Source organism: Pseudophaeobacter sp. 1A16562 (assembly GCF_041008785.1).
GTDB lineage: Bacteria > Pseudomonadota > Alphaproteobacteria > Rhodobacterales > Rhodobacteraceae > Phycobacter > Phycobacter gallaeciensis_A.
In genome coordinates this window covers 113,487-228,829 of record NZ_JAXGFT010000003.1, presented here as the reverse complement: position 1 = coordinate 228,829, position 115,343 = coordinate 113,487, and the positions used below count along the sequence as shown (strand labels likewise).

Annotated in this window: 101 protein-coding genes and 2 pseudogenes (2 of these 103 cut by a window edge); 59 read left to right on the top strand and 44 right to left on the bottom strand. The window is 60.8% G+C overall.

Annotated features, from left to right (window positions below; genetic code table 11):
* From SM764_RS05490 to SM764_RS05455, 8 genes are all read left to right on the top strand, one after another.
* A protein-coding gene (locus SM764_RS05490; protein ID WP_369001224.1) for an esterase-like activity of phytase family protein crosses the window boundary here: on the top strand, positions 1-709 show its 3' portion. 215 nt of this gene lie to the left of the window's left edge; only the last 709 of its 924 coding nucleotides appear in the window; its start codon lies off the left edge, out of view; the stop codon is at positions 707-709.
* A gap of 232 nt (positions 710-941) precedes the next feature.
* Entirely contained in the window at positions 942-1,568 is a 627-nt protein-coding gene (locus tag SM764_RS05485) for a queuosine precursor transporter (RefSeq protein ID WP_369001223.1), read from the top strand.
* A gap of 358 nt (positions 1,569-1,926) precedes the next feature.
* On the top strand, positions 1,927-2,346 hold the full coding sequence (gene arfB / locus SM764_RS05480; RefSeq protein WP_065272226.1) for an alternative ribosome rescue aminoacyl-tRNA hydrolase ArfB: 420 nt from the start codon (positions 1,927-1,929) through the stop codon (positions 2,344-2,346).
* 65 nt (positions 2,347-2,411) lie between these two features.
* Entirely contained in the window at positions 2,412-3,158 is a 747-nt protein-coding gene (locus tag SM764_RS05475) for an SDR family oxidoreductase (protein WP_274829451.1), read from the top strand.
* A gap of 45 nt (positions 3,159-3,203) precedes the next feature.
* Positions 3,204-4,247 carry a P1 family peptidase gene (locus SM764_RS05470; protein ID WP_369001222.1) on the top strand — a complete coding sequence of 348 codons (1,044 nt, stop codon included), beginning with the start codon at positions 3,204-3,206 and terminating at the stop codon, positions 4,245-4,247.
* 100 nt (positions 4,248-4,347) lie between these two features.
* Complete coding sequence (locus tag SM764_RS05465; protein WP_369001221.1) at positions 4,348-4,770, top strand: c-type cytochrome; 423 nt, start codon at positions 4,348-4,350, stop codon at positions 4,768-4,770.
* A 159-nt stretch (positions 4,771-4,929) separates the two neighbouring features.
* On the top strand, positions 4,930-5,472 hold the full coding sequence (idi, locus tag SM764_RS05460) for an isopentenyl-diphosphate Delta-isomerase (protein ID WP_065272222.1): 543 nt from the start codon (positions 4,930-4,932) through the stop codon (positions 5,470-5,472).
* A gap of 113 nt (positions 5,473-5,585) precedes the next feature.
* A complete protein-coding gene (locus SM764_RS05455) occupies positions 5,586-6,842 on the top strand; it encodes a flavin-dependent oxidoreductase (RefSeq protein WP_369001220.1) in 1,257 nt (418 codons plus the stop codon).
* Between the two features lie 254 nt (positions 6,843-7,096).
* On the opposite strand, the gene glpK is transcribed toward SM764_RS05455, so the two are convergent.
* From glpK to panB, 3 genes are all read right to left on the bottom strand, one after another.
* Positions 7,097-8,587: a glycerol kinase GlpK gene (gene glpK, locus SM764_RS05450; protein ID WP_369001219.1), complete on the bottom strand. Its 1,491-nt coding sequence runs from the start codon at positions 8,585-8,587 to the stop codon at positions 7,097-7,099.
* A 69-nt stretch (positions 8,588-8,656) separates the two neighbouring features.
* Positions 8,657-9,514, bottom strand: a complete 858-nt coding sequence (gene panC / locus SM764_RS05445; RefSeq protein ID WP_369001218.1) for a pantoate--beta-alanine ligase — start codon at positions 9,512-9,514, stop codon at positions 8,657-8,659.
* Between the two features lie 8 nt (positions 9,515-9,522).
* The gene (gene panB, locus SM764_RS05440; protein ID WP_369001217.1) at positions 9,523-10,359 is read right to left on the bottom strand and encodes a 3-methyl-2-oxobutanoate hydroxymethyltransferase; all 837 of its coding nucleotides are present in this window, start codon (positions 10,357-10,359) and stop codon (positions 9,523-9,525) included.
* A 200-nt stretch (positions 10,360-10,559) separates the two neighbouring features.
* Here panB and SM764_RS05435 point away from each other — a divergent pair, with 200 nt between their 5' ends.
* The 6 genes from SM764_RS05435 (at position 10,560) to SM764_RS05410 (ending at position 17,774) form a co-directional block, all read left to right on the top strand.
* A complete protein-coding gene (locus SM764_RS05435) occupies positions 10,560-12,038 on the top strand; it encodes an ABC transporter substrate-binding protein (RefSeq protein WP_369001216.1) in 1,479 nt (492 codons plus the stop codon).
* Between the two features lie 324 nt (positions 12,039-12,362).
* Positions 12,363-13,310 (top strand): ABC transporter permease, encoded by a 948-nt coding sequence (locus SM764_RS05430; protein WP_065272216.1) that lies wholly within the window; start codon positions 12,363-12,365, stop codon positions 13,308-13,310.
* On the top strand, positions 13,307-14,122 hold the full coding sequence (locus tag SM764_RS05425) for an ABC transporter permease (RefSeq protein WP_065272215.1): 816 nt from the start codon (positions 13,307-13,309) through the stop codon (positions 14,120-14,122). The genes SM764_RS05430 and SM764_RS05425 overlap by 4 nt, the downstream gene beginning before the upstream one ends.
* Positions 14,123-14,261: 139 nt before the next feature.
* On the top strand, positions 14,262-15,854 hold the full coding sequence (locus SM764_RS05420; RefSeq protein ID WP_369001215.1) for an ABC transporter ATP-binding protein: 1,593 nt from the start codon (positions 14,262-14,264) through the stop codon (positions 15,852-15,854).
* Entirely contained in the window at positions 15,851-16,324 is a 474-nt protein-coding gene (locus SM764_RS05415) for a GNAT family N-acetyltransferase (RefSeq protein ID WP_368947843.1), read from the top strand. Before SM764_RS05420 ends, SM764_RS05415 begins: the two co-directional genes overlap by 4 nt.
* Positions 16,317-17,774: an aldehyde dehydrogenase family protein gene (locus SM764_RS05410; protein WP_369001214.1), complete on the top strand. Its 1,458-nt coding sequence runs from the start codon at positions 16,317-16,319 to the stop codon at positions 17,772-17,774. Before SM764_RS05415 ends, SM764_RS05410 begins: the two co-directional genes overlap by 8 nt.
* Before the next feature lie 151 nt (positions 17,775-17,925).
* Here SM764_RS05410 and pncB read toward each other — a convergent pair whose 3' ends face one another.
* The 3 genes from pncB to pncA form a co-directional block, all read right to left on the bottom strand.
* Complete coding sequence (gene pncB, locus SM764_RS05405; RefSeq protein ID WP_274831632.1) at positions 17,926-19,215, bottom strand: nicotinate phosphoribosyltransferase; 1,290 nt, start codon at positions 19,213-19,215, stop codon at positions 17,926-17,928.
* A gap of 62 nt (positions 19,216-19,277) precedes the next feature.
* Positions 19,278-21,548, bottom strand: a complete 2,271-nt coding sequence (locus tag SM764_RS05400; protein ID WP_369001213.1) for a PAS domain-containing hybrid sensor histidine kinase/response regulator — start codon at positions 21,546-21,548, stop codon at positions 19,278-19,280.
* A gap of 75 nt (positions 21,549-21,623) precedes the next feature.
* On the bottom strand, positions 21,624-22,229 hold the full coding sequence (gene pncA, locus SM764_RS05395) for a bifunctional nicotinamidase/pyrazinamidase (RefSeq protein WP_274829436.1): 606 nt from the start codon (positions 22,227-22,229) through the stop codon (positions 21,624-21,626).
* 191 nt (positions 22,230-22,420) lie between these two features.
* Between pncA and trhO the strand changes: the two genes are divergently transcribed.
* Positions 22,421-23,332 carry an oxygen-dependent tRNA uridine(34) hydroxylase TrhO gene (trhO, locus tag SM764_RS05390; RefSeq protein WP_368947847.1) on the top strand — a complete coding sequence of 304 codons (912 nt, stop codon included), beginning with the start codon at positions 22,421-22,423 and terminating at the stop codon, positions 23,330-23,332.
* Between the two features lie 228 nt (positions 23,333-23,560).
* A complete protein-coding gene (locus SM764_RS05385; RefSeq protein WP_368947848.1) occupies positions 23,561-24,481 on the top strand; it encodes a GAF domain-containing protein in 921 nt (306 codons plus the stop codon).
* Positions 24,482-24,831: 350 nt separating this feature from the next.
* Here the strand turns inward: SM764_RS05385 and istB are convergent.
* From istB to SM764_RS05370, 3 genes and pseudogenes are all read right to left on the bottom strand, one after another.
* A pseudogene (istB, locus tag SM764_RS05380) lies at positions 24,832-25,559 on the bottom strand (IS21-like element ISPkr1 family helper ATPase IstB).
* Positions 25,489-27,054, bottom strand: a complete 1,566-nt coding sequence (gene istA / locus SM764_RS05375) for an IS21 family transposase (RefSeq protein ID WP_369001212.1) — start codon at positions 27,052-27,054, stop codon at positions 25,489-25,491. The pseudogene istB and the gene istA overlap by 71 nt, the downstream one beginning before the upstream one ends.
* A gap of 230 nt (positions 27,055-27,284) precedes the next feature.
* Entirely contained in the window at positions 27,285-28,409 is a 1,125-nt protein-coding gene (locus SM764_RS05370) for a hypothetical protein (protein ID WP_369001211.1), read from the bottom strand.
* A gap of 50 nt (positions 28,410-28,459) precedes the next feature.
* Here SM764_RS05370 and SM764_RS05365 point away from each other — a divergent pair.
* Together SM764_RS05365 and SM764_RS05360 are read left to right on the top strand one after the other, a co-directional pair.
* A protein-coding gene (locus tag SM764_RS05365) for an IS5 family transposase (protein WP_369001210.1) occupies positions 28,460-29,217 on the top strand; the annotation gives its coding sequence in 2 pieces (ribosomal slippage) (positions 28,460-28,784 and positions 28,784-29,217; 759 coding nt in all).
* 362 nt (positions 29,218-29,579) lie between these two features.
* Entirely contained in the window at positions 29,580-30,485 is a 906-nt protein-coding gene (locus SM764_RS05360) for an OST-HTH/LOTUS domain-containing protein (protein ID WP_368947852.1), read from the top strand.
* 186 nt (positions 30,486-30,671) lie between these two features.
* On the opposite strand, the gene SM764_RS05355 is transcribed toward SM764_RS05360, so the two are convergent.
* From SM764_RS05355 to SM764_RS05345, 3 genes are all read right to left on the bottom strand, one after another.
* Positions 30,672-31,712 carry a hypothetical protein gene (locus tag SM764_RS05355; RefSeq protein WP_368948598.1) on the bottom strand — a complete coding sequence of 347 codons (1,041 nt, stop codon included), beginning with the start codon at positions 31,710-31,712 and terminating at the stop codon, positions 30,672-30,674.
* Positions 31,713-32,132: 420 nt separating this feature from the next.
* Entirely contained in the window at positions 32,133-34,550 is a 2,418-nt protein-coding gene (gyrB, locus tag SM764_RS05350; protein WP_065272206.1) for a DNA topoisomerase (ATP-hydrolyzing) subunit B, read from the bottom strand.
* 84 nt (positions 34,551-34,634) lie between these two features.
* The gene (locus tag SM764_RS05345) at positions 34,635-35,228 is read right to left on the bottom strand and encodes an NAD(P)H-dependent oxidoreductase (protein ID WP_274831645.1); all 594 of its coding nucleotides are present in this window, start codon (positions 35,226-35,228) and stop codon (positions 34,635-34,637) included.
* A gap of 108 nt (positions 35,229-35,336) precedes the next feature.
* Here SM764_RS05345 and SM764_RS05340 point away from each other — a divergent pair, with 108 nt between their 5' ends.
* Positions 35,337-35,930: a TetR/AcrR family transcriptional regulator gene (locus tag SM764_RS05340; protein ID WP_274831646.1), complete on the top strand. Its 594-nt coding sequence runs from the start codon at positions 35,337-35,339 to the stop codon at positions 35,928-35,930.
* A gap of 18 nt (positions 35,931-35,948) precedes the next feature.
* On the opposite strand, the gene SM764_RS05335 is transcribed toward SM764_RS05340, so the two are convergent.
* The 7 genes from SM764_RS05335 to mutM all read right to left on the bottom strand — a co-directional run bounded on the left by SM764_RS05335 (position 35,949) and on the right by mutM (position 43,267).
* Complete coding sequence (locus SM764_RS05335; RefSeq protein WP_274831647.1) at positions 35,949-36,569, bottom strand: LysE family translocator; 621 nt, start codon at positions 36,567-36,569, stop codon at positions 35,949-35,951.
* Complete coding sequence (recF, locus tag SM764_RS05330) at positions 36,566-37,666, bottom strand: DNA replication/repair protein RecF (RefSeq protein WP_369001209.1); 1,101 nt, start codon at positions 37,664-37,666, stop codon at positions 36,566-36,568. Before recF ends, SM764_RS05335 begins: the two co-directional genes overlap by 4 nt.
* A 64-nt stretch (positions 37,667-37,730) precedes the next feature.
* Positions 37,731-38,852 (bottom strand): DNA polymerase III subunit beta, encoded by a 1,122-nt coding sequence (gene dnaN / locus SM764_RS05325; protein ID WP_065272201.1) that lies wholly within the window; start codon positions 38,850-38,852, stop codon positions 37,731-37,733.
* Between the two features lie 249 nt (positions 38,853-39,101).
* Positions 39,102-40,532, bottom strand: coding sequence for a chromosomal replication initiator protein DnaA (dnaA, locus tag SM764_RS05320; RefSeq protein WP_274831649.1), 1,431 nt, complete (start codon positions 40,530-40,532; stop codon positions 39,102-39,104).
* A gap of 549 nt (positions 40,533-41,081) precedes the next feature.
* The gene (gene rpsT, locus SM764_RS05315; protein WP_065272199.1) at positions 41,082-41,345 is read right to left on the bottom strand and encodes a 30S ribosomal protein S20; all 264 of its coding nucleotides are present in this window, start codon (positions 41,343-41,345) and stop codon (positions 41,082-41,084) included.
* A gap of 229 nt (positions 41,346-41,574) precedes the next feature.
* Positions 41,575-42,351 (bottom strand): acryloyl-CoA hydratase, encoded by a 777-nt coding sequence (gene acuK / locus SM764_RS05310; RefSeq protein ID WP_065272198.1) that lies wholly within the window; start codon positions 42,349-42,351, stop codon positions 41,575-41,577.
* 64 nt (positions 42,352-42,415) lie between these two features.
* A complete protein-coding gene (gene mutM, locus SM764_RS05305) occupies positions 42,416-43,267 on the bottom strand; it encodes a bifunctional DNA-formamidopyrimidine glycosylase/DNA-(apurinic or apyrimidinic site) lyase (protein ID WP_274867798.1) in 852 nt (283 codons plus the stop codon).
* Between the two features lie 94 nt (positions 43,268-43,361).
* Here mutM and ubiE point away from each other — a divergent pair, with 94 nt between their 5' ends.
* Both ubiE and ubiB read left to right on the top strand, forming a co-directional pair.
* Positions 43,362-44,114: a bifunctional demethylmenaquinone methyltransferase/2-methoxy-6-polyprenyl-1,4-benzoquinol methylase UbiE gene (ubiE, locus tag SM764_RS05300; protein ID WP_065272196.1), complete on the top strand. Its 753-nt coding sequence runs from the start codon at positions 43,362-43,364 to the stop codon at positions 44,112-44,114.
* Positions 44,115-44,117: 3 nt separating this feature from the next.
* Complete coding sequence (gene ubiB / locus SM764_RS05295; protein ID WP_368947856.1) at positions 44,118-45,647, top strand: 2-polyprenylphenol 6-hydroxylase; 1,530 nt, start codon at positions 44,118-44,120, stop codon at positions 45,645-45,647.
* 959 nt (positions 45,648-46,606) lie between these two features.
* Here ubiB and SM764_RS05290 read toward each other — a convergent pair.
* Complete coding sequence (locus SM764_RS05290) at positions 46,607-47,782, bottom strand: acetyl-CoA C-acyltransferase family protein (RefSeq protein ID WP_369001208.1); 1,176 nt, start codon at positions 47,780-47,782, stop codon at positions 46,607-46,609.
* 108 nt (positions 47,783-47,890) lie between these two features.
* On the opposite strand from SM764_RS05290, the gene SM764_RS05285 reads away from it, so the two are divergent.
* From SM764_RS05285 to tdh, 3 genes are all read left to right on the top strand, one after another.
* Complete coding sequence (locus SM764_RS05285; protein WP_369001207.1) at positions 47,891-48,457, top strand: helix-turn-helix domain-containing protein; 567 nt, start codon at positions 47,891-47,893, stop codon at positions 48,455-48,457.
* Between the two features lie 229 nt (positions 48,458-48,686).
* Entirely contained in the window at positions 48,687-49,874 is a 1,188-nt protein-coding gene (locus tag SM764_RS05280; protein WP_369001206.1) for a glycine C-acetyltransferase, read from the top strand.
* Positions 49,871-50,926, top strand: a complete 1,056-nt coding sequence (gene tdh, locus SM764_RS05275) for an L-threonine 3-dehydrogenase (RefSeq protein ID WP_369001205.1) — start codon at positions 49,871-49,873, stop codon at positions 50,924-50,926. Before SM764_RS05280 ends, tdh begins: the two co-directional genes overlap by 4 nt.
* A gap of 268 nt (positions 50,927-51,194) precedes the next feature.
* Here tdh and SM764_RS05270 read toward each other — a convergent pair whose 3' ends face one another.
* Positions 51,195-51,926: a metallophosphoesterase family protein gene (locus SM764_RS05270; protein ID WP_368947860.1), complete on the bottom strand. Its 732-nt coding sequence runs from the start codon at positions 51,924-51,926 to the stop codon at positions 51,195-51,197.
* Positions 51,927-52,175: 249 nt separating this feature from the next.
* Here SM764_RS05270 and SM764_RS05265 point away from each other — a divergent pair, with 249 nt between their 5' ends.
* Complete coding sequence (locus tag SM764_RS05265; RefSeq protein ID WP_065272190.1) at positions 52,176-52,544, top strand: hypothetical protein; 369 nt, start codon at positions 52,176-52,178, stop codon at positions 52,542-52,544.
* Between the two features lie 80 nt (positions 52,545-52,624).
* Here SM764_RS05265 and serA read toward each other — a convergent pair whose 3' ends face one another.
* Both serA and SM764_RS05255 read right to left on the bottom strand, forming a co-directional pair.
* Entirely contained in the window at positions 52,625-54,223 is a 1,599-nt protein-coding gene (gene serA / locus SM764_RS05260) for a phosphoglycerate dehydrogenase (RefSeq protein WP_274837916.1), read from the bottom strand.
* A 142-nt stretch (positions 54,224-54,365) separates the two neighbouring features.
* Positions 54,366-55,511, bottom strand: a complete 1,146-nt coding sequence (locus SM764_RS05255; RefSeq protein WP_274829416.1) for a phosphoserine transaminase — start codon at positions 55,509-55,511, stop codon at positions 54,366-54,368.
* A gap of 259 nt (positions 55,512-55,770) precedes the next feature.
* On the opposite strand from SM764_RS05255, the gene SM764_RS05250 reads away from it, so the two are divergent.
* The 3 genes from SM764_RS05250 to SM764_RS05240 all read left to right on the top strand — a co-directional run bounded on the left by SM764_RS05250 (position 55,771) and on the right by SM764_RS05240 (position 58,589).
* Complete coding sequence (locus SM764_RS05250; RefSeq protein WP_369001204.1) at positions 55,771-56,811, top strand: AI-2E family transporter; 1,041 nt, start codon at positions 55,771-55,773, stop codon at positions 56,809-56,811.
* A gap of 120 nt (positions 56,812-56,931) precedes the next feature.
* Positions 56,932-57,807 (top strand): phosphoserine phosphatase SerB, encoded by an 876-nt coding sequence (serB, locus tag SM764_RS05245; protein ID WP_368947864.1) that lies wholly within the window; start codon positions 56,932-56,934, stop codon positions 57,805-57,807.
* Positions 57,808-57,866: 59 nt separating this feature from the next.
* On the top strand, positions 57,867-58,589 hold the full coding sequence (locus SM764_RS05240) for a TSUP family transporter (RefSeq protein WP_369001318.1): 723 nt from the start codon (positions 57,867-57,869) through the stop codon (positions 58,587-58,589).
* Positions 58,590-58,783: 194 nt separating this feature from the next.
* Here the strand turns inward: SM764_RS05240 and SM764_RS05235 are convergent, their stop codons facing one another.
* Entirely contained in the window at positions 58,784-59,782 is a 999-nt protein-coding gene (locus SM764_RS05235; RefSeq protein WP_274831660.1) for an asparaginase, read from the bottom strand.
* 182 nt (positions 59,783-59,964) lie between these two features.
* On the opposite strand from SM764_RS05235, the gene SM764_RS05230 reads away from it, so the two are divergent.
* On the top strand, positions 59,965-60,498 hold the full coding sequence (locus SM764_RS05230) for an invasion associated locus B family protein (RefSeq protein WP_274829412.1): 534 nt from the start codon (positions 59,965-59,967) through the stop codon (positions 60,496-60,498).
* Positions 60,499-60,677: 179 nt separating this feature from the next.
* A complete protein-coding gene (gene rlmN / locus SM764_RS05225; RefSeq protein WP_369001203.1) occupies positions 60,678-61,862 on the top strand; it encodes a dual-specificity RNA methyltransferase RlmN in 1,185 nt (394 codons plus the stop codon).
* 71 nt (positions 61,863-61,933) lie between these two features.
* Here rlmN and SM764_RS05220 read toward each other — a convergent pair whose 3' ends face one another.
* Entirely contained in the window at positions 61,934-63,229 is a 1,296-nt protein-coding gene (locus tag SM764_RS05220; RefSeq protein WP_369001202.1) for a type I secretion protein, read from the bottom strand.
* 268 nt (positions 63,230-63,497) lie between these two features.
* Between SM764_RS05220 and SM764_RS05215 the strand changes: the two genes are divergently transcribed.
* Positions 63,498-63,716, top strand: a complete 219-nt coding sequence (locus SM764_RS05215) for a hypothetical protein (protein WP_065272181.1) — start codon at positions 63,498-63,500, stop codon at positions 63,714-63,716.
* 65 nt (positions 63,717-63,781) lie between these two features.
* Here SM764_RS05215 and SM764_RS05210 read toward each other — a convergent pair whose 3' ends face one another.
* Entirely contained in the window at positions 63,782-64,630 is an 849-nt protein-coding gene (locus SM764_RS05210) for an LOG family protein (protein WP_274829409.1), read from the bottom strand.
* A 145-nt stretch (positions 64,631-64,775) separates the two neighbouring features.
* On the opposite strand from SM764_RS05210, the gene SM764_RS05205 reads away from it, so the two are divergent.
* The 3 genes from SM764_RS05205 to dapD all read left to right on the top strand — a co-directional run bounded on the left by SM764_RS05205 (position 64,776) and on the right by dapD (position 67,279).
* On the top strand, positions 64,776-65,705 hold the full coding sequence (locus SM764_RS05205; RefSeq protein WP_368948515.1) for a threonine/serine dehydratase: 930 nt from the start codon (positions 64,776-64,778) through the stop codon (positions 65,703-65,705).
* 38 nt (positions 65,706-65,743) lie between these two features.
* Positions 65,744-66,343, top strand: coding sequence for a GntR family transcriptional regulator (locus SM764_RS05200; protein ID WP_368948517.1), 600 nt, complete (start codon positions 65,744-65,746; stop codon positions 66,341-66,343).
* Between the two features lie 108 nt (positions 66,344-66,451).
* Entirely contained in the window at positions 66,452-67,279 is an 828-nt protein-coding gene (gene dapD / locus SM764_RS05195) for a 2,3,4,5-tetrahydropyridine-2,6-dicarboxylate N-succinyltransferase (protein WP_065273668.1), read from the top strand.
* Between the two features lie 55 nt (positions 67,280-67,334).
* Here dapD and hutU read toward each other — a convergent pair whose 3' ends face one another.
* From hutU to hutI, 4 genes are read right to left on the bottom strand one after another with little or no spacing between them, the layout of a single operon-like run.
* Positions 67,335-69,002 (bottom strand): urocanate hydratase, encoded by a 1,668-nt coding sequence (gene hutU / locus SM764_RS05190; protein WP_369001201.1) that lies wholly within the window; start codon positions 69,000-69,002, stop codon positions 67,335-67,337.
* Complete coding sequence (hutG, locus tag SM764_RS05185) at positions 68,999-69,781, bottom strand: N-formylglutamate deformylase (protein WP_369001200.1); 783 nt, start codon at positions 69,779-69,781, stop codon at positions 68,999-69,001. Before hutG ends, hutU begins: the two co-directional genes overlap by 4 nt.
* Positions 69,778-71,301 (bottom strand): histidine ammonia-lyase, encoded by a 1,524-nt coding sequence (gene hutH, locus SM764_RS05180; protein WP_369001199.1) that lies wholly within the window; start codon positions 71,299-71,301, stop codon positions 69,778-69,780. Before hutH ends, hutG begins: the two co-directional genes overlap by 4 nt.
* Entirely contained in the window at positions 71,298-72,512 is a 1,215-nt protein-coding gene (gene hutI / locus SM764_RS05175; RefSeq protein WP_369001198.1) for an imidazolonepropionase, read from the bottom strand. The genes hutH and hutI overlap by 4 nt, the downstream gene beginning before the upstream one ends.
* Before the next feature lie 74 nt (positions 72,513-72,586).
* On the opposite strand from hutI, the gene SM764_RS05170 reads away from it, so the two are divergent.
* Together SM764_RS05170 and hutC are read left to right on the top strand one after the other, a co-directional pair.
* Positions 72,587-73,954 carry a formimidoylglutamate deiminase gene (locus SM764_RS05170; protein WP_369001197.1) on the top strand — a complete coding sequence of 456 codons (1,368 nt, stop codon included), beginning with the start codon at positions 72,587-72,589 and terminating at the stop codon, positions 73,952-73,954.
* A gap of 77 nt (positions 73,955-74,031) precedes the next feature.
* Positions 74,032-74,733 (top strand): histidine utilization transcriptional repressor HutC, encoded by a 702-nt coding sequence (gene hutC, locus SM764_RS05165; RefSeq protein ID WP_369001196.1) that lies wholly within the window; start codon positions 74,032-74,034, stop codon positions 74,731-74,733.
* A gap of 15 nt (positions 74,734-74,748) precedes the next feature.
* Here the strand turns inward: hutC and SM764_RS05160 are convergent, their stop codons facing one another.
* Positions 74,749-76,320, bottom strand: a complete 1,572-nt coding sequence (locus tag SM764_RS05160) for a choice-of-anchor L domain-containing protein (RefSeq protein WP_369001195.1) — start codon at positions 76,318-76,320, stop codon at positions 74,749-74,751.
* A gap of 186 nt (positions 76,321-76,506) precedes the next feature.
* Between SM764_RS05160 and SM764_RS05155 the strand changes: the two genes are divergently transcribed.
* The gene (locus SM764_RS05155; RefSeq protein ID WP_065273666.1) at positions 76,507-76,854 is read left to right on the top strand and encodes a DUF8846 family protein; all 348 of its coding nucleotides are present in this window, start codon (positions 76,507-76,509) and stop codon (positions 76,852-76,854) included.
* Between the two features lie 21 nt (positions 76,855-76,875).
* Here the strand turns inward: SM764_RS05155 and SM764_RS05150 are convergent, their stop codons facing one another.
* Positions 76,876-77,904, bottom strand: a complete 1,029-nt coding sequence (locus SM764_RS05150) for a transporter substrate-binding domain-containing protein (protein ID WP_369001317.1) — start codon at positions 77,902-77,904, stop codon at positions 76,876-76,878.
* 168 nt (positions 77,905-78,072) lie between these two features.
* Complete coding sequence (locus tag SM764_RS05145) at positions 78,073-79,644, bottom strand: Hint domain-containing protein (protein ID WP_369001194.1); 1,572 nt, start codon at positions 79,642-79,644, stop codon at positions 78,073-78,075.
* A gap of 364 nt (positions 79,645-80,008) precedes the next feature.
* Here SM764_RS05145 and dapE point away from each other — a divergent pair, with 364 nt between their 5' ends.
* The 5 genes from dapE (at position 80,009) to SM764_RS05120 (ending at position 86,012) form a co-directional block, all read left to right on the top strand.
* The gene (gene dapE / locus SM764_RS05140; RefSeq protein ID WP_369001193.1) at positions 80,009-81,154 is read left to right on the top strand and encodes a succinyl-diaminopimelate desuccinylase; all 1,146 of its coding nucleotides are present in this window, start codon (positions 80,009-80,011) and stop codon (positions 81,152-81,154) included.
* Positions 81,151-81,576: a GNAT family N-acetyltransferase gene (locus tag SM764_RS05135; protein WP_369001192.1), complete on the top strand. Its 426-nt coding sequence runs from the start codon at positions 81,151-81,153 to the stop codon at positions 81,574-81,576. Before dapE ends, SM764_RS05135 begins: the two co-directional genes overlap by 4 nt.
* A 1-nt stretch (position 81,577) precedes the next feature.
* Entirely contained in the window at positions 81,578-82,198 is a 621-nt protein-coding gene (locus SM764_RS05130) for a TIGR04282 family arsenosugar biosynthesis glycosyltransferase (RefSeq protein ID WP_369001191.1), read from the top strand.
* Positions 82,199-82,248: 50 nt separating this feature from the next.
* Complete coding sequence (gene rnr / locus SM764_RS05125) at positions 82,249-84,534, top strand: ribonuclease R (RefSeq protein ID WP_274831674.1); 2,286 nt, start codon at positions 82,249-82,251, stop codon at positions 84,532-84,534.
* Positions 84,535-84,665: 131 nt separating this feature from the next.
* Positions 84,666-86,012 carry a lytic murein transglycosylase gene (locus SM764_RS05120; protein ID WP_369001190.1) on the top strand — a complete coding sequence of 449 codons (1,347 nt, stop codon included), beginning with the start codon at positions 84,666-84,668 and terminating at the stop codon, positions 86,010-86,012.
* 78 nt (positions 86,013-86,090) lie between these two features.
* Here the strand turns inward: SM764_RS05120 and SM764_RS05115 are convergent, their stop codons facing one another.
* The 6 genes from SM764_RS05115 to SM764_RS05090 all read right to left on the bottom strand — a co-directional run bounded on the left by SM764_RS05115 (position 86,091) and on the right by SM764_RS05090 (position 93,860).
* Positions 86,091-87,266: an ABC transporter permease gene (locus SM764_RS05115; RefSeq protein ID WP_065272164.1), complete on the bottom strand. Its 1,176-nt coding sequence runs from the start codon at positions 87,264-87,266 to the stop codon at positions 86,091-86,093.
* Positions 87,267-87,271: 5 nt separating this feature from the next.
* Positions 87,272-88,951 (bottom strand): ABC transporter permease, encoded by a 1,680-nt coding sequence (locus SM764_RS05110; protein WP_369001189.1) that lies wholly within the window; start codon positions 88,949-88,951, stop codon positions 87,272-87,274.
* A gap of 129 nt (positions 88,952-89,080) precedes the next feature.
* The gene (locus SM764_RS05105; RefSeq protein WP_065272162.1) at positions 89,081-90,181 is read right to left on the bottom strand and encodes an extracellular solute-binding protein; all 1,101 of its coding nucleotides are present in this window, start codon (positions 90,179-90,181) and stop codon (positions 89,081-89,083) included.
* 84 nt (positions 90,182-90,265) lie between these two features.
* Entirely contained in the window at positions 90,266-91,366 is a 1,101-nt protein-coding gene (locus tag SM764_RS05100; protein WP_274829392.1) for an ABC transporter ATP-binding protein, read from the bottom strand.
* 347 nt (positions 91,367-91,713) lie between these two features.
* Positions 91,714-93,108, bottom strand: a complete 1,395-nt coding sequence (locus SM764_RS05095) for an aspartate aminotransferase family protein (RefSeq protein ID WP_065272160.1) — start codon at positions 93,106-93,108, stop codon at positions 91,714-91,716.
* A 65-nt stretch (positions 93,109-93,173) separates the two neighbouring features.
* Positions 93,174-93,860, bottom strand: a complete 687-nt coding sequence (locus SM764_RS05090; RefSeq protein ID WP_369001188.1) for a GntR family transcriptional regulator — start codon at positions 93,858-93,860, stop codon at positions 93,174-93,176.
* A 141-nt stretch (positions 93,861-94,001) separates the two neighbouring features.
* On the opposite strand from SM764_RS05090, the gene SM764_RS05085 reads away from it, so the two are divergent.
* The 5 genes from SM764_RS05085 (at position 94,002) to SM764_RS05065 (ending at position 99,341) form a co-directional block, all read left to right on the top strand.
* Positions 94,002-95,087 (top strand): polyamine ABC transporter substrate-binding protein, encoded by a 1,086-nt coding sequence (locus SM764_RS05085; protein ID WP_274829390.1) that lies wholly within the window; start codon positions 94,002-94,004, stop codon positions 95,085-95,087.
* Between the two features lie 111 nt (positions 95,088-95,198).
* On the top strand, positions 95,199-96,326 hold the full coding sequence (locus tag SM764_RS05080; protein WP_274829389.1) for an ABC transporter ATP-binding protein: 1,128 nt from the start codon (positions 95,199-95,201) through the stop codon (positions 96,324-96,326).
* Entirely contained in the window at positions 96,326-97,207 is an 882-nt protein-coding gene (locus SM764_RS05075) for an ABC transporter permease subunit (protein WP_065272158.1), read from the top strand. The genes SM764_RS05080 and SM764_RS05075 overlap by 1 nt, the downstream gene beginning before the upstream one ends.
* On the top strand, positions 97,204-98,019 hold the full coding sequence (locus tag SM764_RS05070; RefSeq protein WP_274829388.1) for an ABC transporter permease: 816 nt from the start codon (positions 97,204-97,206) through the stop codon (positions 98,017-98,019). Before SM764_RS05075 ends, SM764_RS05070 begins: the two co-directional genes overlap by 4 nt.
* Positions 98,019-99,341: an NAD(P)/FAD-dependent oxidoreductase gene (locus SM764_RS05065; protein ID WP_369001187.1), complete on the top strand. Its 1,323-nt coding sequence runs from the start codon at positions 98,019-98,021 to the stop codon at positions 99,339-99,341. Before SM764_RS05070 ends, SM764_RS05065 begins: the two co-directional genes overlap by 1 nt.
* On the opposite strand, the gene SM764_RS05060 is transcribed toward SM764_RS05065, so the two are convergent.
* The 3 genes from SM764_RS05060 to fliK all read right to left on the bottom strand — a co-directional run bounded on the left by SM764_RS05060 (position 99,314) and on the right by fliK (position 102,259).
* Complete coding sequence (locus SM764_RS05060; RefSeq protein ID WP_369001316.1) at positions 99,314-100,090, bottom strand: phosphotransferase family protein; 777 nt, start codon at positions 100,088-100,090, stop codon at positions 99,314-99,316. The two genes, SM764_RS05065 and SM764_RS05060, sit on opposite strands and share 28 nt — an antisense overlap.
* Before the next feature lie 171 nt (positions 100,091-100,261).
* Positions 100,262-100,942: a FlgD immunoglobulin-like domain containing protein gene (locus SM764_RS05055; protein WP_368948532.1), complete on the bottom strand. Its 681-nt coding sequence runs from the start codon at positions 100,940-100,942 to the stop codon at positions 100,262-100,264.
* A gap of 3 nt (positions 100,943-100,945) precedes the next feature.
* Positions 100,946-102,259, bottom strand: a complete 1,314-nt coding sequence (fliK, locus tag SM764_RS05050) for a flagellar hook-length control protein FliK (RefSeq protein WP_368948533.1) — start codon at positions 102,257-102,259, stop codon at positions 100,946-100,948.
* A gap of 522 nt (positions 102,260-102,781) precedes the next feature.
* On the opposite strand from fliK, the gene SM764_RS05045 reads away from it, so the two are divergent.
* The 6 genes from SM764_RS05045 to SM764_RS05020 all read left to right on the top strand — a co-directional run bounded on the left by SM764_RS05045 (position 102,782) and on the right by SM764_RS05020 (position 108,653).
* Positions 102,782-103,087, top strand: a complete 306-nt coding sequence (locus tag SM764_RS05045; RefSeq protein WP_274831681.1) for a rod-binding protein — start codon at positions 102,782-102,784, stop codon at positions 103,085-103,087.
* Positions 103,084-103,443 carry a flagellar export chaperone FlgN gene (locus SM764_RS05040; RefSeq protein ID WP_065272151.1) on the top strand — a complete coding sequence of 120 codons (360 nt, stop codon included), beginning with the start codon at positions 103,084-103,086 and terminating at the stop codon, positions 103,441-103,443. Before SM764_RS05045 ends, SM764_RS05040 begins: the two co-directional genes overlap by 4 nt.
* A 213-nt stretch (positions 103,444-103,656) precedes the next feature.
* The gene (locus SM764_RS05035) at positions 103,657-104,490 is read left to right on the top strand and encodes a flagellin N-terminal helical domain-containing protein (RefSeq protein WP_369001186.1); all 834 of its coding nucleotides are present in this window, start codon (positions 103,657-103,659) and stop codon (positions 104,488-104,490) included.
* Between the two features lie 740 nt (positions 104,491-105,230).
* Positions 105,231-106,064, top strand: coding sequence for a flagellin N-terminal helical domain-containing protein (locus tag SM764_RS05030; RefSeq protein ID WP_369001185.1), 834 nt, complete (start codon positions 105,231-105,233; stop codon positions 106,062-106,064).
* 497 nt (positions 106,065-106,561) lie between these two features.
* Positions 106,562-107,386 carry a flagellin N-terminal helical domain-containing protein gene (locus SM764_RS05025; protein ID WP_369001184.1) on the top strand — a complete coding sequence of 275 codons (825 nt, stop codon included), beginning with the start codon at positions 106,562-106,564 and terminating at the stop codon, positions 107,384-107,386.
* 442 nt (positions 107,387-107,828) lie between these two features.
* On the top strand, positions 107,829-108,653 hold the full coding sequence (locus SM764_RS05020; protein ID WP_065272147.1) for a flagellin N-terminal helical domain-containing protein: 825 nt from the start codon (positions 107,829-107,831) through the stop codon (positions 108,651-108,653).
* Positions 108,654-108,955: 302 nt separating this feature from the next.
* Here SM764_RS05020 and SM764_RS05015 read toward each other — a convergent pair.
* A pseudogene (locus SM764_RS05015) lies at positions 108,956-109,112 on the bottom strand (integrase core domain-containing protein); the annotation flags it as partial.
* A 505-nt stretch (positions 109,113-109,617) separates the two neighbouring features.
* Here SM764_RS05015 and SM764_RS05010 point away from each other — a divergent pair.
* From SM764_RS05010 to SM764_RS04985, 6 genes are all read left to right on the top strand, one after another.
* Positions 109,618-110,442, top strand: coding sequence for a flagellin N-terminal helical domain-containing protein (locus SM764_RS05010; RefSeq protein WP_274829382.1), 825 nt, complete (start codon positions 109,618-109,620; stop codon positions 110,440-110,442).
* Between the two features lie 739 nt (positions 110,443-111,181).
* Positions 111,182-112,006 (top strand): flagellin N-terminal helical domain-containing protein, encoded by an 825-nt coding sequence (locus SM764_RS05005; RefSeq protein WP_274829381.1) that lies wholly within the window; start codon positions 111,182-111,184, stop codon positions 112,004-112,006.
* 352 nt (positions 112,007-112,358) lie between these two features.
* Entirely contained in the window at positions 112,359-113,183 is an 825-nt protein-coding gene (locus tag SM764_RS05000) for a flagellin N-terminal helical domain-containing protein (protein WP_065272143.1), read from the top strand.
* An 82-nt stretch (positions 113,184-113,265) separates the two neighbouring features.
* Positions 113,266-113,637: a flagellar biosynthesis regulator FlaF gene (gene flaF / locus SM764_RS04995; RefSeq protein ID WP_274829380.1), complete on the top strand. Its 372-nt coding sequence runs from the start codon at positions 113,266-113,268 to the stop codon at positions 113,635-113,637.
* A 3-nt stretch (positions 113,638-113,640) separates the two neighbouring features.
* Positions 113,641-114,045 (top strand): flagellar biosynthesis repressor FlbT, encoded by a 405-nt coding sequence (gene flbT / locus SM764_RS04990; protein WP_065272142.1) that lies wholly within the window; start codon positions 113,641-113,643, stop codon positions 114,043-114,045.
* Positions 114,042-114,857, top strand: coding sequence for a DUF1217 domain-containing protein (locus SM764_RS04985; RefSeq protein WP_369001183.1), 816 nt, complete (start codon positions 114,042-114,044; stop codon positions 114,855-114,857). The genes flbT and SM764_RS04985 overlap by 4 nt, the downstream gene beginning before the upstream one ends.
* Positions 114,858-114,979: 122 nt before the next feature.
* Here the strand turns inward: SM764_RS04985 and SM764_RS04980 are convergent, their stop codons facing one another.
* Positions 114,980-115,343, bottom strand: partial view of a FliI/YscN family ATPase gene (locus tag SM764_RS04980; protein ID WP_368948597.1) — the end only. 968 nt of this gene lie beyond the right edge of the window; 364 of the gene's 1,332 nt are visible here — the last part of the coding sequence; its start codon lies beyond the right edge, outside the window — the gene reads right to left on this strand; its stop codon occupies positions 114,980-114,982.

Sequence of the window (115,343 nt, the reverse complement as noted above, 5' to 3'; positions counted from 1 at the left end):
GCTCAGCGACCGGGCGCATCTGGTGAGGGCCCGGATCAATCGTACAGAGGGCAGGATCACCTCGGCGCGCGTCACCAAAAGACGCAGCCTGCGAGCCTCGACCGGGCGTATCCTGCAAGGGCGCATCGTCGACAGCGAAGGGCTGGCCGTTGCCCCCGATGGCAGCCTTTATATCTCCTTCGAAGGGGTGTCGCGCGTGGCGCATCACCAGCGTGGAGGCAGCCGGGCGGAGGTCCTGCCCCGCCCCAACGCTTTCCGGCAGATGCCCGCCAACAAGGCGTTGGAGGCGCTGGCCATAGACGGCGCCGGTCACCTTTACACCCTGCCGGAAAACGCCCCGGACAAGGACGGAAACCTGCCGGTCTGGAAGTGGGACGGCAGTGAATGGAGCCAGCCCTTCAGCCTGCCCCGGCGTGGAAGGTTCATGCCGGTGGGGGCGGATTTCGGCCCCGACGGGCGGTTCTACCTGCTGGAGCGTAACTTCCTGTTCTTCGGCTTCCGCAGCCGCCTGCGGCGCTGGGATATCACCGAGGACGGGCCGCAGAACGAAACCACCCTGCTGCAGACCGCGCTCGGCACCCACGATAATCTCGAAGGGGTGTCAATCTGGCGCGACGCAGCGGGAGTCTTGCGCGCAACGATGGTCTCTGACGATAACTTCCTGTCAGTGCAGCGCACCGAACTTGTGGAATACAGCCTACCCGATTGACCCCGGCTGCTGCCGCATGCCACCGCGCAAAAGGACGCGCCCGCAGCGTGCCCTGCACGCTGCCCGGCCCAACGGGCGGGGGGACATCTGTGATGTCTCACCGGCGGGCGGGAGCCTCCCCTGTCTTGCCAATAGCGTCAAAAAGGACTAACTGGCCCGATCCTTAGCGCAATCGCCCTGCGCCGGGTACATTCCACAAGTCTCCGCTACCTTGTCAAAACGGACCAGTTACATGACACGTTCCTATTTTCCCGGCATTCTTGCCATGGCCGCCGTCGTTGTGGCCTCCAACATCCTGGTGCAATTCCTGTTCGGCCAATGGCTGACCTGGGGCGCCTTCACCTATCCTGTCGCCTTTCTCGTCACCGATGTGATGAACCGCGTCTACGGCAAGGGCCCGGCGCGCCGGGTCGTTCTGGCTGGTTTCGTAGTTGGGGTGATCTGCTCCCTGATCGGCACCCAGATCATGGGCGAATTCGGCCCGCTGGTCACCCTGCGCATCGCGATTGGCTCGGGCCTTGCCTTCCTCACCGCGCAGCTGCTGGATATCTCGGTCTTTTCCGCCTTGCGCGATGGCAAATGGTGGCGTGCACCGCTGGCTTCGACCCTTGTCGGTTCCAGCGTCGACACCGCGATCTTTTTCACCGTGGCCTTTTCCGGCGCGCTCAGCTGGATCGAACCGGCCAATGATGTCTCCTGGGCCGGTGAGATGCTGCCGCTGCTGGGCAGCGGTCCCGTGGCGCCGCTCTGGGTCTCGCTCGCTCTGGCAGACTGGATGGTGAAACTGGCGCTGGCGCTGCTGGCGCTGATCCCTTTCCGGCTGATCGTCAAACGGCTCACCGCGGTCCCCACCCTGTAGGGATCGCCCAAAAGGGCCAGCTGCCAAGAAATCAGACACGCTTCGCCGCCTTTTCCCGATTGCCGCAATTTTTGTTTGGCAGATCGGAAATTCCGTGCAACGCTCATTGGTAACGGAAACAGAAATGTAAAGGAGGTGATCCAGTGTCAAGAAAGGTATTGGAGCAAGGTGTTGGAACAACCGGAGGGTCCGCCTGCTGAGGCAGCCCTTTGCTGTGTGGTCCTATCGGCTGGCCTGCAAGATGCAGATCTAACCGACCCGACCTCCTGAAAACTTTCGAAGGGCCGTCCCGCAAGGGGCGGCCCTTTTACCTTGACGCCTTTTACCTTGCTGCAAGCCGCTGTAGGCTTTGGCCGTTATGATACGGATCGACAACGATATCGCCCTGCAGGACTGGGAAATCACCGAAAGCTTCATCCGCGCCTCTGGGCCGGGTGGGCAGAACGTGAACAAGGTGGCCACCGCCGTCGAACTGCGCTTCGAAGCCGCGCGCTCGCCCTCGCTGACACCGGCGGTCAAGGCGCGCCTGAAACGTCTGGCCGGGCGGCGCTGGACCAAGGAAGGCGCCATTATCCTGCATTGCGACGAAACCCGCTCGCAGCAGCGCAACCGCGATATCGTGCGCGACAGGCTCGCTGATCTGGTGCGCCAGGCGCTGGTGGCCCCAAAACGGCGGATCGCCACCAAACCGACACGCGGCTCGGTGCGCCGCCGCCTGGAGGCCAAGAAACAGCGCGGCCAGATCAAGGCCGGCCGCGGCAAGATCGACCCGGACTGATCTCGCATTGCACCTGCCCAAATCGCTGTTAAAGCTATCAAAACGAGATTTGGGAGATAACGTATATGCGGCTTGCAGGAAAAACAGCGATTGTCACGGGTGGTGCCTCGGGATTTGGCGCGGGCATTGTAGAAAAGTTTCTGGCCGAAGGGGCCAAGGTTATGATTGCGGACATCAACGGGGATGCCGCAGCCGCCATGGCGGCGGATCTGGGCCCGAATGCCATCGCGCAGGCGGTCGACGTTGCGGACGGTGCATCGGTCGATGCCATGGCAGAGGCCGCCCTGACCGCCTTTGGCCAGGTGGACATTCTGGTCAACAATGCAGGCGTCACCCACTTGCCGACGCCGCTGGATGAGGTGTCAGAGGAAGATTTTGACCGAGTGTTCAACGTGAACATGAAATCGGTCTACCTGACCGCCCGCGCCCTGGTGCCGCACATGAAGAGCCGCAAAACCGGCGCCATCCTCAATGTTGCCTCCACGGCTGGCGTGTCGCCGCGCCCCAACCTCAACTGGTACAATGCCTCAAAGGGCTGGATGATCACCGCGACCCGTACCATGGCGGTGGAGCTGGCCCCCAGCGGCGTACGCGTCAACGCGATCAACCCGGTGGCCGGTGAAACGCCGCTGCTGAAATCCTTCATGGGCGAGGACACTCCCGAGGTGCGCGCCAAGTTCCTGTCGACCATCCCGCTGGGCCGGTTCTCCACGCCCGAGGACATGGGCAATGCCGCCTGTTTCCTGTGCTCGGACGAGGCCAGCATGGTCACCGGTGTCGCCATGGAAGTGGACGGCGGTCGCTGCATCTGACCCCGCGCAATCACCACTCGGAAACGACACGTCAGGAGAGCCGCCATGCGTCCCGGACCCCGCAACCTGATCACCGACGTGCCCGGCCTGCTGGTCGGCAATGCAGCGGATGATGACCTGAAATCAGGCACCACGGTGCTGACGGCCAAGGACGGCCTGACGGCCTCGGTTCACGTCATGGGCGGGGCCCCGGGGACGCGGGAAACCGATCTTCTGGCGCCCGACAAATCGGTTGCCAAGATCGACGCGCTGGTGCTGTCCGGCGGCTCTGCCTTTGGCCTTGATGCCTGTTCCGGCGTGGTGGATGCGTTGCGCGCAGCGGGCCGGGGATTCCGGCTGGGACCGGCGGTGATCCCGCTGGTGCCCGGCGCCATCATCTTTGACCTGCTGAACGGCGGCAACAAGGACTGGCAGGACAACCCCTATCGCGCCCTTGGCCGCGCCGCGTTCGAGGCCGCAAGTGAGGAGTTTGCCATCGGCACCGCCGGGGCAGGCACCGGCGCACTGACCGCCATGGTCAAGGGCGGGCTTGGCTCGGCTTCCTTCGTGCTGGACAGCGGTGTCACCGTTGGTGCCCTTGTCGCAGCCAACCCGATGGGCGCCGTGACCACGCCGGGGGATCGCCATTTCTGGGCCGCCCCGTTTGAGGTGGATGGCGAGTTCGGCGGTCTGGGACCGGACCCGAGGGGTGGATTGGGTCAGGCGCTGAACAGCCGCAAGATGCAGACCATGCGGGCGCAGGCCGGGGCCGAACCAATCCCCGAGGAGCGCGGCAATACCACCATTGCCATCGTCGCCACCGACGCCGATCTGACCAAGGCGCAGTGCCAGCGCATGGCCACCGCCGCCCATGACGGCATTGGCCGCGCCACCGTTCCGGCCCATGCGCCGGGCGATGGCGATCTGGTCTTTGCCGCCACCACCGGCGCCCGCCCTCTGGAAACGCCCGAGGCCGAATTGGGCCAGATCGGCCATGCTGCGGCGCTGTGCCTCAGCCGCGCCATCGGCCGTGCGATCTATAACGCAGAGCCCACCGACGGCGACCTTTTGCCCTGCTGGAGCGGTGCGTCCGGCACCCTGTCGCAGTAGCAAGATCACGCGAACTTGGGGCGGCGCGTCAAAACGTCCATTGACTATGCGCGCCAAAGACCTCGTATTCCCTACAGCCAACTCAAATTGGAGCAAGCATATGAAACGTCTGATGTCCGCCGCCGTAATTGGCCTTCTCGCCGTCCCCGCCTTCGCCGAAGGCGATGCCGCCAAGGGCGAAAAGGGATTCAAGAAATGCAAATCCTGCCACATGGTCGTCTCGGACAGCGGCGAAACCATCGTCAAGGGCGGCAAGACCGGTCCGAACCTCTGGGGTGTCGCTGGTCGTCCGGCAGGCAGCTACGAAGGTTTCAAATACGGTAGTGACATGACCGCCGCCGGAGAAGCAGGCCTGGTCTGGACCGAAGAGAACTTTGTCGCCTTCACGCATGACCCCCGTGGCTTCCTGCGCGAATACCTGGACGACAGCGGTGCAAAATCGAAAATGTCCTTCAAGCTGAAAAAAGGCGGCGAGGATATCTACGCCTTCCTGGCCTCGCACGGACCCGCCGCCTCTGAATAAGCGATAGGCGCGGATTTAATCACTACAGGCCGCGGCCCAAGGGGCGCGGCCTTTCGCGTAATTGCGCTTGATCGTGTTTGCGAATAACGAATTGAAGATGCGGTGAGCGGACCCTTGTCCAAAGCCGCTGACGGGAATTGAAACGGACCTGAACCCGCGATGACTCATCCGATCCCGGCCTGGGTGAACGGCGAACTGACACCGGTTGAAAAGCTTGCGGCCCATGAACAAGGGCTGAAGCACAAGGCCGTGTCGGTCTTCGTGGTCAAAGGCACCGAAATCCTGATGCAGCGCCGCGCCATGGGCAAGTATCACACCCCCGGCCTGTGGGCGAACACCTGCTGCACCCATCCGATGTGGGACGAGGCCTCCTCCGCCTGCGCCGTGCGTCGCATGGGCGAAGAGCTGGGCATTACCGGCCTTTACCCCGAATTCCGCCACCAGCTGGAATACCGCGCCGATGTCGGACACAGCATGATCGAACACGAGGTGGTCGATGTCTTTCTGGCCCATGCCCATCGGCCGCTGAACCTGGAGCCCAATCCGGACGAGGTGATGGACACGCGCTGGATCGACTATCACGACCTGATCGCAGAGGTGCAGCGCCACCCCGACCGGTTTACCCCTTGGCTGAAGATCTATCTTGGCAACTACGCCGATGTCATCTTTGGCCCCGATCTGATCATCGCCGCCCAGGATTGAGCCTGCACAGACCGGGGCCCGGGTCTGTGCCTTCGGGGTGAGTCAGCGCGCACTTGCTCTGATCAGATGAAGCATGTTTTCTAGGGCACCAGACCGAACAGGAGAAACGCGGAATGACCCTTCTCATCGCAGGTGGCGGCATTGCCGGCCTGACACTTGGATTGACGCTGCACCAGATCGGTGTGCCCTTTCACATCTGCGAATCCGCGCCCGAGCTGAAACCGATGGGGGTTGGCATCAACCTGCAACCCAATGCGGTGCGGGAACTCTTGGATCTGGGGCTGGAAAAAGAACTGGACGCCATCGGCGTGCGCACCCGGCAGCTGGGGTTCTACACCAAGCTGGGCAAGACGATCTGGGAAGAACCGCGCGGCATGGATGCAGGCTATGCCTGGCCGCAGTATTCGGTGCATCGCGGCGCCCTACAGATGATGCTTTATGAGGCGCTGGTGGCCCGCGCCGGGGCAGAATGCATTTCGACCGATGCCCGCGCCACCGGCTTTGAAACCACACCCGAGGGCGCCGTGCTTTTGCTCGACGATGGGCGGCGTCTCGACGGACGGTTGCTGATTGCGGCCGACGGCATCCACTCGGCCCTGCGCAAACAGATGTACCCGAACGAAGGCGAGCCGATCTGGAACGGCCGGATCCTGTGGCGCGCCACGACGCAGGCCCCGGTCTGGAGCGGTGGCGGCGCCATGGTGATGATCGGCCACAACGCCCTGCGCATGGTGGCCTATCCGATTTCGGACCCCGGCAACGACGGTCTGGCAACGATCAACTGGATTGCCGAGAAAAGCTTTGATCCGAGTGCTGCCTGGAAGAAGGAAGACTGGAACCGCGCGGCGGATATCGAGGATTTCGTCGGCGATTTCGAGGACTGGACATTCGACTGGATCGACGTACCCGGCCTGATCCGCGGCGCTGATGTGGTTTATGAATACCCGATGGTGGACCGCGATCCGTTGCCGAAATGGACCGACGGATCAGTGACGTTGATGGGCGATGCGGCACATCCGACCTATCCTGTCGGCTCGAATGGGGCGAGCCAGGCCATTCTTGATGCCCGCCTGATCGGCGCCGAACTGCTGCGACACGGGCTGACCCCTGCCGCGCTGGAAGCCTATGAGGCGGCGGTGCGCCCGCTGACCACCAACGTCGGCCTCGCCAACCGCAGCGCCGGCGGCCCGGATGCGGTGCTGCAGATGGTCGAGGATCTCTGCGGTGGCGATTTCGAGACCGTCGAGGATGTGATCCCCATGGAGGATCTGGCCGCCCATGCGGCGAAGTACAAATCCATCGCCGGCTTCAGCATCGAAGAGCTGAACGCCCGCCCCCGCACGATAGCCGAAGGCGCTCAGCTGGACTGAACCACCTCGGCTGCTACAGGGGCGCTCCCGCCGCTTTCCCGTGTCATCAAAGATGACGCGGTCTGCGTTGGGCCCGGCGGCGCACGATGTGCGCCGCGACAGGTTTTGCTGAGAAGCGTTTCAGGGGCAGGTCTGCCCTGAAAGCGCCTGTTCCAGTTTGGGACTGCGCCGAGTCGCCTCAAGGGTGCCCCCGCCTGCGGCGGGGCCGCTCGAGCGGCCCTTGACCCGAATCGGCGCGGGTTTGACCCGCAGGATCAGACGCCGATCACCGCCTGCACCGCCCGTTTCCAGCGACCGTAGGCGGCCTCTCTCTGGTCCGCCTCCATCGCGGGTGTGAACTGGCGATCCCGGGCCCAGGTTGCGGCAAAGCCGCTCTGGTCGGGATAAATACCGGCCTTCATGCCCGCCAGCCAGGCCGCGCCCAGCGCCGTGGTTTCCTGCATTACCGGCCGGTCGACCGGGGCGCCGAGGATGTCCGACAGGCTTTGCATGGTCCAGTCGCTGGCGCTCATCCCGCCATCGACGCGCAGGGTGACGCTATCTTCGGCGGCCTCCTGCCAGTCGGCGCGCATCGCCTCCCACAGATCGCGGGTCTGATAGGCGACGCTTTGCAATGCGGCACGGGCGAATTCCGCCGGGCCGGAATTGCGGGTGAGACCAAACATGCCACCGCGGCAATCCGGTTCCCAATAGGGCGCGCCGAGGCCAGTGAAGGCCGGCACCAGGATCACGTCCTGCCCGGGGTCTGCCGAGGCTGCCAGACCGCCGGTTTCCTGCGCCGATCCGATGATGCCGAGCCCGTCGCGCAGCCATTGCACTGCCGCACCTGCGATAAAGATCGATCCTTCCAGCGCATAGGTCGGCTGGCCATCCAACTGATAGGCGATGGTGGTCAGCATCCGGTTGCGGGATTCAACCGGTGTCGCGCCGGTATTGAGCAATGCAAAACAACCGGTGCCATAGGTAGATTTCATCATGCCGGGCTGGAAACAGGCCTGACCGATGGTGGCCGCCTGCTGATCCCCCGCCACGCCGAGGATCGGGATTTCAGCGCCGAAATGCTCGGCCGCAGCGATGCCGAAGTCTGCGGCGCAATCTTTCACTTCGGGCAGCATCTGCATCGGCACATCCAGAACCTCGCTGATCTCGGCGCTCCAGCCACCTTTGCGGATGTCATACATCAGCGTGCGCGCAGCATTGGTGGCATCGGTCACATGGGCGGCGCCGCCGGTCAACCGCCAGATCAGGAAACTGTCCACGGTGCCGAACATCAGCTTGCCCTCGGCCGCGCGGCTGCGGGCGCCGGGCACGCTGTCGAGGATCCACTTGACCTTGGTGCCGGAAAAATAGGGATCGAGCAGCAGACCCGTCGTCTTGTGTACCAGATCGCCATGCCCGGCGGTACGCAGCTCTTCGCAGATCGCCGAGGTGCGGCGGTCCTGCCAGACGATGGCCTTGTGGATGGCCTGGCCGGTTTCCCGATCCCAGACCACCGTGGTTTCGCGCTGATTGGTGATGCCGATGGCGGTGATATCAGATGCCGAAATGCCCTGTTCCGCGATCACCCGGCGGCAGACCTCCAGCGTAGAGGACCAGATCTCCTCGGGGTCGTGTTCCACCCATCCCGCCTGCGGGAAATACTGCGGGAACTCCTGCTGCGCGGTATGGGCGACCTGCATCTCCCCGTCGAACAAAATCGCCCGCGTCGAGGTCGTGCCCTGGTCGATCGCCAGAATAAAACTCATCTCCTGCCCTCTCTCCTGTCTTCTGAGGGCAGACTTTAGACGCAAAAGTGTTAGCGCGACCAGACCCGACTAATCACTTAGTTGCGGAACCGCGATATTGTCGATCAGCCGCACCCCATCGAGCCATGCCGCCACCAGGAGCCGCGCGGGCCGGGTTGGGGTTTGCAGCGGTGCCAGAGTGTCAGCGCAGCGCAGGTCCAGATATTCGACCTCACCAAAACCCGCGGCCTGCAGGGCGGCGCGCGCCTCTGGCTCGATCTGGTCGAAGGTTTCCCCGGCAGCCAGTCGATCCGCGCAGCCCGTCATGATGGGATAAAGCCGACCGGCCTTGTCCAAAGCCTCCGCCGACAGGCGCATATTGCGCGAGGACATCGCCAGACCAGAGTCTTCGCGTACGGTGGGGCAGCCTACGACTTCGATCGGGATATCGAGATCCCGCGCCATGCGGCGCACCACCATCAGCTGCTGGAAATCCTTTTCGCCGAAAAACGCCTTGTGGGCGCCGGTCTGCAGAAAAAGCTTGGCCACAACGGTGGCGACACCATCGAAATGTCCGGGCCGGAAGGTGCCCTCCAGAACGTCTGTGATACCTTCGACCGAGACCGAGGTGGCATAGCCATCGGGATAGATCTGATCGGGGTCCGGTACATAGACCACATCGACATCGAACGGCGCGAGTTTTTCGGCGTCCGCCTGTTCGGTGCGCGGGTATTTGGCCAGATCCTCGGGGCTGTTGAATTGCCTCGGGTTCACGAAAATGGTCACGATGACCCGGTCGCAGGCTGCCTTGGCCGCCTCGACCAGCGACAGGTGACCGGCGTGCAGGGCGCCCATCGTGGGCACGACACCGACGAGTTCACCAGCGCGGATCCAGGTGGCATGTTGTTCGCGAAGATCCGCAAGGCGGCGCAAAATAGGAGCAGTCATCGTTTTGGTCAGCCCTTCTTGGCGCCGGGCGCCGCATCCGCGAAAACATGTTCAGCCGCCGGGAAGCTACGGCTGCGCACCTCGGTCGCGTATTCCTTGATCGCGGCCTCGGCCATGGGGCCAAGATCAGCATAGCGTTTGACAAACTTCGGTTTGAAGGCGGCGAACATGCCCAGCATGTCATCCAGCACCAGAACCTGCCCGTCGCAGCCTGCCGAGGCACCGATACCAATAGTCGGAATGACGATCTCTGCGGTGATCTGATCGGCCAGGGCCTGCGGCACCTTTTCCAGCACCACGGCAAAGGCGCCAGCCTCGGCCACGGCGTGGGCATCGGCAATCACCGCCTCTGCCTGCTCATTGCGGCCCTGCACCTTGTAACCGCCCAGCGTGTTGACCGACTGCGGCGTCAGACCGATATGCGCCATCACCGGGATGCCGCGTTTGGCAAGAAACCGGATGGTCTCGGCCATCTCGACCCCGCCTTCCAGCTTGACCGCGCCAGCACCGGTTTCGCGCATCAGCCGCGCCGCATTGCCAAAGGCCTGTGCCGGGCCCTCCTCGTAGCTGCCAAAAGGCATGTCGATCACCATCAGCGCCCGTTTCAGCCCCCGCGCCACCGCCTGACCGTGCAGGATCATCATCTCCATGGTGACGCCCAGAGTCGAGGGCAGCCCATGCAGCACCATTCCGACACTGTCCCCCACCAGAACGAAATCGCATGTGTCATCCATCAGCCCCGCCATCGGGGTGGTATAGGCTGTCAGGCTGACGATGGGATCCTGGCCCTTTCGGGCGCGGATATCTTCGGCCGTGATGGCCCTGGTCTGGAGGTTCGCGCTCATCTTCTTCCCACGTTGGTTTTGGGTTGCGGAGGGGTATCATTTCGCACCCGCAGCATCCAGTGCGCGAAATGTCTCCCCCCTAGTCTCTTTCTGCCGCAACGCCAAAACGCGACAGGCTCTTGATTAACACTGCAAAATCAGGACAGACTTCTGGCAAGCCCGCCAACAAGGGCGTGTTTCCAACATCAGGGAGTTTCAAAGTGACATTCAGATCCATCCTCTTTGCCGCCGGTTCCGCGCTGGCGCTGAGCACCGCAGCCGCCTGGGCCAAAGACAGCGTCACCATCGGTCTGCAGCTGGAACCGCCGCATCTGGACCCGACCAGCGCCGCTGCCGGGGCCATCGATCAGGTCCTTTATTCCAACGTCTTCGAAGGTCTGACCCGCTTCATGGGGGATGGCTCGGTTGTGCCGGGTCTCGCCAAAAGCTGGGACATTTCCGAGGACGGTCTGACCTATACATTCCACCTGCACGACGGCGTCACCTTCCATGACGGCACCGCCATGGACGCTGAAGACGTGAAATTCAGCCTGGACCGCGCCCGCGCCGAAGACAGCACAAATGCGCAAAAGGCGCTGTTCTCGGACATCGCAGATGTCACCGTGGTTGATCCAATGACCGTCAAAGTCACGCTGAGCCAGCCCAACGGCAGCCTGCTGTTCAATCTGGCCTGGGGCGATGCCGTGATCGTGGCGCCGGAAAGCATCGAGGACATCAAGACCGCGCCGATGGGCACCGGTGCCTTCAAATTCGCAGGCTGGGTGCAGGGCGACCGCATCGATCTGGAAAAGAACGCCGATTACTGGGGCACCCCCGCGAAACTGGACAAGGCCACCTTCAAGTTCATCTCGGATCCCACCGCCGCCTTTGCAGCCGTGATGGCCGAGGATGTGGATGCTTTTTCCGGCTTCCCCGCGCCCGAGAACCTGCCGCAGTTCGACGCCGATCCGCGGTTCCAGGTTCTGGTCGGTTCGACCGAGGGGGAAACCATCCTGTCGACCAACAACAAGCAAGCGCCCTTTGACAATGTGAAGGTGCGCGAGGCGCTGGCCCATGCCATCGACCGTCAGGCCATCATCGATGGCGCCATGTTCGGCTACGGCACCCCGATCGGCACCCATTTTGCGCCGCACAACCCGGCCTATGTGGATCTGACCGGTCAGTCCGCCTTTGATCCGGAAAAGGCCAAGGCGCTGCTGGCCGAGGCCGGTCTACCGGACGGATTTGAAACCACCCTGCACCTGCCGCCACCCTCTTATGCCCGCCGTGGCGGTGAGATCATCGCCGCCCAGCTGGCAAATGTCGGCATCAGGGCCGAGATCATCAACGTCGAATGGGCGCAGTGGCTGGAAACCGTCTTCCGCGGCAAGAACTTTGGCCTGACCATCGTCAGCCATACCGAGCCGATGGACATCGGGATCTATGCCCGCCCGGAATACTACTTCCAGTATGACAATCCAGACTTCCAGCAGCTAATGACCGACCTGAACGGCACCACCGATCCCGATCAGCGGACCGCGATGCTGCAGCAGGCGCAAAAGATCATCGCCAACGACTACGTCAACGGCTACCTGTTCCAGCTGGCTTCTCTCAGCGTGGCAAAGGCTGATCTTCAGGGTCTTTGGGCCAATGCGCCGACACAGGCGACCGACCTGACTGCTGTCAGCTGGGCCGAATAAGCCCTGCCAATCTACCCCAACAAAGGGCGCGCTGCGGCGCGCCCTTTTTCATGCCCGCACCGTACTTTCACCTCTCCGTCAGCCAGCGGCTCGGACCAGACGGATTCGCATATCGAATCGTGAATGCCCTGAAGAAAAAATGGCTTTGATGTCTGCTGCTTAGCTCGGATTCCGCACGCTTCACGACGGCTGCGCGTTAGCCGCACAAAAGATGACCGAAATGGCGATTTTTCACGGCCAGATCACAAAAATAATAGCGCCAGTTTCACCCTCTGCGCTGCTTGCTCTGGACCGATCCCTCTGCTGATTCTAGCCTGTGTCACAATGATACAATATTCTTTCAAACGACTGCTTTCGTTGTGCCTCAGCCTGGCTGTGGCCTCTATCGTGATCTTCGCGGTGATCGAAATCGCGCCCGGCGATCCGGCGTCCTTCATGCTGGGCATCAACGCCCAGCCTGACACCGTGGCGGCCCTGCGAAGTGAGCTGGGGCTCGATGAATCGAAGCTGCACCGCTACCTGACCTGGATCGGCGGCATGCTGACCGGCGATTTCGGCACCTCTTATACCTACCGCACCCCGGTGGCCGAGATGATCGCCGACCGACTGTGGGTATCGCTGCCGCTGGCGCTTTATGCGCTGGCGCTGTCGACGCTGATCGCCTTTCCCGCCGGGATCTATGCTGCTGCACGGCGTGGGAAACCCGGAGACATGGCGGTGATGGGGGCGACCCAGCTGGGTGTCGCCATTCCGAACTTCTGGTTTGCGATGCTGCTGGTGCTGGTCTTTGCCATCAACCTGCGCTGGTTCAGCGCCGGGGGCTTTGGCGGCTGGGAAAACGGCATCTGGGCCGGGATGAAATCCCTGACCCTGCCCGCCATCGCGCTGGCCCTGCCACAAGCGGCGATTTTGGCGCGGGTGATGCGGTCTGCCCTGCTGGATATTCTGGGGGAGGACTTCATGCGCACCGCTCGCGCCAAGGGTCTGACCCGCAGGCAGGCGCTGTGGCGGCACGGGCTGCGCAACGCGATGATCCCGGTGCTGACCATCATCGGTCTGCAGTTTTCCTTTCTGCTGGCCGGGGCGATCATCATCGAACAGGTGTTCTACCTGCCCGGCCTTGGACGGCTGGTGTTCCAGGCGATTTCCTCCCGCGATCTGATCGTGGTGGAATCGGTGGTGATGCTTCTGGTCTTTGCCGTGATCACCGTGAACTTTCTGGTCGATCTGGCCTATGCGCTGGTCGATCCCCGGCTAAGGAGCCGTACATGAGCCGCAGTCTGTTCCTTGGCATATTCCTGTCCTCGCTGGTGCTGCTGGCGGCGCTGCTGTCGTTCGTCTGGACGCCCTTTGACCACACGGCGATGGCCATCCCGGACAAGTTGCAACGGCCGAACGCCGTGCACTGGCTGGGTACCGATCACTTCGGACGCGACATCTTTTCGATGATCATGGTGGGCGCGCGCACCTCACTGGCGGTGGCGCTGGTGGCCGTCGGTATCGGCATGGCCATCGGCATTCCGCTGGGGCTAACGGCGGCGGCGCGCAAGGGCTCTGTTCTGGACGAGCTGATCATGCGCGGGAATGATCTGGTCTTTGCCTTTCCGTCGCTGGTGATCGCGATCCTGATCACCGCCATCTTTGGCCCCGGCGCCATCAATGCAATCATCGCCATTGGCATTTTCAACATCCCGGTCTTCGCCCGCATCACACGGGGGGCGGCCCTGTCGCTCTGGCAACGGGAGTTCATTCTCGCGGCGCAGGTCGCGGGCAAAGGCGCAGCGCGGATTTCAGCCGAGCATATCCTGCCCAACGTTGCGAACCTGCTGATCGTGCAGGGCACCATCCAGTTCAGCCTTGGCATTCTGGCCGAAGCGGGCCTCAGCTATGTCGGCCTTGGCGCGCAGCCGCCGACCCCCAGTTGGGGACGCATGCTGGCGGATGCGCAGACCATGGTCAGCTTTGCCCCGCATCTGGCCATCATTCCCGGATCGGCCATCGTGCTGACCGTGCTTGGCCTCAACCTGATGGGCGACGGGCTGCGCGACTGGCTGGACCCCAAACTGCGGGAGGCCCGCACATGACACCGCTTTCCCACATCTCCGCAATGGCCATGTGCCCGGCACAGCCGGGCTGCGCCCGCCCCTCCCCCCGGGAGGGCGCATTGCGCCCACCCAGGCTCGGGCGCTCCCCTTGGTGTGATCTTATGGAAGGACGCCAGACGTGAGCCTGCTGAATATCACCGACCTATCGCTCTCCATCGGCAGCCACCCGATCCTGAAGAACGTGACCCTTTCGGTCGCTGCCGGAGAGATCGTCGCCGTCACCGGCGAAAGCGGCTCCGGCAAATCCATGACCGCCTTTTCCGTCATGCAACTGCTGCCCGAGCGGACCACAATCCAGGGGCAGATCCTGCTGGAAGACACCGATCTGACCCGGCAAAGCGAAGCGCAGATGTGTGCCCTACGCGGTCAATCTATTGGCATGGTCTTTCAGGAGCCTATGACCGCGCTCAACCCGGTCAGGACGATTGGCGATCAGGTGATGGAGACCATCCTGATCCACGGCGCCATGACGAAACAAGAGGCCGAACAACGCGCCCGCGACATGCTCGACCGGGTCGGCCTGCCTGCGGATCGCTTCCCGCTCAGCCGCTTCCCGCACGAGCTGTCCGGAGGTCAGCGCCAGCGGGTCGTCATCGCCATGGCCATCGCCCTGCGCCCGAAACTGCTGATCGCAGATGAACCGACAACTGCGCTGGACGTGACCACTCAGGCCCAGATCCTAGACCTGCTGAAGGATCTGGTGCAGGAATTCGGCATGGGGCTGCTGATCATTACCCATGATCTGGCCGTGGTGGCGGATCTGGCCAACCGGATCGTCGTCATGCGCCACGGCGAAGTGGTCGAAACCGGGGAAACCGATTGGCTGCTGCACAACATGAGCCACCCCTATACGCGGATGCTCTTCGCCGCCTCCTCGCATCAGGTCACCCTGCCAAAGGCGCCGGAACCGAAACCGCTGCTGGAGGTCAAGGGCGCCGTACGTGACTACCGCCTGCCGCGCAAATCACCCTTTGTCCCGCAGCAGCATTTCCGCGCCGTGAACGAGGTCACCTTTACCCTCAACCGCGGCGAGCGGCTGGGCCTTGTCGGCGAGTCAGGCTGCGGGAAATCGACCCTGACACGGGCGATTCTGGGGCTGGAGCCACTTCAGAGTGGTGAAATCCTACTCGATGGGAAACCGATTTCGACCGGTCACGCGGCCGAGGCGCGCCGTAAGATGCAGGTGGTGTTTCAGGATCCCTTTGGCAGCTTCAACCCGCGTCACCGGGTCGACCGGCTGATCACCGAACCCTTCTACAGCCAGCCCAATGCCCCCACCGGCAGCGCCCGCACCGATCTGATCGCGGAGACCCTGACCGCCGTCGGCCTGGGGCCGCAGGATGCGAACAAATACATTCACCAGTTCTCCGGCGGTCAGCGCCAGCGCATCGCCATTGCCCGCGCTCTGATCACCCGGCCCGAGCTGATCCTGTTCGACGAAGCGGTTTCGGCCCTTGATGTCTCTGTCCGTGCGCAAATCCTCGACCTGCTGGCCGAGCTGTGTGAGGCCTATGAGCTCACCTACCTGTTCATCAGTCACGATCTTTCGGTGGTGCGCACAATCACCGATCGCTGCCTGGTGATGCAGAAAGGCCAGATCGTCGAGGAAGGCGCCACCGAAGAGGTGCTGTCGGCGCCCCGGCATCCCTATACGCAGGCCCTGATTGCCGCCGCCCCTGTTCTGCCCGACCTGACGCAGGGAGCGGCATGAGCCTGACACTGTCCCTGATTCTGCCAAAGGAGCATGCGGTTCTGACCAGTGTTCTGGCGGGGTATTTCGAAGAAACCGCAAGCCAGGCCCGGATCGACCCGGGCGACAGGGCACGGCAGATGCTGCACCGCAAGGATGTCACCGCCTTCTGGGTGCTGAATGCCGGGAAGCGCATCGGCTTTGCCCTGGTTCTGAACCTGCCCGACGACCGGCGCGAGCTGTCCGAGTTTTCGATCTTTGCCCCGCATCGCCGCCATGGCTTTGGCCGGGTGGCTGCACAGATCCTGTTTCAGGAGTTTCCGGGGCGCTGGCGGATGGGCATTTCGGCCCAGTCCCCGTCGGCCCTGGCCTTCTGGGGCACCTGTCTGAGCGTCCTGCCCGGGGTTACCGAGCTGCGCGAGGGCGCACCCTTTACCGAGTTGCAAAGCAAAAGCTATTCCTTCCAGATTACAGGACCCACTCATGACTGAAAAAAACAATATCTGGTTCGATCCCAGTTTCTGCCTGATCGGCGGCAGCTGGCAGGCCTCGGCAAGCGGGGAGACCCTGCCGTTGATCAATCCGTCGAACGGCAACGAACTGTGCCGGATCGCCCGTGGCGGCGCCGAGGACATCGACGCCGCCGTGCGGGCTGCCGAAGCGGCGCTAGACAGCGGTTGGGGCCAGATGCCCGCATTGGAGCGTGGCCGTATCCTGTGCCGCATCGGCCAGCTGGTGCTGGAGCGGGTGGATGAGTTGGCGGCGCTGGAAGCAATGGATGTCGGCAAACCCCTGACCCAGGCCCGTGCCGATGCGGTGGCGCTGGCGCGCTACTGCGAATTCTACGGCGGCGCTGCGGACAAGGTACACGGGGAGACCATTCCCTATCTGGACGGCTACACCGTCTATACGCTGCGCGAACCGCATGGGGTCACCGGCCATATCGTGCCCTGGAACTACCCGATGCAGATCATCGGCCGCTCGGTTGGCGCAGCGCTGGCGATGGGCAATGCCTGCGTTCTGAAACCGGCCGAGGAAGCCTGCCTGACCGCGCTGGCCTTTGCCCAGCTGGCGCTGGATGCGGGCCTGCCCGACGGGGCGCTGAACGTGGTGCCGGGACTGGGCGCCGAAGCCGGCGCGGCTCTCACCGCGCATCTAGGCGTGCATCATATCTCTTTCACCGGCTCGGTGGCCACCGGCGCCCTGGTGCAGCAGGCCGCAGGCAAGAACGTGGTGCCGGTGACGCTGGAGCTTGGCGGGAAATCCCCGCAGCTGGTGTTTGACGATGCTGATCTGGATGCAGCGTTGCCGTTTCTGGTGAACGCGGGCATTCAGAACGCCGGCCAGACCTGTTCTGCCTCCTCGCGCATTCTGGTGCAGCGCGGCGTCTATGAAGAGGTCAAGACCCGCATGTCAGCCGCCTATGCAGAGCTGACCGTAGGACCGGCCCCCGAAGACCTGCGTCTGGGGCCGCTGATCTCGGCCCGGCAGAAGGAAATCGTCGAAGGCTTCCTGGCCAAGGGCGCGGATCTGACCGTGGCCGCGCAGGGGGTGATCGTCGACGGCGCGCCCAAGGACGGTGCCTATGTGCGCCCGACCCTGTTTGCCGATGTGCCCGCCGATCACCCGCTGGCGTGGGAGGAAATCTTTGGCCCGGTGCAGGTGATGATCCCCTTTGACACCGAAGAGGAAGCCGTAGAGATCGCAAATTCTACCGACTACGGCCTCGTGGCCAGCGTCTGGAGCAGCGATGGCGCCCGCCAGATGCGGCTGGCAAAGAAGCTGCGCGCGGGTCAGGTCTTCCTCAACAACTATGGTGCCGGGGGCGGTGTGGAGCTGCCCTTTGGCGGTGTCGGCAAATCCGGCCATGGCCGAGAGAAAGGCTTTGAAGCGCTTTATGGCTTCTCCCAGCTGAAAACCGTCGCTGCCTATCACGGCTGACACAGCCCAACAGAAGAGGTTTTGCGCTGCGCTTTGCGCATCGCGAGGCCGCAGGCCGCGCCTTCGGCGCGGCCTGCGGGGCCCAAGGGGAAGACTTGCATGCTCCATGCGAGCCTTCCGCGCGGGAGCCACCGCCTCCGTTAGAAGCGCTTCAGACGATGACGTCGATGCGTTCCTGTTCGCCCACGCCGAATACCCGCTTGTAACGGGCGACTTCATCCGCCGGTCCCATCGCCTTTTCGGGATTGTCCGACAGTTTCACCGTGGGGCGACCATTGGCGCTGACCGCCTTGCAGACCAGAGAGAACGGCGCCAGCGCGTCATCCGGCACCAGCCCCCGGAAATCATTGGTCAGCAAGGTGCCCCAGCCGAAGGACACCTTGACCCGGCCCGCGAACTGCGCGTGCAGCTCGGCGATCTTGTCCACGTCGAGCCCATCCGAAAAGATCACCCGTTTCTGTTTCGGATCCTCCCCGCGGTCCTGCCACCATTTGATCGCGACCTCGGCGCCCGCAGCGGGATCGCCGCTGTCGATGCGGATCCCGGTCCAACCCGCCAGCCAGTCCGGCGCGTGCTCCAGGAACCCCTTGGTGCCATAGGTGTCGGGCAGGATGATGCGCAGGTTGCCGTCGTGTTCATCATGCCAATCCGACAGCACATCATAGGGCGCGCGGGCCAGATCCTCATCCGTTTCGGCGAGGGCGGAATAGACCATCGGCAGCTCATGCGCATTGGTGCCGATCGCCTCAACCTCGCGACGCATGGCGATGAGGCAATTTGAGGTCCCGGTGAACTTCGGTCCCAGCCCCTCCATCATCGCCTGCACACACCAGTCCTGCCACAGGAAGCCGTGCCGCCGCCGGGTGCCGAAATCGGCAATCGACAGCCCGTCGATCTTGCGCAGGGCTTCGATCTTTTCCCACACGCGGGTCATGGCGCGGGCATAAAGGACCTGCAATTCGAACCGGCCCATGTCGTTCAGAACCGCGCGCGAACGCAGCTCCATCAGCACCGCCAACGCCGGGATCTCCCACAGCATGACCTCGTGCCATTTGCCTTCGAAGGTCAGCTCGTACTGATCACCCTTGCGCTCCAGATGATAGGGCGGCAGACGCAGGCCTTCGAACCACTCCATGAAATCGGGGCGGAACATCTGGCGTTTGCCGTAGAAGGTGTTGCCGCGCAGGAAGGTGCTTTCGCCGCGGGACAGCGACAGCGACCGGATGTGATCCAACTGTTCGCGCAGCTCGCCCTCGTCGATGAGCCGGGCCAGCGGCACCTGCGACGACCGATTGATCAGCGAAAAGGTGACCTGGGTGTCCGGCTTGCTGCGGAACACCGACTGGCACATCAGCAGCTTGTAAAAATCAGTATCAATCAATGACCGGATGATCGGATCGATCTTCCATTTGTGATTGTAGACGCGGGTTGCAATATCCACCGGCGGCCTCGCTCCGTTGTTTCACAACGTGATAGGGCAGGCCCACGCCCGGAGCAAGGAAATCAGCCTGCGCGCAGGTTGTGTCTGTGGCCCCCGTGGGTCAGCAGGACATCGATCAATTGTTTGCGGTTGATCGGTTTGGTGAGGAATTCGTCCATGCCCGCCGCCAGGCAATCGGCCTTGTCGGTGTCAAAGGCGTTGGCCGTCAGGGCGATGATCACCGGCTGGCGGATCTGCAACGCCCGGATTGCCCGGGTCGCTTCGAGACCGTCCATGACCGGCATGCTCATATCCATCAGGATGATATCGGGCTGAAAAGACTGGGTCAGTTCCAGCGCTCTGGCGCCATCCTCGGCCAGTTCGATCTGCACCGGGAAATCCTTGAGGAACTTCTGGACCAGGATCTGATTGACCTTGTTGTCCTCCGCCACCAGCAGGCGCAATCCGTTCAGCGCCGCGGGCACCTCTTCGTCTACAACGGAGGCGCCACAGGCCTGCTGGGCAGCGGCGGCAGGATCTTTCGCTTCCTGGAAGGGCAGGCGCACCGTGAAACAGGATCCCTGCCCCGGCTCAGATGCGACGGTGATTTCCCCGCCCATGGCCACTGCGAGGCGACGCGAGATGGCAAGCCCCAGACCGGTGCCGCCAAAGCGGCGGCTGATGGCGGCGTCTGCCTGCGAGAACCGTTCAAAGATCTTGCTCAGCATGTCCTTGCTGATCCCGATCCCGGTGTCGGCGACATGAATGGTGATGTCCCGGCCGCTGTCGCTGTTTTCCGCCATCAGCGTGACCTTGACCTGGCCGGTCTCGGTGAACTTGATGGCGTTGCCAACCAGATTGGTCAGGATCTGGCCAAGCTTGCGGTCATCGCCATTCAGCAACGCCGGAACGGTATCATCGCACTCAAAGACCAGCTTCAACCCCTTGGCATCGGCCTGCGACTTCAGCAGGCGGATGGTGTTTTCACAGCAGCGGCGGGCATTGAAATCCACGGCATCAAGGGACACCTCGCCCGAGTTCAGCTTGGACAGGTCAAGGACATCGTTGATCAAATCCAGCAACGTCCGGGCCGAGCTAAGGATGGTATCCGCATAGAGCTTCTGATCTTCATCCAGGTCGGTGTCTTCGAGCAGCTGCGCCATGCCGATCACCCCGTTCATGGGGGTGCGGATTTCGTGGCTCATGGTGGCAAGGAATTCGGATTTTGCCCGCGCGCCTTCCTCGGCGGCGAGGCGGGCCTTTTCCAGCTTGGCGGCGTATTCCTTGGACTCGGTGATATCGCGTTCTACCGCGATATAGGTGGTGACGGCGCCGGTATCGTCCCGCATCGGCACCTGATTGGTCTCCAGCCAAAGCGTTTTCCCGTCCCGCCGCTGGTTCAGCACCTGTACCCTGAAGGGCTCCTCCCTCTTGCGCCCTTCGACAATGACGTCAAGGCTCGCCGGGTCGGTGTCCGGGTGGTTCAGAAGATCACCGGGCTGACGGCCGATCGCCTCTTCCGCGCGCCATCCCGTGATCCGCGTGAAGGCATCGTTGACCCAGATGATATTGCCGGTCTTGTCCATCAGCATGACACTGTCATTGGCGTGACGGGCCACCAGCGCCAGCCGCTGGGTCTCAAGTTGCTGCGCATAAAGGCGCTGATAGGCGGTCTCCAACTCCTGCCGCTGAAGGGCCTGGGCCAGCAGGCTGCTGCGGGTGCGGTGGAAACCGCGCGTGGTAAAGGTCAGCAGCCAAATCAGCGAGCCAAAGAATACCAAAAGCCCGGCGAAATGAAGCTGCGTGTCCGTGCTGCTACCGCGCAGCACCGGCCCCCGCACGATAAGTATAAGGATAGGTGTCGCCGTATAGATCGCCAGACGGAAGAAAACCGCGATCCGGTGGAAGGGAAACAGCAAGCCTGCGTTGATCGCCGCGCTGGTCAGCAGGGCAATGGAAAACAGCTGGTCATGCCGTTCCGAAAACTCCGGCGACCCTGCATCCACATAAACGGACCAGAGCGGCGCCGTGGCAGCGATCGCAACGCCAATCCCGTGAAGGGCTGCCGTCACGGAACTGACGCTCCGCACCCGTTTTTCAGCGGCGGCATCTCGGCGCAGGCGATTACGGGCCTGATGCAGATACCAGCAGTCCAAAAGGTCGGGGAGCATCGACGCCAGAAAGCTGAGAAGAGCGACAACAGGCAAGATGAGATAGGCCAGCGCAAGGGACACCAGCACCGCAAACACAAGGCGCGACTTGAAACCCTTGATGCGCCCTCTGGAATAGCGATCAAACAAGCCGGCCGAGCTATACTTCTGGTAGTGGCTTGTCAGCGGTCCATTACCAGACATGCGCTGCTCATTCATCGTCTATCCTTGCGCGTGTCAATCCGCTCTTTGAATTAACGAAACTCCCTTTAAGAAACACTAAGCAGGTCCCTGGCCCAAATGGACACCCGCCTCCTGCATGTCCTTCAAGGCTGTATTGAGCGATCCCTCCAGATCGATGGCACGGCAGGCCGAGAGATCAACCCGGACATCAAATCCCAGCCGCGCGGCATCCAGCGCCGAGAAGGCAACGCAGAAATCCGTTGCCAGGCCTACCAGCGTCAGATCCATCAAGTCCCGATTGCGCAGGTATCCTTCAAGCCCGGTCGGCGTGGTCTTGTCGTTCTCGAAAAAGGCCGAATAGCTGTCCACTGCCGCACGAAACCCTTTACGGATGATCAGATCCCCGTCCTGCCGCAGATCCTTGTGAAAGGCAGCGCCGGGGGTACCCTGCACACAGTGATCGGGCCACAGAACCTGCGGTCCATAAGGCATCTCGACCACGCCAAAGGCAGATTCTCCGGGATGGCTGGAGGCAAAGGAGGAGTGTCCCGCCGGGTGCCAGTCCTGGGTCAGGATGACCGCATCATAGCGATCCATCATGGCGTTGATCGGGGCGGTGACCTCTTCGCCGCCGGCCACTGCAAGCGCACCACCAGAGCAAAAGTCATTCTGAACATCTATAACGATCAAAGCACTGGGCATGAAACTATCCTGTCTCGTTTCACAAGGCGTAGGGCGCAGCATCTGTTGCGTCAATCCCCGCGCCCACTGCGGGGCGAAGCATTCCGACATGCTGCCTGATCGGCAACGCGACCAATTACCACGCTGAAAAGCCGGGCCGTCACGACAGCCTGTCTTGCAGGATTTTCGGACTCTGGTGTAAAGGGCTGGCTATGTACACCATCGCTGCCCTGTATCACTTCACCCGCTTTTCCGACCCCGACGCTTTGCGGGGGCCGTTGCTGGATCTCTGCCTCGGACAGGAGGTCAAAGGCTCTCTGTTGCTGGCGCGTGAGGGGATCAACGGCACAATTGCCGGCCCGCGCGCCGGGATCGATGCCGTGCTGGCGCATATCCGCGCCCTGCCCGGATGCAGCAATCTGGAGTGGAAAGAAGCGACCGCCACCGATGCGCCCTTTGGACGGATGAAAGTCCGTCTGAAAAAAGAGATCGTGACCATGGGCCAGCCCGATGTGGACCCCAAGGCCCGCGTCGGAAACTACGTCGAGCCGGAAGACTGGAACGATCTGATTCGCTCGGACGATGTGGTGGTGATCGACACCCGCAATGACTACGAGGTGGCGATTGGCACTTTCGAAGGCGCGATCGACCCCGAAACCAGCAGTTTCCGGGAATTCCCCGCTTGGTGGGAGGCCAACAAGGACCGTTTCCACAACAAGCGGGTTGCGATGTTCTGCACCGGCGGGATCCGCTGCGAGAAGTCCACCAATTTCCTGCTGGGTCAGGGCGTAGAGGATGTCTACCACCTCAAAGGCGGCATCCTGCGTTATCTGGAAGAGGTTCCGGAACAGGACAGCAGCTGGCAGGGGGAGTGCTTTGTCTTCGACAACCGTGTCTCTGTCGGGCACGGGCTGAAGGAAGGTCCGCATGAGCTGTGCCACGGCTGTCGTCGCCCGCTGCTGCCCGAGGACAAGTCGCGCCCCGAGTACGAGGCCGGGGTCTCCTGTCATATGTGCATCAATGAGACCAGCGAGGCCGACAAAGCCCGGTTCCGGGAGCGGCAGAAGCAAATGCAACTGGCCCGGGCGCGCGGGGCGGATCATCTGGGCACGATTGCCCTTTAAGGTGGACCGTTCTGTAAACCTTCAGAAATAAGCCTTAAAGCAGAATAGTTTCCTCCACGATACCGCTCTTGGTGGAATTTTAATCTTGCATTCTCTTCACGACTTTTTCATTTTATTTAATTGTAGCCAGCGACTCCTATCAAGGCTTGCGTATTTCAAAGCTCGATCGCTGGTGCTTGTGCCATTTTGCACAGTCAATTTTAGAAATGTTGAGATGAGGTGATTTCGATGATCAATTGCTCAGCCGAGCTGCTGCACCGTCCAGAGGAAGCGGCCAATATTAAACTTGGAAAAGTATCGATCCCCAGCCTGTTCCGCGACCTGCCCGAAGCCGTCATCGTAGCGGATGAAAACCGCCGCATCGTCTGGGCCAACAATGCCGCGTTGAGTATGTTTGGCCACACCATCGATCAGATGGTCGGCCACAGCACCGCCATTCTTTACCCCACTGAAGAAGGCTACCTGTCCGCCGGCGCGGCACATTTCAATCCATCCGGATCCGCAGAGCAACATAATTACGAAAGCAACTATTTGCGATCAAATGGAAAAACCTTTTTAGGCGAAACAACAGGTGGCCCAATTCGCGATTCCCGTGGCGTCGTTCTGGGGTATTTCGGTATTACCCGCGACATTTCAAAACCGCGCGCTTTTGACGAATTGCTCGCCAGGCTCTATCAGGTTTCTTCGGATCAAGAGCTTGAGACCAATGAAAAGATCCGTGAAATTCTCAAAATGGGTTGCGCCCATTTTCAAACGGATTCGGCTTTAGTTAGCTGGGTTCACGGCGAAGACTACACCGTGCTCTACAGCTATTCCCAGATCGCGGAAATCGAACGCGGCAGCCGGTTCAAGATCGCCGATTGCTGCTGCGCACGCGCGATGGAGGCCAATGGCCCGATTGCCTGCAGCTCAGCTCAAGAGGTCGGAGACGCACCCCACCCCTGTTACAGTCTGTTTGTTCTTGAAACCTATATCGGGGTACCGTTGGTGGTCGATGGCGAACGGTTCGGCACGGTCAACTTCACCTCATCAGAACCGCGCACGCCCTTTGAGAGCAGCGATCTGGAGCTGATCAAGATGTTTGCGGCTTGGATTGCCCAGCAGCTGAGCATCGAAAAGGCGACAAACCAGTTGCTCGAAATCAGCTGATCGCCCACCCCGCGACACGCGGGCTTCGTCAGCCGACATATAGACCGGCTGACGGAACGCAATTCTGTGGATGTAGGACACCGCGTAACCGTGCGCATTCCGCTTTTGATCGTTGAAGAAAATCGTCGGTTCAGGCCCAATAGTTTGCGCACTATCCGCCCAAAGTCTTGCGCGATTTGCCCATAATGTTGCGCTTCCCGCGTGCCGCTCGCCGTCAACGTGTCAATCGGCACGCAATCTTGACCCTCTATCGGCGTGCAAAAATGACCCCCTGCTGTGCCCTCGGGTAGCTGGCCCGATGCGGTGTAGCCACCACACAGCGCAGCCGTATCGGGCCAGGGAGGCTTGGATTATTCCCTGGTCTTGAAGCGCCAGCTCTCATTGCCGGTTTCGACGATCTCACAATGGTGGGTAAGGCGGTCGAGGAGCGCAGTGGTCATCTTGGCGTCGCCAAAGACGGAGGGCCATTCACCGAAGTCGAGATTGGTAGTCACGATGACCGAGGTGCGCTCGTAGAGACGACTGATGAGGTGGAACAGCAACTGGCCGCCGGTCTGCGCGAAAGGAAGGTAGCCAAGCTCGTCAAGGATTAAGAAGTCGAGGCGGTACAGCAGGTCAGCCGTGCGCCCCTGCCGATCAGCACGAGCTTCGGCATCAAGCTTGTTCACCAAGTCCACGTCGTTGAAGAACCGTCCTCGTTTGCCTCGCCGGATGCACGCCCGAGCGATGCTCACAGCAAGGTGGGATTTGCCGGTCCCGGTGCCGCCGATGAGCACAACATTGCGCTGCTGTTCAAGGAAATCCCGGCGGTCAGGTCGCGCACCAGCGTCTCGTTGACAGGCGTGCCCTCGAAGCTGAACTCGTCGATCTCTTTCGCCAGAGGCAGCTTGGCGATGGTCATCCGGTATTTGATCGAGCGCGCCTGCTTCTCGCTGATCTCGGCGTTCAGCAGGTCACCGACGATCTGCTGCGGTTCATGCTGCCTCTTCACCGCAGCGGTGATGATCTCATCGTAGGCGGCCTTCATGCCGTAGAGTTTTAGCTGGCTCATCGCGTCCAGCACCTGCGATCTTTCCATGGTTGGGTCTCCTGAGGCTGTCGTAACGTTGGCAATCGTCCACGGGCTGGCAGGTCAGTCGCAACGCGTCCGGCGTATCAATGGTCAACGGCGGCGGCGGTTCACGATGCCGGGCCAAGATGTTGATGACGACTGAGGCGGCGGGGGCCCCTTCGTTCAGGGCTTCGGCACAGGCAGCATCCACGGCATCCAGCCCGTCGGTTGGGATCATGCTCAGGATCTGAACCATCTGGCGGTCACCATTCGGCACCTTGCCAAGCTTGCGCTGCACTCGCCTGATCGCGGGCGGCAACTCCCAGTCCTTGAACGGCGCTCCGTTCCTGAGGGCACCGGGTTTGCGGGCCAGCACCGGAATGTAGTGCAGCGGGTCGTAGATGGCTTTGTCGCGGCCGAAGGACCGGGCATGTTGCCCCACGATCTTGCCGTCCTGCCAGAACTCGACCCGCCCGGCATAGGCGCGGATCTCGACAGGGCGACCAACAGCGCGGCCATCCACAGAGTAGCGGTTCTTGTCGAAGCGAACGAGACAGGTCTTCGACACGGACGCCGGCACGGCATGGAAGCCGTCGAAAAGCCCGACATAGGGCACCAGGCTCGCGCGCTCTTCCTCGAATAATTCCCAGATTGTCCGGTCACGCAGTTCCGGATGCGGATGGGACTTGGCCCAAGCCACACAGCGGTCCTCGAGCCAGGCGTTGAGCTCGGCATAGCTCTTGAACTTCGGTCTGGGCACGAAGAACCGTCGCCTGACAACCCCAACCTGGTTCTCGACTTGTCCCTTCTCCCAGCCAGAGGCAGGTGTGCAGGCGACCGGGTCGACCAAGTAGTGCCCGCACATCTGCTGGAACCGGCGGTTGTAGGCGCGCTCGCGGCCGACGAAGATCGTGTTCACCGCGGTCTTCATGTTGTCGTAGATGCCCCGCGCGCAGGCTCCGCCGCAGAAGGCGAAGGCCTTGTCGTGGGCGTCGAAGACCATCTCCTGCGTCTCGCGCGGGTAGGCCCGGGCGAACAACATCCGGCTGTGGCAAAGCCGGACATGCGCCACCTTCACGGTTGTCGTCGCTCCATCGATCACCACAATCTCGTGGCTCCAGTCGAACTGGTAGGCCTCGCCTGGGTCGAAGATCAGCGGCACATAGGCAGCCGAGGCCTCCTGTTCCTCCTTGGACCACGTGGCCGCGTATCGCCGGACCGCATCATAGCCGCCATCATATCCTTGGGCCCGGAGTTCCTCGAAGATGCGGATGCGGGTCAGCCGCTCGCGCTTGGGCTTTCGGGCGTTGGCCGCCAGCATCTCGTCGAGCATGCCTTTCCATGGCCCGATCCTCGGCTGAGGCTGGATCGTGCGTTCATACGTCATCTTCGTCACGCCGGATCGGATCACCTTCCGCACCGTATTCCGCGAAACCCGTAGTTCCCGGCAGATCTGCTTGATTGACTTCTTGTCCTGAAAATACGCCCGACGGATCTTCGCAATCGTCTCCACAACCAACATCCCACACTGTGCTCCCCGATGACCTCGGGGGCATCATCCACATCAGTGTAAGGGGGTCATTTTTGGACGCCGATCACCCCGCTACGGGGTCAATTTTGCATGCCTGTTCACAGGCAGTGCTTCCGCCATGATCTGCCCACTGCCAGAAATGACTGCCAGCATGACCCCAAAAGCACTTTGGCCCAGTCAGGATGCAAGCATCAAGCCGTGATATGGCCTCGTTGCCCTTTTCAAATCCGTATGTCAATTTTCAGGAGATCCGAAATGTCGACCGCTATCGTGCGCTGAATTGCGACCTGGCTTTCGCCACTCGGTCCCGCTCCAACTCTCCCCAAAGCTTGGGCAAACCGTTCAGGCAGTGGTCGCGCTGCATCCGCTTCGCGGACCAGATCGTTGTGAATTCCGGGAATCACGCCATCAGGCTTCGCAGCGGCGAAACCTTCTCGGGTGTAGGCTTTGCCGGACTTGTCGAACATGGTGATGTCACCGTCAGCCGATACCTCCATAATTTTGCCCTGAGTGCCGTGGGAAATCGTAAACCCGGCAACTTGGGAACTACCGTCTTCGCTGGTCGCAATGGCCTGGCCCGTGAAACTGAACATCCGTGACAAAGAGGCAGTCGCACGATCCACCTGAAGCTGTGCTTCTGCACGCATTTCAGTCAAGCTGCCGATACTGTCTTGGTGGCCTCTCAATAGAGCAGCGAGTTGCTCAACATCGCCGGTTCCTGCGTCAAGCTGGGCTTGTAGAGTTGCCGCTTTTTCCTGCGAGGACTTGAGCATGGCGTCATACCTCACAAGGGTCTGACTCTGCTCTAACAGGGCAGTGCCTGCATGATAAGCGTTGGCTGTGGCCGATCTACGATCAGGGAAGTTGGCATCAACGATCACCACATTACCCCCCTCAGATGCGGCCTTTGATCCTACAAAAACTCCGTCCTGCAAGAGACGACTGTCTTCTGGCGCATGGGCTGATCGCACCGGCTTCAGGACTTTGGTGTCAAATGGGCTAAGCGATCCGTCCCGCAGGCCGTCCGCTTCAGTACGGGCAGCTTTAGCAAAAGATACCATTTCTGAAGTAATGGATGATGCAGAGGTCGATGGGGACCCGGTCGACACGATGTTACCAGACTTTGCTTGGATGGATACGCCTGCATCGTTCTGGTTTGCCAAGCCGTTTGCGGGTTTGGCAACCGGATTGGTCAGCAAAGACAAAGCGGTGGACGCTGAAGAAATATTCGACATAAAACTAAACCTAAGGATGATTAATTGATTGAATGAATATTGCTTTAGGTTGTTTTTAAAAACCTTAACGCCCAGCGTTTTCATCGCCTGATGTTTAGGGTCAGGATGCATTGATTTTCAACGCGCTGCGTGATTCACGGCTCGGAAAACGGAGCGGTGACATGAGCGACCTTTACTGGCTGACCGACGAGAAGATGGCCAAACTTGCCCCTTTCTTCCCGAAGTCACACGGCAAGCCACGGATTGATGACAGACGGGTGTTGAGTGGGATTATCTTCATCAATCGTAATGGGTTGCGCTGGCGGGATGCGCCGCGGGAATATGGTCCGCACAAGACGCTGTACAGCCGATGGAAGCGTTGGAGCGAAAAAGGCATCTTCGCGCAGATGATGGTCGGCCTGGCGGCCGAACACGGCGAGGAAAAGACCGTGATGATCGACGCGACCTATTTGAAGGCACATCGCACTGCGACCAGCATGGCCGCGAAAAAGGGGGGCGTGGACGCCTGATCGGTCGGACCAAGGGCGGCATGAACACCAAACTGCATGCCATCTGCGATAGCCAAGGGCGGCCGCTCAAACTGTTCGTCACCGCCGGCCAGGTCAGCGACTACATCGGCGCGCGGGCGCTGCTCAGCAGCCTGCCAAAGGTCGACTGGTTGCTCGGGGATCGTGGCTATGACGCCGACTGGTTCAGGGACGCGTTGAAAGACAAAGGGATACGCGCCTGCATCCCCGGCAGAAAGCAACGCAAGCCCCCGGTCAAATACGACAAGCGCCGATACAAACGACGTAACCGCATCGAGATCATGTTCGGCAGGCTCAAGGATTGGCGGCGTGTAGCGACACGCTATGACCGCTGTCCCAAGGTATTCCTCTCAGCCATCGCCCTCGCTGAAACCGTCATTTACTGGTTATGAATCCTGACCCTAGCGTGTTCAGCCAAATCGGGTTCATTGTCTGGCCAGGCTCGAAGCACTCAAAGAAACGTCCCCCGTCTCGGGGATATTTCTCTGCAGTTTTCGTTACCTCGCCATCCTCAATCTTTTCGATCCGATCAACCATCGTTTGCGCTCCCCGCCAAAGGAACCGTCGCTACACCATCCGGAAGGATCCTCAAACCAAACCCGATGACACTCACTCAAATCTCAAGGTCCGCTTGCCGAAGGCTGCGCCGCAGCGCTACGAAACCTCACAGACGGCAGCTAAGGGCCGTTTTGGCATCTGAGAACGATTGTTTGCCGAAAGATTTGACGGACCGTGTAGCATCCCGGACCGAGAAATGCTTGATGGGAGCAAACAGCCACCGGGTTTCTGCATGACGGGTTCAGATGACGTAGAAGTTCAGGCGCATCAGCGCGAGGTTCAGAGACTGCTGGGACGGTGCATGCTGCGGTTACAGCAGTATGAGCGGCAACTCAAAGCCATGGCGGCCTATCATAAAATCTCGGGGTCAGCCGAGGACTTGACGAAAGCTCAGGACGCAAGAAACGACAACACGGCCCGCAAGACGCTCGGGGCCGTGGTTGGTGACCTCCTTGGTTCCTACATTTTCCCCGCTGACGAGGATCTTATAGAAACGGAAGATGCCAGTTCTCCGAAAAACTCGGACTGGTTCTCAATGCGGATAAGACTTGGCGTGTCACAGGTGGATTATGCTAAGATCGAGAACGATCTCAAAGAACTGGTACTGCTGCGGAACAACCTCGTACACCACTTCATCGACCAGCATGATCTATGGAGTGCTGAGGGATGCCGCACCGCCCAAGATGCCTTGCTTGACGCGTACAGCCGCATCGAGCAAAATCTCGCGCAACTGAGGGATTGGGCTGAAACCATGGTCCGGTCACGGACGGCACTCGCAGGAGCCTTGAAGTCAGAGGTCATGCAAGAATGGTACATCTATGGCGTCGCTCCGCTCAGCGAGATCGACATCCAAAACGCAGGTATCGTGCGCCTGTTGCGTGAAGCATTGAACGCGTTGGCTGTCGATGGCTGGGCGCCCGTCGAGGAGGCAGGCGCCTGGATTTCTCGCCGTCACTCATCTGTATCCCCTGAGAAGTATGGATGCAGAAGTTGGCGGCAGGTCATCCATGAGGTTTCCATCTTCGAACTTCGGTACCTTGAACCGAATGGCCGACGCGCTGCTTGGTATCGGGAAAAGACAAGGTCCGGGATCTCAGGATAACTGATTTTGGCCTCGTCAAACGTCCGCTTTGGTGAAATCGCGGCGCAGAAACTGACTTTCCTATGAACGACAGGTATGGGCCGTGAATGGCGGTGCCCCAGGTCGTTGATCACATGGACGCTGCGCTGCGTCCAAGGTCGGCTTCGAGCCCACTTTGACCGATGCTGCAGAAAGAACTTATGTCTGCTAACGCCTGGCCAACAGCGCTGTCCAATACTCGGGGATTATTGCAATGGTTGCAGCCAAAGATGCCTCGTCAGATATGATCTGCGCGCGGCGGGCGAACATAGACGCTTTGACCCCATCTACGAGATCAAAGAAGAGCTTGCAGCTTGCGCCTTGCCTGTCAGTCTCGGTGGGATCGGGACTGTAGAAACACGTGACCCGCCCAGGCCCAAGTGGTGTTGCAGCATAGCGTGCGGACAGTTCAGGCTCGTCGCGATCAGACGGACCGGGCGTTGCATCTGTTCGCAAAGAGAAATTCATCGGTGGCATGTCGCGGCACCAGATGCCGTCTGCTTGGTCGGGACGAATTTCAGCGCACCAATGGTCGATTTTCTCTTGTGTTAGACAGTAATCGCCGAGGCGGCACTCTGTCTCCACCGATGACACACTAATGATCCGAAAACTGATCGGATCATGGCGTTCATTTAGCAGCGCCTCATCCGGTTTGGTCAAAATGCTCACGGGATTGGTCAGGTTGGTGGAGCACCCAAGGTATCCAGGGCGGCAATTATGGAACACATGCAGGCGCGGGCTGGCTGGAAAAGCTACTTGATGTCCGGCCAATGTGCCTTTGAAATTTGCACGGATGATCGCCTTGGCGCGGGCATCGCGGTCTTCGGCGAGTTGGAGCTTGGCTATCTCATGCTGCGCAACGGGCATCAGCGTCAACGCCGCAACTATCCCGACGACTGCGGTGCCCATGGCCCAACCGACCCAGCTTGCACGCCCCTGCCCGATCCACAGCACAGCAGAAGCGCCAGCTACACCGAGCGCTGCACTGCTGACCACAAACGGAACTAGCATGACTGGCCCCAGTGCAAAGAAAGCAAAGTTCAGAGCTGAGCCGATGCCCTGTACAGGCGCGTTACCCGGCCCAAGCAGCAGCGCCAGAGGCACGCCACCCAGTACCATCCCCCAAATCAGTTCTCTTCGTGGCTTGCCGACAAAGCGTAGGGAAAGGGTGAAGCCGATGAGAAAACCCAAAAAAATGTATAAAAGCATGGTGTCCCTGAGGCTGTCGCGCTGAACCCATACCGCGGGTCAACTGACAAATAAACGCGTTTTAACAAACCTGGTGGAGAACACGAAAGCGGTCATTGAAGCTATCGCAGCGAAAGAGCGCTTTGTCCCGCGTTCCCGCCTTTCGAAGTGGTCGGCGGCTGCGCCTGCGGCGAAGGTCAGCTCTTCCTTGTGCGCCTGCGGCATGGATCGCTCGCCACGTCGCCAGATCCGCCGACTTTGCAAAGGTCGCTATCTGCGCTTCGCCGCCGTTCGTGATCAGCGCAGCGAACTTCCGCTTCCGCCCATAGAGGCATAGATCGACCGAAAGGGGCGACGCTCCGCGCCGCCGCGCAAACCTTTGGGCAAATCGCGCAAACTTATGGGGGGGGCGCGCACGAATATGCGCGATCCTACAGTGGATCAGAAGTCCAGGTTTTCCACGCTCAGCGCGTTTTTCTGGATGAATTCGCGGCGCGGTTCGACCACATCACCCATCAGCTTGGTGAACAGATCGTCGGCCTCGACCATGTCGTCCACGCGCACCTGCAACAGGGTGCGGGCGTCCGGGTCCAGCGTGGTTTCCCACAGCTGATCCGGGTTCATCTCGCCCAGCCCCTTGTAGCGCTGCAGCGACAGGCCTTTTTCACCCTCTTCCAGAATCGCCTTCAACAGCTCCAGCGGACCGTGGATCAGTTGGCTGCGCTCCTTGCGCACCAGCGTCGCGGTCTGGCCGTAGATCTCCTGCAAGCTTTGGGTAAAGCTGCCGGTCTTGCGCGCCTCACCCGAACGCAGCATCGGACCATCCAGCGTGCGGACCTCCTCAACGCCGCGCAGGATGCGGGCCAGACGGATACCGTGATCCTGGGTGATGCGGCCCTGCCAGCCCTTTTCATACTCCAGCGCAATCAGGTCGAGCCGCTTGGCAACCCTGTCGGCAACGCCCTGCAGGTCGGCATCCACCGCGCCGGGAACAAAGGCACCTGCAACGGCGGCCTGCTCCAGAATATGGCGAGGGTAATGGGTCGGGAAGGCATCGATGACACGGCGCAGCTGACGCGCCTCATCCACCACGCGGGCCAGATCCTGCCCGACGATTTCCTCGCCCGATCCCAGCTTCAGAACCGCGCCTTCAACGCCCTGATGGATCAGGTAATCATCCAGCGCCGCCTGATCCTTCAGGTAGACCTCGGATTTGCCACGGGCCACCTTATAAAGCGGCGGCTGGGCGATATAGAGATAGCCGCCCTCGATCAGCTCAGGCATCTGGCGATAGAAGAAGGTCAGCAGAAGCGTCCGGATATGGGCGCCGTCCACGTCCGCATCGGTCATGATGACGATCTTGTGGTAGCGCAGTTTGGAGATGTCGAACTCATCCCGGCCAATACCGGTGCCCAGCGCCATCACCAAGTTACCGATCTCCTGGCTTCCCAGCATCCGGTCGAAGCGCGCGCGCTCCACGTTCAGAATCTTACCGCGCAGGGGCAGGATTGCCTGCGTCTGGCGGTCACGACCCGTCTGAGCAGAGCCCCCGGCGGAGTCACCCTCGACGAGGAAGACTTCGGTTTTCGAGGGGTCTTTCTCGGAACAGTCCTTCAGCTTGCCGGCGAGGAAGTTCACATCCATTGCCGTCTTGCGCCGGGTCAGCTCGCGCGCCTTGCGGGCGGCTTCGCGGGCCAGGGCGGCTTCGATGATCTTGCCGACAATTTCCTTGGCCTGGGTCGGGTTTTCCTCGAACCACTCGGCCAGTTTCTCGTTCACCAGGCTTTCCACCACCGGGCGCACCTCGGAGGAGACCAGTTTGTCTTTGGTCTGAGAGGAGAACTTGGGATCCGGCACCTTGACCGACAACACACAGGTCAGACCTTCGCGGGCGTCGTCACCGGTGAAAGAGACCTTCTCCTTCTTGGCGATCCCGGAAGACTGCGCGTAGTTGTTGATGGTCCGCGTCAGCGCACCGCGGAAGCCCGCCACATGGGTACCGCCATCGCGCTGTGGAATGTTGTTTGTAAATGGCAGCACGGTTTCATGGTAGCTGTCGTTCCACCACATCGCCACTTCGACGCCGATGTCGTCCTTTTCACCTACGATATAGATCGGGGCATCCATGACCGGGCTTTTCGACCGGTCGAGGTACTTGACGAATTCCTTCACACCGCCTTCGTAGAACAGCTCAGTCTCAAGCCGCTCGGCCGGGCGTTCATCGATCAGGATGATCCGCACACCAGAGTTGAGGAAGGCAAGTTCCCGCAGACGCTTTTCCAGCGTTTCAAAGGAGTATTCGAGGTTCGAGAACGTGTCGGTCGACGCCAGGAAGCGGACCTCGGTGCCGGTACGGTCACCGCAGTCGCCAACGACCTCAAGGTGCTTGGCCGTGTCGCCGCGCTCGAACCGCGCGATGTGTTCCTTGCCATTGCGCCAGATGCGCAGCTCCAGCCAGTCGGACAGGGCGTTCACAACGGAAACGCCAACACCGTGCAGACCGCCGGAGACCTTGTAGGAGTTGCTGTCGAATTTGCCGCCCGCGTGCAGCTGGGTCATGATGACCTCGGCCGCCGAGACGCCCTCTTCGGCGTGGATATCCACCGGAATGCCGCGCCCGTTGTCGCTGACAGAAACACTGGAATCGGCGTGAATTTTCACCGTCACGGCGTCCGCGTGGCCCGCCAGTGCCTCGTCGATGCCATTGTCGACGACCTCATACACCATATGGTGCAGGCCCGATCCATCGTCGGTGTCCCCGATATACATGCCGGGGCGTTTGCGAACCGCCTCCAAGCCTTTGAGAACTTTGATGGAATCCGCACCGTATTCGGCGGGGGCGTGCTCGTTTCCGGACATTCGCGCGTTCCTGTTTTTGCTTTCAGATTTTATACGCAGTCCGGGGGGGAATGTCACGCGCACGCGCCCCTTTTATTCTTGGATTCAAGCGGCTTTTGCCCCCAGACCGGCGACTTTTTGCAGCCAGCCCTCGACCTTCTTGCCCTTGGCATCCGTGGCAGGCGCAAAGGAGGAGAACCGGGTCGGCTTCACACCGACAAAGCCAAGGATCTGACGGCTGATGATTTTCTTGATCGCATTGCTGTAAATCAGCCTCAGCAGCAGTGGGGGCGTATCCGATGTCAGCAGCACCCGGGCGGTCTTGCCGGTCAGCATCGGTGCCGGAACTCCCATCATGTTCGGGTTGCGCGTGTCGAAAGTCCGACCGGGCAGTAGCGCGCGATCAAAGACGCCTTTCAGCTTGGCCGGGATCGCACCCCACCACAGCGGCGTTGCCACCACCACGTGATCGGCCCACTCCAGATCTGCAAGGAAGGCTTCCAGATCCGGCTCCAGCGGCTTGGGGTTCTTATAACCGCCCTGCCCGTAATCCATGTCGAACTGCATAGCAGAGATATCGTGATAGCGCACCGCGTGACCCTTGGCCTTGGCCGAGGCGGCATAGGTATCGCACAGCGATTTCGACAGCGAGGTTTCACCGGGGTGACCATTCAGGACGATGATTTTCTTGGTGGACATCTGACACTTCCTACAACTAAATTGACCTTGGTCAGTTTATTGACTCAATAAATGACCCTGGTCAATATTTAAATTGACCAGGGTCACATTTTCTTGATGAGGACGCAGATGCCGCGACAGCCCCAGAAACGCCGACTAGAAACCCGTGCCAAACTGCTGGAGGTCACAGCCGAGCTTGTTGCGACCGAAGGTTACAGCGGTCTCAAAGTTGAAGACGTTGTAAACCGCGCAGGCGTGGCCAAGGGCACGCTGTTTTCCCACTTCCGAGACAAGGACGGACTGCTCGCGGTGCTGATCGGGGCCGAGGTGATGCGCCATCTTGACCAGATGGAGGAAAAGGGGGCTCCAGACAGCCGCGAGGCCCTGCTGGAACGTATCGCACCCCTGCTGGAGTATGTGGCCGGAGACCGGGTGATCTTTGATCTGCTGCTGCGTTATTCAGGATCCACCGGCACCGAAACGGATGAGGTCGTGACCGAAGGCTTTTATCGCCAGATCGCCATCTGGGGCGATTGGATCGCGCAGCTGCAACAGGCAGGACTGGTGCGCGACGATTACCCGGCGCAATTCCTGGCCGAAGGCATTCAGGCCTTTCTCAATCAGGTGATCGCGATCTGGTTCTGCATGTCCAGCCCCAACGAACAGACGCCGCTGGACGCGCTGCGCCCCTTTCTGGAGGCCTGGTTGGCGCCGCAGGCCTGACCCGGGGCCAACAAGGCGTCAGGAAAAGGGAATGATCAGCCCGACGCAGATCAAGAGGCCGCCGGACACCAGATTGACCTTCTTCAGCGCTGATGGCGAGGACAGCAGCGCCCGCAACCGGTGGACCAGCGCCGCCAGTATCAGGTTGCCCATCAGCGGCACCAGAAAGGACAGCGTCACGATCACTGCCACATCCACTTTCGTGACAGCGGAAAGATCAAAGAACCCCGGCAGCAGCCCCATGTAGAACAGGATCGCCTTGGGATTGCCCAGAATAACGGCAATCCCGGCCATGAACCCAGCCCAGGTGCCGGGGCGGAGCAAAGCGCTGTTTTCCTGAATGCGCGCGCCCGCGTGGCGGATAAGGGTGATGCCCATGAACAGGAACATCAGGCAGGCGACCCAGCGCAAGGCAGTCATGATGCCAGCGAACTCGGACACCAGCCAGGACATGCCCGCAACAGCCACCAGCGGCCACAGGATATCGCCACAAGCCACCCCCAGCGCCAGCGGCCAGGCGGCATGAAACCCACCGGACACCGCCCGCGCCAGCAGCGCCAGCCAGACCGGACCCGGGGTGAGGAACAGAACGAACAGCCCGCCCGCATAAAGCACCAGATCCCAGATCGACAGGGTCATGACCGCACCTCTACCTGTGATCCGCCTTCGCCCTCGGTGATTTCCAGCATCTGGGCGCGGGTGCCCATTTCCGCGAACAGCTCCGCCTCGGTGCCCGTCATCCAGGCCTGCGCCCCCAGCGCACAGATCTCATCATAAAGCGCAGCGCGGCGGGCCGCGTCCAGATGCGCTGCGACCTCGTCCAACAACACGATCGGCGGCGCCCCTTCGCGCCCCGCAAGCGCACGGGCATTGGCCAGAATCAGCGAGACCAGCAGCGCCTTCTGCTCTCCGGTGGAACAATCGCGGGCCGGTACGCCCTTGGCCGCATAGGTTCCGATCAGATCGGTACGATGGGGGCCGACCAGCGTGCGCCCCGCCGCCAGATCACGGAACCGGCTTTCGGCCAGCGCCTCGCGCAGGTCCTCTGCGCTTGCGGGCATGGTGCCTTCGGTCTGGATCAGCTCCAGTTCAGCCACGGGAAAGGCGGTTTCGGCGGCCGCCTGCGCCTCTTGCAGCAGCGACACCGCCGCAATCCGCGCGGCGCTGATGCGGTGGCCGGTCTCGGCCATCTGCGTTTCCAACACCCGGTACCAGGCCGGATCGCGGTTCTGGTCTTTCAGCAGGCGGTTGCGTTCGCGCATCGCCTTTTCGTAGGCCAGCGTCGCCTCGGCATGGGAGGGGTCAAAGCTGAGCACGATGCGATCCAGAAACCGGCGACGGCCCTCGGCGGCTTCAATCCACAGGCGGTCCATAGCAGGGATCAGCCAGACCACCCGGCAGATCTGCCCCAGTGCGATCTGGTTGGAGGCCTTGTTGTCGATCCTGACCTGACGGGCATTGCCGCCTTCGGACCAGGTTTCCACCTCGTAGGACTGCGTCGGCGCCTGCAGGGTCGCCTTCAGTTTCCACCCCAGCGCCTCGGGGCGGCGGGTCATTTCCGCAGCGCTGGCGCGGCGCAGGCCGCGGCCCGGGGAAAACAGCGACACCGCCTCAAGGATATTGGTCTTGCCCGCCCCATTCGGCCCGAACAGCGCCACGGGCCGCCCATCCAAATGCAGTTCCGCCCGCAAATGCGAGCGGAAGTGAGACATTGTCAACTCTGTCAGGGCAAGCACTTAGGGCGCCCCTTTCCTGATAGTGAGAACCCTATGCCGGGTCCGTAGCGCCGGATCCGTGCCGTCAGACGCGCATCGGCATGACGACGTAAACCGCGCTTTCGTCATTGCCTTCGCGCATCAGGGTCGGATCGCCGGAAGAGTTGAACAGGAACACCGCGTTTTCCCGGTCCACCTGGCTGGCGATCTCCAAGAGATACTTGGCGTTAAAGCCGATTTCCAGGCGCTCGTCGCTGTAGGCAACCGCCAGCTCTTCCTCGGCGGCGCCACTGTCGGGCGCGTTGACCGACAGGATCAGGCGATCTTCTTCCAGCTGCAGCTTGACCGCGCGGGAGCGTTCCGAAGAGACGGTGGCCACCCGGTCCACCGCCTTGGCGAATTCGGCTGCGTCCACTTCCAGACGGCGGGTGTTCCCCACCGGAATGACGCGGGTGTAATCCGGGAATGTGCCGTCGATCACCTTGGAGGTCAGAGTGATGTTCGGTGTGGCAAAGCGGACCTTGGTCTCGGAGACGGAGACGGCGATGTCCATCTCGTCATCGTCCAGCAGCTTGCGCAGTTCGCCCACGGTTTTACGCGGCACGATCACGCCGGGCATATCCTCGGCGCCCATCGGCAGCGGCGCATCGATCCGCGCCAGACGGTGACCATCGGTCGCCACGCAGCGCAGTGCCTTGCCGCCTTCGGAGCTGTCGGCCACATGCATGTAGACGCCGTTCAGGTAGTAGCGGGTTTCTTCGGTCGAAATCGCAAATTTCGACTTGTCGAACAGGCGCCGCAGCATGGCCGCGTTGGCGGTAAAATTCGAATGATACTCGGACGATGCCATCACCGGGAAATCTTCGCGCGGCAGGGTCGCCAGCGAGAAGTTCGACCGGCCTGCCTCGACCGTCAGGCGGCCTGTGGCGGCATCGGCCGTCAACGTCACCAGCGCGCCGTCGGGCAGTTTGCGCACGATCTCATGCAGAGTGGTCGCAGCCACGGTGGTCGCCCCGGCGCGCTCAACCTGCGCGGGGGCCTTGTCGACCACTTCGATGTCCAGATCGGTGGCGCGGAACTGGGCGGTATCGCCCTCGGCTTCGATCAGCACATTGGCGAGGATCGGAATGGTGTTACGCCGCTCTACGACCGATTGTGCCTGGGCCACAGCCTTGAGAAGCGTGCCGCGTTCGATGCTGATCTTCATGTCCCTTGTCCTTTTTGTCTTGCCTCAGGCAGTGGCCGGGATAAGCAAATTAGCGGTTTACCCCTGCCATACAAGGCTTTTTATCGACTTCTCCAAGGGAAAGGAGGCAGCGTCAAGGGGCCTGTGATCGGCAGGGCGCAGAACACCGTCAAACGTTGCCCGCTGGCATACAAATGGCATCCCGGTCCTGCATGGAAAAACGGCCCCGGATTTCCGGGGCCGCATTGTCACGTCTCGGTCGGATCGCGCTTACGCCTCCAGAGAGCGGCGCAGCATTTCGACGTCTTCGGCGATCTGGCCGTCGGTCGTCTTCAGCTCTTCAATCCGTTTCACACCATGCATCACGGTTGTGTGGTCACGCCCGCCAAAACGGCGGCCGATTTCCGGCAGCGACCGGCTGGTCAGCTGCTTGCACAGATACATCGCCACTTGCCGCGGCCGCGCATAGGAACGCAGGCGCTTGGGGCCGATGATGTCCGACATGCGGATGTTGTAGTATTCCGACACCTTGCGCTGGATCTCTTCGACGGTGATTTTACGCTCCGAGGCGCGCAGCACATCGGCCAGACAGTCCTGTGTCAGATCCATGTCGATCTCGCGCCCAACGAGCGAGGCAAAGGCAAAGAGACGGGTCAGAGCGCCTTCGAGAACACGCACGTTGGTCGAGATGCGATGCGCCAGGAATTCGAGCACGCCATCAGCGATTTCAAGGCCCGGATAGGTTTCGCGGTGCTGCTGCACCTTGGTCTGAAGGATGCCGAGACGCAGTTCGTAATCGGTGGGGTGCAGATCCACCACCAGACCACATTGCAGACGTGATTTCACGCGGTCCTCAAGATCCTTGATCTCACCCGGGGCACGGTCCGCCGAAATGATGATCTGCTTGTTCTGGTCCACCAGCGCATTGAAGGTATGGAAGAATTCTTCCTGCGTGGAATCCTTGCCCGCGATGAATTGCACGTCATCCACCATCAGCACGTCGACCGAGCGGAACAGGTGTTTGAAGTCCATCATCTTGCGTTCGCGCAGCGCCTGCACAAAACGGTACATGAACTGTTCCGCCGACAGGTAGAGCACGTTCAGCTGCGGGTTCTGTTCTTTCAGCTCCCAGGCGATGGCGTGCATCAGGTGGGTTTTACCCAGGCCAACACCGCCATAGAGCACCAGCGGATTGAAGGTCACCGGACCGCCCTCGGCCACGCGGCGCGCAGCGGCATGGGCCAGTTCGTTCGGTTTGCCGACAACAAAGCTGTCAAAGGTGAACCGCGGATCCAGCGGTGCCGCCTGCAAGGCATCCAGCCCGTCACGCGATGACGAAGACGACGCAGCCGCATCCTCGGTCCGCGCAGCAGCGCCTGCCTGAACAGTACTCGCCTCGGCCATTTCGGCAAAGGGTTCAGCGGCCCGTTCCGTCTGCCGCACCGGGCGGGCAGGTGAGTTGGCAGCCACCTTAAACGCAAGCCGCTGTACCGATTCACCGGACATGCTGAGCTCGTGCAGAATCAGATCTGCAAAGTTCTGGCTGACATAGTTCCCCATGAAGTTCGTCGGCACATGAAAGACCGCAACGCCTTCATCGACCGAACTGAATTCAAGCGGCTCGATCCAGGTGGTGAAATTGTTTTGACCGACTGTCTTGAGCAATCGTTGTCTGAGCTGTCCCCATTTTTCTTCCGTCATGCTACGCCTCACGCGTCCCCAAAAGCAGCGGCCATTTTCGACCTATCGTTTCATCAAGCCTCCCCGTCCGGAGGCGCGTTCACACACAGGACATTCGGTGCGTGCCGGTCAGACCAGACGCAGTACCCATGTCGGGCGGTACGGATCCTGAAACACACACAAAATCCTTCGACCGCCGCACAACACGCGTTGAGTCGATATGCACCAAAATCGAAACAAGACCATGTGCCAGATCATCTGGCACGGCTCTGGTATCAGACCACTGCGATCTGGCATGACCGCAATATATCTGAGCCCTGGAAGTGATCTTAATGCCCGTTAAGATCACCGCGAGCAGCCTGTCCCCCAGCGAGTGAATCGCTGTATTAGTGGTAGCAATTTGTGGGGGGAAGCGGCAACGAAACTATGATGTTGACTCGTGCTTTGGCCGCAAAGAATCTCTCGCGCCTGCAGCACTGGCTTAAGAAGCGATCAAAAAAGAAAGGCACCGCAAATCGCGATGCCTTCCGTAAAAAACCCACCAATGGCAGATTTCAGATTTCTTAAGATTTAACCCAGCGCTTTGACGCGGGCGGCCAGGCGGGACACTTTCCGCGAGGCGGTGTTCTTATGGTAGACGCCTTTGGTCACGCCGCGCATCAGTTCGGGCTGGGCTGCGCGCAGAGCTGCGGTTGCTGCCTCTTTGTCGCCGGATGCGATTGCTTCTTCAACTTTACGCAGGAAGGTACGGATGCGCGAACGACGGGCTTTGTTTACAGCAAAACGCTTTTCGTTCTGACGGGCGCGTTTTTTTGCCTGGGGCGAATTTGCCATGGTGTCTGACCTTTGTATCGAGTTCGTGTTTTTCAATAGACGCAATGCCAGCCGAACCCGGATCCGACCACCGGTGTGATTCTAGCCTAGGCGGGCTGCACGCGCATGTATGGCGGAGGTCTATACAGAGGCTGCCGAACCTTGGCAAGGCCAATAGACACGAGGCCGGTTTTCAAAAAGAAAGGGCAGGCCGCGCCTGCCCTTTCGCGTTCATATCGGTACGGCTGGCTTACTTGTCGCGGAATTGCGCTTCGCGCTTTTCAAGGAAGGCTGCCATGCCTTCTTTCTGATCTTCGGTGGCGAACATCGAATGGAAGACGCGGCGCTCGAACAGCATGCCTTCGCTCAGCGGCAGCTCGTAAGAGCGGTTCACGGTTTCCTTGACGGCCATCGCGGTCAGCAGGGATTTCTCGGCGATCTTCTGGGCTGCGCCCATCGCTTCTTCGATCAGCTTCTTGCCCGGTACAACGCGCGACACCAGACCTGCGCGCTCAGCTTCTTCGGCGGTCATGAAACGACCAGTCAGGTTCATGTCCATGGATTTGGATTTGCCCACGAAACGCGTCAGACGCTGGGTACCGCCGATACCGGCGATGACGCCGAGGTTGATTTCGGGCTGACCGAACTTGGCCGAATCTGCCGCGATGATGAAATCGCAGAGCATCGCCAGTTCGCAGCCACCGCCCAGCGCATAGCCGGATACCGCGGCAATGATCGGCTTGCGGACGGCCGTGATGCGATCGTTCACAAAAGCAAAGAGATTGGTCGAGAACACCTCGGTGAAGCTCATCGAAGACATCTCTTTGATGTCGGCGCCTGCGGCAAATGCCTTTTCCGAACCGGTCAGAACGATGCAGCGCACCTTGTCGCTGGCGTCGGCCTCTTCCAGGGCGGCGCAGAGTTCAGTCAGCAGCTCTTGATTGAGCGCGTTCAACGCTTCGGGTCGGTTCAGCTTGATGAGGCAAACGTGGTCCTTCACTTCGACGTTGATCGTCTCATAGGCCATGGGTATCGCTTTCGATTGTTCCGTTCAGAAACGAGTCATTATCACGAGACATATCTCGTTCAAGCTATCTTTGGCACTTGCCACAGTAGAAAGACGATCGCCCGGATTGGGTGATTCTCGCAATGGTTCCGCCGCATCCCTCCCGCCGACACGGCTCTCCCTCGCGGCCGTAGACATCAAAGGCATGCTGAAAATATCCAAGTTCTCCATTGGCTTGCCGGAAGTCTTTCAGCGAGGAGCCACCGGCGCGAATGGCATCTTCCAACACGGTGCGGATGATCGGCACCAGCGCCGCCACGCGCGGCGCGGCAATCTGCCCTGCCTTTCTTTTGGGCGAGATCCCGGCCCGGAACAGCGTTTCGCAGACGTAGATATTGCCCAGACCGGCGATGATTCCCTGATCCAGAAGCGCCGATTTCACCGGCGTGTTGCGTCCTTTGAAGGCAGCGGTCAGGTGATCTTCGTGGAAATCATTGCCAAGCGGCTCTGGCCCCAGCACCGACAGCAGCTTGTGCTGCTCTGCCGTGGAGGTCTCCAAGAGATCCATCGCCCCAAACCGGCGCGGGTCGTTGAAGGTGATGCGCGCACCATTGTCCATGTCCAGCACTACATGGTCGTGCTTCTGGGCCTGCGGATGTTCATGTACGAAACGCCCCAGCGGATCCCCCGAGACCGTCATGCGGCCCGACATACCCAGATGCACCAGCAGGGTTTCCCCCGTATCGAGATCGGCCAGGATGTATTTCGACCGGCGTCTCAGTGCATTGACTCGGGCTCCGGTCAACCTCTCCGCCATGCGATCGGGGAAGGGCCAGCGCAGATCCGGGCGGTTCACTGCAGCCCGCGTGATCACCGCGCCTTCCATTGCAGGCGCCAAACCTTGGCGCACCGTCTCGACCTCTGGCAATTCTGGCATTACATCGCTCCTGACACTTTAGATGCATGGGCCGCATTGTGCCCGACCGCAAGCGCCCTATAACTGGGACGAACCTAGGAAAACGGCAAGCCGCATGAGCGATACAAACGACACCACCACCCATTTCGGCTTTGAAACCGTTCCCGAGCGGGAAAAGGCGGGCCGCGTGCAGGGCGTTTTCAACTCTGTTGCCTCGAAATACGACGTGATGAACGACGTGATGAGCGTCGGCATCCACCGCATCTGGAAGGATGCGATGATGGACTGGCTGGCGCCGCGCCCCGGTCAGCGTCTTCTGGACGTGGCAGGCGGCACCGGCGACATTTCCTTCCGCTTCCTGAAACGCGCCGGGCACGGGCATTCCACCGTGTTGGATCTGACCCAGCCAATGCTGGAGGAAGGCCGAATGCGCGCAGAAGCCGCCCAGATGGCCGACAGCTTGGATTGGGTCACAGGCGATGCCATGGCGCTACCGTTCAAGGACAATACCTTTGACGTCTACACGATTTCCTTCGGGATCCGGAACGTCACCCGCCCGCAAAAGGCGCTGGAGGAAGCCTACCGCGTGTTGAAACCCGGTGGCCGCCTGATGGTGCTGGAATTCTCGCAGCTCCCGAATGACGGCATGCAGAAGCTTTATGATCTATACAGCTTCAACGTCATCCCCCGGATGGGCAAGCTGATCGCCAATGACTACGACAGCTATCAGTATCTGGTCGAATCGATCCGCAAATTCCCCGACCAAGAGACCTTCCTGCAAATGGTGAAGGACGCCGGGTTCGCAAACGCCAAATACCGCAACCTGTCCCTGGGCATCGCGGCGCTGCACTCCGGCTGGAAGATCTGATCCATGCGCGGTCCCCACAACATTATCCGCCTGATCCGCACCGGCGCCACGTTGGAGCGTACCGGCGCCATGAACGTGGTACTGGACGCCTTTGAAGCGCCAAAGCCGCTGCGCATCCTGGCGCATACCCTTGGCTGGCCATTCAAATGGCTGGGCTACAAGGGCGATCCACAGATGCCCGCCGCGACCCGCGCTCTGACCGCGCTGGGACCGGCCTACATCAAGTTCGGACAGGTCCTGTCCACCCGCCCCGATGTGGTGGGCGATGATCTGGCCCAGCAGCTTCGCGTCCTACAGGACAAATTGCCCCCCTTCCCGCGCGAAGTTGCGATGGCCGAAGTGGCAAAAGAGCTGGGCCGACCGGTGGATGAGGTATTTTCCGAGTTCAGCGAGCCGATTGCCGCCGCATCAATCGCGCAGGTACATCGGGCACGGCTGGCAGATACCGGAGAATACGTCGCCGTAAAGGTGCTGCGCCCCGGCATTGAACGCGCCTTCCGCAAAGACGTGGACGCCTTCTATTTCGCAGCGCGCATCGTCGACCTTTTCGCCCCTGGCGCCCGGCGACTGCGCCCCATGGATGTGATCGAACATTTCGATGGCGTGGTACAGGGTGAGCTGGACCTGCGCCTGGAAAGCGCCGCCGCCTCGGAATTTGCCGCCAACACCGGACAGGACGAGGGCTTTACCCTGCCGCCGGTTCAATGGAACCACTCGGCGCGCCGGGTGATGACGCTGGGTTGGGCCGATGGTGTGCCGCTGGGTGACAATGACGCCATCGATGCGGCGGGCCACGACAGGCAGGTACTGGGCGCACGGGTGCTGACCCTGTTCCTGCAACACGCCCTGCGCGATGGCTTCTTCCACGCCGACATGCACCAAGGCAACCTAAAGGTCGCCGCCAATGGCGATATCATCGCCTATGATTTCGGGATCATGGGGCATATCGACGAATACACCCGCCGGGTCTACGCCGAGATCCTGTTCGGCTTCATCAAGCGCGATTACAAACGTGTCGCCGAGGTGCATTTCGAAGCCGGCTATGTCCCCGCCGACCGCGACGTGGATGAATTCGCCCGCGCCCTGCGCGCGGTCGGGGAGCCGATCTTTGGCATGGACGCCAGCCATATCTCCATGGGCCGCCTGCTGAATTATCTTTTCGAGGTGACCGAGCGGTTTGGCATGGAAACCCGGACCGAGCTGATCCTTTTGCAACGCACCATGGTCGTTGTTGAAGGTGTCGCCCGCTCGCTGGATCCGCATATCAACATCTGGGAAGCCGCCCGCCCCGTGGTCGAGGATTACATCAAGAAATCCATCGGCCCGCGCGCGGTGGCGTCGGATCTGCTCAGCACGGCCCGGGTGATGGCCCGCTTTGGCCCGCGCCTGCCCGCGCTGGTGGAACGAGCGCTTGTCGCGCAGGTTCAGGACACAGAGGCGCACCCGCGCAGCTCCTGGGGCTGGCTTGCACCGGCGATTATCGGGGCTGGTGCAGGTGGTCTTTGTGTGGGGCTGTTGGCGCTTGCTCTCTGAACACGGTCGGCTCCGGCAAATCACGCAAAAAGCCGAAACCATAGGGCCGTGAAGATGCCCAAAATCCGCAACTGGTCGAAAATCAGAGGGGGGCGTCGACCCAAACCGTCAAGTGTTTTCGCTTTCCGTCCTTGGCCTGAAGCGAAACGGCTCCCACCCCCTCGCTGAACCTAGAACCGCAGCCGACCATAAATGGCGCTGCGCGACCAGATGAGCTGGAGTAGTTGCCTTTGCAACGGAATTCGACCTCCCCCAGCGCATAAATCGGATATGCGGCTTGAGGTCTATTAAGTTCCCTGACAGCAACATTCGCCGGACCAATGTCCAGAACCAGTTGCTTACCGTAGTGAGAAAAAAGCTTCGCTTGCGCTCTTTTTCCGCCACTGCAGGAGATAAAACCATCGTGGACGTCAGCTCCGCGAAAATACGGGATCTCTCCTGAACAAATAACCGTTCTTCTTGAAGTCCGGAATTCAGCTTCAGGCGTTCCTTCGAAACTTGGCGAGAGAACCTTTCCATCACCAGTCGTGACGAGAACGGGTTGAACAGTGTTCTCTTGGTTTCTACACAACTGCGCTGTAGCCGCTACTGGGTAGACCAAAGGGGCGACCAGAACATTTGACGCAGTCAATCCCGCTGCGCCAGCGGTCTCTTGGTCACAACCGACACAGAGGGACGCCGCGAACATCGATAAAGCCCTCAAAACACTGTTCGAAAGTGCACCTATCAAAACACCGCTCCATCGCGTCCACCGGACTCGGAGACTAGGCGCGCCAAATGGTTTTGTAGTTGAGGTAAATCAATATCAGCAGAAACGACCAAAAGCAGCACAGCAGTATTTGCAGGCTGACCGCGGCAAGCAAGAACAAGGTCTCCCGCGCGGATTTGCCCTCCTGTTGGAGGTCTGCCCCCTGAAACCCGGCGCGCGTGGACCTGCCACACGCGCCAGTTATCGCTTATCAGAGACGTTCGATCGCCAGGGCGATGCCCTGACCGCCGCCGATGCACATGGTGATGAGGCCCAGCTTGCCGCCAGTGCGCTCCAGTTCATACAGCGTCTTGATGGTGATCAGCGCGCCGGTGGCGCCAACCGGGTGGCCCAGTGCGATGGCACCGCCGTTGGGGTTCACCTTGGCCGGATCAAGGCCCAGCTCCTTGTTCACCGCCAGCGCCTGCGCGGCAAAGGCTTCGTTGGATTCGATCACGTCGAAATCGCTCGCCTTCAGACCGGTTTTCTTCAGCAAGTTCTGCACCGCGGGCACCGGGCCGATGCCCATCACCTCGGGGCGCACACCGGCATGGGCGTATCCGACGACCCGCGCCTTGGGCGTGAGACCGGCTTTTTCAGCCGCCTCGGCCCGCGCCAGAACCAGCGCCGCTGCACCATCATTGATGCCCGAGGCGTTGCCCGCAGTTACACGGCCATCCTTCTGGAACACCGGACGCAGACCGGCCAGCGCCTCCATCGAAGTCGCCTTGGGGTGTTCGTCCACCTCGAACGGCACCATGTCGCGCTTGACCTTGACCTCAACCGGCACGATCTGGCTGGCAAAATGCCCCGCCTCGATCGCTGCCGCCGCGCGGGTCTGGCTGGTCAGCGCGAATTCATCCATCTGTTCGCGGGTGACGCCGTGTTCATCCGCCACGTTTTCCGCCGTGACCCCCATGTGGCCGGTGCCAAAGGGGCAGCTCAACGCGCCCAGCATCATGTCCAGCGATTTCACATCGCCCATCTTCTGACCCCAGCGCGCCGACGGCGTGATGAAGGGGCTGCGCGACATGTTCTCGGCGCCGCCGGTCAGGGCGTAATCCGCATCCCCCAGCATCAGCGACTGGATACCCGAAACGATGGCCTGCGCACCCGATCCGCACAGGCGGTTCACGTTCATCGCCGGGGTGCCGTTGGGAATGCCTGCCTGCATTGCTGCGACACGGGACAGGTACATATCGCGCGGTTCAGTGTTGATCACATGGCCAAAGACCACGTGGCCGATCTGTTCCGGGGCCACGCCCGAACGCTCCAGCGCCGCCTTGGAAGCCACGGTGGCCAGGTCGATGGGGGCGGTGTTGGCCAAAGCGCCACCAAAGGTGCCAATGGCGGTCCGGGCGCCGTCCAGGATCACGATATCGGTCATTTTTCTCTCCTCACGAGTCAGTTGCGCGCATTATGCAGATGCAGCATCCGCTGTCTTGTCAAACGTACCGTCATTGACAAATCAAGACGCAAACCGCACGGTTCCGTTATGCCGGAAAACACAGACGATATCCTGACATTGCTGCCATCGCGCCTGAAAGAGGCCCGCCGCGCCAAGGGCCTAAGCCTGGAAGCCGTGGCGAACCTGTCGGGCGTCTCGCGTTCCATGGTCAGCCAGATTGAGCGCGGTGAATCCAGCCCCACGATTGCCACCTTATGGAACCTGACGCGCGCCTTGCAGGTGGATTTTGCCGGGCTGCTAGACGCCGCTGACAAGGCGGACCGGATCGAGGTGCTGCGCGACGGTGATGTGCCCACCATCGACAATATGGGGCAAGGCTGCCGGATCCGCATCCTCTCCCCGCCCGAGGACGCAGGCGGGCACGAGGTTTACGATATCCTGCTTGATGCGGGCGGCGCGCTGGACAGCCAGCCGCACGGGCGCGGAACGGCCGAGCATCTGACGGTGCTGGAGGGCGATATCACGGTCACATCTGGCAGCGCCCGGATGCGCCTGCACACAGGGGATACCGCGCGCTATGCAGCCGATATCCCCCACAACATCACCGCACCAGATAGCGCTGCGCGGGTCTTTCTGATCGTCAAGAACGGCTGAGCCCGATCCGGAGCCGATCCTGTTGGCCTGTCGCGCATGCGGCAGGCACGCCCCTGCCCACCCCACGGCGGGCGCTGAGCACATCGATGCCATCCGGTCATTAGATTCCAATACCATCTCAATCCAAAATTCCAGTTTCACGGATATTTTTCCGCCATTAAGAATTTCCCCTATTTGGGAATCAAATCCGTTATGGTAGACACACTTCCGACGTAGAAGGAGATTCCCCATGTCCAATGCCTTTTTGACAGATATCGCCAAGACCCTGGACGCGATCGAAGCCGAAGGTCTGACCAAGCGGGAACGAATGATCACCTCCCCACAGGGGGGCGAAATCACGGTGGGCGACCGCGAGGTCATCAACCTCTGCGCCAACAACTATCTGGGACTGGCGGATCACCCCGATCTGATCTCCGCCGCCTGCAATGTCATGGATGACAAGGGGTTCGGTATGGCCTCGGTCCGGTTTATCTGCGGCACCCAGGACATCCACCGCGAGCTGGAGCAGAAGCTGGCAAAGTTCCTGAACAAGGATGACGCCATCCTCTTTGCCGCCTGTTTTGATGCCAATGGCGGGCTGTTCGAACCCCTGCTCGGCCCCGAGGATGCCATCATCTCGGACAGCCTCAACCATGCCTCGATTATCGACGGGGTGCGCCTGTGCAAAGCGAAACGCTATCGCTACCTCAACAGTGACATGAATGATCTGGAGGCCTGGCTGAAACAGGCCCGCGAGGATGGCGCACGCCATATCATGATCGCCACCGATGGCGTCTTCTCGATGGATGGCTACCTGGCCAAACTGCCTGAGATCCGCGCGCTCGCGGACAAATACGACGCCGTGGTGATGGTGGACGATTGCCACGCCACGGGGTTCATGGGGCCGCATGGCGCCGGGACGCCGGATCATTTCGGTGTCGATGTGGACATTCTGACGGGAACTTTGGGCAAAGCACTTGGGGGGGCCATCGGCGGTTATATCGCCGGGCCGCAGCCAGTGATCGACCTCCTGCGGCAGCGGGCGCGGCCCTATCTGTTCTCCAATTCGCTGCCGCCCTCCATCGTTGCTGCCGGGATCGAGGCGCTGAACCTTGTCGAACAGGGCGCGGATCTGCGCGCGCGCCTGTTCGAGAATACCCGGTTCTGGCGCGCGGGGCTGGAAAGCCTAGGCTTTGATCTATTGCCGGGCGAGCATCCCATTGTGCCGGTGATGCTGGGCGAGGCGCAGTTGGCGCAGGACATGGCGGCGCAGCTTTTTGACGAAGGCGTCTATGTCTCTGGCTTCTTCTTCCCGGTGGTGCCGCGCGGCCAGGCGCGTATCCGCACCCAAATGAACGCGGCCCTGACACGCGAAGAACTGACCCGCGCCCTTGCCGCCTTTGGCAAAGTGGGCAAATCGCTGGGAGTGATCTCATGACACGGCCTGACAGGATACCGAACACCATGAAGGCCCTGGAAAAATCCAGACCCGAAGAGGGGCTCTGGATGGTGGACGCACCGGTGCCCGAGATCGGCGCGGATGATGTGCTGATCAAGATCAACAAGACCGGCATCTGCGGCACCGATCTGCATATCTGGAACTGGGACGACTGGGCGCAACGCACTGTGCCCGTCCCGCTGATCACCGGGCATGAGTTCGCCGGGGAGATCGTCGAGCTTGGCAGCAACGTGACGGATCTGAAGATTGGTCAACGCTGCTCGGGCGAAGGGCATCTGATCGGCCATCACTCGCGCCAGTGGCGGGCTGGCAAGTTCCATCTGGATCCCGAAACCCGCGGCATCGGCGTCAACGAACAGGGTGCCTTTGCCGAGTATCTGCGCCTGCCCGCCTTTAACGTGGTGCCTTTGCCGGATGAAATCCCGGATGACATCGGCGCGATTCTGGACCCTCTGGGTAATGCGGTTCACACCGCGCTCAGCTTTGATCTGGTGGGAGAGGACGTGCTGATCACCGGCGCCGGACCCATCGGCATCATGGCCGCAGCGGTTGCCCGCCACGTTGGTGCGCGCCATGTGGCGATCACCGATGTGAACCCAGCGCGGCTGGCCCTTGCCGAAAAGGTCGCGGATGTCCGTGCCGTGAACGTGGCTCAGGAAGACTTGCAAGACGTCATCGCGGAACTGGGCATGACCCAGGGTTTCGATGTCGGGCTTGAGATGTCAGGAAACCAATCCGCGCTTGATCAGATGATCGAAGCACTGGTGATGGGCGGCAAGATCGCGCTTCTTGGCATTCCGCCCGGAAAATCCCCGGTCGACTGGAGCCGTATCGTCTTCAAGGCGATCACCCTGAAAGGGGTCTACGGACGCGAGATTTTCGAGACATGGTACAAGATGATCGCCATGCTGCAGAACGGCCTCGATATCTCGGAAATCATCACAAACCGATTCGGAATAGATTCGTTCAAAGATGGATTTTCCACCATGAAATCCGGTCGGTGCGGCAAGGTGATTCTAGACTGGACCTGACCAAACGGCGCGGACAGAACAACGCCCAAAATCATGCGCAATACCCAATAAAACAACAAAAAACCGCCCTATCAAGGGGCGGTTTGCAATCTGGTCAAGCGCGGTAAATTGGCGTGACTGGCGCTAAAACATGTCATCCCAGAACCGAGAAGAAAAACAGAATAAAACTCGTAAAGCAGCGTCCAGCCACAGTTCACTATTAGCACACTTCTCTGTGATTTGCGACGAAAAGCGCTGGGATTCTGCGTAAAAAACGCGGTTCTTTTGGTTAGGCGGAGCCTATGCTTTTGCGCCCCTGATCGCTCAGTAGCCAGCAGTCCTTTCCTTCGAAGACGGCAGCACTCAGCGGGCGGCCAAAGCCTGCGCCGCTGTCCAGATTTACACGGTTGCCGCGATGCTCAGCGCTTGGGACATGGGTGTGGCCATGCACCACCAGCCAGGGGTGTCGGCGGGTGTCGTCGAGGAATTCATGCCGGATCCAGATCTTGTCATCCTCGGTCTGCGCCTGCAGCGGCACGCCGGGACGGATGCCCGCATGGACGAACAGCAGCTCGCCCTGTTCATGGTGGCTGGGCAGGGCCGCCAGAAAATCCCGGTGGCGCTCCGGCACGGCGGCGCGCGCTTCTTCGTGCACCTCGTGGATACGCGCCCGTTCCGGAACATCTACCCCGTAAGAGGCCAGCGTCTGCACCCCGCCGATCTTCTCGTGCAGCCAGTGATAGCCGACCAGCAGTCGGGCATCGTTGCGGGGATAGTCCTCCATGAACATCGAGAACATGCGGTCGTGGTTGCCCATCAGGCAGGTCCAGTTCTTGCCCGCCGCCTGCCCTTCGATCAGCAGATCCAAGACACCCCGGCAATCCGGCCCACGATCCACGTAATCGCCAAGAAACACCACCTGAGCATCGGGACCACCATCCGCCGCGATCCGCTCCAGCGCCTCTTCCAGCATCTCGCGCTGTCCGTGAATGTCTCCTATGGCGTAGATCGGCGCGGGCATGGGCATCTCCTTGGCTGCGATACGGAATAGATGGCCGAAGCGCCGCCCTATCACAAGGGGCAGCCTGTGGGGCGCCAAAGGTTAGCCGCGAATGACGCCACCTGCCCGGTGGCGCAGCGCGGAAAATAAGTGGATCGAAAACCGGAAACCGGTCACAGTTGTCGCCACCTGCCGCAACCGATCCGCCATTCAAGGCGGGCATGGGATGATACGGCAGGCGTTTTTGGTGAGTTCAAGGGGGACGATCAGATGAAAGGTATTTCATCCGCATTTTTCATTGTCGCGGTCAGCGCGGCGCTTGGGGGTATGGTTTGGGGCATCCAGATGGCCGCGACGGGCGATCACGTCCTGTCGCCCGCGCATGGGCATCTCAACCTGATCGGCTGGGTCAGCTTTGCGATCTTCGGCTTTTACTATCATCTGGTGCCAGCCGCGGATCAGGGGTTGCTGCCAAAGCTGCATTTTGCGCTGTCTGCCGCAGGGCTGGGCCTGATCGTGCCGGGCATTGCCATGGCCATTGCCAGTCACAATGAAATGCTGGCCAAGCTCGGCTCGGTGCTGACGCTGGCGGGGATGTTAGTGTTTTTTGTGGTCGTGCTGCGGTCGATCCGGAAATAAGCGGCACGCGGCGCAGGGGCACATGAAAAAGCCGCCCCGGGTGAAGGGGCGGCTTTTCCGATTTCAGGCCATAAGGCAGGTTATTTGACGTCGAACTGCAGCGGCTTGATCTGGTTGAACAGGCCGGTTTCGGCCAGCTTGGCGCGCGCCTCGGCCGGGACCACACCATCGACATACAAGAGCGCGATCGCTTCACCGCCAGCCACAGCGCGGCCCAGGGTAAAGTTCGCGATGTTGACGCCATGATCGCCCATGGTCTTGCCCAGGGTACCGATGATGCCCGGCACGTCGTTGTTGGTGGTGTAGAGCATGTGCTCACCCACTTCGGCGTCGATGTTGATGCCCTTGATCTGGATGAAGCGCGGCTTGCCATCCGAGAACACGGTGCCCGCGATGGAGCGTTCACGCGTCGGGGTCGCCACCGTCACCTTCACGTAGCCTTCAAAGGCACCGGACTGTTCCTGGTTGGTGGTCGAGACTTTGATGCCGCGCTCCTTGGCGATCATCGGGGCCGAGACCATGTTCACATCCGGGTTGATCGACTTCATGATCCCGGCAATCAGCGAGCAGTTCAGCGCCTCAAGGTTCATCTCGGACGCGCAGCCATCATAGAGGATGTTGATCGCCTTGATCGGCTCGTCATCGGTCATCTGGCCGATGAAGGCGCCCAGATGTTCGGACAGCTTGATCCAGGGACCCATGACCTTGGCTTCTTCAGCCGTCACCGAGGGCATGTTGAGGGCGTTCTCGACGGCGCCGGTCAAGAGGTAGTTCGCCATCTGCTCGGCCACCTGCAGGGCGACGTTTTCCTGCGCTTCGGTGGTGGCGGCGCCCAGGTGCGGGGTGCAGACCACGTTGGGCAGATTGAACAGCACGTTGTCCTTGGCTGGCTCTTCCGAGAAGACGTCAAAGGCCGCACCGGCAACGTGACCGGATTTCAGTGCTTCCGCCAGTGCCTCTTCATCGACCAGGCCACCGCGGGCACAGTTGATGATCCGCACGCCCTTCTTGGTCTTGGCGAGGTTTTCAGCCGACAGGATATTCTTGGTCTGATCGGTCAGCGGCACGTGCAGGGTGATGAAGTCGGCGCGGGACAGCAGTTCGTCCAGCTCGACCTTTTCGACACCCATCTTGTCGGCCTTCTCCTGACCCAGGAAGGGGTCATAGGCAACGACTTTCATCTTCAGGCCACGGGCACGGTCACAGACGATGCCGCCGATGTTGCCCGCACCGATGACGCCCAGGGTCTTGCCGGTGAGTTCAACACCCATGAACTTGGATTTTTCCCATTTGCCCGCGTGGGTAGAGGCGGAGGCTTCGGGGATCTGGCGAGCAACGGCGAACATCATCGCGATGGCGTGTTCGGCGGTGGTGATCATGTTGCCAAAGGGCGTGTTCATCACGATCACGCCTTTTTTCGACGCGGCTTCCTTGTCGATGTTGTCGGTGCCGATACCGGCGCGGCCGATCACCTTGAGGTTGGTGGCGTTCTCGAGGATCTTCTCGGTGACCTTGGTGGCCGAGCGGATGGCAAGACCATCGTAGTTGCCGATCACCTCGGCCAGCTTGTCCTTGTCCTTGCCAAGGTCGGGCTGAAAGTCGACCTCGATGCCGCGATCACGGAAGATCTGAACGGCGGCTTCGGAGAGTTTGTCGGAAATGAGTACTTTGGGGGCCATGTCTGGTGGTCCTTTGTGCGGGGGCCTGTGGAAAGGCCGTCAATTTTGAACGAGGGAAGCGTCCGACCCTGGTGGGTGCAAAGCGCCCTCCTGGAGGAGGGTCGGGCGCTGCCCGGCGGTGCCGCCGGGCGAAGTCACTTGATCAGCCTTGCGCGGCAATCTCGGCCTCAAAGGCCCATTCGAGCCAGGGCAGCATGGCCTCGATATCCGAGGTTTCGACCGTGCCACCGCACCAGATCCGCAGACCGGCAGGCGCGTCACGATAGGCGCCGATGTCCAGCGCGATGTTTTCCGCTTCCAGGCGTTTGGCCACGGCCTTGGCAAAGGCAGCGCCGTCCTTGATGCGGTCATCGGTGAACTTCAGGCAGACCGAGGTGTTCGACAGGGTCGCCGGATCCTTGGCCAGGAAATCGATCCAGTCGTGCAGTTCGACAAAATCGGCAACCGCCTTGGTGTTGGCATTGGCGCGGTTCTGCAGCCCTTCAAGACCGCCAACCGAACGCGCCCAGTCCAGCGCGAAGAGGTAGTCTTCGACCGCCAGCATAGAGGGCGTGTTGATGGTCGCACCGGAGAAGATACCGTCGATCAGCTTGCCGCCCTTGGTCAGGCGGAAGATTTTCGGCAGCGGCCATGCGGGCGTGTAGCTTTCCAGGCGCTCAACCGCGCGCGGGGAGAGGATCAGCATGCCGTGGGCCGCTTCGCCGCCCAGCACCTTTTGCCAAGAGAAGGTGGTCACATCCAGCTTGTCCCAAGGCAGATCCTGCGCAAAGGCAGCCGAGGTGGCATCGCAAAGGGTCAGACCTTCGCGGTCCGCCGGGATCCAGTCGCCATTCGGGACGCGAACACCCGAGGTGGTGCCGTTCCAGGTAAAGACGACGTCATTGGCAAAATCGACCGAGGCCAGATCGACGATCTCGCCGTAGTCTGCGGTCTTGGCGACGGCATCCAGTTTCAGCTGCTTGACCACATCGGTGATCCAGCCGGAGCCGAAGCTTTCCCAGGCGAGCATCTCAACGCCGCGGGCGCCCAGCAGGCTCCACATGGCCATTTCCATGGCACCGGTGTCCGATGCGGGCACGATGCCGATCTTGTAATCAGCGGGGATCCCCAGAACTTCGCGGGTGCCTTCGATGGCAGCCTTCAGCTTGTCCTTGCCGACAGCGGCACGGTGCGAGCGGCCCAGAGGCGCATCTGCGAGTTTGGTCAGATCGAATGTGGGGGGTTTGGCACAGGGGCCCGAGGAAAAACGCGGATTGGCCGGCCGCGTAGCCGGTTGCTGGTTAGCCATTGATGCTATCCTTCCAGATAAATGCCCCTCGTTGGGGAGGGGTGTCCCACGGACGGAGCTAAGGCCTGCCGCGCGGCCGCGCAATACGCAAAACGACAGATTGCGGCGATCTGGCGCGCAATTGCGACCCCTCCTGACGCCTTTCGGAAACTTTCCACCCCGGATCGGCACCCGATCCGCCCCGTACAGGCTCTGTCATTGCGGCGAGGTATGGGATGCTGTTGTCTGTCTCCATGGTGTTTCGAATCGGATTTCGCGGATGAGCAAACTGGCGCTGGTGACCTATTCCTTTGCGCTGCTGCTGATGGTGGGCTGGCTGCTGACCGCCGGTCAGGCCGTGCTGCTGCCGATCCTCGTGGCCGTGATCGCCGTCTACATCCTGACCACCGCCGCCGAGGTTCTGGCCGATGTGCCAGGGTTCGGCCGACTGCCCCGTACTGCGCGGCGGCTGCTGGTGCTGCTGGCCGTCCTTGCCGCCTTCATGGTGCTGGCCTCCTTCATTACGGCCAGCGCCACGGCGATCTCTGCCGCCCTGCCGCAATACGCCGCCAATCTCGATAAGCTGCAGCACGATTTCCTGACCTATCTCGGCGTCGACGAGGTGCCCAGCTGGGCCAACCTGGGCGAAAGCCTGCTGGACCTGATCGACGCCACCACGCTGATGCCCGCGATGCTTGCCACCATCAGCAACGGCGGCACCCTGATCGTCAGCGCCGCGCTATACGCCGTGTTCATCCTGACGGAACTGGACCGGCTGCCGGAAAAGACCCTGATGGCGATGCGCGAGCCGGAAGATGCCGAGCGCACACTGGAGCTGGCCCGCAAGATCAACGACAAGATCGGCGGGTATCTGGCAGCAAAGACGCTGGTGAACGTCATTCTGGGGCTGGTGTCCTATGCGATCCTTCTAATGCTGGGGATTGCCCACCCGGCCTTCTGGGCGATCCTGATCGGGCTGCTCAATTACATTCCCTATATCGGCTCGATCATCGCGGTGTTCTTTCCGGTCACCATCAGCCTGATCCAGTTCGGCTCCTTCGGCCACGCGGCGCTGGCGCTGGTGACGCTGATGACGCCCCAGATGATCATCGGTTACTACGTTGAGCCGAAATACCTTGGGCATTCGGTCAACCTCAGCCCGTTCTCGGTTCTTCTGGCGCTGGCGCTCTGGACCGAGCTTTGGGGCATGACCGGCGCCATTCTTGCGGTGCCACTGACCGCGATGGTGATGATCATCCTCGCGGAAATCCCGACCACCCGCTGGCTGGCAGTGCTGATGTCCCAGAACGGCAAGATCTGACCCCCCAGCACATGCAGGCATGCGCGATTGGCCGCAGGGGCTGGCCCCGGCGATCCCGCCTCGCTATGACATGCCGCAATTCACCCTGTTCCTGTCTCTCCCCCGCTCCGGAGCCTGCCTATGTATACCGTCACCCTGCTTTGCAATCCTGCGGCGCCCTGCCTTGAGGCGACCCTGGTCGAGTCCCTGCGCAATGCCTGGGGCGGCGGCGAGGCCCAGTGGCTGGCCCCCGACGTGGCCGCCGAGTTTGTGCTGGAGACACTGCCGGATAACCAATGGGACGTCTGGCAGGACCTGCAGAACATGGCCGTTGATCTGGTCATCCAGCCGACCGAGGGACGCCGCAAACGCATGCTGCTGGCGGATATGGATTCCACGATGATCCAGCAGGAATGCATCGACGAGCTGGCAGAGGTTGCTGGCGTCGGGGAACGGGTAAAGGACATCACCGCCCGCGCGATGAACGGCGAGCTTGATTTCGAAGGCGCCCTGACCGAACGGGTTGGCCTGCTGAAAGGCCTGCCCGAAGGCATGATCACCGAGGTTCTGAACACCCGCATTACCCTGATGCCGGGCGGGGCAGAGCTCGTCGCCACGATGAAGGCAAACGGCGCCTATACGGCGCTGGTCTCGGGCGGGTTCACCGCCTTTACCGCGCGGGTCGCGGGCCAGCTGGGCTTTGACGAAAACCGCGCCAATACCTTGCTGACGGCAGAGGGCACGCTGACCGGTGATGTGGCCCGCCCGATCCTGGGACGCGAGGCCAAGGTCAACGCGCTGGAAGAGATCACCGCCCGGCTGGGTCTGACTGAGGCAGAGGTGATCGCCGTCGGGGATGGTGCTAATGATCTTGGCATGCTCAGCCGTGCGGGCGCAGGCGTTGCGCTACACGCCAAGCCGTCGGTGGCGGCGGAATGTGATATCCGGATCAATCACGGGGATCTCACTGCGCTGCTTTATGTGCAGGGCTATGCCCGCAGCGATTTCCAGGCCTGATAGACGTGCTCGACCTATTGCCCGGCTTTGAGGTCGGGATCGAAACCCTTCTGCTGTTGATGACAGCCGGGTTTCTTGCCGGGTTCATTGATGCCGTCGCCGGGGGCGGCGGACTGATCACGGTTCCCGTGCTGCTGATCGCGGGAGCCAACCCGGTCACAGCCCTGGCCACCAACAAAATTCAGGGCCTGTTCGGCGCCGCCACCGCCGCCCTGTCCTATGCCCGCGGCGGCCATGTGGACCTGCGTCGGCAGGGGGGATCAGCGCTGATCGCCTTTGTCGCAGCGATCGCCGGGGCGCTTCTGGTCTCGGTTCTGCCGACAGAGTGGATCCGGATGATCCTGCCACTGCTACTGATCGGGATCGCGGTCTTCTTTGCCACCAAGAAGGGGCTTGGCGATATTGACCGCGCGCGCCGCCTGTCACCTGCCTTGTTCGCAGGTACCATGGTGCCGCTCTGCGCAGCCTACGATGGGCTGCTGGGACCAGGTGCGGGCAGTTTCTACATGCTCGCCTTCGTGTCGCTGGCGGGCTACGGCATTCTCAAGGCGACGGCCCATACCAAGCTGCTGAACCTCGCCTCGAACGCCGGGGCGCTGGTCGCCTTTGCCTTTGTTGCGACGCCCTGGTGGATGACCGGACTGGCCATGGGTCTTGCGCAGATCGCAGGGGCGCGGCTGGGCGCCGGGCTGGCGCAGAAGATTGGCGCTCGGTTGATCAAACCGCTGCTGGTTCTGACTTCGGTGGCGCTGGCGATGAAACTGATCTTCGACATGCTCTAAAGGCAGAACCCCGGGCCGACGAGAAGGCGCGCCATATAGCGTCCGGGCCTCTCCCGCGCCCACAGGTGCAACGGCCCTGGGGCCGTCACCCCATGGCGGCCTTGGGCCCAGCGCCGCGCATCGCGCGGCGCCACGCCCACCGGGAGGGCGGCTTTTCAAAAGCTGACCGACGGGCGGGAGCCCGCCCTTGCGGGTCAGAATGCCAGTTCGGCAGCGGGACGAATGGCGCCGCAATCGATATTACGCCGGTTCAGAAGCGGCGCATTCAGATATTTGCGAGTTTCCGGGTGATCCGCCTCCAGAACGCCAAGCCCCACCAGAATGGCCGCAATGGCGCATTCGCTGGCCCGGGTTGCGCCATCGGTGATCTTCAGCGCAACGCCCAGCTGCTGCTCGGGCAGGATGGCGACGAACACCGCCTCTGCCCCGGTCTTGATCGCCACCCGGCCGCCCATGGCGCGCATCAGGTTGGTGCAGGCGCGGGTTTCCCCGGCGACCAGCTCGGGGTGTTTCGCCATCGCCGCCACCAGCTGCGCCGCCCCTTCAGAGGCCCGGTCGGACCGTGTATGCGCCGAGGCAAACCAGCCCATCGCCCGCGCCAGACCGTGCACGGTGGTGGCAAAATTCGGCGCCGAGCAGCCATCGATACCATATCCGGGGCTCTCCAGCCCGGTGACCTCTTCAAAGGCAGACAGGCAGGCCTGCTGCACCGGGTGATCGATCTCGACATAATCCGCCCCACCGCCCAGATGCTGGTTCAGGGTCAGGAAGCCCGCGTGTTTGCCCGAGCAGTTGTTGTGCACCTGGCAGGGGCTTTGATCGGTCTTGATCAGCTCATTGCGCGCCGGGATGTCGGCCGGTTCCTGCGGGCCGCAGCGGAAATCACTATCCGCCAGCCCCAGCTGACCGAGCCAGGCATTGACCCGGTCGGTGTGGATATGGGCGCCATTGTGCGAGGCACAGGACAGCGCCAGCTGCTCGGATGTCAGCCCGTATTTCGCGGCGGCGCCAGAGGTCATCAGCGGCAGCGCCTGGATCATCTTGGCCGAGCTGCGCGGATAGATCACCGCCTCCGGGTCACCCCAGCTGCGCACGATCTGTCCGCTGGCGTCACAGATGACCGCATGCCCCAGATGCAGGCTTTCCAAAAGGGAACCACGCCAGATCTCGGCCATAGGTACGGGTTTATTCATGATATCTGCCTCGCTTCTTGGCGAAATCCTGCCAAAACGCACTTTCGCTCGTGGTGATTGTTACGTTAGTGTGCTTCAGTAAGGCAAGCAGGGGAAACGGGCAAAGACGGCGGTCACAACGCTGCCAGCCCCGGTACGATTTCCCTGAAATTGAGGTTATGACAGTCTTGGAGTCGGGACAAATGGCATCGAAACTCGCCCGCTTGGCCGCGGGCCTGTGTGTGGCCGCATTGGCCACCAGCGCGAACGCACAGCAAGCAAAAACGGATAACCGCGTTGGCGCCAACGTGGATTGGAGCGTTTTTCAGGGCGAAAACCCAACCGAATGCTGGGGCGTTTCCGCCCCCAAGGAAACCGTCAATACGCGTGATGGTCGGGTTGTCGCCGTGCGCCGCAGCGACATTCAGCTGTTCGTGCTCTATCGCCCGGATGACAGTGACAAAGGTCAGGTCAGCTTTACCGGTGGATACCCCTTCGCGCCCGGATCGACCGTCAACATGGTGATCGGGGATTCCGAATTCGAACTCTTCACCGAAGGTGAATGGGCCTGGCCCGCGACCCCAGCGGATGATGCTAAAATCATCACCGCGATGAAACGGGGATCAGACGCGGTGCTGACCGCCCGTTCGGCTCGCGGCACCCAAACCAAGGACCGGTTCTCCTTGCTTGGGTTTACTGCCGCAGTCGAGGATGCGGAAAAGCGCTGCACCCAGTAATTAAGCCGGGCGTTTCGCATAAAAGTACCGTTTTGCCCCGGCCGCGACAGCAGTCGGGGCTTTTGCTATCGCCCCACCCTAAGCCCCTCTGCAGTGCTATCTGGGGAGGAAATCTTTTGATCTTTGGTCAAACTCCTATATAGAGCCGCATCCAGCCCATAATTCCGAGTCGCCCTGCCATGACCGCCAACGCGCCGATCACCCAAGACGTTCTGACCCTGCCCCGCAAACAGCCCGAGGGCGGCAAGATCAACCTTGTGGGTCTCACCCGCGAGCAGATGCGCGCGGCGCTGATCGAGCACGGCACGCCGGAAAAGCAGGCCAAGATGCGGGTCGGGCAGATCTGGCAATGGATCTACCAATGGGGCAAACGCGACTTTGCGGAGATGACCAATCTCGCCAAGGCCTACCGCGCCCAGCTGGCCGAGCATTTCGAAATCGCCATCCCCGAGATGGTCAGCAAGCAGGTGTCGACCGATGGCACCCGCAAGTATCTGGTGCGCATCGCCGGCGGGCACGAGGTCGAGGTGGTCTATATCCCCGAAGAGGGGCGCGGCACCCTGTGTATTTCCAGCCAGGTGGGCTGCACCCTGACCTGCTCCTTCTGCCACACCGGCACCCAGAAGCTGGTGCGCAATCTGACAGCGGGTGAAATCGTCGGGCAGGTTATGATGGCGCGCGACGATCTGGAAGAATGGCCCGTACCCGGCGCCCCCAAGGACGAAACCCGTCTTTTGTCGAACATCGTGCTGATGGGCATGGGTGAGCCGCTTTATAATTTCGAGAACGTGCGCGATGCGATGAAGATCGCCATGGACCCCGAGGGGATTTCCCTGTCGCGCCGCCGGATCACCCTGTCCACTTCGGGCGTGGTGCCGGAAATCGCCCGCACCGCCGAGGAAATCGGCTGCCTTCTGGCCGTGTCCTTCCACGCCACTACGGATGAGGTGCGCAACAAGCTGGTGCCGATCAACAAGCGCTGGAATATCGAGGCGCTCTTGAACGCGCTGCGCGATTATCCGCGGCTGACAAATTCCGAGCGCATCACCTTTGAATATGTGATGCTGAAGGATGTGAATGACAGCGACGAAGACGCGCATCGTCTGGTAGAGCTGATCAAGGGCATTCCGGCCAAGGTGAACCTGATCCCGTTCAACGAATGGCCCGGCGCGCCCTACAAACGGTCGTCGAACAATCGCATCCACGCCTTTGCCAATATCATCTACCAGGCAGGCTATGCCTCGCCGATCCGCACTCCGCGCGGCGAGGATATTCTGGCGGCCTGCGGTCAGCTGAAATCGGCCACCGAACGCGCCCGCAAAAGCCGCAAGCAGATCGAGACTGAGACAGGCACGTCGTCCTGAGGCTGGTGATAGGCCGACTGAGAAAAGGCAGACCGCAACACCGGTCTGCCGAAACGCGCGAGACGGTATTTCTATAGGTACAGAATATCGCCTTCAGTCAGAGACCCGGTAAAGCCTTCCAGCCGTATCTCGAACCAGGAACCGTAACTGAGCACTGTGTCTCCGCCATCCTGCTGGACGGTCAGTTCACCAAAATATTCAGGATCGACCTGCGCAACATCGATTACATCGACGCCGGATGTGAAATCGGTGATGGTATTCGCATCGTAGAAATCATCGTCCGTAAAGACGAAGACATCCGCGCCGCCGCCACCGGTCAGGACGTCATCTCCGTCGCCACCGTTCAAAATGTCGCTGCCGCCGCCTCCCAGCAAGCGGTCGTTTCCGTTGCCACCCTCAAGGGTGTCCGCGCCCCGCGCACCGGTCAACCGATCGTCACCGCCACCACCGAAGATCTGGTCATGTCCGCCGCGTCCGTGGAGCACATCGGAATCGTCCTCGCCGCCCGAGTAGTCTTCCTCTCCGATGCCGCCATAAAGTACATCACTGCCGCCACCACCATTCAGCTTGTCATTGCCGAGCCCACCGATCAGCGTGTCCTGTCCTGCGCCGCCGCGCATCACGTCTTTTGCTTCGCGGCCGATGAGCTGATCGTCTCCCCCGCGCCCCACCAGCACGGTGGCCTGATCGGTGGAGACCATCACATCGTCCTCACCCGTCGCGCGGATCTTGACCTTGCCCACGCGATTGAGCCCGACATTCCAACCTTCAAAGGCGCTGGCGTCACCATAGATGTTCTGCAGAGCCTGGGCGTCCATTGTTCCGAGATCCGTGACGCTGTAGCCATCATAGCTGTAGGTCATCACGGTGTTTTCCTGATTATCCAGGCTCTCTTTCAGGGTCAGATCCCCGTCATGCGGATGCTTCAGCCCCATCGAATGCCCCAACTCGTGCAGCATGGTTTCGTATCCATAGCTACCGGGGCTGAGTGCGCTGGTCCCGATCGCAAGGTCCCCCTGACTGGTGTGACCGTCCTGAGATAGCGCGATATCGGCCCAGCCGCCCGCACTGCCACCGTTGAAACCGAAGACATTGACCATGGCCGGGCCGTCCACCTCGACGAACCGTATCCCGGCTGTGGCCTCAAACTCTTCTGTCACCTGCCGGAAATAACCGCGCTGCACCTCACTGAAGGACCAATAGGAGCTCGCGCCATAGGGATCTGTCGATACCGGCGCCAGATCCTGCGTTTCGACGAAACTGTAGGTGACAACGACCTGCGTGCCCACGGATGTCTGTCCGTTCCAGCGAAAGACGTCATCGTCCAGATAATATAATAGGGCCGAATAATCGGATACCTCAGACATCCCCATCTCCACACACCAATTCCACGCATCAACGTTTCGTCAGGGAATGTGGCTGCCATGCGGCTTGAGATTGGCGGAAACCGCGCAGTTCAGCGCACCTTTAATAAGTTTTTAATAATTTCAGGGATTAAACGGGAATGATTGAGGTCCGAATATCGCCATTTAGCGAAATGGGCTGCCTCATTTTTTCCTATATTCGGGTGCAATTTCGCCATTTGGCTAGAACAGTTTCGATTCTGAAAACAATGCTGTTGAAAAGGGAATCGCAATGCAACAGGAACCCATCGAAACCCGCACTGTTGGCGCCATTGAACCGGGCGTTCTGACCATGATCCGTGATGAGCGAGAAAAGGCACTGAGCACCCGTGAATGGCAATTTCGCCTGCGTGGCTATGGCTATGGCATCAAGACGATCGAAGGCGAACAGATCCTGACCCGTCTGCCCCAGGGCATCGCGGTTGGCGTGTTGCCGCCGGAGTTTTTCTGAGCAGCCCGCATCCCCCACGCATTGGTGACGGATACGGTGCAGCCAAATTTGGATCGACAGCCTGACTACAGATCGCGGTCCGGCAAAGCGCCGCGCGCCGGAGCAGGCTCCCAGTTATCGATAATCTCCACGGCCTCTTGTGCCGTTTCGACGAACCGGAACAGATCAAGATCCTGATCGGAAATGGTCCCGGCATCCGCCAGGGCCTCCCAGTTGATGATCTTTTCCCAGAACGCGCGCCCGAATAGAATGAAGGGCACCCGTTCCATGCGGCCGGTCTGGATCAGGGTGAGGCTCTCGAACAGCTCATCCAGGGTACCAAAGCCACCCGGAAAAACGGTGATCGCCCGGGCCCGCATCAGAAAGTGCATCTTGCGCACCGCGAAATAGTGGAAGTTAAAGCTGAGATCCGGCGTCACATAGAGGTTCGGTGCCTGCTCATGCGGCAGAACGATGCCAAGGCCGATCGAATGCCCCCCGGCATCGCTGGCACCGAGGTTACCTGCCTCCATCACGCCCGGCCCGCCGCCCGTCACGATGACATTGTGCTGTCCAACAGTCTCCAGGGATGTCAGCGTCATCAGCCGGGCAAATTCCCGCGCCTCATCGTAGAAATGAGAAAGATCCGCAAGGGTCTGCGTGCGGGCCTGCTCCTTGTTTTGCGGGCTGGGAATGCGCGCGCCGCCGAACATGACGATGGTGCTTTCGATCCCCTTTTCATCCAGCAACAACTGCGGTTTCAAAAGTTCCAGCTGCAACCGCACCGGGCGCAGCTCGTCCCGCAGCATGAATTCATTGTCGTCAAAGGCCAGCCGATAGGACGGGGACCGGGTCTGCGGCGTATGCGGCAGATGTTCGGCCCGGCTCCGGTCGGATTGGGCGTCGGGAAACCGGCTTTTGCGATCGTCGCTCATGTGAAAAGACCTGCATGTTATGCTCAACTGCTGCCCTGTCTATCGTTGCCCTGCCTCCGGCGCCAGCCCGCACACACCGCTCGCCCCTTGCACCCGGAGCGAACTGGCGTAGTCTCCCGCCGAAAGACAAGAAAAGGCGGACGATATGGATTGGACAGGCGATATCGCAGCAGCGGCAGAGCGCATTCGGGACCACGTGCAGGTGACCCCCGTGTTGCAGACGAAAGGGTTTGATCTGGACCGGCCGATCGAGCTGAAGCTTGAACACATGCAGCACACCGGCAGCTTTAAGGCGCGTGGCGCCTTCAACACACTGCTCAGCTGTGATGTTCCAGATGCAGGCATCGTCGCAGCCTCGGGCGGGAACCACGGCGCGGCAGTGGCCTATGCCGCCAGCAAACTGGGTCATCGCGCCCGCATCTACGTGCCCGAGATGGCAGGCCCCGCGAAAATTTCACTGATCCGCGACACCGGCGCCGATCTTCAGGTGGTGCCCGGTGCCTATGCCAATGCGCTGGAACTGGCGCAGGCCTATGAACAGGAAACAGGCGCCATGCAGGTGCATGCCTATGATGCGCCCGGCACCGTGGCGGGTCAGGGCACCTGTTTCGCCGAATGGCAGGATCAGGGGCTAAAGGCCGACACCGTGGTGATCGCGGTCGGCGGTGGCGGGCTGATCGCCGGCGCACTGGCCTGGTTCAATGGCACCAAGAAGATCGTCGCGGTCGAACCCGACACCTCCTGCGCGCTCAATGCCGCCCTTGCCGCCGGGGCACCAATCGATGTTGAGGTTTCAGGCGTCGCCGCAAACGCGCTTGGCGCCAAACGCATTGGGTCGATCTGCTATGATCTGGCACAGGCGCGCGGCGTCACATCGGTCACGGTTCCGGACGAGGCCATCACCCGCGCGCAGCATACCCTGTGGCGCGAGCGGCGCATCCTGACCGAACCGGCGGGCGCAACAGCGCTGGCGGCGCTGATGTCCGGCGCCTACCAGCCCGAGCCCGGCGAACGCGTGGCCGTGCTGGTCTGTGGTGGCAATATCGCCCCAGATCCGCTGCAGCCGCAGGGCTAAGGCTTGCGGCAAGGCCAAAGGCACCCTATCGCAGGGCCATGACCGCCACGATCGCAGACAGGATCTATACCGCGCTGAGCGAGCGCATCGTCACCGGGCAATTGCCTGCGGGCGAAAAGCTGCGTCAGGATCATATCGCCCGCGAATTCGACACCAGCCATGTGCCGGTGCGCGAGGCGCTGTTGCGGCTTGAGGCACACGGGCTGGCACGGTCAGAGCCGCGCCGGGGCACCCGCGTCAGCGCGCTGGATCCGGCCGAGATCCGCGAGGTGATCGAAATGCGGGTGGCGCTGGAGGTGCTGGCGCTGACCCATGCCTTCCCCCGGCTCAGCGACGCCGACATCGCCGCCGCCGACACAGCCCGTATCGCCTGCGACGAGGCCGAGGACATGGCCAGCTGGGAACGGCTCAACCGCCAGTTCCACCGCATCATCCTGGCGCCCTGCGGGATGCCGCGGCTGCTGGCCTCGATCGACGATTTGCACATCGCAGCGGCCCGGCACCTGTTTGCCAACTGGCAGCACCAGTGGCGGCAGCGCGCCGATAAGGACCACGCCGCCATCATACAGGCCATGATGCGCCGCGATGCGGCAGCGGCCTGCGAAATCCTGCGCCGCCACCTGCGCCGGGTGCGATAGATCGTCTGAGGACGCTCAAAGCCGCTGTTTCACCGCAATCCGCACATGACCTTCCCCCCGAATACCGCTATGAAAGCGCGAAACGACATTCTTGCCGGAGATACACGCATGTCCAACGCACAGCTGGAAACCGCAATCGAAGCCGCCTGGGAGGCTCGTGACACCATCACCCCCGCCACCACCGGCGAGCAGCGCGAAGCAATCGAAGATACGCTTAACGCGCTCGACAGCGGCAGCCTGCGCGTGGCCGAAAAGCTGGAAAACGGCGACTGGCATGTGAACCAATGGGCCAAGAAGGCCGTGCTGCTGGGCTTCCGCATCAAGGACATGGAAATCCAGTCCGGCGGCCCGCAGGGCTCTGGCTGGTGGGACAAGGTCGACAGCAAATTCCTGGGCTGGGGTGAAAACCAGTGGAAGGCCGCAGGCTTCCGCGCCGTGCCGAACTGCGTCGTGCGCAAATCCGCCTTCATCGCGCCGGGCGTGGTCCTGATGCCCTCTTTCGTGAACCTCGGCGCCTACGTCGATGAGGGCACCATGGTCGACACCTGGGCCACCGTCGGCTCCTGCGCGCAGATCGGCAAGAACGTACACCTGTCGGGCGGCGTCGGCATCGGCGGCGTTCTGGAACCCATGCAGGCCGGCCCCACCATCATCGAGGACAACTGCTTCATCGGTGCCCGCTCCGAAGTGGTCGAAGGCTGCATCGTGCGCGAAGGTTCGGTGCTGGGCATGGGCGTCTACATCGGCAAGTCGACCAAGATCGTCGACCGTGAAACCGGCGAAGTGATGTATGGCGAAGTGCCGCCCTACTCGGTCGTGGTCTCCGGCTCCATGCCGTCGAAGAACGGCATCAACCTTTACTGTGCGGTAATCGTGAAGCGCGTCGATGCGCAGACCCGCTCCAAGACCGGCATCAACGAGCTGCTGCGCGACTGATCCCGGCCTGGACTGGCACTGTTTGAAACGCGCCCCCTCCGGGGCGCGTTTTTCGTTACAGGATACCCGGCAGGTTCAGCTGGTGCTCACGCGCGCAGTCCTTGGCGATCTCATACCCTGCATCTGCGTGGCGCATGACGCCGGTGGCCGGATCGTTCCACAGCACCCGTGCGATACGGCGGTCGGCGTCCTCGCTGCCATCGCAGCAGATCACCACGCCGGAGTGCTGCGAAAAGCCCATGCCAACCCCGCCGCCATGGTGCAACGATACCCAGGTCGCCCCCGAGGCGGTATTGAGCAGCGCATTCAGCAGCGGCCAGTCCGACACCGCGTCGGATCCATCCATCATCGCCTCCGTCTCGCGGTTGGGCGAGGCGACCGAGCCGCTGTCGAGGTGATCGCGGCCGATGACGACCGGCGCCGACAACTCGCCATTGCGAACCATCTCGTTGAAGGCCAGCCCCGCCCGATGCCGGTCGCCAAGGCCAATCCAGCAGATCCGCGCGGGCAGGCCCTGAAAGGCGATCCGCTCCTCTGCCATATCAAGCCAGCGGTGCAGGCCCTCGTTCTCGGGGAACAGCTCTTTCATCTTGGCGTCGGTCTTGCGGATGTCTTCCGGGTCACCCGACAGGGCGCACCAGCGGAAGGGACCGATGCCCCGGCAGAACAGCGGGCGGATATAGGCGGGCACGAAACCGGGGAAGTCAAAGGCGTTTTCCAGCCCCTCCTCCAGCGCCATCTGGCGGATGTTGTTGCCGTAATCGACTGTGGGAATGCCCATCGCGTGGAACTGGCACATCGCCTCCACCTGCACCTTCATCGAGGCGCGGGCGGCCTTTTCCACCGCTTTAGGGTCTGTTTCTCGCTTCTGCTTCCACTCGCCCATGGTCCAGCCCTGCGGCAGGTAACCGTTTACGGGGTCATGGGCCGACGTCTGGTCGGTCACCAGATCGGGGCGGATGCCGCGGGCAACCAACTCGGCAAAGACATCCGCCGCATTGCCCAGAAGGCCAACGGATTTTGCCTCTCCGGCGGCAGTCCAGCGGTCGATCATCGCCAGGGCCTCGTCCAGGGTCTCGGCCTTCTCGTCGAGGTATTTCGTGCGCAGGCGAAAATCGATGCTGTCGGGGTTGCATTCCACCGCCAGACAGCAGGCACCCGCAAAAACCGCCGCCAAAGGCTGAGCCCCGCCCATACCGCCAAGGCCGCCGGTCAGGATCCACTTGCCACGCATATCGCCGCCACAGTGCTGGCGGCCGGCCTCGGCAAAGGTTTCATAGGTGCCCTGCACGATGCCTTGGGTGCCGATGTAGATCCAGGACCCGGCGGTCATCTGGCCGTACATCATCAGCCCCTTCTTATCGAGTTCGTTGAAATGGTCCCAATTCGCCCAATGCGGCACGAGGTTCGAGTTGGCGATCAACACGCGCGGCGCATCCTTGTGGGTCTGGAAGACGCCAACGGGTTTGCCCGATTGCACCAGCAGGGTCTGATCTTCTTCGAGCGCGCGCAGGTTGTCGACGATCAGATCGAAGTCCTTCCAGGTCCGCGCCGCACGCCCGATACCGCCATAGACCACCAGTTCGTGCGGATTTTCCGCCACATCCGGGTGCAGGTTGTTCATCAGCATCCGCAGCGGCGCCTCGGTCAGCCAGCTTTTTGCGCTGATCTCGGGGCCGGTGGGGGGATAGATATCGCGGTTGTTCTTGCGGGGATCGCTCATGTCGGCCTCCAGGTTTTCAGATCGGTCAGAATACGGCTCAGATGCGCCCGCAGCCGGTCAGCGCGGGCAGCGTCATAGGTCCAGGGCGCCTGTTCAAGGCAATAGCAGCGCTGCGCCAGTTCCATCTGGATCGCATGCAGGCCTTCCACAGGGCGGCCATAGTGGCGGGTGGTCCAGCCACCTTTGAAGCGCCCGTTCAGGATCGCGGTGTAGCCTTCTGCTGCCCCGCAATGGGCCAGGGTCAGCGCCTCGATCGCCGGATCGCAGGTCGTGCCCATATTGGTGCCCACGTTGAAATCCGGCAGCGGCCCGTCAAAGAGAAAGGGAATTTCGCCCCGGATCGAATGGCAATCATAGAGAATGGCAAAGCCGTGCTGTGCCCCGACCCGCTCCAGCTCCGCCGCAAGCACGGCGTGATAGGGCGCATGATAGGCGTCGCGGCGGCGGGCGATCTCTGCTTCGTCCGGCTGCGCCCCTGCCTTCCAGATCGGGCGACCGTCGAAATCGGTCTGCGGCACCAACGTCGTGGTGTTCTGCCCAGGATACAGGCTGACTCCCGCCGGATCGCGATTCACGTCGATGACATAGCGATGGACCGGGGTGCGCACGGTGGTGACCTCCTCCACCAGCCCCGCGTAAAGGTCGTGAATATGCCAGTCGGTATCGGCCAGTGCCCGGCCCACCTCGTTCAGCCCCGCCCAAATGTCCGGCGGAACGTCGGTGCCGGTATGCGGCAGTCCCATCACCAAAGGGGAAGAGCCACGGGTAACCTCAATCATCGCACCACCTCGGTTCCAACCGCCCGGGCGATGTCACCGCTGCGGATCATGGCGCTGGCGGCCTCAATCTCGGGGGCGAGGTAGCGATCTTCGGCGAGCGGCGGGATCTCCGCCCGCAGCGCCTGCAGCACGTCCGTCAGCCGGTCAGAGGTCACCAACGGCGCCCGTGCCTCGACCCCTTGGGCGGCGCAGAGCAATTCGACGCCAAGGATCACAGACAGATTCGCGTTCATCCGCCCCAGCCGCAGTGCGCCATGGGCGGCCATCGACACGTGATCCTCCTGATTGGCAGAGGTAGGGGTGGAATCGGTGACACAGGGATTGGCGAGATGCTTGTTCTCGCTCATCAGGGCCGCAGTCGTGACCTCGGCAATCATGAAACCGGAATTGAGCCCCGGATCGGGGGTCAGGAAGGGCGGCAGGTCAAAGGACAGCGACGGATCCACCATCAGCGCCACGCGGCGCTGCGCGATGGCACCGATCTCCGCCACGGCAAGGGCAATCTGATCAGCGGCGAAGCCAACGTATTCGGCGTGGAAATTGCCGCCCGACACGATCTTTCCGGCCTCGACCAGCACCAGCGGATTGTCGGTGACCGCGTTTGCCTCGATCTCCAGCGTTGCGGCAGCCATCCGCAGCACGTCCAGCGCCGCGCCCAGCACCTGCGGCTGACAGCGGATGCAATAGGGATCCTGCACACGGCTGTCGCCATCGCGATGGCTTTCACGGATCTCGCTACCACTCATGATGGCGCGCATCTCGCGGGCGACATCGATCTGTCCGGCATGCCCCCTGAGTGCGTGAATATCCGCGATCAGCGGCGCGGTGGACCCCATGATCGCATCCGTTGTCAGCGCGGCCACCACGATGGAGGCTTCGGCCAGACGCCAAGCATCAAACAATCCGGCAAGAGCGCAGGCGGTGGAAAACTGGGTGCCGTTGATCAGGCCCAGCCCTTCCTTTGGCCCCAGAACGATCGGCTCCAGCCCCGCCAGTTCCAGCGCCCTGGCGCCGGGCATGCGCGCCCCGTCATAGGTGGCCTCGCCTTCGCCGATCATCACCGCCGCCATATGCGCCAGCGGCGCCAGATCGCCCGAGGCGCCGACAGAACCTTGCGAGGGCACCACGGGAATGACCCCGCGCGCCAGCATAGCCTCGATCTGGGCGATCACCGCCCAGCGCACACCAGAGGCGCCCCGCCCCATCGACAGCAATTTCAGCGCCATCATCAGGCGGGTGCGGTCTGCGGGCAGCGGATCGCCGACACCGCAGCAATGGCTGAGGATCAGATTGCGTTGCAGCGTGGCCGTGTCTTCTGGCGCGATCCGGGTCGAGGCGAGTTTGCCGAATCCGGTGTTGATGCCATAGACCGGCGCATCGCCCGCTGCAGCCTCTGCCACCATCCGGGCCGCAGCCTCGACAGCGGAGCGCGCCGCCGGGTCCAGCCGGACCGGGGTGTCAGAGCGATACAGGGTTTCGAGCGTTTGCAGCGTCACCGCGCCCGGGGTCATCTCAATCATGGTCTGCCTTCGAAAATACGTGCGTGGAGCGGGTTGAACCCGATGCGATAGGACAGTTCGGCCGGACGGCTGACGTTCCAGATGGCCAGATCAGCGCGCAGGCCCGCTGCGATGCGGCCCCGGTCCGAAAGGCCCAGCGCCTGGGCCGCGTGGCAGGTCACCCCGGCCAGTGTCTCTTCCGGGGTCATGCGGAACAGGGTGCAACCCATGTTCATCGCCATCAGGAGCGAGGTCATCGGCGAGGAACCGGGATTGCAGTCCGTTGCCAGCGCCATCGGCACGCCGTGGTCACGAAACAGCGCGATGGGCGGCGCCTGGGTTTCCCGGATCGTGTAATAGGCACCGGGCAGGATGGTCGCGACACTACCTGCCCCGGCCATTGCCGCAGCATCCGCCGCATTGGCATATTCAAGGTGATCGACCGACAGCGCCCCATATCGCGCGGCCAGCGCGGTGCCGCCCTGATGGCTCAGCTGCTCGGCATGCAGTTTGACCGGCAGACCCAGTTCCTGCGCGCAGGCAAAGACCTGTTCGATCTCTGCCGGGGAGAAAGCGATGTTTTCGCAAAAGCCATCCACCGCATCGACCAGTCCTTCGTCATGGGCCGCGCGCAGGGTGGGCAGGCAGACCTCCTGCAGATAGGCCCCAGCGCGGCCGGTGTATTCCGGCGGCACGGCGTGGGCGCCCAGAAAGGTCGTGATGACTGTCACCGGGCGCATCTGCCCCAACCGGCGGGCGGCACGCAGCATTGTCAGCTCAGCCTCGCGGTCCAGCCCATAGCCGGATTTGATTTCGACCGTGGTGATCCCTTCGGCGATCAGCGCATCCAGACGCGGCAGGGCGCTCGCAACCAGTTCCTGCTCTGACGCGGAGCGAGTGGCCGAAACGGTCGAGACGATGCCGCCCCCGGCACGGGCGAGTTCTTCGTAGGATGCGCCGTTCAGACGCATTTCGAACTCCTGCGCCCGGTCACCGCCGAATACAAGGTGGGTGTGGCAGTCGATCAACGCGGGCGTCAGCAGCCGCCCTTCGAGATCCTGCCGGTCCCAGTCTGCGTAGGTATCAGGCAGGTCAGCCTCAGCTCCGATCCAGTCGATCAGGCCATCCTTGATGGCGACAGCCGCTGCGGGAATCAGCCCATAAGGCGCGTCCCCCTCCACCAGCGTGGCAGCAGGTCCTCCGGTCAGCACGTATCGGGATGCGTCAGTCATCAGCCCCTCACAAAGTTCTTGATGCAGGATTGATATGAGCATATTCACATTATGTCTATACATAAGGTAATCAAATGCAGACAATTTTTGCACGGCAGGCCCGCACCCCATCGGGATGGGTCCAGAACGTCCGGCTGAGGATTGAGAATGGAGCCATTGCAAAGATCACCGCCAATGCGACGCCCGGCGATGGGGATACCTGCGTCGACACACTGTTGCCGGGGCTGGCCAACCTGCACTCGCATAGTTTTCAGCGGGCGATGGCGGGGATGAGCGAATACCGCGCCGCCGGGCAGGACAGTTTCTGGACCTGGCGGCAGCTGATGTATCGCTTTCTCGACCACCTCAGCCCAGAGCAGTATCAGGCCATCGCTGCGCTGACTTTCATGGAGATGCTTGAGGCCGGGTACACCGCCGTGGGTGAGTTCCACTATGTCCACCACCAACCCGGCGGCGCCCTCTATGACGACCCTGCGGAGTTGAGCAACCGGGTCTTTGCCGCCGCTGGCGAGACCGGTATCGGCCTGACGCATCTGCCGGTTTTGTATTCCTATGGCGGGGCTGGGCAGCAGCCTCTGACAGGTGGGCAATTGCGGTTCGGCAATTCGGTGGACGGGTTTACCGATCTTGTGGCGCAGGTTCGCAGAAATGCTGACCGAGACCTGCCCGGCGACACCCGCGTTGGCATCGCTCCGCACTCCCTGCGCGCCACCAGCCCCGAAGACCTGGCAGAGGTCCTGAAGATCCAAAACGGCGCGCCGGTCCATATCCATATCGCCGAACAACCCGCCGAGGTGAAGGATATCCAAGACTGGCTGGGCGCTCGTCCTGTCGAATGGCTGCTGAACAACGCGCCGGTGGGCAAGGACTGGTGCCTGATCCACGCCACCCATATGACCGAGGCGGAAACGCGGACGATGGCCACATCAGGCGCGGTCGCGGGGCTGTGCCCGATCACCGAAGCAAATCTGGGCGATGGCCCGTTTAATGGGGCGGAGTATCTGGCGCATGGCGGACGCTTCGGGATCGGATCGGATTCCAATATCCGCATTGCCCTGCCCGAAGAACTGCGCCAGCTGGAGTATTCCCAGCGCTTGCGCGATCTGGCCCGCAACGTGATGACCCCGGGACCGGGATCCGTCGGTGACACCCTGTATCTGGGCGCCGCCCGGGGCGGGGCGCAGGCGCTGGGCCGCGCCGCCGGACAGATCGAAACCGGGGCGCTGGCCGATCTTATTGCCGTCGACACCTCTCTGCCTGCTCTCTGTGCGCTGACGCCCGGACAACTGCTGGACGGTCTGTGCTTCGCCGCAGGTGACGGCGCCATCACCGATGTCTGGAGCGCCGGACGTCATCAGGTGAAACAAGGGCGCCACGTGGGCCGGGAGCAGATTTTGGCTGCCTTCCGCGACACAGTGCAGTCCTTGCGCGCCGCACTCTGACCGCGCGACTTTACAAAACGCGCCCGGGCGCCGAGAACGGATCGACCCTTTCGCCACAACCAGCAGCAGGACAGCCGGTGCAGCCACAAAAGAAAACCAGTTTTCAGGATATCCGGGACGAGGTGCTGCGCCGCATTCAGGACCGGGTTTGGGATCAGGGTGCCCTACTCCCCACTGAACAGGAGTTGTCCGAGGAATTCGGCTGCGCCCGCGCCACGGTGAACCGCGCGCTGCGCGAACTGGCCGAACGTGGCATCATCGACCGCAAGCGCAAGAGCGGCACGCGCGTTGCCATCGCGCCGGTGAAACAGGCGCGGCTGGAAATCACCGTGACCCGCCAGCAGGTCGAAGACATGAATGCGGTGTATCGCTACCGGCTGGTCAGACGTGCCGCCGTGCCTGCGCCGGGGTGGCTGTCCTCGCAGATGGGGCTGACGGCGGGGGCAGAGGTCCTGCATCTGCAATGCATGCATTACGCCGACAACAGCCCCTTTCAGTTCGAGGACCGCTGGATCAATATCGACGCGGTGCCGGATGTCGCGGAGGCTGATTTTTCGCAGACCGGGCCGAATGAATGGCTGCTTTCACGGGTCCCCTTTTCCAATGCTGAAATCACCCTGTCCTCGGTGGCGGCGGATGCGGCGCTGGCCGGGTTCCTTGGCACGCAAGAGGGCACGCCGCTGTTCCTCATGGAACGGGCAACCTGGTTTCAGGAGCAGCCGGTGACCTTTGTCCGGATGCATTTTCACCCGGGCTACCGGATGCGCACCCAGTACTGATCCCGCACCTGAACCTTAGCCAGCCTTCAGCAGTAGCTGGCTTTCGTATCCTTTCAGCGCCGGACGGGCAGAAGGGCCGTAGGCGGACCAGTCGCCGCCGATGAGGTTCAGGATCTCGGCCCGCGTTTCACCATCGAAACTGGCAGCGGTTTCAAGGCCGGGATGATAGCTTTCGCTCTCCAACCCGTTGCCCCGGATGATCTCGTGCCGGTCAAACAGCAGGTGCACATAGGTCACCGAGCCGCCATCACGGCGCATGCGGATGCTGTCGCCGTTGACCAGATCCTTGGCCTTGACCAGAACCTGCGGCGCACCAAACAACAGCTCTGCCCGATCCGAGGACACAAGAACCCGGTGGCAGGGCGACAGCTCTAGCGCAGCGTGATCGCCCAGCGCGCCTGCGACCAGGACAACCGGCGCATCGGCGCCCTCTGCGCGGCGGTGGCTGCGGCCGACCCAGCGCAGCGGCTGCAATCCATTATCACGGGTATGAACCAGAGTACCCGGCTCCAGCTTCTCCACCGGCTGCGGCCCCGCGGCGGTATCAATCAACGTCCCGGCCACGAAACAGGGGACCGTGGTCATTTTCACCAGACCCGTGTCGGTATTCCCCAGCCCATCGGCAACCGTATAGGTAAAAGTCGTGGTCTCGGGATCGTCGACATCATCCTGCGCGGCAATGTCAAAGGTGCCATCGTCATTCAGGGTGATGCGCTGGCCGCCCGACAGGGTGACGGTGCTGCCCGCCACCACCGGCTGGCCGTTGATATGGGTGATGGTCAGCGTCGTGCCGGGCGTGTGGCTGTCATTGGCCAGCACATCCAGCGTGTCCGAACTGCCCTCATCCAGCGTGATTGCGTCATCCCCTGCCACCAGCGCGGTCTGGATGGAATCCCCAGCGATCAGCAGGTTGGAATCGTATTTATCATCACCCGCATCCGCGATGCCGATCTTGATCGAGTTCACCTGCCCCGGCTTGACCGGCGCGGTCAGCGTCAACGTGATGGTGAAGCCATCCATTTCGGTATTGTAGGTGTCGTCATGCTGGTTGTTGTCGACATAAAGATCCTGGTTCGACCCATCGTTGATATTGTCGATGGAAATGTCACCGCTGCCAATCGTCAGCTCGGCCTGCTCGCCGTTGACCCAGACCCCGACCGCGTCGTTGAACCCCTTGTTGACGTACTCCAAATACTCTTCCGAGGAGAACACGAACTGCATGGTCAGCGTCGAGCCCGCCGGAATAAAATTCGCCTCGAACACCGCCGCATCATAGGTCTGCATACCCGCCAGATCGGTCAGGTCGGAATCGCCCGCTTCTCCGTGGCGCGTCGTGGTCCGCGAGCTGGTGTTCACGTCACCGCTGCTGTTGGTCACATCCGTCACATTGCCAGTCGACAGGATCACGCCGGTGTCCGAGGGGGTGACCTCAGAGGCAACCGTGTCGCCATCCGAATAGATGCCTGAGGCGTCTTTGGCGCCTGTGTAGCTGGCATTGAGAACGGTAATTCCGCTGCCGAACATCGCATCCGCCATCTGCGCCGCAGAGGCTGAGGTATCGACGGGCAACTCGGATGCAATGGGCATAAGATCGGTCCTGAAAAAGCATGAGCAAAACAGAAAATCGGCCCGGCGCGTGAGAACCGGCCCCGCCTCCCTTAGCAGACCCGGAGTTGAGGATCGGTAAACCAGCGCAAATGACAACCGCGCAGACCACTTCTGCAGGCTCTAAGACGATTGACCGCGCAGCGCGCCCCGCGTATGGCCTGCGCCATGGAAAAGAAGAAACCCTCCCGCCAGCAGGTCTATACGCTGCTGGTTCAGATTGGCCGCAAAGAAGGCGACGGCCTGCCCGATGGCGCCTCCGGCGCTGCGCTGATGGTCTATGCCTCCGGCGTGGATGAAGCCGAAGCCGTGCGTGAAACGGTGGCGATCCTGAAACAGGCCGACACCGCGCCGCTGGATGTGACCGGATATGGCACCCTGGCCGAGCGCGAAGCCGAAGGGCACGAGATCGGTGAGGAAGAGCGCGAGTTGATGGACCGCGCACTGGCGGAGAACGCCGTTATCGTCGCTCAGATGACGCCGTTCTTTGACGGGGAAGAACCCACCATCCACTGAACGCGTACCCGGGTGTCCAGATCACCTCGATCCGCCGAACCAGCGTTTATAAAGCTGATCATAAGTGCCGTCTTCTTGCAGTGCCAAGAGCGCGCGGTTGGCTTCTTCCGTGTGTTCTGAGCCCTGTGGGAACAGAAGACCGTAATTCTCCCGCAGGAAAGCAGACCCGATGGTGCGCCCGTGGGCCTCGCCTTCGTGGGTGACGTAGTAATTCAGCACCGGCGCGTCAAAGACCACCGCGTCGATCTTGCGCCCCTCGAAGGCTTCGATCAGCTCTTCCAGTCCCGGGTAGCCATAGAAATCGATATCCCGCCGTTGCAGGAAACCCGACGCCGTCGAACCCTCGATGGTGCCGACCCGCTGCCCATAGAGGTCATTGACGGAATTCACCTTGCCGGTGATCGCCTCGACCGTCATCGCCGTGGTGATCTTTGCGACAAAGACCGACACCACGAACAGCGATGAAATCACCAGCAGCACCCCGAACAGGCGACCAATGGGGGTGCGGGGAACGCGCTCTTCAAAACCGCCATTCACCACCAGATTCAGCGCCCACCAGAAGGACGGAAACCAGGCATCTTTCAGCGGTCGGTCGAAATAGGGCTGGGCGCGGCGTTCGAATGTCCACATCAGCATGCCACCCCCGAACAGCAGCAGGAACGCCAGACCGATGGCAATCGCCAGATCCCAGGACAGCATGGCCCGCCACAGCGACGGTGCCCGCACGTCCTCGGCATGCACCATGATCTGCAGCCCGCTTTCGAACACTGGCTGGCTGAAATCCATTTCGGTTTCGCGCGCCGCCGTGATCGAGATATTGGCCGCAGCCATATCCACCGTGCCGTTGCGCACGCCCTCCAGCATCTCGGCAAAGGTCTCGGTCCGGTTGATCTCATAGCGCCAGCCAAGGCGATCAGCCATCGCCTCCACCAGCTCGATCGAGAATCCGGTATCGCCCCCATTTTCCACCATTGAAAACGGCGGCCGCGTCACGGTGTTGACCGTCAGCATCTGGGCCAGGCTAACCTGTCCCCAGAGGGCAAACATCATCAATAGAAGAAGACGGAAGAAAGACACGTCGAAATCACGACCCTATATTAAGGAAATCAGAAATGTCTTAGGCGGTATAATAGCATCACGCAAGCGTGATGCCGCGCGCTCCCCTCGGGTCATGCTCTGCCCTGCCCAATGGCGCGGCACAGGAGGCAGACTACTTGCTCAGCCGATCTGCATAGCCGACAGCAAACGCCCCTCAGCCCCGGACAGGGCCCGCCGGGCCGCAGGTCCATAGCCGGTGCCGGTTTCCGGGTCCAACTCGGGGAACAGGGCGCAGATTTCATCCAGCACCCTCCGTTCGAACAGGTTCGGGGTTTCCGGACCGGGCAGGAAGCTTTCGCTGGGCAGGTCCTCAGAATAGATCACCTGATGGCGGTCGAACATCAGGTGGACATACTCCACCTCGCGGCAGGGAGAGGGCCGGACCGTTCTGTCATTGATCAGATCCCGCGCCGTCACCAGAACCTCGGGTTCGCCAAACAGGAGTTCCGCCGCAGCGCCGCGCACCAGCACCCGGTGCTGCGGAGAGACGGACAATGTCCGGTGCGCGCCAAAGCTGCCCGCAGCAATCCGTACCGGTGCCAATTCCCCGGTCCCGGCAACCCGGCGCGATCCGGTCCAGCGCACCGGTTGCGGCCCGTCATCGCGGGTCATGACCAGATCCCCGGGCATCAGGCTCTCGACCGGCACTTCGCCGCGCGGGGTGCGGATCAGCGTGCCCGCCACAAAGCAGGGGATCGAAGTCGCATTCACCACCCCGGTATCTGAATTGGTCCCGTTGCTGACGGTATAGGTGAAGGTGAAATCCTCCACGTCGCCATCCCCGACCAAGGTCAGCGTGCCATCACCGTTCAGCTCGACCGTCTGTCCAGTGCTCAGCGTCACCAGCGATCCTGCTGTGACCGCGACGCCATTCAGATGGGTAATGGTCAGCGTGCTGCCCGACACATTTGTATCGTTGGCCAGCACATCGATCGTCTTGCTGCCGTCGGCCTGCACGTGCGCCAGATCCGTCTGCGCCACCAGATCTGTCTGGATCGAATCCCCAGCGATCAGAAGGTTACTGTCGTATTTGTTGTCGCCCACATCGGCGATACCGATGCGCAGGGTGTTCACCTCATCCGGGTTGACCACCATCGTCAGCGTCATGGTGAGCGTCAGCCCGTCCATTTCGGTGTTATAGGCATCGCCGGTATTGTCGAGATAGAGGTTCTGATTGTTGGTAGAACTGACAGTGTCCGGGTTGGCGGTGTCGCTACCCACCTCCAACTGTACCTGTTCGCCATTGATCCAGACCGAGACCGAGTCTTGATAGATCGAATCCTGGTATTCTGGAAATTCCTCGGACGAAAAGATGAACTGCATCGTCATCACTTCGCCATCCGGAATGAAACTTACATCCAGATAGGAGGCATCATAGGTCCGCGCGCCAGCAGCCGCATTAAAGTCGGCGTTGTCGTTCTCACCGCTGGTATTGGTGGACTGGTTGGCCCGCTGGTTCGCCTCGCCGCTGGAATTGGTGTAGTCATCCGCGCGGCCCGTCGACAGGATCACCCCCGTATCGCCCGGCGTTGCACCGGGGGCTATTGTATCGCCGCCCGAGTAGATTGCAGAGGAACGACTGTCACCGGAATAGCTCGCGCTGACCACCGTGACGCCGGTGCCAAAGATCTCTTCCGCCATCTGATCGGCAGACGCCGCCAGATTGTAGTTCAGTTCAGACGCTGCCACCATTGCCCTGCCCTCACTCATAACGATGAGACAGACCATCCGGCGCATTGAAACGCCTTTTCGGCGCCATGCGGGGTAAAGACCCTTCCGGGTCCTGTTTTCCGGGATGCAGTGGCCACATGGACCTGTACTGCGCGTTGGTGACCTGCCTCAGGCCTTCTTGGTTAATGGATTATTAACACGATTCTTTTTGCCTGTCCCCGCCTCTGAAGGGGGTACACAAAATGACCTTTTTTGCGCCACGTTTCGCCCCCTCTCCGCCCCTTCACAGCCCCATAACCTGCCCCCTTGGCGACCTTCTGGCGGTTTGCACCTTGCCGGAATCCACGCTAGGCCATGACAAACCGGAATTTCAGGAGCCCACCGCATGTCCCCGACCGATCCCGCCCGCCTGACCGCCGATCTGATCCGCTGCCCGTCGGTCACCCCTGAAGAGGGCGGCGCGCTGGAGTTGCTGGAACAGATTCTAAGCGCAGCAGGCTTTGACTGCGCCCGGGCAGACCGCGGCGGGATCAGCAACCTGTTTGCCCGCTGGGGTGCAAAAGGCCACGCCCGCACCTTTGGCTTCAACGGTCACACCGATGTGGTGCCCGTGGGCGATGAAGCAGCCTGGACCGTCGATCCTTTTGGCGCCGAGGAAAAAGACGGCATCCTTTATGGCCGGGGCGCCACCGACATGAAATCGGGCGTTGCCGCCTTTGCCGCTGCTGCCATCGATTTTGTGCAGACCACCCCGCCCGACGGCGCCGTCATCCTGACCATCACCGGCGATGAAGAAGGCGATGCGCTGGACGGCACCACCGCGCTGCTGGACTATATGCAGGAACAGGGGGAGGCCATGTCGGTCTGCCTGGTAGGAGAGCCCACCTGCCCCAATACCATGGGCGAGATGATCAAGATCGGGCGCCGCGGATCGCTGTCGGCATGGTTCACCGTGACCGGCAAACAGGGCCACTCCGCCTATCCGCACCGGGCCAATAATCCGCTCAACGCCATGGCGCGGCTGATGGACCGTCTCGCCAGTCACGAGCTGGATCAGGGCACCGAGCATTTCGACGCCTCTACGCTCGCGGTTGTCACCATCGACACCGGCAACCCGGCGACCAACGTGATCCCGGCGCTAAGCCGCGCCACCGTGAACATCCGCTTCAACGATGCCCACAGCGGCGCCAGCCTGACGGAATGGCTGCGGGCAGAAGCCGACAAAGTCGAAGCCGAGTTCGGCACCACCATCGACATGCAGGTCAAAATCTCGGGCGAAAGCTTCATCACGCCGCCGGGCGCGCTCTCCGATCTGGTCTCAACCGCAGTGGCGGCGGAAACCGGCGTCACGCCAGAGTTGTCCACCACAGGCGGCACCTCGGACGCGCGCTTTGTCAAATCGCACTGCCCGGTGGTGGAGTTCGGCCTCGTGGGCAAGACCATGCATCAGGTGGATGAAAACGTCGAAATAGCCCAAATTCACCAGCTGAAAGCCATCTATTCCCGCATCCTGAAAGACTATTTCGCATGACGGCGCAGATTGCGGTCACCGAGGACCGCGAGGCCTGTTTTCGCCTGCGGTTCGACGTTTTCGTCACGGAACAGGGCGTGCCTGTCAAGGAAGAGATCGACGCGCTGGATGATGTGGCAACCCATCTTCTGGCTACGCAGGATGGACAGCCCATCGGCACCGCCCGCATCGTCTTTGCCGGTGACACCGCCAAGATCGGGCGGGTTTGCGTCACACAGGCGGGCCGCGGAACCGGTCTGGGCAAGGCGCTGATCGAAAAGGCGGTGGAGATCGCCCGCCAGACACCCGGTATGTCCCGCGCCAAGCTGGGCGCCCAGCTGCACGCCCTCGGCTTTTATGAAAAGCTGGGCTTCACAGCCACCGGCCCCGTCTATGATGACGCCGGGATCGACCACCGTGATATGGTTCTGGACCTGAACTAAGATGAAACGCCAAAACCTTGTCATCATGATCAAGGAACCGCGCCCGGGTCGGGTCAAAACGCGGCTGGGACAGGGGATCGGCGTGATCCCCGCCACCTGGTGGTTCCGGCATCAATCGGCCCGATTGATCCGATCCTTGCGCGATCCACGTTGGCAGATCGTTCTGGCGGTGGCCCCGGACCGGGCCGTCACCTCCCGCGTCTGGCCCGCTGATCTGCCGCGTCTGGCGCAGGGCGGCGGCGATCTGGGACAGCGCATGAAGCGGATGCTCAAGGCGGCGTCCTCTGTCCCGGTCGATAGGCTGGGCCGCGCCCCGGTGCACGGTCCTGTCTGCCTGATCGGCGCCGACATTCCCGGCATCACCCGCGCCCATATCGCCCGTGCCTTTGCCGCGCTGGGGCACTCGGATGCGGTGTTCGGCCCAGCCACCGATGGCGGCTACTGGCTGGTCGGAGCAAAACACCCGGCCCGCCTGCCGCAAACACTGTTTCAGAACGTGCGCTGGTCCAGCGAGCACGCGCTGGCCGATTCTGTCGCGACGCTTCCGGGATGGCGCATTGCGCAAACAGACATCCTGAACGACGTGGACACGGCAGCAGATCTGCGCCAAAGCCGCAGCTGACCCGCTCTTTTCATCATGACCTTGTCTTCGGGTCATGATACGCGGGAGATATGACCCGTATCCCCTCCAAGGCCGAAATCCTCGACTGGATTTCCGCCCACCCGACCCAGAACTCGAAACGCGACATTGCCAAGGCCTTTGGCATCAAGGGGGCTGACCGTATCGACCTCAAGCGCGTATTGAAGGAACTGGAGGCCGAAGGGCACCTGGAGAAGCGCAGGAAAACCTACCGCGATCCAGAACAATTGCCGCCCGTCACCATCCTGACGGTCAAACGTCCGGACCGGGACGGCGATCTGTTTGGCCGCCCGATGGAATGGCACGGCGAAGGGGTGGAACCCATTATCCTGCTGATGCCGCGCGCCTCGGATCCCGCATTGGGGGAAGGCGACCGGATCCTGGCCCGGCTGACCGCCGTCAAAGGCGCGGATCACAATTACGAAGCCCGGCTGATCCGCCGTATCGGTACCAACCCCAAACGGGTGCTTGGCGTCTTTCGCACCGGTGCCGAAGGGGGCCGGATCGTTCCGATCGACAAATCCAGCTCGACCGAATGGAGCGTGGCGCCGGATGCAACGGGCGGCGCCAAGGATGGTGAGCTGGTCGAGGCCGAACAGGCCGGTCCCAAGACTCGTCTGGGCCTGCCGCGCGCGCGCGTCGTCGAACGTCTGGGCGACCCATCGGCGCCCAAGGCGGTATCGCTGATCGCGATCCACCAGCACGGCATTCCTGACCAATTCCCCGATCAGGTGATGGCCGAGGCGGACGCCGCCAAACCCATTGGCCTGAAAGGACGCGAAGACCTTCGCGACCTGCCGCTGATCACCATCGACCCGGTGGATGCGCGGGACCGCGACGATGCCTGTTTCGCCGAGGCCGACACCGATCCCAAGAACCCCGGCGGCCATGTGATCTGGGTCGCGATTGCCGATGTGGCCGCCTATGTACGGCCCGGCTCCGCATTGGACCGCGAGGCGCGCAAACGGGGCAACTCCAGCTATTTCCCCGACCGCGTGGTGCCGATGCTGCCGGACCGGCTGTCAGGCGATCTGTGCTCGCTGCATGAAAACGTGCCGCGCGCCTCTGTGGTGGTGCGGATGCAGGTCGACGCCGAGGGCAACAAGATCGGCCATCGCTTCATGCGGGCGCTGATAAACTCCAGCGCCGCGCTTAGCTATCAAGAAGTGCAGGACGCCATGGACGGGCGCCCGAGCGAGAAGACCGCGCCCCTGCTCGAGGACGTGATCAAACCGCTTTATGCCGCCTATCGCGCCCTGACCAAGGCCCGCGCCGCGCGTCAGCCGCTGGATCTGGACCTGCCGGAACGGCGCATCGTGCTGGATGACGACGGACAGGTTGCCTCGGTCAATTTCCGTGACCGGCTGGAGGCGCACCGGCTGATCGAGGAATTCATGGTGCTTGCCAATGTTGCCGCCGCAGAGACCCTGATCAAGAAACGCACACCGCTGGTGTTCCGCGTCCACGAAGAACCGGCGCCGGAGAAGCTGGAAGCGCTGCGCGAAACAGCGCAGGCGGCGGGTCTGAACCTCGCCAAGGGACAGGTGCTGCAAACCCGGCATCTGAATGCGCTGCTGAATGCCGCTGCGGGCACGGACGATGCAGAGCTGATCAATATCTCGACCCTGCGGTCGATGCAACAGGCCTATTACAACCCTGAAAACTTTGGCCATTTCGGGCTGGCCCTTCGCAACTACGCGCATTTCACATCCCCCATCCGGCGCTATGCGGATCTGATCGTGCACCGGGCGCTGATTACCGCCCATGGCTGGGGGCCGGACAATGGCAAGGATGGCCTCACCCCCGATGAAATCGAGCGGCTGGACGACACCGCTACTCATATTTCCGAGACCGAGCGCCGCTCGATGATCGCGGAACGTGACACCACGGACCGCTATCTGGCGGCCTACCTGTCGGAACGGGTCGGCAATGAATTTACCGGCCGGATCAGCGGCATTGCCCGGTTCGGCGCCTTCGTGAAACTGGATGAAACCCATGCCGACGGGCTGGTGCCCGTGCGCACTATCGGACGCGAGTTCTTCCATTTCGATGCTGATGCCGGGACGCTGATGGGGGCCGATACCGGTCTCACGCTTGCCATCGGTCAGCGCGTCACCGTCAGGCTGACACAGGCCGCGCCGGTCACCGGCGGTTTGGAGCTGGAGCTGTTGTCGATCGAGGATCAGGCCCTGCCCAAAGGTGGCAGTGGGCGCGGACGACGCAGCCCGGCGGGCCGCACCGTCAAACGCAAGGCGGCAAAATCCAAACACAAGGCCGCCAAGACCAAGCGCAAGGTCGAACGCAAACGCCGCAAGTAAAACAGCCAATAGATCCGGCTTGCTACGCCGGTTCGGCGGCGCCTTGCGCGCCTGCCGATTGCACCCTTTTGCGATGGACCTGCAATGATTACATTCAAGCTGAGCAGACACTGAACCAAGGTAGTATTCCCATGCGGATCTGGATGAAGGCGGCAGCCCTTGCCGCGACCGGCGCAGTTGCAGCACAGGCCGGACCCGACGAATCCCTGCGCCCCCCTGAGCGCCCGGTCGAACGGGGCGCCACGGCGCCCGACGGCTCTTACCAGCTGGCGGCGGCGATCTCGTTGCGCCCCTTGAGCCGCCCCAGTGGGCTGGCACCAGACATCGTTCAGGACGATCAGGTGGTGCCGGTCGCCGCCAACAGTGGCTTTCAGGCCTGGATCAACGGTTTCCGGCGCCGTGCCATGGCACAGGGGATCTCCTCTTCGACCCTGAACCGCGCCTTTCGCGGGGTGGAGTATGACAACGACGTCATTCGCCGCGACCGTAACCAGTCCGAGTTCACCAAGACGATCTGGGAATACCTAGACAGCGCCGTCTCGGACTCCCGGGTCAAGAACGGCAAAAAGGCCCTGCGTGAACAGCGGCGGCGGCTGAACCGGATCGAAGCCACCTATGGCGTCGACAAGGAGGTCGTGGTCGCCGTCTGGGGCATGGAAAGCAACTATGGCAACCACCGCGGCAATATGAACGTCATTCAATCGCTGGCGACGCTGGCCTATGACGGACGCCGCGGGCGGTTCTTTGAAAAGCAGCTGATCGCGGCGCTGAAGATCCTGCAATCGGGCGACGTCGCCCCGCGCAAGATGACCGGCAGCTGGGCCGGGGCCATGGGGCACACCCAGTTCATTCCGACCTCTTATCTGGCCTATGCTGTGGATTTCACTGGCGACGGCAAACGCGACATCTGGTCGGAAGACCCCTCTGATGCGCTGGCCTCGACCGCCGCTTATCTGAAGCGGTTCGGCTGGGTCAAAGGCCAGCCCTGGGGCGTCGAAGTGCAGCTACCGCGGGGGTTCAACTATGGTCTGGCCAGCCGGTCGGTGAAGAAATCCCCCGCGGAATGGGCCCGGCTGGGTGTCGTTGGAACCAACGGGCGCGCCGTTCCCAACCATGGCACGGCCTCGATCCTGCTGCCCGCCGGCGGGAATGGCGCCGCCTTCATGATCTTCAAGAATTTCTCGGTCATCGAGCGCTATAACGCTGCCGATGCCTATGTGATTGGGGTGGGGCACCTGTCCGACCGCATCGCAGGCGGACCGGCGATCCAGGCGAAATGGCCGCGCGGCGACCGCTCCTTGAATTTCCGGGAACGCAAGGAGCTGCAGCAGCGCCTGTCGCGGGCCGGTTTCAACACTGGTGGCGTCGATGGGAAGATTGGCCCCAAGACGCTGGCCGCGATCCGCAGCTATCAGGCCTCCAAAGGTCTGATCCCGGATGGTTATGCCTCGCTCAAACTGCTGCGCCGCCTGCGCTGAGCCACACCTCACGACGAGCAAAAGAAAAGGCCCCGCATCCTCTGCGGGGCCTTCTTTATATCAGCGTTCTGTGGTGTATCAGCCTGGGCTCATGCCGCGCAGACGCTCGGAGCGGCGACGCAGCAGTTCCAGCACCGTCAGCAGGCAGATCGAAATCCCCACAAGGATGGTCGCAACCGCCAGAATGGTGGGCGAGATCTGTTCGCGCAGGCCTGTGAACATCTGCCACGGCAGCGTCTTCTGACCGGCCGAGCCGACAAAGAGCACCACGACGACCTCGTCAAAGGAGGTGATGAAGGCAAAGAGACCACCGGAGATCACACCAGGCAGGATCAGCGGCATCTGAACCCGGAAGAAGGTGGTCACCGGATCGGCGCCCATGTTCGCCGCAGCGCGGGTCAGCGAACGGTCAAAGCCGACCAGTGTCGCGGTCACGGTGATGATCACGAAGGGAATGCCAAGCGCCGCGTGGGCCAGAACCACGCCGAAGTAGGTGCCCTGCATCCCGATGCGGCTATAGAAGAAATACATGCCCGCAGCCGAAATGATCAGCGGCACGATCATCGGAGAGATCAGGATCGCCATGATCGCACGACGGAAGGGCACGTGCGGCTGGCTCAGACCAATCGCCGCCAGGGTGCCGAAGCTGACCGACAGGATTGTCGCCATCGGCGCGATCTTGATCGAGTTCCACAGCGCCTGCTGCCAGTCGTCATTGCTGAAGAAGTCCTTGTAGTGCTTCAACGAATAGCCAGCCGGATCAAAGCGCAGCATTTCCGGGGTGAAGGTGAAGAAGTTCTCGGCATTGAAGCTGAGCGGCATCACCACAAGGATCGGCGTGATCAGGAAGACGAAGATAACGCCGCAGATCACCCGGAAACTGTAATGCCACAGCACCTGACCGGGGGTCAGATAGGGCGGCAGATGCGCCCGGTAGCGCGAGGTCGCCAGCCAGAAGATGAACCAGCCCGCGAACCAGCCGAACAAGCCGCCCACCACCGCGGCGGGCAGTCCGCCGAACAGGTAGCCCAGCACCAGGAACAGCGCAAAGGTCGCCCAGCGCAGCGGTTTTTCCTTGTCGGTCATACCCGCAAAGACAAATCCAAGTACGCCCAGGATGGCGCCGCCGACAAGGATCCCGATCAGGCCAGTGGCCTGAGCGGTGCCCACGAAGAGACCAAAGAAGGCTCCGGCGCCGGCTGCCACTGCAGCGGTGAAACCGGGGGTTTGATTTGTAACAGGAGTCAATGCCATGTCGATTATCCCAGTTTCACGTTGTCGATGCCGACGATCTTGTCATAGGCCCAGTAGAGCACCAGAACGACGACCAGAAGGATCGCGCCAAGAGCAGCCGCGAGGCCCCAGTTCAGCGAAGACGAGATGTGATAGGCGATCCGGTTCGAGATGAAGACACCCTTGGTGCCGCCGACGATTTCCGGGGTGATGTAGTAGCCGATGGCCAGAATGAAGACGAGGATCGACCCCGCGCCGATACCGGGCACCGACTGCGGGAAATAGACCCGCCAGAACGCGGTCCAGTTGGTCGCGCCAAGCGATTTGGCCGCGCGCAGGTAGGACGGGTTGATCGTCTGCATCACCGAATACATCGGCAGGATCATGAAGGGCAGCAGGATGTGGGTCATCGCCACGATGGTACCGAACTGGTTGTTGATCATCACCAGCCGGGCGTCATCCGCCACAAGCCCCAGCCAGACCAGCACGTCGTTGATGACGCCCTGTTGCTGCAGCATCACCTTCCACGCCGATGTCCGCACCAGAAGCGAGGTCCAGAAAGGCAGCAGCACCAGGATCATCAGCAAGTTGGCCGAGCGTGTCGGCAGGTTCGCAAGGATCCAGGCCACCGGGTACCCTAGCAGAATACAGGAACCCGTGATCACCAGAGACATGAACATCGTACGCTTGAGCAGCGTGATATAGATCTGCTGGTTCTCGGGACGCGCTTCGGCGCCATCCGGGCCTTTCTGCATGTCGATGGAGTTCAGGAAATAGCCGCTGGTATATTTCGGGCTGTAGGTCTGGATCGTGCGCCAGTTGTCGACGTCGCCCCAGTCTTCGTCGATGTCGAGGAAGGCTGCCTTGAAGGAAATCGGCTCCAGCTCGGCCAGTGCTGCGCCTGCGGCCTGCAATTCAGCCGCGCCGGGGCCGCTGTAGCTGGCCAGTTTTTCTGCGCCACCGGGGGCCTGCACTTCGGTGGCAAAGGCCACGAAAACGCTTTCCCAGGGATCTTCTTCGGCCACGACATCCTGATCGATGATCGCCGTGAACAGCGCGAAATCGGTATAGGCGGTCGCCATGCGCGGGAAGAGTTCGGAAATCTCGGCGCCGGGCACAAAGCCGATATCGGCCGGGAAAACCTCATCCGTGAGATTGCGCATCTTTTCGCGCTGTGCGGTCAGCAGATCGGAATTGCCCGCCGCGCCACTGCCGCCGGTCATGATTTCGAACCAGAGCGCCTCATCCTTGAGGGCGCGATCGGCAGCGCGTTCGATGGCTTTGACGTGGTCCTTGCCGATGTCATCAACCTTGCGGCCGCTGCTGCGGAACAGGGAGGAAATACCGGTCTGTTCATAGTTCAGGCGGGTGCCGAGCTTGGTATGCTCCTTGGCCTCTGCCGCCACAAATAGATCGTAATATAGCTCTTCATATACCGCGTCGCCGGGGGCTTCACCGCTTTTGGCGTCCCAGTCGGCAAGGGTGACCACGGTCTTGGGAAGCGTGTCCGAAACGATCCGGTTCTCGACCGAGCGGAACAGCATGTCGCCGATCGGGAGAATGAAGGTCAGAAGGATGAAGAGCAGAAGCGGTGCGATCAGCATCAGCGCACGCATCTTTTGCATTCTCAGGGCGCGGGCCAGGCTGCGCTTCAATGGCGTGCCGTCAGCCGCCAGAACCGGGCCGGATTGGGTGGTGTCGCTCATATCTATCCCTGTGTTTTGCCCGCTGTGTCGCCCGCGGGTTTTGCTCTTCCGGTCGTTCAGATGCGACCTGATACGAAGAGTGGGTGCCAGAGAGCGCCGGGCGCTCTCTGGCTAGATCATCAGACCGGCTTACTTGGCCAGCCACGCCTGGAATTTGGCGTCGATGTCGTCGCGGTAGTCAGCCCAGAACTCGTAGTTGTAGAGGAACGTGTTCTTAGCGTTTGCGGGATCGGTCGGCATGTGCGGCGCCATGTCGATGCCCAGTTCGGCGTGCTTGCCAACCAGCGGAGCGGAGGACGCACGGGCCGGACCGTAGGAGATGTACTTGGCCTGGTCCGCCAGACGCTGGGTGTCGGTTGCGAACATGATGTAGTCCAGCGCGCGTGCTTTACGCTCGTCGGACAGACCTGCCGGAATGATCCAGCCGTCCAGGTCGAACACCTGCGCGTCCCACATCATGGCGACGGGCTGCTTCTGCTCTTCAATGACCGAGAACAGGCGACCGTTGTAGGTGGAGCCCATCACGACTTCGCCGTCAGCCAGCAGCTGCGGAGTGTCGGCGCCAGCAGACCACCAGATCACGCTGTCCTTGATGGTGTCGAGCTTGGCCAGGGCCTGCTCTTGACCTTCTTCGGTCTCCAGCACGTCATAGACTTCGTCCTTTGCAACGCCGTCGCAGAGCAGAGCCCATTCCATGTTGTTGATCGGACGCTTTTCCAGCGCGCGCTTGCCCGGATAGGCTTCCAGGTCGAAGACGTCGCAGATGTCATCCGGAGGCGTATCGCCAACCATGTCGGTGCGGTAGCCGAAGGTGGTCGAGTAAACGATCTGCGGGATGAAGCAGTCGGAGACCAGCAGTTCGCCGAAGTCTTCGGAGGCCGGGGTGCCATCGGGTGCGGCAGCCAGTTGCTCGTCCGCGTCGATTTCCATCGCCAGACCTTCGTCGCACAGACGCATCGCGTCCGCAGCAACCACGTCAACCACGTCCCAGGTCACGTTGCCCGCTTCGTTCATCGCGCGCAGCTTTGCAACCGCTTCGGCCGAGCTTTCGTCGTTGATGATTTTGACGCCGGTCTTTTCAGCATAGGGCTCGTGATAAGCCTTCAGCTGGGAGTTCGAATATGCGCCACCCCAGGACACGATGGTCATCTCGTCTGCCATTTCTGCGAACGCCATCGGCGCGCAGAGCGCCGTCGTGGCGGCAAGGGCTGTCAGTTTGGTGAGTTTCATAAACACTCTCTCCTTGTTGATCTTGAATTTAACTGTGATCCCCCGGTCACTTGGCCGCCGGGGGTTTCAAAGCGCGCGCCGTCGTCAGGCGTCCAGCGCGCGGCAGTCTTCGGGCAGCCAGCCGATTTCAATCTGCTGGCCCGGCTTCAGGCGAACCTGGTCCGGTGCGTTCCGTGTCTTGATAATGAATTCGTCATTTCCCGCCACCCGCAGACGGGTACGGAAGATGTCACCCATGTAGATGAATTCCAGCACTTCGGCCTTCAGGGTGTGGGCGCCTTCCTGCAGGCGTTCCTTGTTGTATTCGACCCGCTCGGGGCGGATGGAAACGCGGGTGCGCTCGCCGGGCTGGGACACGTTGATCGGCTTACAGTCAATCAATTCGCCACCATCCAGCTGCACCAGAGCAAGACCGTTGTTGATCTCTTTCACGGTGCCTTCAAGGGTGTTGTTCTCACCGATGAACTGCGCGACGAAGCTGTTTTCCGGCTCTTCATAAAGCTGATCCGGCGGCGCCAGCTGCTGAATACGGCCATCGTCGAACACAGCAACGCGGTCCGACATGGTCAGCGCTTCGGTCTGGTCGTGGGTCACATAGACCACGGTAATGCCCAGACGGTGGGCAAGATCGGTGATCTCGAACTGCATCTTTTCGCGCAGTTGCTTGTCCAACGCGCCCAGCGGTTCGTCCATCAGAACCAGTTCGGGTTCGAACACGAGCGCGCGTGCCAGAGCGACCCGCTGCTGCTGACCACCCGAAAGCTGCGCAGGGCGGCGGCCGCCAAAGGCGCCCATTTCCACCATGTCCAGCGCGCGCTTGACCTTCTCTTCACGCTCGGACTTGCCCATCTTGCGGACTTCCAGCGGAAAGCTGAGGTTCTCGGCAATGGTCATATGCGGGAACAGCGCATAGTTCTGGAACACCATGCCGATGCCACGCTTGTGCGGCGGAATGTTGTTGATCGAAACACCGCCCAGACGGATATCCCCGTGGGTGGCGGTTTCAAATCCGGCAAGCATCATAAGGCAAGTTGTCTTGCCAGAGCCAGACGGCCCAAGCATTGTCAGAAACTCACCTTTAGGCATCACCAGGTTAAGGTCTTTGACGACGAGCGTTTCGCCATCATAACTCTTTTGGACACGTTCGAATTCAACGAACGCATCACTGTTTGACGCATCAGCCAAAACAGGCTCCCCGTGTTAATTTGGCAGTTTGGTCTGCACTCGTTGCACTGATGTAAACATACCCACCATGGTGGATGCAACCGGATCGTCCTTTCAGTGCTTGAAACTAGCTTAGGGACTAGCTTTCAGCGGATCGGACCGATTGCGACCGCAAAAGCAGAATTTGCGGCATATTTTAAATGATCATACAGGAGAATCCTCTGCCACGGGCTCCCATTCACGAAAATGTGCAAGAAAAGGCCCTGCGCCGGGAAGATCCTTTGATTCCGGCGCAGGGCCTGTTTTTCAGGCAAATAATGCATGCCAAACACCGCTTTCCTGCCGAAATTCGGTGTTTGCGCTTAAGTTCAGGCGCTGTGCAGCAGGTCTTGCTCTTTCAGTGCGGCATAGCATTCGTCCAGCGACAGGCGGGCTCGTTCGATCAGGGTATCGATCTCGGCCGGGGTCATGACCAGCGGAGGAGAGATAATCATCCGGTCGCCCACATGGCGCATGATCAAATTATTGGCAAAGCACCGTTCGCGGCAGATATAGCCCACCGTTCCGGCAGGTGCAGCAAAGGCAGCCCGCGCTTCTTTATTCGGTGTCAGCGCGATTGAGCCCATCATACCAACGATCTTGGCCTCCCCCACCAGCGGGTGATCAATCAGCGCCTCCCACTTCTCTTTCAGATAAGGCGCAGCCACATCCTGCACGTGACCAACCACGTTTTCCTCTTCGAGAATGCGCAGGTTTTCCAGCGCCACTGCCGAGGACACCGGGTGCCCGGAATAGGTGTAGCCGTGGTTGAATTCGTCGCTCGCGATCACGGCGGCGACCTCATCCGACACCACCGAGCCGCCGATCGGCGCATAGCCCGAGCTCAGCCCCTTGGCGATGGTCATGATGTCCGGGCGGATGCCCATGGTCTGGCTGCCGAACCAGTTGCCGGTGCGGCCAAAGCCACAGATCACCTCATCCGCGATCAGCAGGATCTCGTATTTATCGCAGATGCGCTGAATTTCCGGCCAGTAGGTTTCCGGCGGCACAATAACGCCGCCCGCACCCTGAACTGGTTCGGCGATAAAGGCTGCAACGCGGTCTTCGCCCAGTTCCAGAATCGCCTCTTCCAGTTCCTGCGCGCGCTGCAGGCCGAACTCTTCGGGGGAGGTGTCACCACCCTCGGCCCACCAATGCGGTTGGTTGATATGGTGGATATCCGGGATCGGCAGGCCGCCCTGTTCATGCATCGCCGACATCCCGCCCAGGCTGCCGCTGCCAACCGAAGAGCCGTGATAGGCGTTCTTGCGGCTGATGATGATGGATTTGGTCGGTTTGCCCTTCAGCGCCCAGTAGTGACGCACCATGCGGATGTTGGTGTCATTCGCCTCAGATCCCGACCCGGCAAAGAATACATGGTTCAGATCACCGGGCGCCAGTTCCGCAATCTTGTTGGCCAGAGCGATGACCGGCACATGCGAGGTCTGGAAGAAGGTATTGTAATAAGGCAGCTCGCGCATCTGACGGGCGGCGACATCGGCCAGCTCGTCACGGCCATAGCCGATGTTGACGCACCACAGGCCCGCCATCGCGTCGAGGATCTCGTTGCCTTCACTATCGGTCAGCGTGACGCCGCTCGCGCGGGTGATGATCCGGGCGCCTTTTTCCGCCAGTTCACCATTGGCGGTGAAGGGGTGCATGTGGTGCGCGGCGTCCAGGGCCTGCAATTCGGCCGTCGGCATGTGGTTGGTGATCGCATTCATGGGAGTCGCTCCAAAAATAAGAGATTGGCCCCAGAATATGATCAAATTTCACGGTGTCAATCGAATCAGTTGTCCGGATCCAGCCCCATGCTGACCTGATCCATGCCCTGACAAACGTCCCGCTCCATCGCCAAAGCAGCCATTTCGGGATCCCTGCGACGCAAGGCCTCAAGGATGTCCTTGTGACGGTCCGGAAAGCTCTGGGTGCCAAAGCGGCCACAGACCACCCGCAGGGACGGGCCAAAGCGTAGCCACAGGCGATCCGCAAGATCGGTCAGGATCGGAGCGGCGGCGCGACTGTATAATGCGGTGTGGAAACTGTAGTTCTGCGCCAGATACCCCGGCACATCGCCTGCGGAAATCGCCTGATCCAGCGCCGTGTCGATGCGCTCCAGCTCAGCGATATCGGCGTCCGAAACCTGTGTTGTTGCGAGCCTAACAAGCTCACACTCAATTGTTTTTCTTGCGAAAATAAGCTCTTTGACATCCGATGCCCGCAGCAGGGGAACGGAAACACGCCGGTTACCCTGAAACACCAGCGCCCCATCCGAGATAAGTCGGCGGATCGCCTCGCGGACCGGTGTCATCCCAACCCCCAAAGCCGCAGTCAAACCCTGGATCGTTACCGCCTGCCCTGGCGCCAGTTCACCGAACAGGATCTGCGCGCGCAGCTTTTGATACACGGCCTCATGGGCCGGCGTTTTCGCCGCGCCGTCTTCTGCATTCTGGGCCGAAGATGTGATCTCTGTCACCTTGGGGTATCCTCCTAGTTTTTGGGCAGCTTGCACCAAGAACCACCCGGTGAAAACATAAACAGTATTGCCCCACGAGGCAAAACTTGATCAAATCCACCCCAGCCGGGCAATGAAACCGGCAGGCACAGGGAGATACTCATGACACTCAAGACGATGACACTGACCGCCGTCGTTGCCCTTAGCAGCACGGCCGCCATCGCGGAAGAGGTGCGCGTTTATAACTGGTCCGACTACATCGACGAAGCCCTTCTGGAAAAGTTCGAGGCAGAGACCGGGATCGATCTGATCTACGATGTATTCGACAGCAACGAGCTTCTGGAAACCAAAATGCTGGCCGGCGGGTCGGGTTATGACGTGGTGGTGCCCAGCGGCACCTTCCTGCAGCGCCAGATCATGGCAGGCTCTTTCCAGAAACTGGACATGTCCAAGCTGCCCAACCACAAGAACATGTGGGATGTGGTCGAAAACCGCACCGAGCAATACGACCCGGACAACGCCTATTCCATCAACTACATGTGGGGCACCACCGGCATCGGTGTGAACGTTGGCAAGGTCAAGGAACTGCTGGGCGAGGATGCCCCGATCAACTCGCTTGAGCTGGTCTTCAACCCCGACAACATGGAAAAACTGGCCGAATGCGGCGTCCATTTCTTGGATGCCCCGGCAGAAATGATCCCCGCTGCACTGAAATACATCGGCGAAGATCCCGACAGCCATGACCCGGACGTGATCGCCAAGGCCGAAGGCGTCTTCATGGCGGTGCGCCCCTATATCCAGAAATTCCATTCCTCCGAATACATCAACGCGCTGGCGAATGGTGACATCTGCGTGGCAGTGGGCTGGTCCGGTGACGTGCTGCAGGCCCGCGACCGCGCCGCCGAAGCCGACAATGGCGTCGAAATCGCCTATCACGCGGCCGTCGAAGGCGCCCAGATGTGGTTCGACCAGATGGCCATTCCGGTCGACGCCCCGAACCCGGATGCGGCGCATGTGTTCCTGAACTTCATCATGGACCCGCAGAACATGGCGGCGGCATCAAACTACGTCTACTACGCCAACGGCAACAAGGCATCGCAGGAATTCCTGGTTGAGGACGTGATCGGCGATCCGGCGATCTACCCGGATGAAGCCACCCTGGCCAACCTGTTCACCACCACGCCCTATGCCCCCAAGGTGCAGCGCGTCGTGACCCGTCTGTGGACCAAGATCAAGTCGGGCACCTGATCCGATATCGCCTGATCCGGCAGGGCGCACCCTGTGCCCTGCCGGGCTATGCCAATACACCTTCCAAAGGGGCCAGTGCCGCTTTGGACCTGGACCGCGCAGGGGGCCGGATTGACACTTCCCGTTTTTGAACCCTGGAACGACCCCGAGGCCAAGCCTCTGATCGAGTTCCAAAATGTCACCAAACGCTTTGGTGAGTTCACCGCAATCGACGATCTGACAATCGGTATATACGAGCGGGAGTTCTTCGCGCTTCTTGGCCCCTCGGGCTGCGGCAAGACCACGCTGATGCGGATGCTCGCCGGGTTTGAAACCGCGACCGAAGGTAAGATCTATCTCGCCGGTCAGGATATCGCCCCGGTGCCGCCGAACAAGCGCGCGGTGAACATGATGTTCCAGTCCTACGCGCTGTTCCCGCATCTCAGCATCTGGGACAATATCGCCTTCGGGCTCAAACGCGAAGGCATGCCCAAGGACGACATCGCCGAGCGGGTGGAGAACATGCTGCGCCTGACCCGGCTGGAAAAATTCGCCCGCCGCAAACCGCACCAGATCTCGGGTGGACAGCGGCAGCGGGTGGCACTGGCGCGGTCGCTGGCCAAGGCGCCAAAATTGTTGCTGCTGGACGAACCCCTTGGCGCGCTCGACAAGAAGCTGCGCCAGGACACCCAGTTCGAGCTGATGGACATTCAGGAGAAGACTGGCACCACCTTTGTCATCGTCACCCACGACCAGGAAGAGGCGATGACCGTCGCCAGCCGCGTTGCGGTGATGGACAACGGCAAGATCATGCAGGTCGCCACCCCGGACCGTATCTACGAGACCCCCAATTCCGTTTACGTCGCCGATTTCATCGGCGATGTGAACATCATCGACGGCACCGTCACGCCCACCGGCGAAGACAGCTATGCCCTGAACTGGAAAGAAGGGCAGGAACCCCTGACGGTCAAAACCCCCAACACGTTCTCGGACGGGCAGACCGCACATCTGGCCATCCGCCCGGAAAAGGTCACCATCACGGCAGACCGTCCCGAAGGCGCCGATAACGCGGTGCAGGGCAAGATCCTCGACATTGCCTATCTCGGTAATATCTCGACCTATCACGTTGAACTGCCCTCTGGCGCGGTGATCAAGGCGCAGGCCGCCAATACCCGCCGCATCTCGCGCCGGGCCTTTACATGGGAAGACACTGTCTGGCTGTCCTGGACCGCCACGGCAGGCGTCCTGCTGGCGAACTGATGCGCCGCTTTGCCCTGATCATTGTCCCCTACCTGTGGCTCTTTGCGCTGTTTTTGGTGCCTTTTGCCATCGTCCTGAAAATCTCGCTTTCGGATGTGGCGCTGGCGCGCCCGCCCTATATGCCGCAATTCGACTGGGCGACGGGCATCTGGACCTTCCTGTCCGAGCTGGACTTTGAAAACTTTGTCTGGCTGACACAGGACGATCTATACTGGAAAGCTTATCTCAGCTCGCTGCAGATCGCCTTCTTCTCGACTGTGCTGACGCTGCTGGCGGGTTATCCGATCGCCTACGGCATGGCGCGGGCGCCGTCCGAATGGCGCGCGACGCTGATGATGCTGGTGATCCTGCCGTTCTGGACCAGCTTCCTGATCCGCGTCTACGCCTGGATGGGCATCCTGTCGAACGAAGGGTTCCTCAACCAGTTGCTGTTGTGGCTGGGGATCATCAACGAGCCGCTGACCATCCTCAACACCAATACCGCCGTCTATATCGGCGTGGTCTATACCTACCTGCCCTTCATGATCCTGCCGATCTATTCCGCGCTGGAGCGGATGGATGAATCGCTGATCGAAGCGGCCGAGGATCTGGGCTGTTCGCGGCTCTCCGCATTTTGGCTGGTGACCATCCCGCTGTCGAAACCCGGCATCATCGCGGGCTGTTTCCTCGTCTTCATCCCCACCTTGGGCGAGTTCGTGATCCCGTCTCTGCTCGGCGGATCCGACACGCTGATGATCGGCAAGGTTCTGTGGGAAGAGTTCTTCTCGAACCGTGACTGGCCGGTTGCCTCGGCCGTGGCGGTGGTGCTGCTGCTCCTCTTGATCGTTCCCATCGTGCTGTTCCAGCGCAACCAGCAGAAACAGCAGGAGGCCGAACAATGAACAGGATGAGCTGGTTCAATACCGTTTCGCTGACGCTTGGCTTTGCCTTTCTCTATGTGCCGATGGTGATTCTGGTGATCTTCAGCTTCAATGAAAGCAAGCTGGTCACCGTCTGGGCGGGCTTTTCGACCAAATGGTACGGCGAGCTGATGCAGAACGAGGCCTTCCTCAACGCCGCCTGGGTCACCATCAAGGTCGCGGTCTTCTCCTCGACCATAGCGACGGTTCTTGGCACCATGGCCGCCTATGTGATGGTGCGCGGCGGGCGGTTCTTTGGCCGCACCCTGTTTTCCGGGATGATCTACGCACCCCTCGTGATGCCCGAGGTAATCACCGGTCTGTCGCTGCTCCTGCTGTTCATCGGCATTGGGCTGGACCGGGGGATTCTGACCATCGTTCTGGCGCATACCACCTTCTCCATGTGCTACGTCTCGGTGGTGGTCTCCTCGCGATTGGTGACATTCGACCGGTCGCTGGAAGAGGCCGCGCTGGATTTGGGCTGTTCCCCGGCCGAGGCATTCCGTCTGGTGACCCTGCCCATCATCGCACCTGCGGTGATCTCGGGCTGGCTCCTCGCATTCACCCTGTCGCTCGATGATCTGGTCATTGCCTCTTTCACCTCGGGACCAGCGGCCACCACCCTGCCGATCAAGATCTTTTCGGCAGTGCGCCTTGGGGTCTCCCCAGAGATCAACGCGCTGTCGACCATCATGATTGCCATTGTCACCATCGGCGTGATCTCGGCCTCGCTGGTGACGAAACACCAGATGGTGCGGCAGAAACGGGATGAACAGGCGGCGGCGCGGACCTGATGCGGCGGATTTTCTCTGACTACGCCTATGGCCCGGGCCCGCGGGACGGCTGCTGGTGGGATGAAACCATCGCTGCCCCCGACTGGCCCAGGTTGTCCGGTGAGGTGACAGCCGATGTCGCAATAATCGGCGGGGGTTTCACCGGCATGTCCGCCGCCCTGCATCTGGCCGAGGCCGGAGCAAGGGTCGCCCTGCTTGAGGCCAAAACGCCCGGCTGGGGTGCCTCCGGGCGCAACGGCGGCTTTTGCTGTATCGGCGGCGCCAAGCTGTCTAGCGCTGCTATGCGGCGCAAATTCGGCGCCGAGGCCACCGACATCTATGATGCCGGAGAGGTCGCAGCCGTGGATCTGGTGCGCCAGCTGCTGGATCGTCACCAGATCGATGCCGATACCCACTCGGATGGCGAAACCCAGATGGCCCACAGCCCGCGCGCCATGAAGGCGCTTCGCCGACAGGCCGATGAGATTGCCGCTGCGGGCGGCTCACCGCAGTTGCTGGAACAGCATGAACTGGCCGCGAACGGAATGAACGGCGGCTTTTTTGGCGCCCTGACAACCCCGGTGGGATTCGGCCTCAACCCGCGCAAATACCTGTTCGGCATCGCCCGCGCCGCGCAATCTGCCGGGGCCAGCCTGTTTCAGAACAGCCCGGTAACCGGGCTCAGCCGCACATCAAGCGGCGGGCATATCCTGACAACACCAGACGGTGCTTTGCACGCCGATCAGGTGATGGTGGCCACGAACGGCTATTCCTGGGACGGGCTTCCGGACTGGCTGTCAGGCCGCTATATCCCGGCACAATCCACCGTGATGGTAACCCGCCCACTCAGCGATGAGGAGCTACAGGCGCAGGGCTGGTTCACCGATCAGATGGCCTTTGATACCCGCAACCTGCTGCATTATTTCCGGCTGATGCCGGACCGGCGGTTCCTATTTGGCATGCGGGGTGGGCTTTTTGCCTCGCCGCGCTCCGAAGCAGCGATTCGCCGCGCGCTGCGTCAGCATTTTGACACCATGTTCCCCGAATGGCGTGCAGTGGAAGGCACGCATTTCTGGTCTGGCATGGTGTCCATGGCGCGCAATCTGGTTCCCTTTGTCGGGCCGGTGCCCGGTGAAAAAGGGATGTTCTCGGGCCTGTGTTATCATGGCAATGGGGTTGCCATGGGCAGCTATTCCGGTCGGTTGCTGGCCGATCTGGTGCAGGGCAAACAGCCCGGTCTGCCCTATTCCCCGGTCATTCAGAGCATGGGAAAATTCCCCTTTGGCCGCGCCCGCCGGGTGGTAATGCCGCCCGCCTATGCGGTGCTGGGGATGATGGACTGAAGCGCGGCGATCTCCAGCTGCATTGCGGCCCGGTCCTGTGCCCCGCCTTGCTCCGCTTTCCACAGACAATAGGCTGCCATGCGCCAATGGAACCAGGGCTTCAGGGCCTCTGTACGCTCGACGACCTGCCGGTCCGGATAGGCCGCAAGAAAGGCGGCCTCCTCCGCGCGGCTCAAGACTTTGCCGCGGTACAGGAATTGCATTGCGGGCGACAGAAAAAGTGCCAGATCCTCGGCCGGGTCGCCTTTCTGCGGGCATTGCCAGTCGATCAGGGTCAGTGTTCCGTCATGCGCCACCAGATTGCCCGGCACCGGATCACCATGGATCAGGCTGGTGCCGGAGGCGGGCGGCACCTGTCCTGAGGGGCGCATCGCGCGCAAATCCGCGCCACCTTGGGTTTGGGACAGGATGCTTCCGGTCTGCGCCGCCAGCATCGCGCTGCCATTCACGCCAGCGGGAACGCCTGCGAAAACCGGCTGATCATGCAACCGGCCAAGCAGCCGTGCCACCTCGGCAGCGCCTCGCTGCCAGGGAGCGCCCTCAATATGGGAATAGGCCAACCAATGGCGCCCCTCGAAATGACCAGAAGTGACCAGATGCGGCACCATTCTGGTCCCAGACAAGGCCGAAAGCGCTGCAATTTCCCGCAAGGGGTCATTGGCAAACAGCGGATTCTTTCGTCCCGGCTCGAACAATTTCACCACCAAATCGCCCATGCGCCAGACATGATTCGAACGCCCCCCGGTCAGGATCCGGGGGGCGCGCGCCTCAAATCCCGAGGCGTTCAGATACGTAAAGAATCTGCTGTGAAATTCAGGCGATTTGGCTGACAGGGTCCGCTCCAGTCTTCATCCCCCGGCGAAATGCGAGGGTATCAGGGGACGATGCCCCCCGATGTTCCGGCGGTCCCTGCCCTATTGTCAGGTCTCGGCCGGAGCGTCGCGAAGCCCCGTCACAGTGGAGGCCAAGATCGCCGAGCCGCCTTCGGTGATCAAGACCACATCGCCGCCCTGCATCTGGGTTTCCGTCACCTTGGTATAAACCTCGGCCAGATCCGTTAGCAGCACCTCACCGTCCCGGCTGCTTTCGATGGTGAAGGCATAGCTGCCGGGTTCGAGCGTATTGCCCTCCTGATCGGTACCATCCCAGGAATAGGGCTCCGCCGAAACAGGCAGGTTGATACGGGCGACTTCGGTCCCATCAGCATCGGTGACGACCATTTTCACCTGATCCGCAGCAGCCGCCGGATTCGGAGCCACAACCACCGGAGAGGATCCGTCAAAATACCCCGGCGCCGCAACGCGGGCCTCCATACCCACCCAGCCGGACATCGCCGCCATATTGGACAGGCCAAGCTGATTCTGCATGGCCAGAAGCAGATCATTGCCCTGAACCTGCTGTTCCACCATCGAGAACTGCGCCAACTGTGATGCGTATTCGGTCGAATCGAGCGGTTCCAGAGGATCCTGATAGCGCGCCTGAGCGGTCAGCATCTTCAGGAAGGTCTCGAAATCCGAAGTCAGCCCAGTCGGACGCGTAGCTTTCGCGGCGCTGGCCTGTGTCGTTGTCGCGGCACTGGCCGCGCTTACAGCATCTGTCATGGTTTAAACTCTCATATCAACGCCGGTCGAGCCCAACCGGAGGTTCTGTATCTGTGTTTCAGCGACCTCATCGGTCGCGCTCATATCGGTGGCCCCGGTCGAGGCGCCATGCCCGGTCCCGGCACCGGTGCCATCGCCCAGTCCCTGCTGCGCCTGACCGCCCGCGGAATCACCGCTGCTGAATTCGAACGAGATGTCCTGGAACCCCATGCGGCGGAATTCCTCGGCCAACTCATTGATATGCCGACGCATCAGATCGCCGGTTTCCGGGCGTTCTGTCTGGATGATCATGGTGATGCCGTTTTCACTGGTCGCAACGCGCATCTTCACCTTGCCCAGCTCTTCGGGGTTCAGTGAAACATCCACGTTCCGGTCGCCTTTCGCCACGAATGCTTCGGCCATTTGCGAAGCGATCATACGCGGGGTTTCCGGCCGGTGCGTAATTCCGGGCTGGAACACCGCTTCGGTCAGAAGCTGCGGCAATCCCGGAAGATCTGCTGTCATGCTCAACCCGCTACCGGATGAATCCCCCAGCAGCCCCGGCGCCTGCGACAGTTTCATGGTGTCTGCCTGCAACGCCTGCATCATTGCAATGGCGGAATTGGTGGTTGCGTTGACTGCAGTGGCCGCGTTTGTCTGGACACCCGCAGCAGCAGTGGATGCCTTGGCCACTTCGGCAGCGGCCTGCGCATCACCATTGCGGGTGCGATAGCGCGCCTTGCGGGAATCCCCGGCTTCTGCGTTTTCGACCTGCATCTGGAACACAGACTTCGGCAGGCTGTCGGCGGAAGATGTCTTGCTCGCGGCGGCAGCGGCAGCGGGCGTCGCCTTGTCTGCTGCAGCCATCCGGGCGTCAGCCGCCTTTTCTTCTGCTTTCAACGATGCTTTCGCCTCTGCCGGACTAGCCGGTGTCGCGGATTTGGTCGCGTCAGCCGCGGTTGCAGGGCTGACCGGAATTGCCGCCGCAGCGCCTGGCTTGTCCTGAGCCACTCTGGCGACGGCCTGATCTGCGGCTCCGGTCTGCGTTCTGGCGGGGCTTGCTCCCTCTTCCTGGGCCGCTTCGGTATTGACCGTCATGGCCGACTGTTCGCCAACCTTCACATCGCCACCGCCCGCGGTGGCTTTACCACCTGACTGTGCCGCCCGCGCCGGGGCCTGGTTTTCAATCGTCTCTCGTCCGGCAAAGGCTGCGCCTGCGGCAGCCGGACCTTGCGCTTTTTCCTCGCCTGAGGTCTGAGCTGTCGTGTTACCGGCTGCTTCGCCGTCTTCTGCCACCGCCGATCCGGCGACAGCTCCCTGACCTATCTTCTGCCCCACGCGCGCACCTTCAGGCAGATCTGCAGACCTGGCAGACCGTTTTTCCGCATCCGGAGCCGCATGTCCTGCCGAAATGGCCGCTTCGCTCGGCGTTTCAACATCCTCTCCCGCTGCGCTCCCGGTCGATTCTCCCGTCGCCTGATCGGCAACCGCGTCCTCTGAGCTGGCGGACGCGCTATCCGCTTCAACAGCAGCCTGAGAATCAGCCTGATCCGCTATGCCGCTATCGATTGTTTCTGATGTTTGGGACTGTGCCGCCTCCTGCTTGGAGGATGCGTCATTTACATGATCTGCGAACGAACGATCCTGAGTCTTTTTCGGAGCATCCTGCGCTGGGGAGGTCTTGCTGCCTGTGGCTCCGCCAAGGGCCTGACCTATGAGTGATGTGGTATGCATGGGTTTCCAGACGTTCTATCTCGATACCCCCTTCTACCTCAAAGCGGTTACGGCAATTTTAACCGGTTATGTCGCAGTCTCAGAAAAATCGAAGCAATTCGTAGTTTCTGTCAGACCGAGGCCAAAATGCCGAATGCAACCATATCCCCCCTGTCACAGGCCCTGCCGCAGGCCAAGCCCCAGCCCGTGCAACAGCCCCCGCAAGATGACCCTCTGCGCAAGGCCGCGCTCGAGCTAGAAGCTTCATTTTTGGCGGAAATGTTGAAATCTGCGGGGCTTGGTGAATCACGCGAAGGACTTGGCGGCGGCGGTGCTGGAGAAGAACAGTTTTCCAGCTTTCTGGTCCGTGCCCAGGCAGAACAAATTGCTAAAGCCGGCGGCATCGGGCTCGCCGAATCACTCTATCACGCACTGAAGGAATCTCAGAAATGACTGACCAAAATCCCCAGACCCTCATCGATGAACTGGATACCATCCTCGACGAAGAGCGCGCTGCCCTTATGGACGGCGATTTGAAAAAGATGGAAGCCATCCTTGCGCGAAAAGAACAGGCGATCGAAGCGCTCAACAGTTTTTCCGATCTGGAACGCCAAACCCTTTCGAAGGTGCAAAGCAAGGTCACGCGTAATCAGGACCTTCTGGAAAGCGCCATGGAAGGCATCCGCTCGGTCGCAACACGTATGGCCGAATTGCGCCGGGTTCGCAAAGGTCTGGACGTATATGACAGCGCGGGCCGCAAGACCCGCTATGGCACCCGTTTGGACCAAAAACTCGAGAGGCGCGCGTAAGGAAATACAACCAACGATTGATATCACAGAAGCTTGATCTCGTAATTAGGGTTCCTTTAGCAAACTCCACAGCAAAGTCCGCTTGCGCTTCGGGAAACGAGGTGGCGCGGAAGCCAGATGGCTTAACGCATAGTCAGAAAGACGTCAGAGACGCCCTTCGGGGCATCAAACACGCGAGACGAAACGTCTCATATTGCTAAAGGACTAAAAGCTATGACCAGCATTCTGACGAACAACGGCGCAATGGTCGCTCTGCAGACTCTGAACTCCATCAACATGAATCTGGAGAACACCCAGAACGCGATTTCCACCGGTAAGGACGTTGCAACGGCCAAGGACAACTCGGCAATCTGGGCGATCTCGAAAGTCATGGAATCGGACGTTGCCGGCTTCAACGCCGTGGGCGACTCGCTGGCTCTGGGTGAATCCACGGTGGCGGTTGCAACGGCCGGCGCCGAACAGATCACCGAGCTCCTAAAAGAGATGAAGGAAAAAGTGGTCAATGCAACCGGGGAGAACGTGGAAAACGGTAAACTCGAAGCTGAAGTCGAAGAGCTGAAAAACCAGATCACCTCGATCATCAAAGGGTCGCAATTCAACGGTGCGAACCTGCTGAACAAGAACGGTGGCGACCTGACAGTTCTGTCCTCGCTTGACCGCAATGGGACTGGCACATCCTCTACAGTATCCGCTTCGAACATCACCGTAGCCTCGGTTAACTTTGAGGATAACCTGTCCCTGGGGACCATCGATGTTTCAAATTCAACGCAGGCTGAAGCTTCAATCTCGAAGATTGAGACTCTGATCCAGACCGCAATCAACGGCGCCGCCGCCCTGGGTGCTTCGGCAGCCCGCATTGAGAAGCAGGCCGACTTCGTCTCAAAGGTGTCTGACGCGATGAAGAGCGGCATCGGTGCGCTGGTGGATACTGATATGGAAGCCGCATCCGCGCGATTAAAGGCGTTGCAGACGCAGCAACAGCTAGGCGTACAGGCGCTATCGATTGCCAACTCGGCGCCACAAACCCTACAGCAGCTGTTCCGTTAAACGGCCTGATCCGGGGCGCGTCTGGCGCGCCCCGGTTTCTTATCCTTAGCCCCTCATCGATGAACGAAATGTCGGCCTCGGCGAAGGGCGTACTGCCAGTATGGATGGCGCTTTGAAAAAGAGAAAAGCCGTCCTCGTGCGAAAAGAACAGGCGATCGAAGCGCTCAACAGTTTTTCCGACCTGAAACGCCAGCCCTTTTCGACGGCGTGAGGCAAGGTCACGCGCATTCAGAACCCATCGAAAAGTGCCATTGGGGGGGGCATCCGCTCAGTCGCAGCACGAAGGGCGAACCTGAGCCAGTTGCATGGCGATTACAATCAGTGCCCCCCACACACGAGCCTAGATGAGGTCCCCCGTACAGGTCTCACCAAAGCCCAGTTGAGCCCCAAACGTTGACAAGAGCGAAGAAAACCGCGCGTCCTGCGGCGAGCAGGTCATTCGGACAGGTCCGGATCTATACGAAGGCGCAGGCCGCAAGATCCGGTTGGCACCAGATTGGATCAAATATTCGAGAGGTATGCGCAAGCCTGCTCAACTTAGGCGGAATTCTAGAGGCCCTAACTCTCGCCGTTAATGTTCTCTTAGAGACTATTGCAGAAAGGTATAATCGCGCCTCGGGAAACGGGGGGGGCGCGGAAGCCGCACGGCTTAACGCATAGTCAGAACGACGTCAGAGACGCCCTTCGGGGCATCAAACACGCGAGACGAAACGTCTCATATTGCTAAAGGACTAAAAGCTATGACCAGCATTCTGACGAACAATGGCGCAATGGTCGCCCTGCAGACTCTGAACTCCATCAACATGAACCTGGAGAACACCCAGAACGCGATTTCCACCGGTAAAGATGTCGCAACGGCCAAGGACAACTCGGCAATCTGGGCGATCTCGAAGGTCATGGAATCGGATGTTGCCGGCTTCAACGCGGTAAGCGACTCCCTGGCTCTGGGTGAATCCACGGTGGCGGTTGCAACGGCGGGCGCCGAACAGATCACCGATCTCCTGAAAGAGATGAAGGAAAAAGTGGTCAATGCAACCGGGGAGAACGTGGAAAACGGCAAACTCAAAGCCGAAGTCGACGAGCTGACAAAACAGATCACCTCGATCATCAAAGGATCGCAGTTCAACGGTGCAAACCTGCTGAACAAGAACGGTGGTGACCTGACCGTTCTGTCCTCGCTTGACCGCGATGGGAGTGGCACAACATCTACAGTATCCGCTTCGAACATCACCGTAAAATCGGTCAATTTTGAGGATGGCCTGTCTTTGGGAAGTATCGATGTCAGTAATTCATCGCAGGCTGAAGCTTCCATCGCGAAGATTGAGACACTGATCCAGACTGCGGTAGACGGCGCCGCTGCCTTGGGTGCTTCAGCAGCCCGTATTGAGAAGCAGTCCGAATTCGTCTCAAAGGTGACTGATGCGATGAAGAGCGGCATCGGTGCGCTGGTGGATACTGATATGGAAGCGGCATCCGCGCGATTAAAGGCGTTGCAGACACAGCAACAGCTAGGCGTACAGGCGCTATCGATTGCCAACTCGGCGCCACAGACCCTACAGCAGCTGTTCCGTTAAACGGCCTGATCCGGGGCGCGCCAGACGTGCCCCGGTCTTTATCCCCGGCCCCTCATCGAAGCGCTCAACAATGTCTCCGACCTGGAGCCCCCCCCTTTCGGAAGCGCTAAGCAAGGTCACGCGCGATCAGGACCCATCGAAAACGCCACGGGGGCATTCGCTCAGCCGCAGCACGGATGGCGAACCTGCGTCGGCTGCGCAAAGGTCTGGCGGTATAAGTCAGCGCAGACCGCAAGATCCGCTATAACAACCGGGTGGATCAGAAACTGGAAAATCCTGCGAAAGGTCGCACAACTTTGCGACGATTTAACTACCGACCACTCTCCCTATTAGAACTCCCTTAGCAATTTTCGTGGCAATGTCTACTTGCGTCCCAGGAACCGGGGTGGCGCGGGAGCCGGATGGCTTAACGCATAGTCAGAAAGACGTCAGAGATGCCCTTCGGGACATCAAACACGCGAGACGAAACGTCTCATATTGCTAAAGGACTAAAAGCTATGACCAGCATTCTGACGAACAACGGCGCAATGGTCGCTCTGCAGACCCTGAACTCCATCAACATGAATCTGGAGAATACCCAGAACGCGATTTCCACCGGTAAGGACGTCGCAACAGCCAAGGACAACTCGGCCATCTGGGCGATCTCGAAAGTCATGGAATCGGATGTTGCCGGCTTCAACGCCGTGGGCGACTCGCTGGCTCTGGGGGAATCCACTGTTGCGGTTGCAACGGCCGGCGCCGAACAGATCACCGAGCTTCTGAAAGAGATGAAGGAAAAAGTGGTCAATGCGACCGGGGAGAACGTGGACAGCGGCAAACTCGAAGCTGAAGTTACCGAGCTGAAAAACCAGATCACCTCGATCATCAAAGGGTCGCAATTCAACGGTGCGAACCTGCTGAACACCGCTGGTGGCGACCTGACCGTTCTGTCCTCGCTGGACCGCGATTCCACGGGTACAGTCACCGCGTCGAACATCACCGTAAGCTCGGTTGATTTTGAAGCCAGCCTGTCCCTGGGGACCATCGATGTTTCAAATTCAACACAGGCTGAAGCTTCCATCGCGAAGATTGAAGCTCTGATCCAGACTGCGGTTGACGGCGCCGCCGCCCTGGGTGCTTCGGCAGCCCGCATCGAAAAGCAGGCCGAATTCGTCTCAAAGGTATCTGACGCGATGAAGAGCGGCATCGGTGCGCTGGTGGATACTGATATGGAAGCCGCATCCGCGCGATTAAAGGCGTTGCAGACGCAGCAACAGCTAGGCGTACAGGCGCTATCGATTGCCAACTCGGCACCGCAGACCCTGCAGCAGCTGTTCCGTTAAACGGCCTGATCTGGGGCGCGCCAGACGCGCCCCGGTTTCCTATTCTCAACACTCATTGATGAGTTCAACACGCATTCCGGTCTGAAACACCCGGCCCTTTGGGAAGTGCTAAGGAAGGTCAGGCGCAATCAAAACCCATCGGAAAGCCCCATTGGGGCCGCCCGACTGAACCAAAAGCCTTGGATCAGAAGCTGGAGAACACTGCGCACCTTTATAACTTAAGAAAAACTCCAGGGAAATTTAGGGAAAAATTTACGAAGCCAAACTCCACGCATTAGGATTCCTTTAGCAATCATCACGGCAAAGTGTCTCTGCGCCTCGGGAAACGGGGGGGCGCGGAGGCCGGACGGCTGAACGCATAGTCAGAAAGACGTCAGAGATGCCCTTCGGGGCAGGGAAAACTCGGGACGAAACGTCTCAAAACGCTAAAGGAATAAAAGCTATGACCAGCATTCTGACGAACAACGGCGCCATGGTCGCTCTGCAGACCCTGAAATCCATCAACATGAATCTGGAGGACACCCAGAACGCGATTTCCACCGGTAAAGACGTCGCAACTGCCAAGGACAACTCGGCAATCTGGGCGATTTCGAAAGTCATGGAATCGGACGTTGCCGGTTTCAACGCCGTGGGCGACTCCCTGGCTCTGGGTGAATCCACTGTTGCGGTTGCAACTGCCGGCGCCGAACAGATCACCGACCTTCTGAAAGAGATGAAGGAAAAAGTGATCAATGCAACCGGCGAGAACGTGGACAGCGGGAAACTCTCCGCTGAAGTCACCGAGCTGAAAAACCAGATCACTTCGATCATCGGATCGTCGCAGTTCAACGGTGCAAACCTGCTGAACACCGCTGGTGGTGACCTGACCGTTCTGTCCTCCCTTGACCGGGATTCGACTGGCACAGTCACCGCTTCGAACATTACCGTAACCTCGGTTGATTTTGAAGCCACCCTGACTCTGAGCAGCGTCGACGTCAGCACTTCGACAGCCGCTGAAGCTTCCATCGACGACATTGAAGCTCTGATCCAGACTGCGGTCGACGGCGCCGCCGCCCTGGGTGCTTCGGCAGCCCGCATCGAGAAGCAGTCCGCATTCGTCTCAAAGGTGACTGACGCGATGAAGAGCGGCATCGGTGCGCTGGTGGACGCTGATATGGAAGAAGCATCCGCCCGATTGAAAGCATTGCAAACCCAGCAACAGCTGGGTGTACAGGCTCTGTCGATTGCCAACTCGGCACCGCAGACCCTGCAGCAGCTGTTCCGTTAAACGGCCTGATCCGGGGCGCGCCAAGCGCCCCGGTTTCTTTTCTTTAGCCCGTCATCGATGAACGAAGTGTCGGCCTCGACGAAGGACGCACTGAAAAAGAAAAAGTCATTTTCGCAATGAAACTGCTGATCGAAGAGTTCATCAGTTTTTCCGATCTAGAACGCCAGTCCCTTTCACAGGTGCAGGGCAAGATCACCCGCATTCAGACCCCCATCGAAAAATACCATTGAGGGTATCCTGGGGTGCCCGCATTGAGTGTTCCGATTTGAGTGGCACTGTATCATCTGAATCTGATCCACCATGACAATACATTCAGGCGCTGGCGGCCGATAGCGCTCTGCGCCCCGATCAGGTTGTATTGAATGCGCCATTGCTCAATCCGCATTGGGCTTCCCGCAGACTGTAGAAGATCTCTCCATTTAGCAACTCGCCGCGGCAACGGACATTGAAGGTCTCGCAGCATTCGTCCCCGACCATCGCTGCCCCCTGTCCCTACAGCACTTCTACCTGTCCAAATTTCGATGCAGGCTCTTCAGGTATTTTCGTTTCCAGCCATCGCCGATACCTCAAATTTGGGAAAAATCCACATCAGTTTAACCCCCTTTCCGGGGGCCACTCCAATCCGCTCAGGCGGATCACGGATAGCGGGCCGGCGTCGGCTACGCAAAGGTCCGGTGCTATACGACAGCACAGGCCGCAAGACCCGCTTTGGCGCCCGGGTTGGATCAAAAACTGGAGCGGCGCGCCCAAGAAGACACAACCCTTAAGTGATTTCACGGAGGCGTGATCTCCCGATTAGCACTCCCTTAGCAAACGTCACGGCAATGTCCAATCGCGCCTCGGGAAACGGGGAGGGCGCGGAAGCCGCACGGCTTAACGCATAGTCAGAACGACGTCAGAGACGCCCTTCGGGGCATCAAACACGCGAGACGAAACGTCTCATATTGCTAAAGGACTAAAAGCTATGACCAGCATTCTGACGAACAACGGAGCAATGGTCGCTCTGCAGACCCTGAACTCCATCAACATGAACCTGGAGAATACCCAGAACGCGATTTCCACCGGTAAGGACGTTGCAACGGCCAAGGACAACTCGGCCATCTGGGCGATCTCGAAAGTCATGGAATCGGACGTTGCAGGTTTCAACGCCGTGGGCGACTCGCTGGCCCTGGGGGAATCCACTGTTGCGGTTGCAACGGCCGGCGCCGAGCAGATCACCGACCTTCTGAGAGAGATGAAGGAAAAAGTGATCAATGCAACCGGGGAGAACGTGGAAAATGGCAAACTCGACGCCGAAGTTACCGAGCTGAAAAACCAGATCACCTCGATCATCAAGGGGTCGCAGTTCAACGGTGCAAACCTGCTGAACACCGCCGGCGGTAACCTGACCGTTCTGTCCTCCCTTGACCGCGATTCCACGGGTACAGTCACCGCGTCAAACATCACCGTAAGCTCGGTCAATTTTGAAGCCAGCCTGGACCTGACAACCATCAAAGTCGGCACTTCTGCAGAGGCTGACGCTTCCATCGACGACATTGAGAAACTGATCCAAACTGCGGTTGACGGCGCCGCCGCCCTGGGTGCTTCGGCAGCCCGCATCGAAAAGCAGGCCGAATTCGTCTCAAAGGTGTCTGATGCGATGAAGAGCGGCATCGGCGCGCTCGTGGACACTGATATGGAAGCGGCATCCGCGCGATTAAAGGCATTGCAGACGCAGCAACAGCTAGGCGTACAGGCGCTATCGATTGCCAACTCGGCGCCACAGACCCTACAGCAGCTGTTCCGTTAAACGGCCTGATCCGGGGCGCGCCAGGCGCGCCCCGGTTTCTTATCCTTAGCCCCTCATCGATGAACGAAATGTCGGCCTCGGCGAAGGGCGTACTGCCATGATGGATGCCGCTTTGAAAAAGAGAAAAGCCGTCCTCGTGCGAAAAGAACAGGCGATCAAAAAGCTCAACAGTGTTCCGACCTGAAACGCCAGCCCTTTTCGATGGCGTGAGGCAAGGTCACGCGCATTCAGAACCCATCGAAAAGTGCCATTGGGGAGGGGCATCCGCTCAGTCGCAGCACGAATGGCGGACCTGTGCCAGTTGCGTGGCGATTGCAATCAATGGCCCCCACGCACGAGCCTAGATGAGGTCCCCCGTACAGGTCTCACCAAAGCCCAGTTGAGCCCCAAACGTTGACAAGAGCGAAGAAAACCGCGCGTCCTGCGGCGAGCAGGTCATTCGGACAGGTCCGGATCTATACGAAGGCGCAGGCCGCAAGATCCGGTTGGCACCAGATTGGATCAAATATTCGAGAGGTATGCGCAAGCCTGCTCAACTTAGGCGGAATTCTAGAGGCCCCAACTCTCGCCGTTAATGTTCTCTTAGAAACTATTGCAGAAAGGTATAATCGCGCCTCGGGAAACGGGGGGGCGCGGAAGCCGCACGGCTTAACGCATAGTCAGAACGACGTCAGAGACGCCCTTCGGGGCATCAAACACGCGAGACGAAACGTCTCCAAATGCTAAAGGACAAAAAGCTATGACAAGCATTCTGACGAACAATGGCGCAATGGTCGCTCTGCAGACTCTGAACTCCATCAACATGAACCTGGAGAACACCCAGAACGCGATTTCCACCGGTAAAGATGTCGCAACGGCCAAGGACAACTCGGCAATCTGGGCGATCTCGAAGGTCATGGAATCGGATGTTGCCGGCTTCAACGCGGTAAGCGACTCGCTGGCTCTGGGTGAATCCACGGTGGCGGTTGCAACGGCCGGCGCCGAACAGATCACCGACCTTCTGAAAGAGATGAAGGAAAAAGTGGTCACTGCAACCGGGGAGAACGTGGAAAATGGCAAACTCAAAGCCGAAGTCGACGAGCTGACAAAACAGATCACCTCGATCATCAAAGGGTCGCAGTTCAACGGTGCGAACCTACTGAACAAAGCTGGTGGCGACCTTACTGTTCTGTCCTCGCTTGACCGCGATTCCACCGGTACGGTCACCGCGTCGAACATTACCGTAAAATCGGTCAATTTTGAGGATGGCCTTACGCTAACCGGCATCGATGTCAGTTCTTCGACAGCCGCTGACGGTTCCATCGCGAAGATTGAGGCTCTAATCCAGACTGCGGTTGACGGCGCCGCCGCCCTGGGTGCTTCGGCAGCTCGCATCGAAAAGCAGTCCGAATTCGTCTCAAAGGTGTCTGACGCGATGAAGAGCGGCATCGGTGCGCTCGTGGATACTGATATGGAAGCAGCATCTGCCCGATTGAAAGCGTTGCAGACACAGCAACAGCTAGGCGTACAGGCGCTATCGATTGCCAACTCGGCGCCACAGACCCTACAGCAGCTGTTCCGTTAAACGGCCTGATCCGGGGCGCGCCAGACGTGCCCCGGTCTTTTCCGTTCCCCCCTGATGGATGAGCTCAACAGTTATTGCCGACCAGAACCGCCAGCCCCTTCGGGACGCAAAGGAAAGCCGTGCACAACTTAGGGATGTTGCCGCTGGCAATTACAGAAAATTCTACAGAATCGGCCTCTCCGAATTAGCACTCCCTTAGCAAATATCGCGGCAATGTCCACTTGCACCTTGGAAAACGGGGTGGCGCGCAAGCCGAACGGCAGAACGCACAGTCAGAAAGACGTCAGAGATGCCCTTCGGGGCAGGGAAAACTCGGGACGAAACGTCTCAAAACGCTAAAGGAATGAAAGCTATGACCAGCATTCTGACGAACAACGGCGCAATGGTCGCTCTGCAGACCCTGAACTCCATCAACATGAACCTGGAGAATACCCAGAACGCGATTTCCACCGGTAAGGACGTCGCAACTGCCAAGGACAACTCGGCCATCTGGGCGATCTCGAAAGTCATGGAATCGGACGTTGCAGGTTTCAACGCCGTGGGCGACTCCCTGGCTCTGGGGGAATCCACTGTTGCTGTTGCGACAGCCGGTGCTGAACAGATCACCGAGCTCCTGAAGGAGATGAAGGAAAAAGTGGTCAATGCGACCGGGGAGAACGTGGAAAACGGGAAACTCGAAGCCGAAGTTACCGAGCTGAAAAACCAGATCACCTCGATCATCGCATCGTCGCAGTTCAACGGTGCGAACCTGCTGAACACCGCTGGTGGCGATCTGACCGTTCTGTCCTCTCTGGACCGCGATTCCACCGGTACGGTGACCGCGTCGAACATCACCGTAAGCTCGGTTAATTTTGAAGCCAGCCTAGACCTGACAACCGTTATGGTCGACACTCCCGCAAACGCTGAAGCTTCCATCGACGATATTGAAGCTCTGATCCAGACTGCGGTCGACGGCGCCGCCGCTCTAGGTGCTTCGGCAGCCCGCATCGAGAAGCAATCCGAATTCGTCTCAAAGGTGACTGATGCGATGAAGAGCGGCATCGGTGCGCTGGTGGACGCTGATATGGAAGAAGCATCCGCCCGATTGAAAGCGTTGCAAACCCAGCAACAGCTGGGTGTACAGGCTCTGTCGATTGCCAACTCGGCACCACAGACCCTGCAGCAGCTGTTCCGTTAAACGGCCTGATCTGGGGCGCGCCAGACGCGCCCCGGTCCTTTATTCTCAGAGAACCTGAAGAAATAGTACGTTAGGATAACACGTGAATGCCCTTCTGAATGCGAAGCGCGCCTATTCGGCGGCGAAAGCCCCGACCCGCACACCAAAAGACCTGGAGTTCGAGGCAATCGCCCGGATCACGCACCGTATGATCAGTGCTTCCAAACAAGGGTCAAAAGGCTTCACTTCACTTGCCGAAGCTCTCCATGACAACCGAAAACTTTGGCAGATTTTCCGCTCGGATGTCGCCGACTCGGACAATGGGCTTCCAGAAGAACTTAAAGAACAAATCGTATATCTCGCAGCGTTCACAAGCCAACACACCAGCCAAGTACTCTCCCGTAAATCGGGAATTGGCCCCTTGGTAGAAATCAACACAGCCATCATGCGTGGCCTTCGCAGTGGAGCAACCTAAAATATGAGTGGACTTGTTCTGAAACTCGCCCCGAAAGAGCGCGTTCTTGTTAACGGCGCTGTTATTGAAAACGGGGATCGTCGTAGCCGCCTTTCGATTGTAACTCCAGACGCAAACATCCTGCGTCTCCGGGACGCGATCCGTCCCGAAGAGGCAAATACCCCCGTCCGCCGCGTCTGCTATGCAGCGCAGTTGGTCCTGACAGGTGACAGCAATCCCGAAGAAGACCGCCTGCCGATGCTGCGCCGCATCGAAGAGCTCAGTCAGGTTTTCACCGATTCCGACAGCCGTGCGGCATTGGCCGAGGCCACGGAATCTCTGCTGAATGACAACCATTATCGCTGCCTGAAAGCGCTGCGGGCCTTGCTGCCGCGCGAAGAACGCCTGATGGCCATTCGCCCGTCATGATCCTCTACCAGCCAATCATACCCGCCGACGGGATTGTTGGATGGAGAATTCTGCAGGCGACCTACGACAAGCAGTTCGAAACGTTCTCCAACGACACCCTGCTCAAACGCGAGAGCGACTATTTCCGCGAGAATATCGGAAATATCAAAACAGCTGGCGATTTGGTGAAAGACACCCGCTTGCTGGGCATCGCTCTGGGGGCTTTCGGCCTTGACGATCAGCTCCCTATGAAGGCCCTCGTCCAGAAGGTTCTGGAGGAGGGGTCTTCGGCGGATGATGCATTGGCGAACAGATTGGGAGACGACCGCTGGGTTGCCTTCACCGAAGCATTCGGGTTCGGTCCCGGTGACACAGTCAAAACCGGGTCCGTGGAGGACATGGAGAACATCATCTTCTCCAACAAAACCCAGTCTTTCGAAGCCGCGGTCGGCGTACAGAACGAATCCATGCGGATTGCGCTGTTTGCCGAGCGCGAACTGGTCAATATCGCAACCGACCTAAACGAGGACGGCGAGCCAACCTCCATTGATACCAAATGGTACAATATCATCGGTCAGCCCGCCCTTCAGAAGATGTTCCAGACAACGTTCCACCTGCCGCCGAGCTTTATTCAGCTGGACGTGGACCGTCAGCTCGAAATCTACAAGGATCGCGCGCAGAACTTTCTTGGGACCGACGATCTGGGTGTCTATGCCGATCCTGAAAAGATGGAAGAACTGACAACACGCTACCTGGCTCAGGCGCAGCTTGCCGATTACCAATCCTCGCAATCAAGTGCCTCGACCGCGTTGCGGCTGCTCCTTGGCTCCTAGGCGACAAGACACATCCAAACCATGCAAAAGGCGCCTGTCGGTATTGTTCGACAGGCGCCTTTGTTTTTACCATCCTATTGAGACCATCCAGGCACGGCGCGTCGGCCGTGCCTAGGTCCGTTTCAACGCGCGCCTGCTGCGGCGCGGCGCAAGAGCAGTTTCAGGCGGTCGAAACTGCTCTTCACACCGTTGGGGTCGTCGCGGCCAAAGAAGCCGTCCAGCTCTGGCCAGAGTTTCACTGCCGTATCGAGAACCGGATCCGTCCCTTCTGAATAAAGGCCAGCGCGGATCATGACTTCGGACTGTTCATAAGAGCCGAGGTATTTCCGCACGTCGAGGATCAGGTCGTTCTCTTCCTTGGTCGCCGCGGCTGGCAGGCTTCGTGACACCGACCGCGACACATCGATCGCCGGGAACCGGCCGCGTTCCGCGATTTCGCGGTTGAGCACGATATGGCCGTCCAGAACCCCGCGTAGGATGTCGGCA

Excerpts from the sequence above, each read along its gene's own strand:
- SM764_RS05110 (WP_369001189.1), bottom strand. The coding sequence starts at position 88,951 with ATGAGCGACACCACCCAATCCGGCCCGGTTCTGGCGGCTGACGGCACG.
- SM764_RS05270 (WP_368947860.1), bottom strand. The coding sequence starts at position 51,926 with ATGCCCGCGCCGATCTACGCCATAGGAGACATTCACGGACAGCGCGAG.
- hutH (WP_369001199.1), bottom strand. The coding sequence starts at position 71,301 with ATGATTGAGATGACCCCGGGCGCGGTGACGCTGCAAACGCTCGAAACC.
- SM764_RS05465 (WP_369001221.1), top strand. The coding sequence starts at position 4,348 with ATGAAACGTCTGATGTCCGCCGCCGTAATTGGCCTTCTCGCCGTCCCC.
- dnaA (WP_274831649.1), bottom strand. The coding sequence starts at position 40,532 with ATGACGGAAGAAAAATGGGGACAGCTCAGACAACGATTGCTCAAGACA.
- SM764_RS05200 (WP_368948517.1), top strand. The coding sequence starts at position 65,744 with ATGACCGCCACGATCGCAGACAGGATCTATACCGCGCTGAGCGAGCGC.
- SM764_RS05000 (WP_065272143.1), top strand. The coding sequence starts at position 112,359 with ATGACCAGCATTCTGACGAACAACGGCGCAATGGTCGCTCTGCAGACC.
- SM764_RS05105 (WP_065272162.1), bottom strand. The coding sequence starts at position 90,181 with ATGAAACTCACCAAACTGACAGCCCTTGCCGCCACGACGGCGCTCTGC.
- SM764_RS05360 (WP_368947852.1), top strand. The coding sequence starts at position 29,580 with ATGCTTGATGGGAGCAAACAGCCACCGGGTTTCTGCATGACGGGTTCA.
- SM764_RS05145 (WP_369001194.1), bottom strand. The coding sequence starts at position 79,644 with ATGGTGGCAGCGTCTGAACTGAACTACAATCTGGCGGCGTCTGCCGAT.
- SM764_RS05045 (WP_274831681.1), top strand. The coding sequence starts at position 102,782 with ATGCCGAATGCAACCATATCCCCCCTGTCACAGGCCCTGCCGCAGGCC.
- SM764_RS05135 (WP_369001192.1), top strand. The coding sequence starts at position 81,151 with ATGACGGCGCAGATTGCGGTCACCGAGGACCGCGAGGCCTGTTTTCGC.
- tdh (WP_369001205.1), top strand. The coding sequence starts at position 49,871 with ATGACACGGCCTGACAGGATACCGAACACCATGAAGGCCCTGGAAAAA.
- pncA (WP_274829436.1), bottom strand. The coding sequence starts at position 22,229 with ATGCCCAGTGCTTTGATCGTTATAGATGTTCAGAATGACTTTTGCTCT.
- ubiB (WP_368947856.1), top strand. The coding sequence starts at position 44,118 with ATGCGCGGTCCCCACAACATTATCCGCCTGATCCGCACCGGCGCCACG.
- SM764_RS05120 (WP_369001190.1), top strand. The coding sequence starts at position 84,666 with ATGCGGATCTGGATGAAGGCGGCAGCCCTTGCCGCGACCGGCGCAGTT.
- arfB (WP_065272226.1), top strand. The coding sequence starts at position 1,927 with ATGATACGGATCGACAACGATATCGCCCTGCAGGACTGGGAAATCACC.
- SM764_RS05205 (WP_368948515.1), top strand. The coding sequence starts at position 64,776 with ATGGATTGGACAGGCGATATCGCAGCAGCGGCAGAGCGCATTCGGGAC.
- SM764_RS05335 (WP_274831647.1), bottom strand. The coding sequence starts at position 36,569 with ATGACCCTGTCGATCTGGGATCTGGTGCTTTATGCGGGCGGGCTGTTC.
- SM764_RS05030 (WP_369001185.1), top strand. The coding sequence starts at position 105,231 with ATGACCAGCATTCTGACGAACAATGGCGCAATGGTCGCCCTGCAGACT.
- serB (WP_368947864.1), top strand. The coding sequence starts at position 56,932 with ATGTATACCGTCACCCTGCTTTGCAATCCTGCGGCGCCCTGCCTTGAG.
- SM764_RS05430 (WP_065272216.1), top strand. The coding sequence starts at position 12,363 with ATGATACAATATTCTTTCAAACGACTGCTTTCGTTGTGCCTCAGCCTG.
- SM764_RS05155 (WP_065273666.1), top strand. The coding sequence starts at position 76,507 with ATGGAAAAGAAGAAACCCTCCCGCCAGCAGGTCTATACGCTGCTGGTT.
- rlmN (WP_369001203.1), top strand. The coding sequence starts at position 60,678 with ATGACCGCCAACGCGCCGATCACCCAAGACGTTCTGACCCTGCCCCGC.
- gyrB (WP_065272206.1), bottom strand. The coding sequence starts at position 34,550 with ATGTCCGGAAACGAGCACGCCCCCGCCGAATACGGTGCGGATTCCATC.
- SM764_RS05085 (WP_274829390.1), top strand. The coding sequence starts at position 94,002 with ATGACACTCAAGACGATGACACTGACCGCCGTCGTTGCCCTTAGCAGC.
- idi (WP_065272222.1), top strand. The coding sequence starts at position 4,930 with ATGACTCATCCGATCCCGGCCTGGGTGAACGGCGAACTGACACCGGTT.
- SM764_RS05130 (WP_369001191.1), top strand. The coding sequence starts at position 81,578 with ATGAAACGCCAAAACCTTGTCATCATGATCAAGGAACCGCGCCCGGGT.
- SM764_RS05415 (WP_368947843.1), top strand. The coding sequence starts at position 15,851 with ATGAGCCTGACACTGTCCCTGATTCTGCCAAAGGAGCATGCGGTTCTG.
- panC (WP_369001218.1), bottom strand. The coding sequence starts at position 9,514 with ATGACTGCTCCTATTTTGCGCCGCCTTGCGGATCTTCGCGAACAACAT.
- SM764_RS05485 (WP_369001223.1), top strand. The coding sequence starts at position 942 with ATGACACGTTCCTATTTTCCCGGCATTCTTGCCATGGCCGCCGTCGTT.
- SM764_RS05370 (WP_369001211.1), bottom strand. The coding sequence starts at position 28,409 with ATGCATCCTGACCCTAAACATCAGGCGATGAAAACGCTGGGCGTTAAG.
- SM764_RS05075 (WP_065272158.1), top strand. The coding sequence starts at position 96,326 with ATGCGCCGCTTTGCCCTGATCATTGTCCCCTACCTGTGGCTCTTTGCG.
- SM764_RS05230 (WP_274829412.1), top strand. The coding sequence starts at position 59,965 with ATGGCATCGAAACTCGCCCGCTTGGCCGCGGGCCTGTGTGTGGCCGCA.
- SM764_RS05425 (WP_065272215.1), top strand. The coding sequence starts at position 13,307 with ATGAGCCGCAGTCTGTTCCTTGGCATATTCCTGTCCTCGCTGGTGCTG.
- mutM (WP_274867798.1), bottom strand. The coding sequence starts at position 43,267 with ATGCCAGAATTGCCAGAGGTCGAGACGGTGCGCCAAGGTTTGGCGCCT.
- SM764_RS05170 (WP_369001197.1), top strand. The coding sequence starts at position 72,587 with ATGCAGACAATTTTTGCACGGCAGGCCCGCACCCCATCGGGATGGGTC.
- SM764_RS05410 (WP_369001214.1), top strand. The coding sequence starts at position 16,317 with ATGACTGAAAAAAACAATATCTGGTTCGATCCCAGTTTCTGCCTGATC.
- serA (WP_274837916.1), bottom strand. The coding sequence starts at position 54,223 with ATGGCCCCCAAAGTACTCATTTCCGACAAACTCTCCGAAGCCGCCGTT.
- dnaN (WP_065272201.1), bottom strand. The coding sequence starts at position 38,852 with ATGAAGATCAGCATCGAACGCGGCACGCTTCTCAAGGCTGTGGCCCAG.
- SM764_RS05220 (WP_369001202.1), bottom strand. The coding sequence starts at position 63,229 with ATGTCTGAGGTATCCGATTATTCGGCCCTATTATATTATCTGGACGAT.
- SM764_RS05005 (WP_274829381.1), top strand. The coding sequence starts at position 111,182 with ATGACAAGCATTCTGACGAACAATGGCGCAATGGTCGCTCTGCAGACT.
- SM764_RS05285 (WP_369001207.1), top strand. The coding sequence starts at position 47,891 with ATGCCGGAAAACACAGACGATATCCTGACATTGCTGCCATCGCGCCTG.
- SM764_RS05210 (WP_274829409.1), bottom strand. The coding sequence starts at position 64,630 with ATGAGCGACGATCGCAAAAGCCGGTTTCCCGACGCCCAATCCGACCGG.
- dapD (WP_065273668.1), top strand. The coding sequence starts at position 66,452 with ATGTCCAACGCACAGCTGGAAACCGCAATCGAAGCCGCCTGGGAGGCT.
- SM764_RS05115 (WP_065272164.1), bottom strand. The coding sequence starts at position 87,266 with ATGGCATTGACTCCTGTTACAAATCAAACCCCCGGTTTCACCGCTGCA.
- SM764_RS05235 (WP_274831660.1), bottom strand. The coding sequence starts at position 59,782 with ATGAATAAACCCGTACCTATGGCCGAGATCTGGCGTGGTTCCCTTTTG.
- SM764_RS05265 (WP_065272190.1), top strand. The coding sequence starts at position 52,176 with ATGAAAGGTATTTCATCCGCATTTTTCATTGTCGCGGTCAGCGCGGCG.
- SM764_RS05010 (WP_274829382.1), top strand. The coding sequence starts at position 109,618 with ATGACCAGCATTCTGACGAACAACGGAGCAATGGTCGCTCTGCAGACC.
- SM764_RS05280 (WP_369001206.1), top strand. The coding sequence starts at position 48,687 with ATGTCCAATGCCTTTTTGACAGATATCGCCAAGACCCTGGACGCGATC.
- SM764_RS05355 (WP_368948598.1), bottom strand. The coding sequence starts at position 31,712 with ATGCTTTTATACATTTTTTTGGGTTTTCTCATCGGCTTCACCCTTTCC.
- SM764_RS04985 (WP_369001183.1), top strand. The coding sequence starts at position 114,042 with ATGATCCTCTACCAGCCAATCATACCCGCCGACGGGATTGTTGGATGG.
- SM764_RS05290 (WP_369001208.1), bottom strand. The coding sequence starts at position 47,782 with ATGACCGATATCGTGATCCTGGACGGCGCCCGGACCGCCATTGGCACC.
- SM764_RS05035 (WP_369001186.1), top strand. The coding sequence starts at position 103,657 with ATGACCAGCATTCTGACGAACAACGGCGCAATGGTCGCTCTGCAGACT.
- SM764_RS05240 (WP_369001318.1), top strand. The coding sequence starts at position 57,867 with ATGACAGCCGGGTTTCTTGCCGGGTTCATTGATGCCGTCGCCGGGGGC.
- SM764_RS05470 (WP_369001222.1), top strand. The coding sequence starts at position 3,204 with ATGCGTCCCGGACCCCGCAACCTGATCACCGACGTGCCCGGCCTGCTG.
- SM764_RS05040 (WP_065272151.1), top strand. The coding sequence starts at position 103,084 with ATGACTGACCAAAATCCCCAGACCCTCATCGATGAACTGGATACCATC.
- rpsT (WP_065272199.1), bottom strand. The coding sequence starts at position 41,345 with ATGGCAAATTCGCCCCAGGCAAAAAAACGCGCCCGTCAGAACGAAAAG.
- SM764_RS05070 (WP_274829388.1), top strand. The coding sequence starts at position 97,204 with ATGAACAGGATGAGCTGGTTCAATACCGTTTCGCTGACGCTTGGCTTT.
- trhO (WP_368947847.1), top strand. The coding sequence starts at position 22,421 with ATGTACACCATCGCTGCCCTGTATCACTTCACCCGCTTTTCCGACCCC.
- glpK (WP_369001219.1), bottom strand. The coding sequence starts at position 8,587 with ATGAGTTTTATTCTGGCGATCGACCAGGGCACGACCTCGACGCGGGCG.
- SM764_RS05160 (WP_369001195.1), bottom strand. The coding sequence starts at position 76,320 with ATGCCCATTGCATCCGAGTTGCCCGTCGATACCTCAGCCTCTGCGGCG.
- SM764_RS05255 (WP_274829416.1), bottom strand. The coding sequence starts at position 55,511 with ATGGCTAACCAGCAACCGGCTACGCGGCCGGCCAATCCGCGTTTTTCC.
- SM764_RS05065 (WP_369001187.1), top strand. The coding sequence starts at position 98,019 with ATGCGGCGGATTTTCTCTGACTACGCCTATGGCCCGGGCCCGCGGGAC.
- SM764_RS05345 (WP_274831645.1), bottom strand. The coding sequence starts at position 35,228 with ATGTCCACCAAGAAAATCATCGTCCTGAATGGTCACCCCGGTGAAACC.
- hutU (WP_369001201.1), bottom strand. The coding sequence starts at position 69,002 with ATGAGCGATCCCCGCAAGAACAACCGCGATATCTATCCCCCCACCGGC.
- SM764_RS05150 (WP_369001317.1), bottom strand. The coding sequence starts at position 77,904 with ATGATGTTTGCCCTCTGGGGACAGGTTAGCCTGGCCCAGATGCTGACG.
- SM764_RS05455 (WP_369001220.1), top strand. The coding sequence starts at position 5,586 with ATGACCCTTCTCATCGCAGGTGGCGGCATTGCCGGCCTGACACTTGGA.
- hutI (WP_369001198.1), bottom strand. The coding sequence starts at position 72,512 with ATGACTGACGCATCCCGATACGTGCTGACCGGAGGACCTGCTGCCACG.
- SM764_RS05215 (WP_065272181.1), top strand. The coding sequence starts at position 63,498 with ATGCAACAGGAACCCATCGAAACCCGCACTGTTGGCGCCATTGAACCG.
- hutG (WP_369001200.1), bottom strand. The coding sequence starts at position 69,781 with ATGATTGAGGTTACCCGTGGCTCTTCCCCTTTGGTGATGGGACTGCCG.
- SM764_RS05385 (WP_368947848.1), top strand. The coding sequence starts at position 23,561 with ATGATCAATTGCTCAGCCGAGCTGCTGCACCGTCCAGAGGAAGCGGCC.
- SM764_RS05025 (WP_369001184.1), top strand. The coding sequence starts at position 106,562 with ATGACCAGCATTCTGACGAACAACGGCGCAATGGTCGCTCTGCAGACC.
- flbT (WP_065272142.1), top strand. The coding sequence starts at position 113,641 with ATGAGTGGACTTGTTCTGAAACTCGCCCCGAAAGAGCGCGTTCTTGTT.
- istA (WP_369001212.1), bottom strand. The coding sequence starts at position 27,054 with ATGTTGGTTGTGGAGACGATTGCGAAGATCCGTCGGGCGTATTTTCAG.
- ubiE (WP_065272196.1), top strand. The coding sequence starts at position 43,362 with ATGAGCGATACAAACGACACCACCACCCATTTCGGCTTTGAAACCGTT.
- rnr (WP_274831674.1), top strand. The coding sequence starts at position 82,249 with ATGACCCGTATCCCCTCCAAGGCCGAAATCCTCGACTGGATTTCCGCC.
- panB (WP_369001217.1), bottom strand. The coding sequence starts at position 10,359 with ATGAGCGCGAACCTCCAGACCAGGGCCATCACGGCCGAAGATATCCGC.
- dapE (WP_369001193.1), top strand. The coding sequence starts at position 80,009 with ATGTCCCCGACCGATCCCGCCCGCCTGACCGCCGATCTGATCCGCTGC.
- SM764_RS05055 (WP_368948532.1), bottom strand. The coding sequence starts at position 100,942 with ATGACAGATGCTGTAAGCGCGGCCAGTGCCGCGACAACGACACAGGCC.
- SM764_RS05020 (WP_065272147.1), top strand. The coding sequence starts at position 107,829 with ATGACCAGCATTCTGACGAACAACGGCGCCATGGTCGCTCTGCAGACC.
- SM764_RS05400 (WP_369001213.1), bottom strand. The coding sequence starts at position 21,548 with ATGTCTGGTAATGGACCGCTGACAAGCCACTACCAGAAGTATAGCTCG.
- acuK (WP_065272198.1), bottom strand. The coding sequence starts at position 42,351 with ATGGCCTATGAGACGATCAACGTCGAAGTGAAGGACCACGTTTGCCTC.
- SM764_RS05340 (WP_274831646.1), top strand. The coding sequence starts at position 35,337 with ATGCCGCGACAGCCCCAGAAACGCCGACTAGAAACCCGTGCCAAACTG.
- SM764_RS05475 (WP_274829451.1), top strand. The coding sequence starts at position 2,412 with ATGCGGCTTGCAGGAAAAACAGCGATTGTCACGGGTGGTGCCTCGGGA.
- SM764_RS05250 (WP_369001204.1), top strand. The coding sequence starts at position 55,771 with ATGAGCAAACTGGCGCTGGTGACCTATTCCTTTGCGCTGCTGCTGATG.
- SM764_RS05095 (WP_065272160.1), bottom strand. The coding sequence starts at position 93,108 with ATGAATGCGATCACCAACCACATGCCGACGGCCGAATTGCAGGCCCTG.